The sequence below is a fragment of the Candidatus Moraniibacteriota bacterium genome (assembly GCA_035390125.1).
Lineage (GTDB): Bacteria > Patescibacteriota > Minisyncoccia > Moranbacterales > GWC2-37-73 > DAOOTD01.
In genome coordinates, this window is record DAOOTD010000003.1 from 1 (window position 1) to 86722 (window position 86722).

The window sequence follows — 86722 nt, forward strand, 5'->3', positions numbered from 1 at the left end:
CCCCTTTGGAAAATAGGTTAGGAACTTGTTTCTAGGTTAATTTTACAATGAAATTGGATATGGTGCAAGTATAAAAATGTAGCTATTTTTTTAAATAAACTTGCTTTTTTATTTTCATTGCCTATATTATAAAATAGCTTATGAAAAAGTTAACTTTACCCAAAATAATCGTTCTTTTAGGTCCTACTGCATCAGGAAAATCGGATATTGCTATTAAGCTTGCCCAGGAATTTAACGGGGAAATAATTTCTGCTGACAGCCGGCAAGTTTATCGCGGGATGAATATTGGTTCTGGCAAGGTAACAGAAGCGGAACAGAAAATGGCAATTCATCATATGCTTGATATTGCCGACCCTAATGATGAGTTTAATATTTCACATTTCAAAAAATCAGCGGAAAAAATAATTAAAGATATTTTAAAGCGGAAAAAATTGCCCATTATTTGCGGAGGTACCGGATTCTGGATCAAGGCTATTGTTGATAATTTGCAGTTGCCGGAAGTGAAACCAGATAAAAAGTTGCGTAACTTGTTAAGCAACAAATCAGCCGAAGAACTTTTTAAAATGCTAAGAAAGCTTGATCCAGAAAGAGCGGAAAGTATTGATCCAAAAAATAAAGTGCGCTTAATTCGCGCCATTGAAATCTGTGAAACATTAGGTACTGTTCCGAAAATGACAACTGCCGATAAAGAGTCAAGGAAATATGAATTTTTACAAATTAGCATCAACGTGCCGAAAAAAATTTTAACTGAAAAAATAAAAAAACGCCTAGAGCAACGTTTTAAACAAGGGATGATTGAAGAAGTGCAGAATCTGAATAAAAATGGTGTTTCCTGGGAACGCTTGGAATATTTCGGCCTGGAATACCGCTGGATCGCCAGATATCTTCAAAATAAAGTTTCTCTTTCGGAAATGAAAGAAAAACTTTATTTTGATATCATACACTATGCCAAGCGTCAGATGACATGGTTCAAGAAAGATAAAAGAATTCTATGGCTGAAAGATTATAGAGAGATTAAAAAAGAAATAATGCAATTTCTAAAACACTAATCTTTAGAATTTACTTCATCTTCCAATATTCCCTCTTCAAAAGATTTAGTCATATAAGCAACTCCGGAAGCAAACTTTTCAGCAGCATTTTCTTCTAATATTTCAATTTCTTTAGGAGATAGTGGAAGTTTTGATGAAACTTCAGTTTCTACAAATCCTTCTATGTCATTAGCCAACAAAGCTTTTTGGATTTGTTTATCATTAAGATCCGTCATCTTCAACTTGGAACGCACTTTAGCTATAACCCTCTCTAGGGGGCTGCCTTCTAAAACACTTTCCCTGAAATCATCTCCGGTTTCTATTCCATTACCCTTTGCTGGATTTTCAAAAATACTTTTTCCATTAAGCATAGATTTAAAAAAAATTATTATTTTATTTTTTTACGAAGTAGTTCCATAACCATTCCTGGGTTAGCTTTTCCTTTGGTTTCCTTCATAATTTGTCCAACCAAAAACTGCAAAGCATTTTGCTTACCGGATTTATAATCTTCAACTGATTTTGCATTAGCTTCAAGTACACTTTCAACGGCAGCTTCCAGTTCGGATGCATCCTGCATTTGCCCCAGATTTTTTTCTTCAATAATTTGAGACGGATCACCGCCTGTATGATACATATCTTTTAAAACTTTTTGAGCTGCACTTGAATTAATTTTTCCGTCAGCGATCAATCCGATAAGTTCTGCATAATTTTCTGGAGTTATTTTCAAGTCCTTTACATCATGTTTATTTTCAACCAAGTGCTTGCGCAATTCTGAAATAATATAGTTAGTTGCCAGCTTGATAACCCTCTCTTCTGGAGATTTAATTTCATGGGATAAAATTTTTTCTTTTATTTCACCTATCACCTGTTCAAAATATTCAGCCAGATCATTTTGTGCCGTAAGAATGGCGATGTCATCATTATCAAGACTGTATTCTGAAGCAAATCTTTTTTCTTTAGCGTCCGGAAGCTCGGGAAGTCTTGTCTTTAAATTCTTAATGTATTGCTGAGTAAATTCCATGGGCGGAATATCCGGTTCCGGAAAATATCTGTAATCATGAGCCGACTCTTTTTTTCTCTGCGAAACGGTAACATTTTTCACACTGTCCCAACCGCGTGTCTCCTGCACAACTTTATCGCCCTTTTCTAAAATTTCTTTTTGCCTTTCAATTTCATAATTTATGGCTTTTTCGACGAAACGGAATGAGTTTATATTTTTTACTTCAACTTTCGTTCCACTTAATTTATTTTCTCCTTCCTTGTGCAGAGACAGATTAACTTCGCAGCGCATATTCCCCTTTTCCATGTCAGCATCAGAAATTCCCAGATAACGGCAAATCTGTTGCAGCTTAGTGCAGAATAATCTAGCTTGTTCCCCATTTTCAAAATCAGGTTCAGTTACTAATTCCATAAGAGGCACTCCGGCGCGATTAAAATCAACCAGGGTATAATCAGCTCCCTTGGGATGGATAAGTTTGCCTGTGTCTTCTTCTAAATGTATGCGAGTTATACCAATTTCTTTTCCATTTATATTGATACGCCCCTTTCCGCAAAGCGGTTGATCATATTGGGATATTTGATAGCCCTTAGGCAGGTCGGGATAAAAATAATTCTTACGGTCGAACTTTGATTTAACATTTATTTCGCAATTCAGGGCTAATCCAGCCAGTTGCACAAATTCAATTGCCTGTTGATTAGGAACAGGTAAAGTCCCCGGCTGGCCCGTGCAAACTGGACAAATATGTATATTTGGTTTTTTTTCTAAGCCTAAACCATTTTTGGAATTACAAAACATTTTGGAATGAGTTTTTAGTTCCACATGAACTTCCATGCCAATTGTTGGTATATATTTCATAAAATTGAAAATATAATATATTTATAATTCTTTAATTATCGATTATCTCCATCTCCATGCAATTTTCCCCTTTCCATTCTATCATATAGTTTTTTTATATTCTTTTCTGCAACTTCATCTAATGATAACCCAAGCTCTGTTGAAAGCTGAGATAAATACCATAAAACATCCCCGAGTTCCTTTTCTATGGCTTCTTTAGTTTCATCATCTACTTTGCCATCCTTATCTCTAAATATTTTCTTGATTTTTCCTAAAACTTCCCCGGCTTCATCGCCCAATCCTAATGCCGGATATACAAAACTTTCTCCAATTTTAGGATAAATTGCTGTTTTTCTAGATTTTTCCTGATACTCCTTAAAATCCATATTTTTTATTTATAATAATATTCCAACTATTCCTTTTATATCATCATGAACATTTTTTATTTCCTGATTAGCGTTTACTTCGGCCCAATTATATTTTCCGGAAAGAAGCTTGTGGAAATTCTTGCAAATCGTAATTCTCTCGGCCTCCATTTCATTACGATGGTCTTTTTCCACAGCTGTCAAAAATCTATTGCCGTTCATCAAAATCGATAAATCTTCCTTTAATAAATTCTTATTTATTTCTTCCAGATATTCAAGATCTCCTCCCCAGGTAAGCCCCCAGGCTATTCCGGTACCTATATAATCTTCCGCCACTATCCATTCGCCATTTTCTAATCTTCTTTTTAATGTTCCTTCATATCTTGACCTGTTATCGGCATATTTTTTCTGAAGTTCATGAGTTGAAAGTTCGTTTTTTTCTCTAAATTCAGGATCACGTAAATATTTATAGATAAAAGGACCTTCTGGTTCTAAATCATAAACTGGATATTTTAATCTCGAAACGTTTTTGCTCTTTTCTTTAAGATATTCGACTAAAAGTTCAACTTGGGTAGTTTTGCCAATACCATTAATGCCATATATTGCAATGAATTTACCTTTTTCCATATTATATTTTTTATTCCATTTCAGAGCTATTTTAGCATAAAAAAAACCAAAGTAAAAGCCATTGCAAAACATGTTTTGCAATGGCTTTAATATTTTTTTAAAAAATTTTAAATATTTCTTTCTGGAAAATAGTCTCCAATCAGACGTAATTCAATATCACGTCCACAATAACGAAGTCCTTCAATGCATTTTCCTGCTCGGTAGCAAGGTGGCTCGAAAATTTGAAGAAGTTTTTCATATTTTTCTCCTTTTTTCTGAATCGCCAAACGCAACATTCTTCCTAGATGGTAAATCTCCTCCTGCGCACAGAAACAGAGACGCTTGCCTTGTTCATGGGCAACAGCATTGAATGATCCGCGTTTTTTGTAGGTCACCATGGCGCCGTAGGGAGCCAAAATCATGGCCAGCGAATTTGGAATATTCTGAGAAACACTCAGCCATTGGTTCATTAATCCAAGTGCTTCTTTTTCCATTTTCATTCTGCGTAAAATTGGCGGCAGATAGAAATTGCCGGTAAATTTCGGTTCACCTCTGCCAATAGTGCGATGCCTCTGATCTTGACCCATGGTAGCAGCAGAAATTTCTATTTTTGTTCTGATGCCTCCAGTATTGTTGTTCATGGTATCAGGCAGGAAATGCAAGAGATCAATGGGATACATAATCTCTGACGGTGGCAAAACAAAATCTTCGATGCCTTCAATGTTCAAAAGCTTAAGTGAAGGTTTGTATTTTATTTTTATCGAATCTGCTGATGGCATCTTCATTTCCCATTGTTTTGGAAATTTCCGCTGGAACATAAAATCAACTTCCGGAAATTTTCTCAGGATCTTTTTAACCATCTCATCTGTTATATGTCGCATAGACGGCGTCCAGGCAGAATGATACATGGAAAACAATGAGACCAAGTCTACAGAAAAGTCCACACCAGTTGGGAAAATCAAAGAAATAAACATCCGCATTTGCTCCTGCGCGATTTTTGGGGCATTTGCGTCCAAATTTCCGGCAGAAACAAGAGGACGTTCTTTTTTGATTAATTCAGTGGAAATTTCCGTTGCTTTTCCTATATTCTGGTGATAAATCATAACTCCTTTTTTGATATATCCCAGAACATTCTTAATTTCACGCTCATTCACTTCCGGCCAAAATGTTCTGATATATTTCTTTATTTCTCTGAAATTCGGTTCCAAAAACATTTTAGCGCAATAGCGTCCGCTTCTTTGATCGGTGTTGTAAAACGGATTAGCCAAATGCATTCCAAAAGTTATGTCGCCAATAGACACTCCTTCAATATCAAAACTGTAAAGATTATGTTCCAGTGTAGTATGATGGCTGGGTCCAAAAAGTCTTCCTTCGACATCAATCATGTCTCCCCATTTAGGAGGCTTTGATTGATAGCATTTTCTCGCCGCATGTGAAGCTTTTACAAGCGGCCTAGCATTGGGATTTAACCTTATTTTAAACATAATTACCTCCTTGACCTATAGGTTTTGTATTTGTAAAAAACTGCCTAATTCTTACAGTTATCTATGGTTTTGTCAATCCAAAAAATTATTTTTTGAAAAACAAAAACCGCCTCAGATTTACTCTGAAGCGGATAATTATTTTTTTATTTCTCTACAATATCCTGCTGTCCCCTTCTTATATCAAACCTGTTTGGTTCTTCATCCAGATGAAGCACCAGTCCATCCTTGGCAAAAAGTTCCTTGAGGCTTTTTATCATTTTCAAAATCTGCTCTACCAATGTCGGATGTACAAATCTTGTAGACCTGAGCTCAACCAGATAAACCAAGGCTTTCAAATCTCCTGCCAGTCTGCAAGGCACTTTATATCCCATGGCGACATAGTATTGCATTCCTTCCTCGCTGACGCCCAATTTCTTTATTTTTTCTTCCTGTGATTTTATAAATTCTTCTGTTTTTTCTCGAAGATTATCCGGCAAAGATTTCAGATACCATTCATTGAATCCGTGAGATAAATTCAAAAGTGGCATTCTTTGCACAATAGCGCGATGTCTTTGCAGGTCACGAAAAGATCCGAAATCCAAAAGAAATTCATATCCTACCATTCCGCATTCAGCGATTGCCATCGGCAGCTCTGTTTTTATCGGTCGAGATTCCAAAACATTTTTATACTCTGAAAGCATTTTTCTATCAACATTGTCATACAGCAAAGTGAAATCCCTGAGTGAATCATTTTTATAATAATATTTTCCCTGCATCCATTTTTTATTGTAATCTTCGGTATTAGCGAACCTTTCCTGCCCAAAAGAACTGGTATACATATCCCTTAGGGCTTCTTCTGTTTTTTCTGCGATGTCCCTGATTTCTTTGAGAGGATGATGACGCAAAAGCATCAATTCATCTGCAAATTGCCTAAAATTCATCCTCCAAGCCACATTTGTTGTGGCGCCTGCCGGCAGAAAAGATCGAGTTATATCAAAAGCTCTGGCCATTATGGCTTTGTCATATATTTTTTGATCTTCATCATTGTTTTTCGGAAATTGTTTTTTTAGATGTTCGCGTACCGGATCCTGAGAATCTAAATAAAACTTTCTCCAATTTTCCAGAATTTCTTCTCCTTCTTTGGTTCCAGCAGGATTCAAAAATTTCTGATCAGAAAAATCAACATATCGAGTGGAAGCTTCCTGACCAGAATATAGTCTCCAATCTTGTATGGCTTTAGCAGCCAGCATAGAAATACCTTCAACAAAAACTGTTGCACTTCCGCAATCCCCTATAGATTTATGTCCATATCCAACATAGAATCTTTCCATAAAATTTTCAGCACCTTTTTCTTCAAGAACACTGAGGTGATTTTTTATTCCGCCTGTTGAACGAGAATGCAACGCCTGAAGCATTGCTTCTGCTTGTCCGTCAATTTTAGCTTCCGTATTAAGTACAAGAACAAATCCATTATCTGATAATTTTTTTATTATATGTTTTTCGAGAATATTCATAACAATTTCACTGTAAATTTTCTTTTATTATTTTTTCAATCTGATTATATAAATCAACAAATGTTCCATTGTTATCCACAATATAATTTGCATAATTCTTCAAGTCACGAATCTGTGATTCTGATTCATCCTGATTTGATTTTTCAAATTCACTAAATGACTTCTTATCATCATCCGAATTTTCTTCTCTTTTAATTATACGTTCGTATCGGATTTTAATATCAGTCTCTACATAAATAAGTTTGAAATGAGGAACATTTTCGAGGTATAAAATATCTGACATCCTGCGCACTCCATCTACTACAACTACCTCATGACTGTCATCAAGAGTGTCCTTATACATAACCTTAGAAAGCAAATCTTCTCCAAAATTTTTACGAAGACTGGTTGAAATTATTTGCAAATTATCACGAGATTGTTCTATATGGAGCCTGTCTAATACATCACGCAAAACAGTCGAGAAACGGTGCGAGCTTCCTCTGTGTTCTCCGACTATGTGTTTTGCAATTGTTCCTTTTCCACATCCCATTTCGCCAGCAAGACCTAGTATTAATTTAGCCATATTTTTTTATTTTTTATTTAATTACATGTTTTCGTATTTTTGGATCTCATTGTTCACTAATTCATATTGCACTCCAGCTTCTTTAAAAACTTCCTTGCTTCTTTCTCCGGCATGATAATCCATATTGGCCACAACTCTCTTGATTCCCGCATTAATTATTACTTTAGCGCATGTATAGCACGGGGTCATATGACAATAGAGAGTTGATCCTTCTAAGGAAACCCCAAAACGAGCAGCATTTGCTATGGCATTTAATTCAGCATGCGAAGTTCTTATACAGTGTTGGGTTTCATGGCCATCAGCGTGCCTTACTGTATGCATCTCATGACCGATTTCATCACAGTGATCAATGCCTATTGGAGAACCAACATAGCCAGTAGCTAAAATTCTTCTGTCTTTAGTGATAACACAACCAGATCTTCCTCTGTCGCATGTCCCCCTTGAGCCAACTAGTTCGACTATTTTCAGAAAATATTCATCCCATGATGGACGTACGTATTTTTCTTCTTTCATATTTAATATAAGATAAAAATTATATCTGCTTTTTTATTGTACACATTAAATTTTATAAGGTCAAAGCTGAATAAAATTTAACAAAACAAACAAAAAAGGTACCTACAAAGGTACCTTTTTTTCTTTTTTTGCTAGACTATAAATTAACTTTCATTGATGGTCCCATTGTCGAACAAATAGAAATAGAAATTATGTATTTTCCTTTTACTCCTGCTGGCTTAGCCTTATTAACAGCCTCTATGAAAGTAGTATAATTTTCCTCTAATTTTTTGATCTCGAAAGAACTTTTTCCTATAACTTGATGAACAACTCCTGAGGCATCATTTTTAAAACTTAATTTTCCTTTTTTAAGCATTTCTACAGTTTCTTTAATTTTATCGGAAACAGTTTCAGTTTTAGGACTTGGCATCAATCCACGTGGCCCAAGAATTTTTGCTGCCGGGGCAAGTTTAGGCATCATTTCTGGGCTGGCAACCAAAACATCAAATCCATCAATTTTTCCCTGTTTTATTTTTTCAATAAAATCTTCAGCACCTACAATATCAGCACCAGCTTCTTTAGCTTCTTTAGCTTTCGTTGAAGTTACAACTGCAATTTTCTTTGTTTTTCCAATTCCGTGTGGCAAAACAACAGCTGCGCGAACCTGTTGGTCTCCTTTTTTTGTATCCAGACCCAATTTTATGTGAACTTCTACTGATTCATCGAATTTTGCAATTTTTCCTTCCTTTATAAGAGTCAGGGCTTCCGTAATAAGATAAGTTTTATTCTTATCCACTTTTTCAGAAATAGCTCTGTATTTTTTTCCTCTTTTCATATTTTTTGTGTGGTCATAATGTCCTGTCACTTATAAATGACGCGACTCCCACTTTGTTATAAATAAATTATTCTATTTTAATTCCCATTGACCTGGCTGTACCAGCTACAATTTTCATTGCACCTTCAACATCATTAGCATTAAGATCAACCATTTTTTTCTTTGCAATTTCTTCCAGCTGAGCCTTAGTAACTTTACCTACTTTATCTTTCAGTGGGTTGGCAGCTCCTTTTCCTATGCCAGCTGCCTTTTTCAAAAGTTCAGCTGCCGGAGCAGTTTTCATGATGAAATCAAAAGAGCGATCTTCATATACCGTAATTTCAACAGGAACAACTTCGCCCATTTTATCTTTTGTAGCATCATTAAAGCGAGTACAAAATTCCTGAATTGCAATTCCGTGCTGTCCTAGAACCGGACCAATTGGAGGTGCAGGATTAGCTTTTCCTCCAACAACTTGGAGCTTGATAATTATTTTAATTTTCTTTGCCATAATATTAATTTAACATTAGTTGATTTATATCTTACTTACTTGTAAGAAATCCAGTTCTACTGGGGTTTCACGTCCAAAAATTGAAACGAGAACTTTAACTTTTCCTTTGTCTTCATCAAACTCCTGAACTTTTCCGTCAAAATCTTTAAATGGCCCTTCATTTATCTTTATTGAGTCTCCTGCTTTCAGATCTATCTTATATTTCGGCTCAGCTACACCCATCCTCTTTTTCAACATTTCTATTTCATGAGGATCAACCGGCGTAGGAGTTGTCCCGAGTCCAATAAATCCGGTAACATTAGGCGTATTGCGAACCACATACCATGAAGCATCTGTAACAACCATATTAACCAAAACATACCCGGGATAAATTCTCTCTTCAAAAACCGTCCTTTTACCATTTTTAATTTTAATTTTATTTTCCTTTGGAACCATTACATCAAAAATAAGATCCTGCATATCCATGGATTCTATGCGTTGTTTAAGGTTACGAGCAACATTATCTTCGTAGCCAGAATATGTATGAATCACATACCAAGCTCGGCCGTGATGTTGTGTTTGTTTTGCCATTTTTGTAATTTAACTACTTATTATTTTAAAATAAATGTTCTTAGGGCGTATCCAAAAACAGAATCTAAACCACCAAGAAAACCAGCTACTGCCAAACTTACAGCCACAACCAGCAAGGTGTAATTTATAGTTTGTTTTTTTGAAGGCCAATTTACTTTCATAAGTTCGTCTTTAGCCTCCTGCACAAATGTAACAATTTTGTTCATATTTTTAGGGTTTTTTAAAAAGCCCCTGGGGCTTTCTTATGGTTTAAACATACATTATTAAACGTTTGCTGTCAAATTGTGTGGGCGATCGGGGACTTGAACCTCGGACCTCGTCATTATCAGTGACGCGCTCTAACCAGCTGAGCTAATCGCCCTTAATATGAACTATACTGTGAACCTTTCTTTCATTGTTTGAGTCAAATTATAATAGATGACAGAAATTAAAACAAGATTTTATTCTTGTTTTACAGAGAAAATCCATAAATTAAGAACTGCTTTATTATATACTGTCAAAATAAAACCGGCAAGAGATATGTTGATTTATTACTGCCTGTAATTTTAGCCGTATCCCAATGACTTTATTATCGCACAAAGAGAAATTCTTGGTATTATAAAGTTAGTATTAGCTCAAAATTTTGGTTACTGTCCGCAAATGTTCGACGCTGTGCCGCCGCAAGCAACAGACATCGTACCAGCGCTATTCCAAGTCCCATTATAACACTCCCTAATATCATAACTACTTCCAGCACCAGGACAGGCATATACAAAAGTAAGAACATTGCAATGTGCACCGTTGCTGTAAGTTTTTGAACCATAAGTGCAAAGCTGGGGAGTTGCTTCACATACCACTGTTCCGTCAGAGTTGATGGTCCGAATAGCTAAGCCCGCAGCGCAAGTACCCGTTACTCTTCTTTGTAAATAAGTTGTGTCAGCTGAAATAGTTCCAGTAGTCGTAATCGGACCTCCAGTTAATCCTGTTCCGGTACTTAACTGAGTAACAGTTCCTGTTCCGCCACTAATAGTTTTCCATGAAGCTAAACCGTTAGCATCAGAAGTTAACACTTTGCCTACACCCTGGGTTCCGTCAGTAATTTTAATTTTCCCAATTAAATCCAATTTAGCTGCGGGTGTTGTTGTGCCGATACCAACGATACCATCAAAAACAGCATTGCTATAACCACGTAAGGCTCCATTGATTCCCAAAGCTCCAGCTTTAATTTGAGAAGAATTATCCGTAAGAATATCATCATTTGCATTTATATCACCCGTATTATTAATAGTGGTACCAGAAATAGAAATACCTGTGCCAGCATTGTAAGTTGTCCCACCGCCACTCGGCCAAGTGCTTCTGCAGTCACTTCCAATACAAAGACTGGTTTTCCCTTGCACTGATCCTTCTGCGCTAATTGAACCAGAGGAGCCAAAAGAACCGATTTTAATTTGGGGAGTGCCACTGGTATTTATCGGCGCTCCAATGTTTCCTTCTGGAGCTATTGTAGTTGGTTCAGTCCAAGCTTTGACAAATTGCAAGGAAACACCAAACATTATTCCAACAACAATAACGCTCGTCCAATAAGTAATGTTTTTGATCATGTTTTTGTTTTAAGAATTTAGTGAAATATGCTGGTATTTTACCATATAATTTAAATTTCACGAAATCTTTCTAAACTCTCTATAATTAAGAATACAGGCAGGATTCTGCGGTTAAAACAAAAAACACTATCTGAAAAGATAGTATCTTAATTGAATATTTATTAAAGGTGTGTTCAAACCTTTACTTAGACCTTGGTAAAGCCATTAGTAGGGTATTTAAACATGGATTTGTGGACCGGACAGGACTTGAACCCGCTACCTCCTCAGTGCAAATGAGGCGCTCTACCAGGTGAGCTACCGGCCCAAAAATAAAAACAACTAAAAACCATTATACACCGGCATAACCCGCTTGTCCATACTTCCCGGTCACTTTGTAAAATAAACCATTATTACAATCATAGCTAGCACTAACCTGTACCAAAAAAATGGAGCGTAACCAACTTTCTGAATAAAGCACAGCATATATTTAATAGCCAGATATCCGCTTACGGCAGCCGCTAAAATACCCAATAAAATAGGAACATTAATCCCTGTTTTAAAAAGTTCCGGGATTTTAAAAATTGCCGCCCCAAAAATTATTGGCGTGGAAAGGAGAAAAGAAAATCTAGCCGCCTGCTCTCTAGATAAACCGCAAGCCAAAGCTGCTGTCATAGTGGCGCCTGATCTGGAAACCCCAGGAATAATAGCTACGGCCTGTGAAAGTCCTATAATAATCGCGTCTTTAAAACTAGTGTTTTGTATATCCTTTTTATGGATTGCGTATCTATCAACTAAATATAAAATCAGACCGACTATGCTCAAAGTAAAAGCTATAATCAGAGGATGGCGAAAAGCTTGTTCGGCTTGAGTCTCGAGTAAAAATCCAAAAATAGCTCCCGGAACAGATGCAATAACCAAAAGCCACAATAAGCTAGCTGAATAATTTTTAGTTTCATTAATCTTTAGCTTAAAGTTTGTGTGAAAAATATTATTTGATGCTACTGAAAAAATTTCCAGCCAATCTTTCCAAAAAAATCCTATGACTGCAATGAGCGTTCCTATGTGAAGTGCCACATCAAAAGAAAGTCCTGGATCCTGCCAGCCAAAAAAATACGGTGCCAAAATCAGATGCGCAGTTGAAGAAATCGGCAAAAATTCTCCAAGTCCCTGAATGATTCCTAAAATTGTCGACTGAAAAATTTCCATGACTATTTTTTACCAATCAATAAAATATTTCTTTTATCTATTATCTCACATTTCTCCACCTTAAATCCAGCGTCAGAGAATAATTTACGCAATTCTCTTTTTGTAAAAGCATGATGATATCTTTGAAATTTTTTGCCCTCATTATCAGTAAAAGAAACATAACAATCATTCCAGTCCATATTCCTATCCCCTTTTAATTTACCCAACCAGTTTTTAAAAATATTTTTTATATATTTTTTTTGCCACAAATTCCAAGTTGTGATAATAATATATCCTTCTTTTTTTATAATTCTGTATAATTCTTTAGCGACATCTTCTCGATATTTTTTAGATGGAAAATGATGAAAGACTGCAATAGAAAAAATTATGTTGAAAGATTCGCTTGGCAATGATAGACTATCAGAATTAGATATCTTTTGAAAATTATTGGCTTTATTAGGATATTTTTCCTTAGCAGTATTAATAAGCTTTTCTGAGATATCTATACCCAAATAGTCGATTTTTTTATTAAAAAATAGCTCTAAAAGGCGTCCATTGCCGCAGCCGAAATCTAGCACTTTCTCCCCTTCTTTGGCATAATCAGCGATAAATTCCAATCCGCGCCAAAAATATTTCCTGGTTTCAGAAAATTTTTCCGCCATCGAATTATACCCATGCTCAGTTTCTTTTAATATTTTTTCTTTGATTTTTTGATCCATATGAATAAAAACAACCATGCTTAAAGATTACGATAATTATATAAAAAGTGCAATTAAACAGCTTCCGGAATCACGGGCTGATTTTTTGCAACTAAAAAAGAAACTTTCCAAAAAATACAAACTTCCTATTCCTACTAACGCCGATTTGCGCAACAGATATAATGAGCTTCTAAAAAAGAAAAGGATAATGGGATCAGAAAAATTTGAAAAATTACTTTTGAGCCGCGCTATCCGGACTGAGTCCGGCGTGGCTGTGGTAGCAGTCCTCACCAAATCATATCCCTGTCCCGGAAAATGTATATATTGTCCAAGCGAAAAAGATATGCCAAAAAGCTATCTTTCCAATGAGCCGGCTGTTATGCGCGCTATTGATGCTGATTTTGATCCATATAGACAAGTTCAAAATCGTTTGCGTTCATTGGAGCTCAATGGCCATGCTACAGATAAAATAGAGTTGATAGTTATGGGAGGAACATTTTCTTACCTTCCTAGTTATTATCAAAAATATTTTATATGGCAATGCTTTAAAGCTTGCAACGAATTCGAACGAAAAATCAAAAAACAAAAAGCAAAAATTAAAACCAAGGGAGAATTACTAAATAAATATTTGTCAAAAGAACAGAAAAAAAATGAAAAAGCTAAACACAGAATTATCGGGTTGACCTTAGAAACACGTCCTGATTTTATAAATGAAAAAGAAATAAAAAATTTCAGGAATCTCGGCTGTACTCGCGTGGAACTGGGTGTGCAGAGCATTTTTGATGATATTTTAAAAAAAAATAAGCGCGGTCATTCTGTAACTGAGACGATTTGCGCCACAAAACTCTTGAAAGACGCGGGCTTTAAAATTAATTATCATATAATGCCTGGACTGCCTGGATCAAGTCCAAAACATGATTTTAAAATGTTTAAAGAACTATTTTCTAATCCTAATTTCCAGCCGGACATGCTGAAAATCTATCCAACAGTCGTCCTTAGAAACAGCCAACTTTTTAAATTATGGAAAAATAACTCATACAAGCCACTTTCGGACAATAAATTTGAGAAATTTGTTTTAAAAATAAAAAATGAAGTTATTCCCCCTTATGTCCGCATTGCCCGGCTTGTACGTGATGTTCCAACTTCTTCTATAATTGCTGGACCTACAGTTTCCAATTTGAGACAAATTATTATCCCGGAGTCACATTGTCCGTGCATTCGTTGCCGTGAAGTACGAAGCGGATATGAAATAAAAGAAAAAATTGTTTTAAATAGAATTGATTATCCAGCATCGGATGGATATGAAATATTTTTACAATATATTTCACCAGATAAGAAAAAATTATTTGCACTTCTTCGCCTGCGCATCACATCAGAAAAAAAAGCCATTATCCGCGAAGTGCATACTTATGGCAAAATGGAAAAAATAAACCAGAAAAATAAAAAATCCCCACAACACATAGGACTAGGCAAGAAACTAGTAGCTGAAGCCGAAAAAATTGCCAAAAAAGAATTTAAGATAGACAATATATCAGTTATTTCTGGCATCGGTGTTAGATATTATTACCGAAAACTCGGCTATAAACTAAAAGACACTTATATGGTAAAATATATTGGTAAATAATAAATTATTTATTAAGTAGTTTATGAAAATAAAAAATGAAATAATAAAATTAAAGACTGCTACCACAATGGATTTTATCGATATCACCGATAAAATACAGACAAAAATAAAAAAAGTCGGCATTAAAAATGGTATCATCAACGTTCAGAGTTTGCATACTACTATGGCTGTCATTGTTAATGAAGCTGAACCATTACTTATTTCAGATATAAAAAATCTTCTTGAAAAAATAGCGCCACGTAAACATGCATATATGCATGATAATTTTAAAATTCGTAAAGTTAACATGTGCGATGGTGAATGCAGGAATGGTCATTCTCACAGCAAGGCAATCCATCTGCCAACTTCAGTTATAATGAATATTATTGGAAATAAACTCCAACTTGGCCAATGGCAAAGAGTTTTTGCTGTAGAATTAGATCGGTCTCGTTCACGTGAAATTGCTTTGCAAATTATCGGAAAATAGATTATTTTTTGCCAGTTCCCGCTAATTGCCCGCAGGCGCCTCGGATTTCTTCCCCGAGGCTTTTTCTTATAGTCACACCGATATGATATTTCTCCAGTTCTTTCTTGAAAAGATACGTTTTATTTCTGGAAGATGGAATCATATTTTCCCTACTTGTTTCCGGAGTCGGATTGAAACGAATCAAATTAACATGTAGAAGATGATTGTTATTTATGGATTTAATATAGTCTGCTAATTTTTTAGCATCTTTATGGCTATCATTTATGTTTTCTAACATTATGTATTCAAGGAAAACTTTTCTTTTTATGATCTGGAAATATTTTTGCAAAGCTTTTCTCAAAGATTCTAAGTTATATCTGACGTTTATCGGCATGAATTGGCTGCGCTTATTGTCTTCGGTAAAATGCAGAGAAACCGCCAGATTTATTTGCGGAAATTCGTGCGCCATTTTTTGAATGCCATCAGAAATTCCGGCCGTTGAAACAGAAATGCTGCGCGATCCAAATCCAAAAAGTTTTTTGTCAGTCAGAATTTTTATGCTTTCCGAAACCTGATCCCAATTCAAAAAAGGCTCGCCCATGCCCATAAAAACAATGTTGGAAATATCGCTTCTATTTTTTGATTTAAAATACTGACGCCAAAATAAAACTTGATCAGTAATTTCTTCAGCAGTCAAATTTCTTTCAAAACCCATTTTTCCGGTAGCACAGAATTTGCATCCAATCGGACAACCGACCTGGCAGGAAACACAAATTGACCACGTATTAGGTTTTGGAGAAATAAGTACCGATTCAATAAAACTTCCATCTGCAAGTTCCAACAGAACCTCTGCTGAATTTCCATCCTTTGATTTTGAAACTTTTTTTGATTTAAAAGATAAAATTTTTATTTCTTTTTCCAATTTTTCTCTTAAATTCAATGGTAAATTTGTGATTTCTGACCATGTCGAAACGCCGTCCTGATATAAAGCTTTTTTTATCTGTTCCAGCCGAAATTTCGGATGGTTATTGTCTATTAAAAATTGTTCGAGTTTATTTATATCCATACAAAAATAGTATCTTACATGTCTTATTTAATCAAATATAATTAAAATCCCTTGGATTATGAAAACAATCCAAGGGATGATTTGAAGCAAAAAAATTTAAATACTTTGAGGAAAAATAAAACGGCAGTATACAAAATTGGGAACTCCGATCATTCTCATGCGAAGATCCAGTTCGTCAACCCGTAAGTCGATGCTACCTTTTCTCGGCTGGAGTGACTTTATTATTTTAAAATATCCACCAAAATTAACCAAAAAGCATGTGGAGCCTTTTATGGTCAGCAGATTGGGATATTCCTCAATAAATGATTTCACTTGATCCTCAAAAAGGCAATATTTTTCGAGATCTCCAGTGTATATTTCGCCTAAATTTAAAACTCCCTTCAAGTCGTAAGCTGCCACAAAAATCTTTTTTGATTTCCTTTTTTTAATAGGAAATTCTTGAACACCCGGCCAAATAATTCCGGAAGTTTTTAAATCAGCCAATCTCCCTGATCCTAAACACTTGGGGATAAGAATTTTATCTTTAAAAATCTCCAAATTATTCATTACCTTTCCTCCTTTTTTATTTAAGAACTATTTTTATTTTTAATTTGACATTATATGCTTTGGTTTTTATATTGTCAATATCTCATTCTACAGTTACACTTTTTGCTAAGTTTCTTGGTTTATCAACGTCTAATCCCTTCAGGATTCCCACATAATAAGCAAAAAATTGCAGAGGGACAACAGAAAGAATCGGCGTCAGCATTTCCAGTGTTTTGGGAATATAAATAACATCATCTGCTATTTTTTTGATTTCTTTATCTCCTTCTGTAGCAATAGCAATTATTTTTCCACTCCGCGCCTTTATTTCCTGCATGCCGGATATATTTTTTTCATATACGCTGTCTTTAGGAGAAATAAAAAATACCGGAAAATTTTTATCAATAAGCGCAATGGTTCCGTGTTTCATTTCTCCTGAAGCATAACCTTCAGCATGGATATAGGAAATTTCTTTTATTTTTAAAGCACCCTCTAAAGCAATCGGAAAATTATATTTTCTGCCAAGATATAAAAAATCTTTATAGCCTACATATTTCTTGGCAATTTTTTTAATATCCCTAGATTGCCTTAATACTTTTTCAATAAGCTTTGGCATCTTATTAATTTCAGCCGTAATTCTTTTACCCATAGTGAATGACATATCCCTTTGCCGTCCTAGAAATACAGTTAACAATGCTAGAATAGAAAGTTGTGAAGTAAAAGCTTTAGTTGAAGCTACTCCGATTTCAGGTCCAGCATGATTATAGACTCCAGCCACAGTTTCACGGGCTATGGTAGATCCGACAGTATTGACTATGCCCAAGGTTATAGCGCCTTTGTTTTCCGCTTCACGGATAGCTGCCAAGGTATCGGCTGTCTCGCCCGATTGAGAAATGGCAATGACAGCTGTATTTTTATTCAGGAGCGACTTGCGATAACGAAATTCGCTAGCGTATTCAACTTCAACCGGAATTCCGGCATATTCTTCCAACATATATTCTCCAATAAGGCCGGCATTGTATGACGTGCCGCAACTGACAATTATTATCCTCTTTATGTCGGCTAATTCCTCTTTGACATCCCTGAGGCCTCCTAATTTTACCATTCCTTCTTTTTCAACCACTCTTCCTCTCGTGGCATCAAGAATAGAATTTGGCTGCTCAAAAATTTCTTTCAGCATAAAATGGTCAAATCCCTGTTTTTCAGCTTTTTCCAGGGACCAATCGAGTTTAGTAGCTTCTTTTGATATGGCTTCATTTTTTGTATTTACAACTTCACAATTTTCTTTAGTGATAACAGCAACTTCACCATCTTCTATGAAAATAACTTTATCAGTATGCCTGACTATAGCAGAAACATCTGAAGCAATAATATATTCTTCATCTCCTACGCCGATAACTAATGGGCTACCTAATCGAGCTACAATTATTTTATCTGGCTCTTTTTTATTTATTACTGCTAAACCATAAGTACCTCTCAATAATTTTAGTACTTGCAATACTGAATTTTTGAAATCAAATTTTTTGTTAAATTCTTCAATCAAATGAACAATTACCTCCGTGTCTGTTTCGGATGAAAATTTATGTTTTTTCTTAATTAAATCACTTTTGAGTTCCTGATAATTTTCAACAATTCCATTATGCACCAAAAAGATATTTTCATGACAATCAAAGTGAGGATGGGAATTCATATTACAAGGCTTACCATGAGTAGCCCAACGCGTGTGTGCAATGCCTATAGTGCTTGAAATATTGTTTCCATTAAGCTTGTCTTCCAGATTAGATACTTTACCGACAGATTTTATAGTTTTTATTTTTAAATCATTATCAATAACAGAAATACCGGCGCTATCATATCCTCTGTATTCAAGACGTTTCAAGCCTTCAATTAAAATTGGCACAGATTCTTTTTTGCCTATATATCCAACTATTCCGCACATATTTTTTATTTTAAAAAATTAAAATATTTTTAAAATTTCTAATGCTAGATAACCGTAAAATAATCCCAAAACTACCCCTGCTAAAATATCACTTGGATAATGCATGCCATTACGAATGCGCGACCATCCCATAACTAAAACTGAAATTACTGCAAAAGGAAAAGTTGATTTGTAAAAATAAGTGAGCACCATCAATCCTCCAACAAGACTGGCCATATGGGAAGATGGGAATGATGCATCCATGAATTTTTTTCCAATGGCTCGTATTTCTTCAGGATAGGCTTTATATGGACGTACTCTTTCAAATAAAAACTTTTTTACTCCCCATTTAAAAATGCCTTCGCTGATTATAAAATGTATTATGAAAACTATAGCCAAACCAAAACAGACAAAAAGACCTATGAATGAGTCGCGAATTATCAAAAAAATTCCAATAACTACCCAAACTGTTATTAGCAATGGTACGTTGCTAATAATAGAGCTTAATAAATCTAAAGTTTTTGATTTATGCTGATTAAGTATTTTTACAATTTTTTTTTCAAATTCATGCATATTTTTCATATAAGTTGTGAAGCAATCATTGCTAAAATAGCAACAGTCATTGCAATAACCGCAAACCATCCGAAAAATTTTACCCAGGCAGGATGGCATTCATCACCCATTATTTTTGGATCATTTCCAATTTTCATAATTAGATACATGAGCGGAACAGCTATGACACCATTAAGAAATGCCGCATAATACAACGCTTTGATTGGATTTAGGCCAAAAAAATTAATGAATGCACCGAAAATAATGGATAGCGCAATAATAAAATAAAAACCCTTTGCTTGCAAAAACTTCATTTCTAATCCTTCTTCCCATTCAAGGATTTCAGTAAGAGCATAAGCTCCGCTACCAGCCAAAACTGGAACCGCCAAGAGACCTGTACCTATAATTCCTAATGCAAAAAGCAAAGCTGCGTGCTTTCCAGCCAGTGGCGCTAATGCCAAAGCCGCGTCTTGCGCTGAATTGACATTTGTTATGCCATTTGCAAAAAGTACTTGCGCGGTTGTCAGCACTATAAAGAAAAAAACTATATTAGCCAAGAACATCCCTGTATAAACATCTGTGCGCATGTGGGAGATGCGGCTATATATTCCCTTTTTGCTTTTCCGATAATTTTTAAGCAATTTATTTTCTTCTACCTCTTCTGACGCCTGCCAAAAAAACAAATAAGGAGTGATTGTTGTGCCAAAAACCGCTATCATTGCAAATAAATATTTTTGATCAAAAATAAATTGTGGAATTAAAGAATTTTTAAAAATCAAAACCCAGTCAGGATTGATAAGAAAGCCTGTAATTACATAGGCAAATACAGAAATGGTAAGCAGCTTAAGTACTCTTACATAAAGATGATATTGCACAAAAATTTCTAGCAGAGTTATACCCGCCGCAAGCAAAGCAATTATTATATAGTAATTAAAGTTAGTAAACATTCCTATTGCCGCAGCCATAGCTCCAAGATCAGCACCAATATTGGCGATATTCGCAACTATGAGCAAAATTACAGCACTAAGCACAATTTTCCGATTATAATGAGTTTTTAGAACTCCAGCCAGACCTTTATTAGTAACTACTCCTATGCGAGCACATGCCTCTTGAATAGCAGTCATTATAGGTAAAAGCCAAGCAGCCATCCATATAATAGATAAACCAAAGGCTGCACCAACTGATGAATATGTGCCAATTCCTGATGGATCATCATCTGAAGCTCCGGTTATAAGTCCAGGACCTAAAGCTTTCACAAAAAGACGGGCTTTATTCAATGGTGTTCCGATGAATTTTTTAGCAATAGCTACTTCTGGGGCTGTAATGCGCAAAGTTCCATCAAGTGCCTTCACGGCTTCGACCTCTCCCCAAACAATAAGCTTCTTCGCCAAAATTAAAGGTATGCCCAATTCTTTTCGAAATTCTGAAAGAGTTAGGGTTTTTTCATTATCTTTTTTCTCTAACTGAACAATACTGTTTTTTAAATTATTTTTTTGCATTTTCTTTTATTATTTTTAAAACTGTTCTCAAATTATTAGCAGAGAAATCACAATATTTATTTTTTTTGTCTCCATATCTTCCTTCTTTTCTTCTAATTAAAAATGTTTTAGAAAAATGATATTTATTTTTAACTTCTTCTAAAAAACTTACTCTATCATCAATAAAATAGAAACTTTCCCTTGATTTTCCTATTATTTTTCCAATAGCCCTACTCTTTTCGGCATAAGCAACAACAATAATTTTGTTAAAATATTTTTCTATCCCAGAATTCTTAATTTTTTCCTTTTGAAAATTATTTGTTCCAAAAGACAGAATAAAAATATCTTTTTTTCCCATTTTATTAAGAAACTTATCCACGTCTTTGAAAATATATTTTTTTGTATTCTTTACAAGAACATTAAAATCTTTTTCCAATTGTTTAGTATCTATCTTTATTTTTTTCTTAATTTTTTTAAATTGGAGCGATGGACTATATGAAAACATATTTCCATAATTTGTTTTGGAAATTTTATCCTCGCTTTGGTATGTTTCATAAAAAATATTTTTGGATATTCCATGTTTTTGGAAAATTACTTCTATGTCTTCAATAAATTTTTTTGTGTTAAATAACACATCGTCAAAATCAATAAAAACTTTCATCGTTTTTTATTTAAAATATTCATTAAAATTTTAGCTAATTTTTCGCTATCATGACGTATGAAAGATCTTTTTTTTGCCAAATAATCAGCCTTAGAATACTTCGGTTTTTCAGCGCTTAAAAGATCGGCACAGATTATTTTCTTTTTTTCTTCTGCATCACAATTGGTTTTTAATTTTATAAGAAGCTGCCTTTGACTAGCATATTTTTTCACTAAATTCTCTCTAGGTTTTTTTGAATTAAAAGTAGCATAATCAATTCTTTCTTTTCCTATAAACTTATTTAGAGAAGTAATATAATCTTCTAAACTGAAGTTTTCTGTCTGACCTTTTTTATTAACTAAATTACAGTTAAAAACAACCTTGGCTTTTGATTTTATAATAGCTTCCGAAATACCTTTTACTAATAAATTAGGTACTATACTGCAATAATAGTTTCCTGGACCAATAACGATCATATCGGCTTTTAATATTTTTTGAATGGCTTTTTTGTTGGCTTTGGCTTTGGGGGTAAGATATATTTTTTTTATTCCCTTTTTTTCTATTTCAAAACTATGATTTATTTCATTTTCGCCTTTTAATGTCTTACCATTTTTAAGTTGAATAAAAAGATTAACATCTTGATCTGTCACTGGAACCACCTCTCCTTTTACATTTAATATTTTGGAAGCCGTTTCTATTCCTTTCGAGAATTTGCCATCTATTTTTTCTAGTGCAGAAATAAAAAGATTACCAAAACTGTGCCCCTTAAGTGCTCCTTTTTCGAAACGATAATTCATTAAATTTCTAAGTTCTTTGGAAGATTCTGAAAGCGCCACTAAGCACTGCCTGACATCTCCTGGCGGCAAAACTCCGAGTTCATCTCTTAATACCCCCGTCGATCCTCCATCATCCACCATGGAAACTACAGCAGAAATATCTACTGGATATTTTTTCAAACCGTTTAAAAGAGTGAAGCTGCCAGTTCCTCCTCCGATTGTAACGATCTTTTTCCTTGCCATAGCTAAATAAATTTATCTATAACTTCTTCGGCTTTCTTTATGTCTTCGGGATAACCAACTGGCAACCATTGCAAAGCCTGCAAAATCTTTACTGGATAATCTTGCGCCATTTTGGCCAAAGTTTGAGGAAGACCAAATTCAGTTTCACTAATGGGAACCAGGTCATAATCAAAAAATTTCTCATTTAATACAAAGGCGTTTGTACTAATTAAAGCTTTTTCTTTTAATTGAGGCTTTTCTATTATTTCAATCAGATGACCACTTTCATCAGTTTTTAAAACACCAAATCTCGTTGAATCTTCAACTTCGAAAGCTAAAATTGCCAATTCATAATTCAGAAGATCCTTTAGATCTTCTTTATAATAAAGATCGTCTCCCATAACCACCATAAACTTGCCTTTTAATAAATCTTTGCAGGTATGCACTGCCCCGCCGGTGCCGTTTAATTTTTCCTGCACAACATATTTGATTTTTCGTCCATTGAACTCATCTCCGAAATATTTCTGAATCTGGTCACCAAGATGATTAATAACAATAATAACTTCGTCAACAATTTCTGGCAAAAAATTTATAGTATACTCCAAAATTGGTTTTTCCTTAACTAAAAGCATCGCCTTGGGAATATCATACGTTAATGGTTGCATCCGTGTTCCCTTTCCAGCGGCTAAAATCACTGCTTGCATAATTTTTTATTTTTAACTGATTACGATATTTATTAGTCTGCCAGCAACAAAAATTATTTTCTTTATTTCTTTGCCTTCAATAAATGACTTTATCTTCTCCCTTTCCAAGGCTGTTTCTTTGGCTTCGTCTTCCGTCACGTCTGGTGCCACAAAAATTTTGTCACGTAATTTTCCATTTACCTGTACAACCATCTCTATTTCTTCTTCTTTGAGATATTTTTCGTCAGCCTCTGGCCATTTTTCTTTAAATATTGATTCTTTATTACCCAATTGTGACCAAAGCTCTTCAGTTATATGTGGAGCAAAAGGGCTAAGAACAGTCAGGAATAATTTATATTCAGAAGCCATTAAAACCTTTTCTTTTTCCATGGCATTTACTAAAATCATCATTTGTGAAATTGCAGTATTAAATCTAAAGTTTTCAATATCTTCTGTAACTTTCTTTATAGTTTTATTGAGCAATATTTGAACATTATTATCTGCTATGTTTTGATCGCTGATTTTTGATTGTAAATTCCAAACTTTTTCTAAAAATCTCACGATACCAATTATTCCCTTTGTATTCCATGGTTTCATAGCTTCTAGTGGACCCATAAACATTTCGAACATCCTAAGTGCATCAGCGCCATATTCATCCACAACTTTGTCCGGGTTAATGACATTGCCGAAAGACTTAGACATTTTACGACTGTCTTCAGCTAAAATTATGCCTTGGTGTCTTAGCTTTAAAAATGGTTCATCAAAGTTAACATAGCCTAAGTTATGCAAAACCTTGGTAAAAAATCTGGCATAAAGCAGGTGTAAAACTGAATGTTCCGCTCCTCCGACATACAAATCAACCGGCAACCATTGCTTCAGCATTTCCAGACTAGCAAATTCTTTGTCATTTTTTGGATCACTATAACGCAGATAATACCAAGATGAACAAACAAATGTGTCCATAGTATCTGATTCTCTTCTGGCTTTTTCGCCACAATTAGGACATTTAACATCATGGAATTTTTTAGATTTCACTAATGGTGATTCGCCTGTCGGCATGAAGTCAACATCATCCGAAAGCAGAACCGGCAGATTTTTTTCCAGTGCTGGAACTTCACCGCATTTATCACAATAAATTATTGGAATTGGAGCACCCCAATATCTTTGACGCGAAACTAACCAGTCCCGCAATTTGTAGTTTACAGTTCCATGACCAATTCCCTCTTTTTCCAGCCACTGGGTTAGTTTTTTACGGGCTTCTTCTGATGTTAAATCATTATACTCGCCAGAATTTACTAAAATACCATCTTCCGTATAAGCCCTTTTTTCAATTGATGATTCTCCTTCTCTGCTTTTTATGACTTCTTCTATTTTTAAATTAAACTTCTTGGCAAATTCATAATCTCTTTCATCATGAGCCGGCACAGCCATGACTGCGCCTGTGCCATAGTGCGCTAATACAAAATCAGATACAAAAAGCGGAATTTCTTCTTTCGTAAATGGATTAATAACTTTCATTCCCTTTAATTCAATGCCTGTTTTTTCCTTAGTTTCTGAAATTCTTTGCAGTTCCGATTTTTTCTTAGCTTCAGCAACGTATTTTTTAACTTCTTTCCAATTCAAGATCTGAGATTTAAGATCTGAAATTACTTTATGTTCAGGAGCAATCAGGGCAAAAGTCATACCAAAAACTGTATCTAAGCGTGTGGTAAAAACTTCCAGATATTTATCTGTGTCGATAATCTGCATTTTAAACTGTGCGCCTTCTGATTTGTTTATCCAATTTTTCTGCGCTAATTTTGTTGACTCCGGCCAGTCAACTTTATCCAATCCATTAATAAGTCCGGATGTTTTTCCTTTATCTTCAACAAAATCAGTAATCTTAAAAAACCACTGTTCCATATCTTTCTGAATAACTTGATTCTTACATCTTTCACAGATTCCACTTTCTGCTTGTTCATTAGCTAAAACCGTCTGACAAGATTCACACCAGTTTACCTTGGCTTTTTTCTTATAAGCTAATCCGTTTTTATAAAGCAGAAGAAAAAACCACTGCGTCCATTTATAATATTCCGGATCAGCTGAACAAATTTCTCGCGACCAATCATAAGAAAAACCCATTCTGTTCATTTGTCCCTTGAAAGTCGCAATGGCTTTTCTAGTTGTTTCTAATGGATGAATTTTTGTTTTAATTGCGTAGTTTTCTGCCGGCAATCCAAAAGCGTCCCAGCCTTGAGGATGCAGAACATTTAGGCCTTTCATCCTTGAATATCTGGAAAGAATATCGGTCGCCGTATAACTTTCCACATGTCCGACATGCAAACCATCTCCTGATGGATATGGAAACATATCTAAAATATATTTTTTTTCTTTTTTTGAATCATTTTCAGCAAAATATAGCTCTGGGTTTTTCCCCCAGTAATCTTGCCATTTTTGTTCAATTTTTTTATGATCGTATTTTTTCATGTGTTTATACTACCATAAATAAAGACTTTTATCAATTATTTTCCTTTTGTTGAGCCTTAAAAGCCAAATATACGTTTTCCAAAAGACAGGCAATTGTGACAGGGCCTACTCCTCCTGGAACAGGAGACAAAAAACCATTTTTTTCTTCTACTGAAGCAAAATCAACATCTCCTATAACTTTCCCATTAAATTTTTCAATTCCACCATCAATTACAATGGCTTTGTCTTTAAGCATTTCTCCTTTTAATAATCCACAATGTCCAACAGCGCTTATTACAATATCAGCTTTTCTGATTTTATTCATATTTTCAGACATATTTTTTGCAATAAGATATTCTGTTTGAATGTTATTTTTTAAAAGCATTTTTGCCATAGTCTGTCCAAATTCATCAGAATTAGCAATAACTATTGCTTTTTTTCTTTCTAAATTTTCTCCGCTGCTTTCCAGCAATAATAAAATTGCCTGAGGAAAAACAGGACTGAGTGCACTTTTACCGGAAAAGCCGTCGGCATCTTTTCTCGGATCGATATTGGATATTATTTTTTTAGCATTAAGAATTCTTGGCAAAGGCATTTGTACAATCATTCCGTGAATGTTCTTATCATTATTTATTTTTTGTATAAGATCTATAACTTTATTTTCAGAAATATTTTCTTCCAAATCAAATCTTTGAAAATTTATGCCTATTTCCCTGGCTTTTTTTTCTTTAAGCGAAACATAAAGATGCGAAGCCTCGTCTTTTCCAACCAGAATAACAGCCATCCCTGGTTTTTTGTTGCTCATTGAAATATCGCTTTTTAAGCGATTCAGAATTTTATCGGCAATTGGTTTTCCATATAACAATATCATTTTTTAGTTTATGGCTATATTTATTATTTTTTAATTATACCCTTTAAAAACAAAAAGGGGCAAATGTTTTTTATTTTTTTAAAACATAAAAAATAGCAAAGAAAAATTTAACACAAAAATAGAGAAAAATCGGTATTGATACCGATTTTTCAACTTACCAAAACATTAACACTCCTTACTGTAACTTTTTCATTAATTCCAGATAAAAATTTAGGTTATGCAATGAAGCTAATTTCAAAAAAAGAGGATCCTTTGATTTAATTAAGTGATTAAGGTAAGCTTTAGTATAATTTTGGCAAGCATAGCAATTGCAATTTTTATCAATAGGTGTAAAATCATTCCTGAATTTTTCATTTCTGATATTTATTGTTTTATAAAAATCCTTTTTTTGTATGTCTTCTTTTTTCCAAATAAATAACCTACCGTGCCTTCCTTCCCTTGTTGGAATAACACAGTCAAACATATCCCATCCCATATGCACACATTTAACAATATCTTCTGGAGTTCCTACACCTAAGGCAAATCGCAATGATTTTTCAGGAATAAGATCAGCAGTAAATTCCAAAACGTCTTTTAAAAATTTTCCTCCACTGTCAACGTGCCTAGCTCCAAATCCATAACCGTCAAATCCTATTTTTATAAGATTTTCTGTACAATATTTCCTTAAATCCTTATATTCCCCTCCTTGAATAACCCCAAAAAGAAGTGGTCGATTTTTTTGTTTTATTTTTCTTTTTTCAATCTGTTTTCCATATTCAACTTTACATCTTTTGGCCCAAGAAATTGTCCTTTCTACTGATTTTTTTATTTTTTCTTTGCTGTAATTATTTGGCGGTGGGTCATCCAAGCAAACCATCATATCTACCCCTAAATCAAACTGTATTTGCATGGCTTTCTCTGGCGTTAATTCATGCCTTAATCCATCCAAGGGCGATTTAAAAATAACCTTTTTATCAGTAATTTTGCCCATTTTTGGATTTTTATGAATAAGGGAAAAAACCTGGTAACCTCCACTATCTGATAGAAGTGGATTATTCCAATTCATGAATTTATGGATACCACCCGACTTAGTTATAGTTTTAATCCCAGGCTGAAGGTATAAATGATAGGTATTTACAACCATAGGACCCATGCCAATTTTTTTTAAATCATTCTCGGAAAGAGACCTAACAAAACCCCTGGTTGCGTCAGGCATAAAAAACGGGGTTTTAATAACTCCGTTTTTAGTATATAAAATACCCTTGCGATGCTTTTTTTGTTGCGATAATAATTTAATTCCCATGAGATAACATCATAATCAATACGTTAGAACGTATAGAATAAATTTAATTATTAGATTACTTGATGACCTTACCGGCATACCCTACCTTGGGATCTTCTGAAAGCTGAGTATTTTTTTTCTCTTTTTTTATGTTTATATTTTGTCCTGTAAAACTATCGGTTGCGCTTAAAACAGATTCATTGAGAAGTGTAATGAACTGACCAAATTGGTTTAGCTGTGGAGTTATTTCAACTTGAAATGCAACTTCTCGTTTAGGCTTTAAAACTCCCGTCGCCGCATTTATATCACCAGCATCCCAAATAACCTCGTTAGTTCTTTCATTGTATGAAATTTTCTCACCTTCTGGATATACTTTTCCGGTCCAGCGTACTCCCGATGGCAATGATGATATTATTTTTGTATTAGAAATATCATTGGAAATATTATCAACCAACCAATGCAAAGAGAAAGTAGTTGGTGATCCCACCTTGATAGGCATAGGACCCGTATTTGAAATCTTTGAATCATTATAAAATCCTTGGACATTAAAAAGTACTTTTGATGAAAGTTTCAGCTTTAAAACATCACTGCCTATGATCTTATTCGCATTATTGGTCACTGGAATATCTGGGCTATCTATTTTTGCAACAGAAGAAACTATAAAGTTTTTGTCAGATTCTTTTTCTACAGGAATCATTATTTTTACAGGGATTGAAAAGCCAACTGATCCTGATGCCTGAGGACTAATATTTTTTAGCTCTGGAATTTCTGATGCTTTCCAGGTTATTAACCCTGTTTGTTCGGAATAAGATCCTCTGTCTACTTTTATTTTTGAAAAATCAAGAATATTTCCCTTAATTTGAGCGGTTATAATAGCATCACGAAGACCCACAGAACCAGTATTTACATACTGGATTACATAAGAAAGTTTTTCTCCAGCATAAATAAAGTTTGAATCTTTTTTATATAAAGATTGATTTATTGTAAGAATAGGAGAAATTATGTTAGTTTTATATTCTTGTTTATCAAAAATTGAAAAATTTCCATCCTCTCCAATGTGCCCGAGTGAGACAGAAATAGTTTCTTGATCTCCACTTTTGCCTTCAAGCTGACCATGAATTATTATTTTTCCGCTTTGCCCTGCTTCTAGGCTCAGTATATACCAATATGCATTTTTTTCAGATGGGTTTGGTTGCGCATCATTAAATTCAAATCCCTGAGGAAAATCAACCCTGATTTGTAAATCACTTATATTTTTTATATCATTGTTTTTATACTCAATCACATACTCAACTTCATTTCCACTAACTATTTCTTGCGGAGCCATTATATTAATTGAAATTGGTGAACCAGCTATTCTTACGCTAATTTCACTTTCCGTTGAAAGACTTTCTGAAGAATTAGCTGGAGTAAAAATAAGAGATGCATGCATATTAGCAGGAAAATCTTTGGGGGCATAAAAATTTCCCTTGAAATCAACCGTTCCTTCATTTTTTGGTTCTATAGTGCCTATATTTATCAGACTTGAACCAAGGCTTAGGTATTTAACATTTACATTGTCAGATGATGGCTGAAAATTTTCAGTATAAGTTAATTTAATCTCAACATTTTTCAAGGCAATACGATTATCATTTTTATAATGTATTGTGTACTTAGTGGGTGCAGTGCTATCAACTTCCCTAGGTCCGTCAATATACACCGAAACCCGATCTTGATTAAATGCACTTTTTTTCCACCAATTATAAGTAAAATATCCAGCTAAAGAAATAATAAACAATAAAATGACTGATGAAATTATCAATATCATTTTTTTTTGTTCAGGCGAAAGGCCTTTTTTGGGCCTGCTCCAGTTTTGTTGTTCGTCAAAAGGACTAGGTTGTTCGGGAAGAGATTTGTTGGGATTATATTCGTTCCTTTCCTGGATGCGCTCAGGAACTACATTTGAATCATATTTATACAGTTCTTTATTGAGATCATTTAGAGACATAATTTTTTGTATATTTTTTTATTTTATACCTGTTTTTATAATACCATAAAATGAGTGTTTTTCAAGTTAATTGTTCCACCTCAAAAACTCATTAACTACCAAAAGAGTGCTGTCACAATCTTCTTTAGTAGCCTGTATTTTTGCCAAAGTATTCATTTTATTTTGTAAAAACAATCGTATCATTTTTATAGCATTGGCACGTACAATAATTGCCGCATCTTGGTTTTTTTCAGCACAAGAAAAACACAATGTTCCCCCATGTTTTGCATTAAATATGGGTGAACTCTCGGAAAGTTTTTTACTGCAAACAACACATGAATTTACTTCTATGGTATACCCAAGTTCGGACAATAGTTTGACGATGAAGCCTAATTTTAGCAGAACATGCTTTTTCTTGTCTTTATTAACAGCACAAATATTAACAGTTTCTAAATAATTTTTAAGAAGTTCAAAAATAAAACGATCCGGATTTTCAAAATCAACCAATTTCTCAAATAAACCCAACGCAGAAAAAACTTCCAGAATTGCTTCACTTTCACTTTTTACGGCTGTGAAATTATTTTCAACAATAGATCCAGTAATTTTTCCAATTCCTTTGGTTTTAATGATAGTTATGTCTGCCAAAGTTATATTTTCAAGCATAGAAGCTAATTTGGCATTAGATTTTCTAACTCCTTTAGCCAGGGATTTTATTTTCCCACCTTCAAGAGTATAAATCGTATATGTACGATCAGTTTCCCCTACATCACGTTTATTCAAAATAATTCCAGTATATTTATATTCCATATCTTAATTATAAGCATAAAATTATGTTTAGGCCAAAGAAAAAGGCCTTGTTTTGCAAGACCTTATACTTAATCAAATAAGCGACCAATAAACTTAAATGGCAAACCGAGCACACAAGAAGCTGCGAGAGCAATTAAAAGTATTACGGCAAAAATCCATAAAACAGGATTTCTACCACAGCTTTTCGTCCAATCTTCTATGGCGCTCATGAAAGTTTCCCATTCTTCTTCGAGAATTTTTTTCATGTATCCTCCTTTTTTAGGCTTTCTTTATTTGCAATTTTATTTTTTCATCATCAATTTTAGCCTCTTTTTCGAGATCAAAATTGCTTAATTCTTCTGACTTTATATCTTTGGCTAAAACTTCTTTGGCTATTAAATTCTTAAATTTTTTAAAGACCTGAAACATTCCAGTATAGCCCAAAAATATGCGATTGTCAACCTCGTAACCTGCTTCTTTGCGCATTTCTTGGATAAAACGAATGATTTCCCTGGCTTGACCTTCCAGTTTTAAATCTTCAGTGATTTCAGTATTTAATTCCAAATTTTCTTTAATACTTTTGTCAAAAGAAGCATTTTTTACATTAACTTCTTCTTTTATAATTTCTATAAGCTCTTTTCTTATATCGTGATTTTTAAATTTTAAATCAAGAAGCGGCTGTCTTACTTTTATTCCTGCTCTAGCACGAAGCTGCAGGGCTTCCGTGATTATATTTCTTGTTTTTTCCATTTCTCCATTCAGCCCTTCATCGATTAAATTTTTATCTGCAATTGGAAACTCTGCTAGATGCACAGACTCTTCTACGGTTAAATTCCTATAAATTTCTTCCGAAATAAACGGACAAAATGGCGCCATTAATTTAGATAACTCTACTAGTACATAATGCAGGGTCTGATAAGCCTGGTTTTTGTCATCATCATCCTCTGATTTCCAAAATCTTTTGCGACTCCTGCGTATATACCAATTGGAAAGATTATCAATGAATTTTTCAATTGCATAAGCTGAATTGTACATATCGTAATCTCCTAGCTTTTTATCAACATTCTCAATAAGAATATTAAGCTCGGAAATTATCCATTTATCTAATAGATTGGTAACTTTTGCATTATTTTTTACAGAAGGTTCGAACTTGTCGATATTCGCATACATCACAAAAAAGGAATAGGAATTCCAAAGCATGCGGAAAACCCTGTTCATTATGTCTCTTAAGTTTTTAACATCAAATTTTTTAGTCATTCCTGGCTGATTGACGGTATAAAGGAAATACCTCAGCATATCAGCTGAAAATTCATCCATAATTTTCATCGGATCCACAATATTACCTTTGGACTTGCTCATTTTTTTACCTTTTGCATCAACAATGTGCCCTAGGCAAATAACATTTTTGAAAGCTCTGCCTTCTGGAACTTTGCCGGCTTTCCATAAAAGATTAGCAATGGCATGTAGCGTGTAAAACCAGCCACGAGTTTGGTCGATTGCTTCAGAAATAAAATCAGCTGGAAAATATTTTCCATTTTCAATTTTTTTCTTATCTTCATCATTGGCACCATTAGGATAATGAAATTGTGCCAATGGCATTGATCCACTGTCAAACCAAACGTCCAGCACTTCTGACGTTCTTATCATTTCCTTACCGCAAGAACATTTTATTTTTATGTCATCAATAAAAGGCTTATGTAAATCTTCTATTTTTATGCCAGATGCGCTTTCCAATTCTTTCTGGGATTCAATCACTTTTATTTCCCCGCATTCACATTGCCAAAGTGGTAGCGGTGTTCCCCAATAACGTTCGCGAGAAATAGCCCAGTCCTTAACACCACGCAACCATTCGCCAAATCGCCCCTCTTTAATATATTCAGGAATCCAGTTTATATTTTCGTTATTTTTTACTAAATCATCAGATAATTCGCTCATACGAATAAACCAAGATGGTTTTGCATAGTAAATAAGCGGGGTGTCACAGCGCCAACAGAAAGGATATTCATGTTCATACAGCTCTTCTTGTAAAAATAATCCTCTTTTTTTCAAATCTTCAACAATCAATTCATCGACTTCAAATTTTCCGACAACATTTTTCTTTTTTACTGGAATTCCTTCTCCAGGAACATCAAAACCGACTATTATTTTTCCTTCTTCGTCAACAGTCAGCACTGTAGGCAAGTTATTTTCCCTGCCCACATTAGCATCATCTTCTCCGAAAGCTGGAGCGATATGAACTACTCCTGTTCCATCTGTTGTGGAAACAAAATCACCATGGATTATTTTATAAGCATTTTTTTCTTTAGATACACTGTAAAGTGGTTCATATTTCAGATCTAATAAATCCTTTCCTGAAATATCCTTGATTATTTCATATTTTGAATTTTTTAATACTTCTTCTATCCTGTTTTTGGCCAAAATAAAAAAATTATTTTTATCAATTTTTACTTTGCAATAAGTTACACCAGTATTTATTGCTAATGCCACGTTGCTTGGCAATGTCCAAGGTGTTGTTGTCCAGGCTAAAACATAGGTGTCTTTTTCTTCTGTAAGCTTAAATTTTATATAAACAGAATTATCTTTAATCGTCTGGTAGCCCTGGGCAACTTCATGTGAAGAAAGTGCAGTTCCACAGCGGTAGCAATAGGGTATGACTTTATGCCCTTTATATACAAGACTTTCTCCTTTTTTGTTTTTGGCCTTAAAAATCTGCGCAATTACCCACCAGACCGATTCAATATATTTATTTTCATAAGTTATATATGGGTTTTTCATATCCACCCAATAACCCATGCGCCTTGTTAATTTTTCCCACAGATCTTTATATTCCCAGACTGATTCTTTGCATTTTTTATTAAATTCAATAATGCTCTGCCTTTTGTCTCCTGGTACTATATTCTCAATATCTTGTTTATTTTTGAGACCTAAAGCTTTTTCCACTTGCAGTTCAACTGGTAATCCGTGCGTATCCCAGCCAGCTTTTCTTTCCACCCTGAAACCTTTCATGGTTTTATACCTTGGCACAACATCTTTGAATGCCCGCGCTAAAACGTGATGAAGACCAGGAGTTCCATTAGCTGTCGGAGGACCTTCATAGAAAATAAAAGATTTCTCGGGAGAATTTTTTTCTACTGACTTTTCAAATATTTTATTTTCCTCCCAAAACTTCAGGATTTCTTCTTCCATTTTTGGAAAACTTTGTTTGGCATCAACTTTTTTAAACATAAAATTAAATAAAAAATAAGTTATATTTATTTTAGCCTGCCCAATACCAATTTACAAATAAATAAGTGTTCATAGCCATTAGCATTGCTGAAACTATTATCCAAGAGTATTTTAGTATTTCGCTCTTGATAGAACCTCCTAAAATATAAATAGGAAATAATATTAAAATATACCTTCCTATACTCATTAATGTCCCCGTAGCAAAAGCAACTAATATTGTACTAGCCATATATATTGCATAGGGATATTTTTTTATTTTTAAAAGATATAACGATACTCCTAAACTGAAAATTGAATATATAATATCTAGATAAAAATTTGATAGAGAAGCGTTGGATAAAAATACAAAATGATCTTTGTTAAAAGTAAATGACCTTCCCCATGCATTTTCAATCTTAAAAAATAAAAGTGGATCTCCAAAAAATACCCAGTGATATGCAAAAAACAATAATAACCCTGTCGGTATAAGCAGTAGCGGTAATGACTTTTTCAATCCTTGCAAATTTATTCCTTCATTTATAAGAACTTGAACGACGAGTGGCAAAAAAATTAATATTCCTGTCACCCTGGTAAGTGAAGCTAAAAAACCTATAATGCCTGCCAAAAAATATTTCTTCTTAAAGGTAAAATAAAAAGCTCCCAATGAAAGGAATAAGAATAGTGATTCTGTATATACCGCATTCAAGAAAAAAGCTGTTGGGAAAATAAGTAGCAAAAAAACGGAAAATAATGGATCTGATTCTTTGTGAAATTCTCTTATCATCTTAGCCATGAGCATGCAAGATAAAACAAGGAAAATGCTACTAACTATCCATCCAGCAAAAGCAATGTTACCCAAGCTAAACATAGATATTATCTTAACAAGTAGCGGATACAATGGTAAAAAAACTAAATTAGAAAGAGTATCGTCCGCTTTTCTCTCATATCCGTTCTCAATTAAATTTATATACCAATTAGAATCCCAGCGTGAATGAATATTAATAATGTTCCATGACTTGTGCTGGTTATATCTTTCTGCACTAATCCAAGAATAAGCATCGTCTGCTTTTAGATTTAGCCTATTTACTGCCAATAAGCCAGCGGCATTTACAACAATCAGCCAGATTATGGATAATAGCAAAATATTATTTTTCATCATTATTTTAAACATACTTTGTTGTTAAATAAAAAACATCCTTAAAAAGTTATAAGGACGCTTCTGCGTGGTACCACCTTATTTTTCCCATCAAAAATATAACGGGACTTAATTTGTGCTATTACGGGCTTACCCGATGAGTTCTACTTGCCGCTCAAAGCCTTTAGCTAGGACGGATTTCTTCTCACAGCTGCCTTATTTTACGGCAATAGAGTGATGTCTCTATTATGGCTTTTATACGCTTATTATAACTAAAAAAAATAAAAAATCAAACCCAGAATCATTCATGTTCTATACACATGTTTACACTTATCATAAGATTCCCAACTGGTTCTTATTTCATCCTGTATCCCGTTTATGAAATCAACATCATTTAAATTATCCAGTGACTGCCACTTCCATTGTGAAAATTCTTTAGGATTTATTTGTGGCCCTTTCCCATTCACATATTTGTCAAAAAAACAGACAAATCTCACTCCTGGAATCTTTTTTTGTTCTAATTGCGGAGTTTCAATTTCATATATTCCAGAAACAATAGTTTTATCTACAACAACTCCAAGTTCATCAGCTATTTGTCTTTTGACTGCTTCTTCGAAGTTTTCCCCTGGAAAGACTTGCCCTCCCCCACATTCCCATTTCCCAGGATAAAGTTCCCGATCATTATTCCTTTTAGCAATCAAGATTTCTATATTATTTTTAGTTTCCCTAAAACACATCCCGGCTACATGAACTTCAATTAGATGTCTCTTTTCTTCCCGCGACATAAAATTATTTTTTTAAAAATAAAAATAGCAAAAATTGTTTTCTCGCTATTTTTTAATTTTTATTAAAACTTTTATAGATTTTTAATGTTTCCAAAGCTGTTTTATCCCAATTATATTTCTTTGCCTGTTCAAGCCCTTTTGCACGATATTGTCCACGAAGACTTTCATCACCCGCAAAAAGAGTTATGGCTTCAGCCAATTCTTCTGTATTAAGTGGATTAATAAAATATGAGGCATCACCAGCTAATTCTGGGAGAGATGCCACTTTCGAGATAATTGCTGGCGTTTGAGTTGCAAAGGCTTCTAGCACTGTCATGCCAAATCCTTCATAAAGCGAGGGCATAACGAAAAATTCAGCTCCATGAAACAATGGTACCAATTCATCGCCAACCACATATCCAGTAAATATAACATCCTTAGCCAGTCCTAAATCTTTGATTATCTGCTGATATTCTTGCGATAACCATCCGCGTTTTCCTGCTAAAACTAACTGATAATCGAATTTATTAGATTTTTTCTGTTTCTGTTTACGCTTAAAAATAGAGAAAGCTTCCAGTAAGCGTGAGATATTTTTTGAAGGCTCAAGGGTTCCTAAAAAAAGTATGTATTTTTTATTGATTCCATATTTTCCTAAAACTTTATTTTCATCCATATTCGGCTGGGTGAAGAATCTTTCATCCAAACCGCTATAAATAACGGATATTTTTTCATCACTTACATTTAAAAATTTTTTAACATCATTTTTTAAAGATTCAGAAACCGCAATAATTTTATCGGCTTTGCGAGCCATAAGTTTATTTATAACCCTATCTCGCGCTCTTTTTACTGCTGGTATATATTGAGGGATATTGAAGATTGCCATGTCGTGAAATGTTACAACTGTTTTACCTGAATAACTCATTGGGATCCTATTATAAGAAGACGTGGTATGTAAAACATCTAGCTTTTCTTTTTGCAGAGTAGCTGTGCCTAAAATTTCATTATAGGCCCCTGGCAGATATTTTTTATAATCAGAAAAGGGATAGAATTTTATCTGGACATTTGGTTTTGTGAACTTCTTAACATCTTTTTCACGCACACGAAAATCAAAGAAAATTACATACTCATTTTCTGTATCATTTTTCAGCAAGTGACGGATGAGCTGGTACGTATAATGTCCGATACCTATAGCATCCCCTTTTTCGGGATTTAATATGGATCTAGCATCAATTCCTATTCGCATATATTTGTTATTTTTACATTTTAGTCGGCGCACTGACACCTATCAAATTCAGGACTTCTGATAATACAATTCTAACAGAATTCACCAATAAAAGTCTACTCTTTGTTAATTCATAATTTTCTTCATCAATAACTCTGCACGCATCATAGAAAGAATGAAATCTATCAGCTAAATTAATTGCATAATGCGGTAATTTATGAACTTCATAGCTGAAAGAAATTTCTTCAACTAATTCCGGGAACTTATTCAATTCTTTTATAAGACCTATCTCTTTTTCGTGCGTTAATAAGGATAAATCTGCTTTATCCTGAATTTTAGATTTATTTAAAATACTACATATTCTGGCATGAGCATATTGCACATAAAATACAGGGTTTTTTTGGGAACGTTCTTTAGCTAAGCTTAAGTCAAAATTCATATGTGTGTCTGGAGAATATAAAAGAAAGAAAAATCTAGTAACATCATGGCCTATTTCTTCAATAAGATCATCAATATACACGACATTGCCAGCGCGTTTGCTCATTCTGGCTTCTTGACCATCTTTTATAAGGCGCACCATCTGAGATATAATGACACGGAAATCACCAATAAAACCAAGCGTTTTAGCTAAAGCGCGAAGACGAGTAATATATCCATGATGATCAGCTCCGAGTCCTATAATAATTTTCTTGAAACCTCTTTCGATCTTATTCAGCATATATCCGGCATCACCTGCTAAATAGGCTTTTTGCCCATTACTTTTTATTAAAACTCTATCCTTTTCGTCACCAAACTCAGTTGTTTTAAGCCAAACAGCCCCCTCTGATTCATAAGTTAAATTTTTGTCTTTCAAAAGTTCAATTGCCCTTTCAATATATTTTTTTTCTTGAATTTCTTTTTCATTCATCCATATATCAAAAGAAATGTGCATTTTTTCAGATGTTGTTTTTTTGATTTTTTTTAAAATTTGATCAGCAGCTTTTTCTCCTGCCTCTCTTATATTGGAAATATTTCCGTATGTTTTATTTAATTCATCAATATATTCTCCAACATAAGTAGCTTCTCCGTCTTTTAGCACGCTATGGCCCAACTTCTCAATTTGCTCTCCGGCATCGTTTACGTAATATTCATTAATAACCTCGAAGCCAGCTTTTTTAAGGACCCTTGAAATAGAATCGCCATAAAAACCACCTCGGCCATTGCCCAAATGCAGTGGCCCCGTCGGATTAGCAGAGATAAACTCATTGTTTACTTTAACCCCATTGCCATCTTTTGAATTTCCAAAATTATTTTTTTCACTATTTATTTTCCTGACAACTTCTTGCAAATATTTTTTTGATAGATGAAAATTTATGTATCCCGGAACTGCAATCTCTATTTTATCAAAATGTTCTATTCTATTTTTTATAATTTTTTGCTTGATTTGTTCTGCTATTTCTAGCGGATTTTTTTTATTTTTTTTACCTAAAATCATGCATATATTTGAAGTATAATCTCCAAATTTTTCATTTTTAGGATAATCAATAATAATATCAGAAATATTAAAATCAAGATAAACTTGATCTTCTTTCATGCTTAAAATAGCGTCTTTTATAATTCTTTTGATGTTTTTCTTCATATACTAATTATACATGGTCAGGCTTTTTGGGCAATAGAAAAATGCCCCAACTGGTAGGGGCATTTTTTATAAATTCTATTTATTCTTCCGTCCAAATACCTGGGCCTACTGGGCCGGAACATTTCTTGGTTCCATAGGCGTTAGAAATACATCCATTATCGCAAGTTTTGCCTTTGCAGGTGTTTTTTTCACAACCATTTGAGACACAGCAGGCACCGTCAGTTTTGACGCCATCCATAAGCTTGCAGCCATTATTGCATTGCTTGCCTTGGCAGGTTCTTTGCTCGCAGTTATCTGCCTGACAGCAGCTCTGGTTGGTATAGGAACCATTTAAGCTTCCATCCGTGCATTGTCTAGTTTCTTTGACACACTCTGATCCATAAGGTGCATAGCTGTCTTTATAGGCGTCGACTGAACTGCCGCTAGCTACAGTTGTGCCCCAAGGCGTGGTGCAGGGACAAGGTGCTACGCTGCAGTTTTGGTTGGTGGCTGTTCCGCTCAAGACTCCATTGGTGCAGGTTCTATTTTGTTTGACACTATCACAGGATGATCCGCAGGCTACTGAACTTGAGGAGTAGGCATCAACTGATTGACCATTATCTATTGTTCCCCCCCAAGGCAGAGTACAAGTAGGATAAACAGTAGGACCAGTTGAGCTACCACTGAAATTAATCCACCCTAACTCATCTGACCAAGCATACCCACTCAGTTTTCCATCTGATGCAACTAATACTCCATATTTAGACCCGTTTTGGGCTGTACCATTTAGTTTTATCCAACCTAGCCATCCTCCTGAATTACCAACTTTATAGGCATCTGCAATGCTCACTATCCTTGCCCAGCCTTGCAAAGTGTTATCAGCAACACGTTTTGACACACAATTACCATCAGGACAGCCACTGAGATATCCGCCAGAATTATCAAAGGCAATATACCCCAAATTTTCGCTCCAGGCATATCCGCTCAAATCACCTCCAGAAGAAGAAGTTGGTATATTTAAGCCATAAGAAACACTACCTCCTGCCCCTGAATTTATATTATTAGCGCTAATCCAGCCAACACCCGTCTTATTCCCAGCTCCGTCATCGCTTCCTCCCCAAAGCCAACCTGATCCGTTTTCTGATGTTCCGGCATTTACTTTTAAAATGCTTGCTACAGCAAAAATCATGCAAAAAACAATTGCTGCTATTCCATATTTGATTAAAAATTTTTTTTGTTTTGACATAAGTTAAAATTAATAAATATTTTAAAAATTAATTTTTAATAAAAAGTATAATCCGGAATATTTAATTTAATTTTTTATTATTTAATAACATCCTCTTTCAGTAATAGTTGCTGTGCAAGTTGAAGTATCATATGCCGAACATGTATAATCAAACCAATAATTTATGTATCTATAATTATCGACTTTGCATGTTTCCGCAGAAGCATTACTGAATACATGACTACCAGTAGTGCAAGAAACGGCTGGACATTTTGAAACATTATTAGTTGTTCCATTACAAGTTTTTACAGTAGTAGTTGAATAATTTTTATATGATGACCATCCACTTGGACAACTGCTTTGAGAAAATTTACAAAAATTCTTATCTCCATCACTCACCAAGATTCCACCTGCACTAGTACAATCATCAGTAGAATGATATGTTCCATAAAGAAATATTCTCCCTGAATTGTTTGTGCAACGAATATAAGCTGTCACGTCTGTACAACCTATATTCATACATTGCCATCCATTTTCTCCAATGGGCCTGCCCCCATAACCAGAAGAGTCACTATCATCGCATACATCTCTTCCCCAGCAACCGCCACCTACCATCGTATCACCGCTAAAGCAATATATAGGATCAGTGGTTTTAACTTCTCTAGTATAGAGAGGTCCTATGGTAGTACCCGCGTTTCCACTGATACTCATTTCGCTCAACCACTTACCAGTACTTCTCAAATAAACATCGTTAACGTCTATGTTTCCGCTAGCGCCTTTATCTGGATTTGGGGTTTGTGTCCCAACTCCCACATTACCATGAACAAAAAGACTGTTTAAAACATCTAAAAATGCTCCGCTAACACCCAAGCTTCCTGCCTTGTTTTGGAGAATATCACTTGTATTTATTGGGGCGCCAACATTGCCATCTGGAGCTGTTGCAGTCGGTTCAGTCCAAGCTTTGGCAAATTGAATGACACAACCAAGAGTTATTCCGATTATAGCTACGCTTACCCAATATGAGATACCCTTCGTTGTTTTTAATTTCATAATTTATATTTTATTCAAAAAATTACTGTAAAAGTTCTGAATGCCATGTATTATTACTATTTACATATTGATAACTACTACAACCTGCTGGTGCTGATGTTTGACAAACTCCGTCTCCTGAAGTCAGATAGAAGTTAGGTATAGCCGTACTTGCTATAACACCATTAACGCACTTTACAGCAAATGTTATAGCTCCTTCGACACTACCCTCATTATCCCCAAAACAAGTACATCTCCAACCACTCCAAGCACATGACCCGCCTGCGGACTGCCATGAAGCTAATCCACTAGCGTCAGAAGTCAACACCTTACCTGCACCTTGGGTTCCGTCAGTGATTTTAACCTTGCCACTAATGTCCAGTTTAGCAGTAGGACTGGTTGTACCGATACCGACATTGCCGGCAAAATAACTCTTAGGTCCAGCTCCGTAAAAATCATGACCAGTAGATGTTCCTTTTCCATAAATACCTATAATTCCAGTACCAACAACACCATAGTTGCCTCCGTTAGCAACGACGGCATATCCTCCACCAGTAGCATAAACTCCATAATCACTACCCCAAGCATTAACACCAGTAACACCTTCTCCGCGGATACCGGTTGGTCCATAACCATAAATACCATAAGTACTGCCATTTCCGTATACACCGTATATACCGCCTTGACCAACAACGCCAACAGCATCAGAACCAACGTTTCCGTAACCATAAACACCCCTAGAACCCTCGCCTCTAACACCGAGTCCATAAGAAGCACTGTTTTTCCCATAGACACCAGCTCCGTTTTGATTGCCAGCAGTGCTATAACCTTCAACGCCATAAGTTCCTGTACCATATATGGCAGCATTACTATCTCCACCGCTTCCCACGGAAAGTTTAGATAAAGGACTAGTTGTGCCAACTCCAACATTGCCATTATTATAATAAATCGATGTTCCATTTGTTACCCATTGACTTGAACCGCCACCAGCTGCTGGCGTTTGCCACGAAGCTAAACCATTGGCATCGGAAGTCAACACCTTGCCTGCACCCTGGGTTCCGTCAGTAATTTTAACCTTGCCGCTAATATCCAGTTTAGCAGTAGGACTGGTTGTGCCAACTCCAACATTGCCGGCGCTATTCAATGTCATGTAAGGCGAAGTGTAGGATGGGCCAATATAATAATAATTTAAGGAATCAGCTGCACCAAAGACCCCAAAACCTCCTCTATTTGTGTTTGAGCTGCCTCTAAAAAAATAACCCATATTCCATCCACCAGTATCACCTTTTATACTAATACTTCCAACATTATTGCCAGTAGGACTAAATATTATAGGCCTAGGTCCATTAACCGTTACAATACCATTATTTCCTAAAATCAAGGGTGAAATTCCAGTTGTTCTGTCAAAAAAAGAAATATTCCCATCATCCCCTCCGCTAGGATATATTTCCCATTGATGTCCTCCGCTGTAATAGGTCGTATCGGTATTTCTGAAAACTACGCGGTTTGAACCGCCATAATTACCATCTACAAGCACCGTTCCCTTAACTTGCAATGCACCTGTTACGCCTAAAGATCCATTTTTAACTTGAGGAGCCGTACCAGTATTTATTGGCGCGCCAACATTACCATTTGGCGCTGTTGCAGTCGGTTCAGTCCAAGCTCTGGCAAACTGAACGGTACAGCCAACAATTGTCGCAATTATAGCTATACTTGCCCAGTATGTAATATTTTTTGTTTTCATTTATTTATTTTTTATTTAATTATTATTGTTTTATTTTATGGTATTAGCAATAGATGTTACATCCACATTGGCATCGGTTACTATACTAGGAATTTCTTGTGCATCTATCTGAATAGCTATAAATTCTTTTTTATTCTTTATGTTTTCATTAGCCATAACTGTGATATTTTGATTTTCCTTAAGCTCTGATAATTTTATCTCTTTATTTTCAAAAGGACTTGGAGACAATGGTATATTTTCTATTTGAGAAGGATCGTTTTTAACCTGTAGCTGTTTCATTTTTTCATCAAAAGCATCCATTTCCTTCTTAAATTGAGCTGGATCTTTTTCAAAAACTAAATTTATTTTGGTGTTTGAATCAACTGTAACTGTCCTAATGTCTGCTTTTGAATCTGATAAATAATTGGCTGAACTAATTTTAAATGTCAATTTATTGCCGTCTATTTTTTGAATTGTACCACTGACAATTTTTGTTTCTTTATCAGACAGCAAGTTTGATGGCTGATTAATGGCATTGCCATTGATCCTATTTACTCCATAATTAGCAGAAGAGAGACACGATGTTTGACTGGAAATTTTTAATCCAACCATAATTCCTAATGAAAAAATTATCACAATTATCAAAACTCCAATTATTCCAATCAAAATTTTATTTGAAATGTTTTCGTATTTATTTGACATTTTTTTATATTTAAATTATTTATTTTTTAATTACTTTAATAAATATTCAAGTTATTCTGTTTTTGGCAATTTTTTACATTTTTTATAAAAATTGTCTTAAAAGATTATAATTCTTTTAATTTTTCATTAATTTCCTCTTCTGTTTGGACATCTTGCTTTATGTCTGATTTCTCGCGGATATTATCCAATTCTTTTATTTGTTTTTCCACTTCTTCCTGTGTTGGAGCAGAAACTCCCTGTTGCTTTCTCAACTCATCCATTTCCTGAAGTTGCTGCTGGGTTTTTAAATCAATCGCTGAAGTTTGGTTTTCATTTTGAACTTGCGAATTTGTTTCTTTTTCACTATATGCATTTAAAAGAATTACACCTACAATAATAAGGGTTATGACTGCTATACCAATTAGTATAGCCATTTGTTGTTTTTTGTTCATTTTTTATTTTTTAATTTTATTTAAAAAGAGTCTTTTATATTAAAATTATACCACTTCAATCGAAAATAATAAAATATAGAAAAAGTTTAGTTATGCACAGTTTAATTATAAAAAACATGCCCCTGCTATTGGCATGCTTATAAAATAAATTTGATATTATTTAATATATAATAATTGTAAATTCTCCCTTTAGTTTACTCGGATTTTTTGTAAAATATTCAGAAACTTCAGCAAAATTCCCGCGTATAATTTCTTCGAATAGCTTGGTCATTTCGCGTCCTATTATTATATGCTTATTCAAGCCATTTTTTTTCAATAATTCAATATTTTTTAAAATTCGATGCGGAGAATCATAATACACAGCAGGATATTTAGTTTCAGATAATAATTTAAAAAATTTCTCTCTTCCCTTTTTATGAGGAGGAAAGCCTAAAAAAACAAACTGCTGCATATCTACCCCGGCTATACTTATGAGAGTAGTCATGGCTGCTACTCCGGGAATTGGTATGACATCAATATCTTCCGCAATGGCTGCGGCTACAAGTTTATTGCCTGGATCAGAAATTCCTGGAGTTCCAGCATCACTAGCGTAAGCTATATTCTTTCCGGCATTAAGTTCCGATATAATTCTATCAAATCTAATCTTTCCACTGTGTTGATGCAAGGAAACAAGAGGTTTGGATATGTTATAATGAGAAAGCAATTTACTTGTCACTCTGGTATCTTCGCACGCAATCAGATCAGACTCTTTTAAAGTACTAAGAGCTCTCAGTGTAATATCTTCCAGATTGCCAATAGGAGTGGCTATAATATGTAAAATTCCTTTCATAATTCTATAAAAACAATAATATGATATTAACTACTCATGCTTTGATCGGAGCTGCCTTGGGTAAAAATATTCCGAATCCATGGATCATAGTTACCATTGTTATTCCGCTTCATTTTCTAATGGATCATTTTAGACACGGAGAATATATTGAATCACCTCATAAAAAAACGAGTATTAAAAATATTTGGTGGAAAGCTTTATTAGATTTCAGTATTGGAATGTTATTCCTTTTTTGTTTTATAAATTATAAAAATTTTGACTATACAGCCATACGCAATATAATTTTAGGAACATTTTTTTCATTATTTCCTGATATGCTGACAGTGCTGTACTGGATTCTTCGCTGGCCTTTTCTTAAAAAAATTCACGATTTTCATGTTTGGTGCCACAAGTATCCACCTTTTTCCAGTGAAAGACAATGGAATTTAAGAAATGCACTTAATGATATTACTTTCTCAGTGTTAGCTTTGTTATTGCTTCTTTTTTAAATTTTATAATTACAATCTTTTAAAGATATTTTGCCGTCCAGCTTTTCTTATCTTTTTTGAGCTTGTCAGGAGTACCTTCAAATGTAATATACCCCCCAGATTCTCCACCATCAGGACCGAGTTCAATAACCCAATCTGCGTCTTTTATCACATCCAGGTTGTGTTCAACCACAATAACTGTATTCCCTTTATCCACTAATGCATTCAAAACTGATAATAACTTCTTTATGTCTTCAAAATGAAGCCCGGCAGTAGGTTCATCTAAAATATACAAGGTGTTGCCAGTTGATTTACGTGCTAATTCTGTAGCTAACTTTATGCGTTGCGCTTCCCCGCCAGAAAGGTTAGTGGCGCTTTGGCCAAGTTTCAAATATCCCAAGCCCACATCTTCCATTGTTTTTAATTTTTCTGAAATTAAGGGATTGCGAGTAAAAAATTTGAGAGCTAATCTTACATCCATGTCTAAAATCTGCGCAATATTAAATCCTTTGTATTCTATCTCTAGTGTTTTTTTACTAAATCTTGTGCCATCGCAAGCTTCACATTTTACATATACATCAGGAAGCAGATGCATTTCGATTTTTTTAAGTCCTTCCCCTTGGCAAACTTCGCAGCGTCCACCTTTCATATTAAAGCTGAATCGGCTAGCAGTGTACCCTCTATTTTTTGCTTCCTCCGTTTCAGCAAACAAATCACGTATATGTGAAAACACTCCTGTATATGTAGCCGCATTTGAACGCGGAGTTCTTCCGATAGGAGCTTGATTTATACTGATAACTTTTTTAATATTCTCAAAGCCTTTTATTTTTTTATGTTTGCCAGGAAGTTCCTTAGTTCCGTAAAAATGGCGGGAAAGAGCTTTGGATAGAATATCTTTCACCAGAGTAGACTTTCCACTACCTGAAACTCCGCAAATTGAAACTAATTTCTGAAGTGGGATCTTTATGTCTATTTTTTTAAGATTATGCTCCTCTGCATCTAGAATTTCTATAAATTTTCCACTGCCATTCCGGTATTTATTTTTATTGGAAACTTTTTTCTTTTTAGATAGGTACTGAGCTGTAATATTATTAGAATTCAAAAGTTTTTTATAATTACCTTCAAAAACAACGACTCCGCCTTCTTCTCCTGCTCCAGGTCCCATATCAATAATCCAGTCTGCTGATTTTATTATGCTTTCATCGTGTTCTACAACAATAATTGAATTTCCCACACTTTGAAGTTTTTTCATGGTATCTATAAGTTTTTCAGTATCACGATTATGAAGTCCTATAGATGGTTCATCTAAAACATACACTATGCCCATCAACTGAGAATTGAGTTGTGCTGCTAGTCTTATGCGTTGCGCTTCTCCGCCGGAAATAGTTTGAGCGCTTCTTCCAAGATTCAAGTATTCCAATCCTACATTTTTGAGTGATGCGAGCCTACCAATAATTTCACGTATTATAGAACGACTTATCTCTTTTTCTTGGCTGTTTTGATCCCATTTTTCCCAGTTTTTAAAAAATTCATCCAAACAATCAATACTCATCAAAACTAAATCATTAATATTTTTTCCTTGAACTTCAACAGCCAAAAATTCTCTTTTCAGTCTTTTGCCACCACAGGCTTCACATACATGTTCGGTCATATATTTTTCAATTTCAGCACGTACATAATCAGATTTTGTTTCAAAATATTTATTTTCAAGCATCGGTATAACTCCACTGAATTCTTCATCTCCGTAAAGAACTACTCTCAGTTGCTGTTCTGAGAGTTTTTTAACAGGAACATTCATTGAAAATTTATATTTCTTCGAAACATCTTTCAATATCATCAGCTGGGAATTCTGTCCGCTAATTTTTCCGCCTGATTTACTCCATGGTTGTATCGCACCTTCCATAAGAGAAAGGTTTTTATTAGGAATAACCAATTCCTCATTAACTTTTAATATATAACCTAAACCACTGCACACACTGCATGCTCCTTCTGGACTATTGAAAGAAAAGTGTCTGGGGGTTATTTCTTTTATTTTAATTCCACAATTGCTGCAGAAAAAATCCTGGTTATAATTGCTTTCTTTAGAATTATCAAAAAGTACTTTCATTGAATTCCCCCCTATTTTCATAGCTGTTTCTATTGAATCAGCTATTCTTTCAATATCTGGATTCTTTTTATCCAAAACAATCCTGTCGATGACCACTTCTATTTCTGCGTTGTTATATTCATCAATCGACATTAGAGCTTCAGCAACAGGAATAATTTTCTCTTTTATTCTAATTCTTGCATATCCCATTTGCTGAATATGTTTTAAGGCATCTCTGCTGTTCATGCTATCTTTTGGTTTCGACAGAATAGCAATTTGGGTATTATGAGAAAATGACAAAATTTCATCTAAAATTTCTTTATTAGAACGTTTTTGCATAGATGTTCCACATTGCGGACAATGAGGTATTCCGACTTTGGCAAATAAAATTCTTAGATAATCATAGATTTCTGTAAGAGTTCCGACTGTTGAGCGAGGTGAACGAGAAATGCTTTTTTGGTCAATAGATATTGGCGGACTCAAATTCTCAATTTTATCTACATCTGGCTTTATTGATGGATCAAGAAAATTCCTGGCATATGAAGAGAGGCTTTCCATATAACGACGATTGCCTTCGGCGTAGATCGTATCAAAAGCTAAAGAGGACTTTCCTGATCCAGAAAGTCCAGTAATTACAACAAATTTGTCACGCGGGATATCAACATCTATATTTTTAAGATTATTTACGCGTGCACCCTTGATAATGATGTCGCCTGTATTCTTTCTCGTAGAAGATTTTTTTGAAGACATATTTTATATAAGCATTAAATACTCGCTAATTAAAAATGATACCAGAAAAAACGATAATTGTAAACCCCTAAACTATTGCACTAGAAAGTCTTTTTTATTTTTAAATTAAAGCATTCTTTTTTCTTATTTTTCTATGAAAATTAATAGCGAAACGATGTGCTTCATCCATTATGCCTTTTATTAAGTTTTTATCATCTAAAATTTCTTCGATTTCATTTGAAATTTGAGAATTTAAAATTGATTTATCATTGGAAATTTTTATTTTGACATTTTTTCTCATTGGCCCCTTGGCTACCGCTGCAATCGATACAGCAAGACCCATTTTTTTATGCAACAGCCTATCAGCCATATTGAGATGCCCAATCCCTCCATCCAGAAGAATAAGGTCAGGCATGGGCCATTCATTATTGAATCTCCTAATTAAAATTTCCCGCATCATTTTCACATCATCTATCCCAGCCACAGTTTTTATCCTGAATTTCCTATATTGTGATTTGTCAGGCTTATTGTTTGAAAAAACAACCATGCTGCCAACTGCATTTGTTCCTGAAATATTTGAGATATCATAAGCTTCGATTCTAAAAATTCTTGGTTCGTGGTTCGTGGTTCGCGTATTTTCTTCAAAATCTTTTGTGATTAGAGCAATATCGCGGATATGTTGCAAGGCGAAAATTTTATTGCGAAGCTCCGCTGCTTTTTCAAATTCATGTTTTTTGGCTTCCGTTTGCATTTCTTTTTCTAAGGTATTAATCAATCCTTTCTTTTTGCCAGCCAAGATCATCCTTATATTGCGAATATTAGCCATATAATCTTTTCCAGAAATAGCGCCTGCATAGGGTCCGGGACAAAGTCCTATCTGGAAGTCTAGACAGCCATTTTCGGATTGTTGTTTATTCAAATGAAAAGGAAATATATGGCGTATTATTTTAAGCGCAATTTCCATCTGCTTTTTGGAAGTATAAGGGCCGAATGTATATCTGGTAATATTTTTATTTTTACCCAAATCAGTTTTGCGCAATATGATAACCCTGGGAAATTTTTCTTTCGTAATCACAAAATAAGAAAATGATTTGCCGTCTTTAAGGTCTATATTGTATTTTGGCTGGTGTTTTTTAATCAGATTGCTTTCCAATATCAAAGCTTCCAAAACTGAGTCTGTTTGTTGGGTTTTTATATCCGCAACCTGCCTGACCATGGAAAGGATTCTTTCGCCTCTTACGTCCCGTCCCTGGAAATATGATTTGACCCGGCTGCGCAAACTGGTAGCTTTGCCGATATAAAGGATTTTTCCAAATTTATCTTTAAAGATATACACTCCGGGTTCAGTTGGCAGTTTATTTATTTTTTCTTTAATTTTTGACATTTTTCTAAAAATATATAAAATTCAAAATTGTAGTCCTTTAAAAGTTATGTAGCCAAATAATATTACAATTAAACATATAAAAATACAATGTAAAGGGGAGGAATGTGATTATGTGTATGATGTATGCAGTAACAATGAAAAAGGAAATTGTATCGTCTAAACCATGTGTTAAAAATGGAAGCTCGAAAGTTATAAATTATCTGTTAGACAAATTTGGGGCGCAAAATCTATTTTTTTGCCGCCCAGGAGACAAATGCATGTTCGTTTGTCCAAGAGAAAATGTACCCTTTGAGGTGCATGAAACAATTGAGTTTTTTGAAAATTTCGGAGGATTCATGAAAGGAATTATTGATCCTGGAATTTACAGGATTAGCCTGCATGACCAAAGAGAAACTTCGCATTATCTGATTTTGGAAAAATACGAGAATCAGAAATGGAAAGAATTTGCCGGACTTTGCGGGGGATGGACTAATGGACTTATGATTGACTGGCGCGGCATTCGTCCGGTTCAAATTAATTAAGGGAAATTCTATCACCAATTATCCTATAGCGCAGCGCTTATCCAAGCTCTGCGCTATTTTATTTTCAAAAAAGCTTCTGATATAAATTACTTTATTTTTTCTTCAGCACGTCCTTCAGATATTTTGCCGTATAGCTTTCTTTATGGTATTTGGCAATTTCTTCCGGCGGACCTGTAACAACAATTCGCCCGCCATTGTCGCCTCCTTCCGGACCCATATCAATGATCCAATCGGCTGTTTTGATGACATCCATATTATGTTCGATTACGACAACGCTGTTTCCCGCATCAACCAAGCGGTTCAAAACATTAAGTAATTTTTTTATGTCCTCAAAATGCAACCCGGTTGTCGGCTCATCTAAAATATACAAAGTATCTCCGGTCGCGCGCCGCGAAAGTTCCGCCGCCAGTTTTATCCTTTGCGCTTCCCCGCCAGAAAGAGTGGTCGCGCTCTGTCCTAGTTCAATATAGCCCAATCCCACTTCCTCCAACACTGCAAGTGGATCGTGTATTTTAGGGAAAGCTTCAAAAAATTTAACGCCTTCAGAAACTGTCATTTTCAAAACTTCAGCAATATTTTTCCCTTTATATTTAACTTGCAAAGTTTCCCTATTATATCTTTTCCCATTGCAAACATCGCAGGGCAAATAGACATCTGGCATAAACTGCATTTCTATTTTCAAAAATCCTTCACCGTTGCAATTATCACATCGCCCGCCGTGAATGTTGAACGAAAATCTTCCCGGACCATAACCGCGCATTTTGGCATCTTTCGTCTGAGCAAACAGTTCGCGTATCGGCGTAAAAAGTCCCGTATATGTCGCCGGATTGGAACGCGGAGTTCTTCCAATTGGCGACTGATCGATCATAATCACTTTGTCTATATTTTCAATGCCAATTATTTCTTTGTGCCTGCCCGGCGCATCCAATGAGCGGTGCAATTTATTGGCCAATGCCCTATATAATGTTTCTTCAACCAAGGTTGATTTTCCGGATCCTGAAACTCCGGTCACGCAAGTAAAAACTTTCAGTGGAAATTCCGCCACAATATTTTTTAAATTATGTTCTCCGGCTCCGCGAACTACAATTCTTTTTTTCTTATTTGCATCTCTTCGAAATTTTGGAATTTCTATTTCCAGTTCTCCCCGCAAATATTTTCCGGTCAAAGACTTTAGATTATTAATAACTTCCTCAGGCGTTCCTTCGGCCACAATTTCCCCGCCATGTTTTCCGGCTCCTGGTCCGATATCCACCAGCCAATCAGCCGAGCGCATCATTTCCTCATCGTGTTCAATGACAATCAAAGTATTTCCTATTTTTTGAAGTTGACGGAGCGTTTCGATGAGTTTCGCGTTATCGCGCGCGTGGAGACCAATTGATGGTTCATCCAAAATATACAAAACCCCGACCAATTGCGAACCTATTTGCGAAGCCAGACGAATTCTTTGTGATTCTCCTCCTGACAATGAATAGGCAGCCCGATGCAATGTCAGATAATCCAATCCGACATTATTGAGAAAAACCAACCGTGCAATAATTTCCTTTAGAATTCTGCCGGCAATCAATTCTTCGCGATGCGTTAATTTTAAATTCTGAAAAAAATTCAAACATTCGCGGATACTCATGATTGATGCTTCATATATGTTTTTGTTTCCTACTGTAACAAATAAAACTTCTTTCTTATATCTGGCGCCTTTACAGGTTGAGCATGGTTTCTGCGACATATATTTTTCAATCCCTTCGCGAACTGCATCGGATTCGGTTTTAAAATAACGATCCTGCAGGAAACCAACTATTCCCCGCCACTGCATATAGAACTTCCAGTTAGTGCCGGTTTTGGCGCGAATTGTTATTGGGATTTCTTCCGCTTTTTCCTCAGAAACCATGCTTTCATGATCAGCTGTTCCATAAAGAAGCAGATCTAGCTTTCTTTTAGGCATGTCGCGCAATCTGGCATTGTCAGGAATATTGAAATATCTGACTACTGACAAAATAACGCCGCCGTAGTAATTATTTTTTTTGAAATTCCAGGGTGCCAAACCGCCTTCAGCGATTGTCTTATTTGTGTCAGGCATGACTCTTTCAATATCTATCTCTTTTTTAAACCCCAGCCCCTCGCAAGCTGGACAGGCACCATATGGAGAATTGAACGAGAACAGCCTCGGCTCCATTTCAGGAAATTCTACATCGTGCAAAGGACAAGATAACTTTTGATTAAAAACAACTTCGTTTTTTGCTTGTTTGCTGTTTTTTGTTTCCTGATTACTGATTTTTACCAATCCTTCGGACATTTTCAGTGCTTTTTCAACACCCTCAAATATTCGGCTTAAATTTTCAGCCTTTACTTCGATTCTGTCGACAATAAGATCGATGTTATGTTTCTTGTATCGTTCCAGTTTTATCTCTTTGAAATTTTCCAGTTTATATAATTTTCCATTAACAATAGCTTCAGAAAAACCTCGTTTCCACATGTCATCAAGCAAGGTTAAATATTCACCTTTTCTTTCGCGCACAATTGGAGAAATAATTTCGATTAAGCGTGTTTCATTTTTATCGCCCATTTCCAAGATACGATCAACAATTTCATCGGTTGAAATTTTTGAAATTTCCTGTCCGCAAACAGGGCAATGCGGAATTCCGATTTTAGCATAAAGAAGACGCAGATAGTCATGGATTTCTGTCACCGTTCCGACTGTGGAACGCGGATTATGCGAAGCAGACTTTTGATCAATTGAAATAGCCGGCGACAGACCTTCAATATAGTCCACGTCCGGTTTATCCATTTGGCCCAAAAACTGGCGAGCATAACTGGAAAGGCTTTCCAGATATCTCCTCTGCCCCTCGGCAAAAATGGTATCAAAAGCCAGCGTAGATTTTCCTGAACCGGAAATTCCCGTAAATACAATGAATTTATTGCGTGGGAGCTCTAGATCAATGTTTTTCAAATTATGTTCGCGCGCACCTTTTATTATAATTTTGTCTTCCATAAACTATTATTATTAAACATGGCAAATTTTATTTTATCTGTAATTTTCTAAGTTGGGAAATTTCATCTCTAATAAGCGCAGCTTTTTCAAATTCCAGAGCGCGGGCGGCATCTTTCATCTCTTTTTCTCTCTGTTTTATGTATCCCACAATGTCTTCCAGTGACTCCAGTTTAGAATAGTCATCCACTGGCATTGGATTGGTTTCGTGGTCAACAATTGATTTAATATTTTTCTTGATAGTTGCTGGCGTGATATGATGTTTTTTGTTATATTCTGCCTGGATTTTGCGGCGCCTATTTGTTTCATCAATAGCGCGCTTCATTGAACCAGTAATCTGATCAGCATAAAGAATGACCTGTCCGGAAACATTTCTGGCCGCACGTCCTATTGTCTGAATCAGCGAGGTTTCACTGCGCAGGAATCCTTCTTTGTCGGCATCCAGAACAGCTACTAATGAAACTTCAGGGAGATCCAGTCCTTCGCGCAGAAGATTGACTCCAACCAGCACATCAAATTCTCCTCTTCGCAAACTTTCCAAAATGCGGATACGATCAAGGGTTTCCACATCTGAATGCAGATATTCGGTTTTGATTTTATTTTCTTTCAAAAAATCCGCCAAATCTTCAGACATTTTTTTTGTTAGCGTCGTAATCAGTACCCTTTCTTTTCTTTCTATAACTTTCTCTATCTCACTGAGAACGTCTTTGACCTGGCCCTTGGCAGATCTGACTTCTAATTTTGGATCAAGAAGTCCAGTTGGACGGATAATCTGCTGGACTATATTTTCAGAATTTGTTTTTTCATAGGTTGCAGGCGTGGCTGAAGTAAAAATTAATTTATTTATATGTTTTTCAAACTCAGTAAATTTCAGCGGCCGGTTGTCAAAAGCGCTTGGTAGCCTGAATCCGTTTTCAATCAAAGATTCCTTGCGCGCACGATCACCATTATACATGGCATTAAGTTGTGGAATAGTTACGTGCGATTCATCAATAACCAGCAAGTAATCTTTTTCGAAGTAATCTATCAGCGTATACGGTGCTTCCCCAGTTTTCCGTCCAGTCAGATATCTTGAATAATTTTCAATTCCATTACAATAACCAATTTCTTTCATCATCTCAATATCCTGCTTGGTTCTACGCTTCAGTCTTTCCGCTTCTAATAATTTATTCTCTTTTCTCAAATAAGCCACTCTATCTCTCATCTCTATCTCTATATCCTTCAACGCTTCCTGCATAAGCGGCTCCGGAACAACAAAATGTTTGGCTGGATATATCAAAGTTCGCTTAAGGTTTCCGAGCTCCTCGCCTGTCAGAAAATCATATTCCCGAATTTTTTTTACCTTCTCGTTTTCTACTTCTATTCTTGTCACAATTTCCCTGCCGGTCTGCATTATTTCAAATGTTTCTCCCGTCACCCTGAATTTGCCGCGACTGAGAAGTTCGCTTCTTTGAAACTGCAGATCAATGAGTTCTTTTATTTTTTCTTCACGATTAAATTTTTCTCCCATAGCCACTTCAAAACTTATTTCCCGATAAAATTCCGGCGAACCCAGACCATAGATGCAGGAAACTGAAGCCACGATAATCACGTCTTCGCGCGAAAGAAGCGCTGACGTCGCGCTATGGCGCAATCGGTCTATTTCATCATTGATCTGAGCCTCCTTTTCAATATACGTGTCTGTGGAATATATGTATGCTTCCGGCTGATAATAGTCATAATAGGAAACGAAATATTCCACCGCGTTTTTGGGAAAAAATGTCCGAAATTCCTGGACTAATTGGGCCGCCAATGTTTTGTTAGGTGCGATAACCAAAGTCGGTTTCTGCACTTGTTCAATCACATTCGCCACTGTGAATGTTTTTCCTGAGCCCGTTACACCCAGAAGTGTTTGGAATTTTTTACCGCTCTTAATGCCGCTAACAAGCTTTTTGATTGCTTGAGGCTGATCACCTTTAGGCTTATATTTGTTATCTAATTTAAATTTCATATATCATTTTATTATCCTTGCATACTATATATCTTGCTAAATATGAATAATATAAGAAAAAATGATTATTGTAAACCTAATTATTTATTGATTGATATAAAATCAGGCACTGCTGATAAGCAGTGCCTGATTAAAGAATAAACATTCTAAAAGGTTTTGGGAGATTTTATTTTAGGCTCTTTTTCTTCTCATCCGCAACCAATTTACTATAAGAATAAATATTACAACACCCAAGAAAGCGTACCACCAAAATTGTCCTGATGATTTTGGTTTTTCTTCTGTTTCGCTAGAAACAGTATTTTTGGACTCAGTTCCCAAAACTTCACCTACATCTTCATTTTTATTATTTATTTCTGCCGCCAAAACTTGTTTTGTGTTACTGTTCAGGCTATTTGCATTTTCTCCGATAACAATGTCTTCGGACAATATTTCAGTGCCTTCATCGTTTATAATAATATCTGACCCCGTTTCTGTTGGAATTTCTATAGAGATAACCTTTGCATCACTATTGTTCCCGACTTCATCCAGACTAACAAATTTATAATAATATTTCTCTCCTCTCTTCACGTTTTGATCAGTATAGTTTTCATCATTTTTTTCATTTTTAGCAATCCGCGAGTTATTATCAATTTTAAAATCCTTGCTCTTCCCTTTGTATATATAAACCATATCTATATCAGAGTCATCAGCATTCCAACTAAGATTTACAAAAACATTTTCACTATCATATTTTGCATCCAAATCACTGATTTCATTAGGATCTTCTGCATCCACTTTGATTTCTTTTTCACCTATAAAGCTGTAATTTGAAGCTTTGTCTATACTTCTGTAATAAAGTTTCCATGTTCCGTTATCTATAGTAATTGGATCAGTATAATTTAGCCATGTTCCTGAGTTACTATTTAATTGATATTCTATTCCTTCTACATCATAATTATCGCTTGCAGTCAGAGTTATTTTTGGTTTGCTTTTATACCACCCATTATTACCATCGTTTTCTGCAGGATAAATTGACGCAAATACTTCGGGCTTAGTCATATCATAAACTATATTAATAGAATAGGAGTTTGATGTGCTGTAATCATTATAAACAGCCTTAGAATAAACCCCATAAATTCCTTCAGGAATTGTTACTGGAATTTTATAATTCCAAGCTCCTTTTCCATTAGCATGAACTGCTGTTTCGCCTTCCTGCCAATTTGTCCCATTCCAATAGTTAATTTCTTCTGAACCGAAAGATTTGTGCGATATTTTTAGTTCAATATATTTAACGCCAGAAGCCTTCTCTATCGCAATGCCAGAAATTGACCCATCCCAAACATTAGTAGCTATTAAGCCTTTATCACCAAGATTAAAGGTCGTTATATAATTGCCAATCAAACCTAAACTCATCTTAAATGTATGGCTATGGTCTTCTAACATGGTGTTGCCTGCATTGTCTTTGGCTTTAGAAACATATATTGAATTGATTCCGTTCTTCAGGTTATCATAAGGACAATCAAAACAAAAAGTTCTGGCATCACTATCGCCACAATTGTCTACATCCTGAGTATGTGAAAGCAAAAAAACAGAAGACCTGACAGACACTTCTGGAATATTGTCTATACCTTCATTAAAAGTAATTTTTATGGTCGGTATAGTTGAACCCAAATAGGAAAACTGATCATAAGTTTTGCCATCTGAACTGATATTTTTTATTGAAGGCCTAACGGTATCCACATTAAATGTGTGTGTATTATCTTCAGCCATTTTATTTTCTATATCATCCTGGGCTTCAGAAATATATATAACCTTCTTTTCTTGAGTTGAAGAGGGTACATTATATTTAAAACAAAAAGTCTTGCTATCACCATCATCACAATCATTAACATTTTGTGCGAATATGGGACTGTAAATGTAAGCCGGAGATGGTATTGGAGATATTGGAAGAAAAAGAGAAGGTGATGATATTACTGATATTCTCGGTTTATTAATTATATCTTCATCAAAATCAACTCTGACAACTGGGTCATCTGAATCCAAATTATAAGTTTCACCATCTGAACTGACGTTTACAACTGAAGGCCCAGATACAGCTTCGGCTGCTTTAAAAAAAATGAAAATTCCAAAAACAATAACCACAAATAAGATTGCTTTTTTATTTTTCATATTATTTATATAGTCTGATCCCGCATTAAATGATTTTTTATGCAGAATTTAACAATTTTATTCTTCCTATATTATATCACAGAAAACACAAAAAATACATCCGGCTAAAACTGGCTCTTGCAAAACAAAAAAGTTGAGGTTTCAGAACCTCAACTTTTCATAATCCTTGTTACAAGAAAATCTTATTCTTATTCATCCTTTCTTTTTAATATCAGCCACAAAACTCCTCCAACTAATACGGCTACTCCTAGCGTAAACCATAGATACCACCAGTTTTGCGATGAAGATGCGGGTTTTGTTTCTGCAATACTTTTCTTTTTTTGCTGAGATTCTGATCCTAGAGGTTGACCACCTTGATCACTTCCGCTCGGCGTCGTGATTTCATTATTATCTCCAATAGGTTCCCTCTCGACTACCGCATCAGCTGGCAATGCTTCTGTGCCTTCATAGACTACAGTGGCTTGCCCACCTGCTTTTGGAATTTCAATAGAAATCTTCTCTACTTCGCTTTTGTTGCCAGCATCATCCAGCGCAACGAGTTTATAATAATATTTTACCCCTCTTTCAATATCATAATCGGTAAAATCTTCGTCACTATGGTCGTTTTTAGCAACACGCGAAGAGCTGTTAACTTTGAAATCGCTAGTCGTGCCTCGGTATATATAAACATCTTTTATATCCGAGTCATCAGCATCCCATTCTAATTTTACCCCATTGGTATCTTCCTTGTATGTCGCCTGCAAATCTTCAACTTCATCAGGATCATGCGTATCCACTTTTATATGCTTTTCCCCTATTGGGCTAACATTACCCGCCAAGTCCAGTGCCCTATAGTAAAACATATATTCACCATCATCAATCTCTACAGGAGATGGATAGGTTGTCCATGTTCCTGAAGTTGAATCAATCTGATATTCTATCCTGTCTAAGTTCAAATCAACTGCACTCAATGTCACATCTGGTTTGGAAACATACCAGTGATTGTCTCCATCTGGATGGCTAGGATCAATTTCAAGAGTAACTACTGGAGGAGTTGTGTCCCAAATAAGAGTGAACTCATCATAAGCTGAATTACCCACATTGTCAGTCACTGTAAGTCTAGCCACATATGTTCCGTCAGTATCAGCAGATATGTCAGTATCTTCAGCATTTGGAGATACAAAAGTTATAGTTCCGGGACCTGAAGTTTGTGTCCAAGAGTAAGTTGCTATTCCACTGCCATCATCAGAAGCTGTGGCATCTTGAGTAAATAAGGCGTTAACAACTTTGTCCGTCCCGGCATCTACGCTTGGAGGATTTCCATCCACTATCCTGGTTATGTGATTCATTCCTCCACCACCCCAATGTTCTACGCTGTCGCGTCCGCGCATCGCAAAATCATATGATACACCATCACTTAGAAGTCCGCTGAGGTCTGCGATGCAGTTTGATCCATCCCAAGTAGCACTAGACCAACTTGCTGGCCATGCATCTCCAGTTACTCTAAATCTGTATTCACAAGCAACGATTGGTGAAACTGAATCTGAAATTGTTCCAGTAAGTGTTGGATTTGCGTTGGTATATGTGCCATCATCCGGACTTATTGTTATTGAATCAGTAGTTGGATTTGCAGAATCGACTGTGTAAGTTGCTGGTGTTCCTGTTCCTTGATTGCCAACCATGTCATTGACTCTTACGTTTACCGTGTATACTGTTCCATCCGCAATAGTTGGACTGATGTCTGCTATGCAACGTCCAGTTCCTGAATTGTAAGATCCAGAATACCAATTGGCTCCATCATCCAGGGTGTATTCACAAGTGGTGATGTCCAATCCGGAAGCTGCATCTGAAACGTCGGCAATAATACGAAATGTGTCATCACCTCTTACATATGGAGTATAGTTTGTCCATGGAGAAGTTCTTACTATTCGAACATTGCTTACTATTGGTGCAGCTGCATCCACTGTTCTAGTTATATTATTTTCCCCGCCTCCGCCATTATGACCTAATGTGTCCGTTGCGCGGGTTGAAAAATCATACGAAACTCCGTCAGAAAGACCACTAATACTTCCTGTGCATGTTCCAGTTCTTGGATCGCCTGACGGTGTCCATGTTCCACTCATCCAAGTTGTCCATCCTCCGCTTCCGGAACCAGTCACCCTGTATCTGTATTCACAACTGGTGATTGGTGAAACTGTATCACTAAGCGTACCGGTTATTGTCGGATCAGCACTGGTATAAATACCATCAGGATCAGGACTAATCGCTATTGAGTCAGTATGTGGTCCTTCGGAATCAACTGTATATACAACAGCGCTTCCTTCTCCTATATTGCCAACAAGATCAGAGACTCTAATGTTTATTGTAAAAACATCGCCATCCGTAAGGGTTGCTGGGATACTAGCTATGCAACGTCCAGTTCCGACATTGTAAGATCCGGCATACCAGTTAGCTCCGTTATCCAGTGTGTATTCGCAAGTGGTAGTATCTAATCCTGAAGCTGCATCTGAAACGTCGGCACGGATACGGGTTGTTACGTTTCCATTGATATATGGATAGAAATCGGTTCCACTGCTTTGAACCACAGCTTGAACATTGGTTACGCTTGGCGCAACTGTATCTTTAGTGAAAGTCCTGGAATCAGTGCCTATATTTCCAGCTGCATCAGTATCACGAACATTCAAAGTAAAGCTTGTTTCGCCAAGTCCGGCAAAATCTGAAAGCATAGAAAATGTATCACCAGATGCGCATGATTCCCATGCTCCACCATCTATATTACATTCTTGGGTACCAGGTTCTGAACTTGAGAATGTAAAAACTGATGTTCCACTGGCATAAGCTGAAACAGCAGGAGTTAAAATTGTTACGGTAGAAGGCACTACGTCTTTAGCGGCTGTATCAAGTCTAGGAGTAGCTGTGTTTCCAGCTACATCTGAAACTGAACATACAACACCTATTGCTCCATCATTCAAACCTAATAAGGAACCTGAAGAGATGGTTGCAGTATTGCCAGATATTAGCCCTGACACAGGAATATATGTAAAAGTATCGCTTATTAAACATGCAACTGATTGGCCGTCTTCTACGCCGGTTGTAACTACGTCTATATCAACTCCCGAAGTTGCATCTGCTAAGTTCACGTACTCATCGGAACCTAAAGCTACGCTTGATATTGTCGGTACGCCGGTGTCTTTTGTAGCAATATCAATTTCTGGATTAGCCGGATTGCCAGCTATGTCGGAAACATTGCAAGTAGAAGTTAATATTCCATCAGCCAAAGAAGTCAACGCTCCGGTAGCTATTGTTACCGCATTACCAGATATAGTTCCACTTACAGGACCAACCGATCCAGTGCCTGTATCAGTTATGGTGCAGTCAACTTGTTGGCCGTCTTCTGCTCCATTTGTAACTACATCTATATCCACTCCCGAGACTGCTTCAGTTGCGTTTACATATCCATCTGCACCGAAGTGTGCAAATGAAAATGTCGGAACGACCGTGTCTTTAGAGGCAGTATCTGTTCCATCAACGGCTGGATTTCCGGCCGCATCTGAAACTGAACATGTAGCTGTCAATAATCCATCGCTCAAAGAAGTTAGATCTCCTGTAGCTATGGTGGCTGCATTGCCAGATATAGTTCCGCTTACAGGACCAACCGATCCAGTGCCTGTATCAGTTATGGTGCAGTCAACTTGTTGGCCGTCTTCTACGCCGGTTGTAACTACATCTATATTAACGCTTGATGTAGCTTCCGCTAAGTTTATGTATTCATCCGAATCCAGAGCTACGCTTGTAAAAGTCGGGGCACTTGTATCTACCGTGATACCTCTCGTTCCATCTACAGCATTAGGATTGCCAGCATTATCTGTAGCAACTGCTGTTAATGTTTCAGCTCCTTCTCCGAAAGCGGTAATTGCTGCTGCATCTAAAACATAAGACCAAGTGGTTGAGGTAACAATTGTTGTAGGATTTCCATTTAGGGTAACCGTTGAACCGTCTTCATTTCCGCCAGTCACAGTTACCGTTGCTGTTTGTTCGGCAGCATTGATAATATCATCAGTAGCAACTACATCGATAGTTGGAGTTGCTGGAGGAGTTGAATCATAAGTGAATGTCAATGTATCGGAAGCTGAATTTCCTGAATTATCCAAAACAGACAGCTGCAAAGTATAATCTCCATCAACTGAAACTCCGGTAGCATTTGGATCTTCAATGGTTGGATCGTCAAAAGTTACTGTCCCAGGTCCGGCAGTTTGAGACCATGCATAAGAAGCGACACCAGCGATTGAAGCATCAACTGTAGCATCAAGTGTGACTGGAAGATCAGCAGCGGCAGCTACAACATCTGCTCCGGCATCAACAGTTGGTGAACTGTTATCAACCGTTATCGCTGATGAACTTGTTCCGGTAGTTTGAAAAAGTCCGACATTGTCTCCAACACCCAAAGTAGGTGCGGATCCATCCGAAACAACTATATAATAAGTCCCTTCTCCAGCTGAAGGATTAGGTACGGTTACAGAACCAGAACAATCTGTTCCCAGATCGCCAAGATCAACATCTCCTCCATCAGCTGCGGTGTCTGTTGACCAATAAGCGTGACATGAAGCTATTCCCGATCCAGTTTCCGTAAGTGTGGTTGTCACCACGATTGATGCTCCGTCTTTTACTACATTGTCGTCTAAAGCTACGGAAAAGCCTGAAGGATTGGTATTATCTCGATGTATGGTTAGTGTTGAAGTTGCTGTATTTCCTGCTGCGTCATAGCAAGTTATCGTGGAGCTTCCATCATATGAATCTAAAGCGCTCCAGGCATAAAGACTGCTATAAGGTCCGGGGTTAGCAACATCGCCTCCACCGGCTATATCGCCAGTAGCGGGAAAGTTGACTTTCTGAATTCCTGAACCGCTATCTGTTGCAGCTTCACTAACTGTAAAATCTCCGGTTCCGGAAATGTTAGTTGTATAATATATAACATTTCCAACTGCATATTGTTCGTTGGGGTTTGTGCCTTCAGCAATCGTTGGCTCTGGGCATGTCGGATTGGTAAAGTCAGTTTCAACAGCAGAACCATCACCAATGTTAGCTTTGGTTACAGTTGTTGCATTGTTTCCTGCAGCATCAGTTGAAACTAATGTAAAATCAAGTCCTGCACCTTCAGTTTCTGAAGCATCCAAAACACGTGTAAGTGTTGCCGTTGTTCCGACTACTGTATTTGTAGTTGTCGCCTGACCTCCAATAGTACCGGTTACAGTAGTTCCCGCATCTACCGTCGCAGTAACCGTAACAGTATCACCTGATTTAGCTAAAGTTGTTGTAGCATTGTTTGAGGCAATATGAATACTGGATGGTGTTGTCGGTGCAGCAACATCTTTAGTAGCTGTATCTGTTCCATTAACAGCTGGGTTTCCGGCCGCATCTGAAACTGAACAAGTGGCTGTCAATAATCCATCGGCTAAAGAAGTTAGGACTCCGGTAGCTATTGTTACCGCATTGCCAGATATAGTTCCGGTTACTGGACCAACTGATCCGGCGACTGTATCCGTTATGGTGCAGGAAACTTGTCTGCCATCTTCTACGCCGGTTGTAGTTACATTTATGTTAACCCCGGAAGTTGCTTCCGCTGAATTTACATATTCATCAGAGCCCAAAGCTACGCTTGCAAAAGTTGGAGCATTTGCATCAACCGCTAACGTATTACTGTCGTTAAAGTCTGCAACTGTAAGATTATTAGTTCCTCCATCTGTCAAATAACAACTTATTGGTAAAGTCCCAGAAGCTCGGTCTGTATCACCAGAGCCAACTACATATGTAAGTGTATATGTATAAGGACCGCTACCGCCTGGGCCTGCGAATGTGCCTGCAACATTTTTGCTATTCACAGTGCAAGCACCAACAGTCAAGGTATTTAAAGTTGATGATAGCGTAATAGTTAGCGTATCTCCGATTTTTGCAGTTCCTGATGAAGGAGAAACTGATGCAGAAACAGAACCAGTGTTAACTGGAGCCATATAGAAAATAGTAAAGTGATCAATGCCATTCGCCTCAATTGTGTCTTCTTTCACATCAATCTTGTCTTCATCAATCACTTTCAAATCCTCTGGTTCGACTTCTTCCAGTTCATCAGCTGATTTTTCTGTGTAAGCAATCTGCACGTCTACATTCTCAGGTTTAGGCAGTGTTAAATCGTATTTGAAAGTTCCATTTTCCATCGATGAGGTGATGTCATAAGCTTTGTTGGAAAGCGCACCAAGTGAAGCCATTTCTTCGTCCGTCAAAGTAATTTCTTCAATTTTCAAGTTTCCAGGATTGTCAGGCAATTTAGTAAAAGTAACCGTTACATCTTCATTTTGGGGAGCTTTATAAGTAACGCCCTTTTCAACCGGTCCGATTTCCGCAGTCTTTCCGTCGTCACTTACATTCCATTCCGGCTTTTCATCAGAAGCCTCTTCGGTAGAAATGTTTTCTTCATCAGATGCTTCGTCTGATTCTTCTTCCTCAACTATTTCGTTGTCTGATGGCTGGTCTGTCAGAGATGGAACATTTTCTGCGGCAGGTTCTTCAGCAACAACTGTTTCTTCGGAAGTTGAATCTTTTTCATCATCAACTGTTGTTTCTTCTTTGTCGGAATCTGAATTAACTTCATCTTCAGAAACAGATCCTGCCTCATCGGCGCTGGCAGATGGTTCATTATCTGCTCCGGCATACATCATGCCCATTGTCAAAAGATTGATTGAAGACATCTGAATAACAAACATCGGAACCATTATGATTGCCATAATTTTCTTTGCGACCTTCATTTCACTTTTGTTCAGCCTGAGCTGAAACATTTTTACGATTTTTTTCATATTATTTTATATTTTTTAAACTTATTTAATTATTTTTTGAATTTAAAAAACAAGCTAACTAAGACAGACGCTAAACGCACCTGCTTAAGTTAGCTTGCTTAAAAAAATTGCGTGAAAAAATATTCACTTTTTTGTTATTTTATGTATTGATTTTATTATAAATAAGCCACTTTGTCAAAAAAGCACTTATACACACAGCTAATGTGCAATATTACTTTTATAATTTTATCATAAATAAGCCGAATTGTAAAGAATTACTCCTTTAAAATTTCGGCATTTTACAATATTTTAAAAATTTAAAACATAACAAAAAAAGAAGCCTTAGGCCTCTTTTTTTGTTATCAGAAATTTATTGGCATTAGTTGCAGCTTCCTCCTTGAGTTGCAGTCTGATCTGAAGTTGAGGCTCCCTTGACGGCTGCCAGTTTTTTGGAACATTCTGCTGGAGCAACATTGAAAGAATTGCATATTTCCTGCTTATATGACTCTGGGTCTCCGTACTTATAAATTGCTTTTGAACTAACCCCATTGATTTTCATTGTTGGTGATCCGGTAGCATTGGCTCCTTTTGATGCTTCTTCGTTTGACTTCATCAATCCCAAACCTTCTGCAGCAACACAAGAAGATATTTTAGAAGAATTTAAACTCAGTGTTTTGGCTCCTGCTTCCCAACAGGACCCATCACTTCCGCATTTAGCATTAACATAGGATACGAAACTAAACCATTTGTCTTTTCCGTAATCCTTGAGGACGCAAGCTTCCCTTTCATTTTGGACTACTTCTTTTTCGCCATGCAACGATTCAACGGTGTCGCCGTTTACAGATACAATGTAGTGGAAATTGAAATCAACTTTATTTTTAAGCAAATCATAAACCGGTTTCAGGGTGTCTTCTGCTTTGTTGCCGTAAGGGCAAAAACTCATAACAAATAAATCTACTACTGGCTTGTCTGCTTTAGGAATTGGCTTATTATTTTCTTCCGACTGCTTCTTGGCTAATTCGTTTTGTTTTGCTATTTCATCAAGTGAAATCAGAGAACCGCTGACAAGTTTATTGCCGTCTTTGGTTAAATAAACTGGTTGTTCTTGGCCATTAACATTTACCATCAACTTATATAAACCGTTTTCTTTGGTCACTTCTTTAATTTCTACTTTTACTCCAGTAGCCGTATTGGCATTTAAAAATGTCTGGAATTTTTCCTTGATCATTTTTGGACCTATATCAACTTTTTCCCGATAATTCTTAAACGCAAAAACTCCTGCGATAATAATAAACAAAACTATGGCTACAATAATTAATGTTTTGTTATTCTGCCATATTGTACAGATTTTTCCTTTGCAATTGCATTTTACCCCGCATTTGCATTTTTCTTCATTTGACATTTGAGCAGAAGAATTTTGTTCCTCTATTTTCTTTTCATCTTCCATAATATTTTTTTAATTAATTATTTTAAGTCCTTAGTTATTGTATAGAACATTGAAAAATTTTACAAGTAATGTTGCTTGCCATTTTTTTTATTGTCTGATATAATCATTGCACAATCAAGAAAGGCCTTATTTGATCCGCCATTGAGCCAAAAATGGATAGATCAAAAAAATCTGCACTACAGGAGAGGACTTTCTTTGGGTGTAGTTTTTTTATTCTAAAAAGAAACTTTTACATAATAATTAAATAATTTAAGAAAAATATGCAGTACGAATTGTTTTATTTAGTCGGAGAACGCCAAGAGGCAAATCTTGATAAAATAAAAGGAGATATAAATTCCCTCCTTGTTTCAGTAAAAGCCAGCCTGCTTGAACCAGAACTTTTTGAAAAAAGAAAATTGGCCTATGAAATCAAGCATCAAAATAAAGGCATCTATATTACTCGGCGTTTCGAGCTTCCTGAAATTGAAAATACCGATGAAACGAATAGGGCAGATTTCGGAATAGAAGCAATAACAAAAAAACTTAATCTTTATAGTGATATACTGCGTTTTATGATAGTAAAAACCGAAGATCTTCCTGATCTCGGCGCTAAAGAAAGAAGAAAAGCTCAAGAAATGACCAATCAAAAACAAGCCCTTGGCCGTCCTCAACAGCGTCCTGCCAAACAAGACAATCAGACTCAAGAACCAGCTATAAAGCAGATTTCATCAGAAATTGAACAACCACAAATTACCAAAGAAGACACAAAAAATATCGACGAGCAGCTTGATAAACTTTTAGATATATAAAAAATGGATATTGGTGAATATAAAAATTCACAATTATTCATGAAAAAATTATGAATTTAAACAAAGTTCAGCTCATAGGGCGTTTAACACGCGATCCAGAAATACGCAATACTCCATCTGGACAAACTGTAGCCACAGTAAGTATTGCAACTAATAGAACATGGAAAGACAAAAGCGGACAAAAGCAAGAAAAAACTGATTTCCACAATATTGTCATGTGGGGGCGAACCGCTGAAATTGCCGGCCAATATTTAACAAAGGGACAAGAAGCTTATTTTGAAGGCAGGCTTGAAACGCGTTCTTATACAGGTAAAGACGGCATAGAAAGACGAACCACTGAAATAATAGTAGAAAATATGCAAATGGGATCCAGACCACAAGGAAGCAGCAATTATTCAGGAGCCGCAACAGCGGCTGCAGCCGCCATGGGAGCAGGAGCTGTTGCCAGCCAAAAAACACCTGTTGCCGAAGAGATTCCTACCATCAATCTAGATGAGGAGCAGGATGAAGTAAAAATTGAAGATGTGCCTTTTTAAATTATTTAATATTCAATATAACTATGGAGAAAAAGACTTGCTATTTCTGTGATCAAAAAATGGATAAAATAGATTACAAAGATGCTTATCTCATAAGACGTTTCATGAATTCACAGGGAAAAATTTATCCGCCAAAAAGACACGGCATCTGCACAAAACATCAAAGAACACTATCACAAGCTATCAAAAGGGCTCGCGTAATGGCTTTGGCTCCTTTTGTAGTTAAATAAATAATAAACTAAGACGGATATAGAATTCGAATCAATTCGAATAATAATTCGCGATTACCCACATGCTAGGAATCACAGAAATAAAATCTGGGAAAAATATACTTTGGGAAGGATCTCCCTATGTAGTCATGAATGCAGAACATTCAAAAACAGGACGCGCTGGAGCAGTTTTGAGAACTAAATTGAAAAATCTTTTAACCGGCAATGTTTTAGAAAAGACTTTCAATGGTTCAGATAAAGTTGATGAGGCAGATATGTCCAAAACTAAAGCTCAGTATCTGTATCCAGAACATGACGGCTTCGTTTTTATGGACACCAGCTCTTATGATCAGTTTTCTCTTCCGAAAGATGTCGTCGGTGAAGCTAATTTATATTTGCTTGAGGGAACAGAAGTAACAGTTTTAAATTTCAACGATACCCCGGTAAACATAGAATTGCCGATAAAAGTAACCTTGACAGTGGTTGAAGCTCCACCAGGAATAAAAGGCGATACTGCAGGCACGGGAGGTAAAGTCGTAAAAATGGAAACAGGACTTAAGGTTTCTGTTCCCTTGTTTATAAATGAGGGTGACAAACTTATCATCAATACTGAAAAAGGAGAGTATGTTTCAAGAGCATAAGCCTTATTAGTGTTTAAATTTCATAGAACATCAGACAAAACAAAAAAACACCCCGAAAGAGGTGGTTTTTTTATAATTTTATTTTTATTTGCAGTGATAGATCCTTTCAACAAAAGATGTCTCTGAAATTAATACGCCATCTAGCCCATTCTCGATACAAAAAGATTTTGATGGATCACTGCAGAGATTTCTATGAACGGCATATTTTGTTCCATCTGGTGATATATCAATCTTGATCTTAGTATCGCAAATTTTTCCCAGACTGCTCAATACATTTACATCTAATGAATAATCCTTATATGTCTTATTTTTTTCAAAATATATTTTTAAGCTGGATGCCACCTCTGGCATATTTTTTTTAACCGCTTCGTCATATTTCTCCTGTGCAGATTGATTTTGTGCATTTGATGATTCAGAACTTGTTGGAATATTTTGAGTAACAGCAGATTGTTGTCCATTTCTAACAGATGTTTTTTGATCTTCAACAAAAATTATATCTTGCTGTCCTTTATTTTTGTTAATACTTCTTGATATAAACCATATTAAAATTCCTATCATTATAATAGAGATAATTGCTATAATAATTATTATTATTTTAGGATTGATTTTTTTGTCTGAAATACTTCTAACATATGATTTTGCAGGATTAATCTCTTTGTTCTGATTTTTGGCCAATAGCAATCCGTTTTTTATATCAGATTCTGGCCAGCCCTGATAAAGAAGATTTTTTATTATTGCTTCTTCCGGAGTATTTAAAATTAAAGATTGTTTTATATAATTAACCAATTCCTGTGTAACCATATTTTTATTTTTTAAAAATTCACATACTCAATTATAGTATATATTTGGCATAAAACAAAAATCCCGAGCTTTCGGGATTTATATTTGTATTTGTGTTGGGTTTTTTAGAATAATCCTAATTGTCCAAAAAATGTAAAGACCAAAAGTGGAACCATGGCTATAAGAACAGCCAAATTAAACTCTTCTGAGCTTTGTTCTTCTTTTTTTCTCCTTGCGCAAACAGGACATGGGCATGGACTTTTTGATTTTTTTTCCATATTTTTTTGCCAAGCTATAGTTTTAACTTAAGCATCGGCTGAATTTAAGATTAATTAATAAACAAAATATTTTTAAGACAAAAACGGGCATTAGCACCCGTTTTTTACCTTTATGTTTCAATTATACTCCATTTTTCATCCTTTGTCAATGTCTTGATTAATTATAACATGGAATAATTTATAAAATACGGGTCGATTATGGCATTAATTTAGCTTTATTTATTATTTCTCTAAAAATCCTATTGATAATTTTTGGATTTTCTTTCAAAAATGTTTTAGCGCTTTCCCTCCCCGCTCCCAGTTTTTCATCTTCAAATGAAAGTGCATTGCCAGATTTTTTAATTACTTCATATTTAACTCCCGCATCTATAATATCCCCGGCAAGCGAGATGCCTTCGTTATACATGATATCGAATTCTGCAGTTTTAAATGGGGGCGCAACTTTATTTTTAACAATTTTAACTTTAGTACGGTTGCCAACTATTTCTTCACCTTTTTTTATTTGTGCGCTTCGACGAACTTCAATACGCACTGAGGAATAAAATTTTAGAGCCTGCCCTCCTGTGGTTGTTTCGGGATTGCCAAACATTACCCCTATCTTCATACGAATCTGATTAATAAAGATAACTGTAGCATTTGAACGCGCTATTATTGCAGTAAGTTTCCTAAGAGCTTGCGACATGAGTCTTGCTTGGCGACCGACATGCTGATCACCCATATCACCTTCTATTTCGGCTTTAGGAACTAGAGCAGCAACTGAGTCGACTACAATAACATCGACAACTCCACTGCGTACTAAAGTCTCCACTATATCTAAAGCTTGTTCTCCTGTGTCAGGCTGAGAAATGAGTAATTCATTTATTTTAACACCTATTTTTTTAGCATATTCTGGATCTAAGGCATGTTCAGCATCGACAAATGCAGCTGTTCCGCCCAATTTTTGTGAATTAGCCACAATATGAAGAGCCAGGGTAGTTTTACCTGAAGATTCCGGACCATAAACTTCAATGATTCTGCCGCGCGGAACTCCTCCTATTCCTAAGGCTATATCAAGAGAAATAGAACCTGTCGGAATAGATTCTACATCGACTTTTCTCACGTCGCCCAATTTCATAATCATACCTTCGCCATATTTTTCCTGAATATCTTCAACCAGCTTGTCCACATCTTTTTTTTCTACATTTTGCATTTTTTCAACTAACTCCTTGGGATCTTTTTTTATTTTGCTACGCATATTTTTTATTTTTATTACTTTAGTAATTTTAATTAATTTTACCTTTAAAATTATACTCTATACTTCTTACTACTCCCGGAATATCACTCAAAATACCCATATCATTGCCATTTATTTTTATAAATGTCTGATTTCCCTTGCCAGAAGTCACGCTTATTTTATTTTTTACATTAAAAGACTTAATAGATTGAGGTAAGAGCACTCCGCTATATTTAAGATCACCATCTACTTCTATATATAACCACGTCGGGCTGGGATTTACATATATTTCAGCATAAAATTCGTCTGATTTTTCTAATTGTTCTGACATGTTCTGTTCTGGTATTTTATCAGATCCCTGTTGTGAAGAATCATGAAAATTTGCATTGACTGAGAATGTTTGTGAGTTTTCTTTATCGAATTTATTGCGTACCTTTACGGTTATAATATTCAAATTCGGTTTTAATCCAACATCCTCACCAAATTCTCCATTTTCATTAACCATAACAGGCTGATCATTTATAAATACTAATGCATCTTTTTCGGCAATACCCGTGACATGTATTGAGTTTCCCTCCACAGATGAACCATCACTAGGTTTTATAACAACTAAGCGTGGAGTTGAAATAAAACTGTTAACCTCCTTATAAAGATATGCAAGAATAGCTACGGCCACTAATATAATTGCACTTATAATAATAATTTTAGGAGTAATGATAAAACTTGAAAATTTTATCGGAATATTATTTTTGTCATCATCAGAAATTTTTTTTATATTTTTATGGATTCCTTTTTCACGTTGATATTGTTTAATAAGACCTATATCATCCAAACCCATAAAAGTCGCATAACTTTTGATAAATCCTTTGACATATACATCAGCAGGAAGTTTCATATATTCTCCTTCTTCTAGATATTCCAGATATTTAGATTGTATTTTTGTACTCTTTGAAATCTCAGCCAGACTTAACCTGCGTTCATTTCTGATTTTTTTCATACGCTCGCCTAGCGTCAGGGAATCAATTTTTTTAGTGGTGAATCTAACCATATTGAAAGCAAAAAATATAGAGTGTAAAACTTTAAAATTAAATTATTTTCTGTTTTTTTGTTTTTGTTTTACGCCTTATATTTAGGCTTTCATACTTTAACTACATTTGCCATTTATCTCTAACTATCTGATCTTCCATAGAGCTTTCATAGGATGTTTGATTTTCATTTCCAAGCAAAATTTCACGCGGCTTTGCTCCATCTGCCGGACCTATAATCCCGCGCTCTTCCAATATATCTATGAGACGCGCAGCACGTGAATATCCAATTTTCATGCGCCTTTGTAAAAGAGAAGAAGAAGCTTTTTTTGCCTGCAAAACAATTCCCTTAGCTTCTTCGTAGCGCTGATCTTCCATCCCATCATTTTCAGGAATTGAGGAAAAGTCTATCTTATCTCTATCATATACAGTGTTTACTTCTCCATTATTATTGCCAAGCTCCTTATGTTCTTCAATATTTATTTCATTGTCAATATTGTCTTCTATTTTTTCAAATTTCTGATTTTTTATAAATTTGACAACTCGCTTAACCTCCTCTTCAGAAATGAAAACTCCCTGTATACGTCTTAAGTCTACTGATTCGGCTGCAGAAAAAAGCATATCTCCATTGCCAAGAAGTTTTTCGGCACCACTTGCATCGAGTATGGTACGAGAATCCATAAGCGCCGGAACTCTGAAAGCTATACGAGTAGGAATATTTGACTTAATAAGGCTAGTAATCACTGTAACAATAGGTTTTTGTGTACTCAGTATAAGATGTATGCCAACTGCTCGTGCCATTTGAGCCAAACGTATTACCGCACCTTCTACTTCTTTGCCATGTGATGCCATTAAGTCAGCTAGTTCATCTATAATAATTACTATATACGGTATTTTTTCTATTTTTTCTTCTACAATTTCACCTGTTTCATTATTTATGCGATTTAATGTTCCACCTTTAGCAGCTTTTTCATTGAATGACATAATATCCTTAGCACCAGCATCTTGCATTAATTTATATCTTTGTTCCATTTGTCCGATAGACCACTTTAGAGCATTGATTACTTTGCCATTTTCTACAATTACATCTGAAAGAAGATGAGGAATTCCATTATAAGGCGTGAGCTCAACCCTTTTTGGATCAATTAAAATAAGTTTTAAATCTTGCGGAGAATTCTGATAAAGTAAAGATAATATTATGGTGTTTATACAGACACTTTTACCACTGCCTGTGGAACCAGCAATCAATAGGTGTGGCATTTTTTTAAGATCACTAAAAATATAGTTTCCGCTGACATCTTTACCTAATGCTAACAATAGATTTGATTTTCTGTTTTCAAATTCAAGCGCCTGTAATAACTCCGGGAGTCTTATCAATGCTGTTTTCTTATTAGGAACCTCAACTCCAACAAGCGATCTTCCTGGAATCGGCGCTTCGATTCTAACTTGGCGAGCAGCCAATCTAAGAGCTAAATCGTTGCTTAATGCTGTTATTCTGCTTAATTTTACGCCTACTGCCGGACGAAAACTGTATTGAGTAACTGTAGGCCCTGTTTTTATTTCTCCTAATTCAACTTCTATACCAAAGTTTCTTAGAGTATCCTGAATTATTTTAGCATTTTTATCTACATCTCCACCCTGAGCTTTTTCAATAGTATTATCCAATAAATCAATTGGGGGTAATTCCCAATCGATGTTCTGATCTGAAATTATTTTTTTATTCTTTCCGCTCGGCATCCAAGCTGCTGCTTTTTTAAGAATTTTTTTCATTCGCATTTCTTCCTCACTTTCATTGTTGATTTCTTCTACAAATTCTGTCTTTTTTTCTTTTTCTTCTTTACTTTCTGGTATTGGTTCTTCTTCTCTCTCATCAGCAATATATTCTTCATTTTCTTTTTCACTATTTTCATCTGATTTTTTATGGATAAATTTATCGATTAATTTCACTATTGAAAAATTAAAAGCCACAATTATTCCAATTAATAAAAGAGCGATAAGAATAACTGACCCTCCGATTTTTCCAGCGAGCTTTAAAAAAATAAAAGCGAATATGTAGCCTAGAAAACCCCCGCCGGTTCCATCCTGGGCTGCTTGGAGAAGTTTATCTACATCATATGAAAGAATATGTATAAGTCCTAAAAGTCCTATAAAGGCTGTGAATACTCCTAGCAATTTCGAAACATAAAATAATGTTTCTTTGCGAAAAAGCAAAATTATTCCTGCTACAATAAGTACGAAAGGAGAGACATATTTCCCAACCCCAAATATCCAGCTAGCAGCTGAATTAAGGAATTTGCCTAAAATACCAGCATCAACTATTTTTGCTTCAGAAAGAAAACCTAGAATAAAAAGAACTGCCAAAACAAAAAGCGTTATGGCAACTATACTGCGTTTTATATCACCAGATATTACCGGAATTCTTTCATTTTCTTCTATTTCCTGATTATGTTTTTTTTGTCTTCCCATGATTTAATCTGCCCACTGAGGCAAGCAATTACTTAAATTTGTTTAATAACTTAATTTTAACACAAAGATAGTTTTTTTTCTATACTTTATTTTAATGAACTTTTTTATCTATAGACTAACAAATTTTACAGGTAAAATCTTATGAAAAATTCCAGCTATAAAAATTACATCCGCTTGTGAAAGATAAATTGGGTGATGGGCGTCATTAGTGGAGTTAGGAAACAAGCCAATCACACCTTTGCCCATATTTTTATAACGTTTGATAGTGGCCATACCATTGATTACCGCCACTACTATTTTATCTTCAAACTCATTTTGCGCTTCAGTTTTTTCAAAAATCACATAATCTCCATCACTGATTCCGTCTTTATTCATTGAATCTCCCAGAGCTTTGACAGCGAATAATTTTTCAGGTTGTTTTTTGTGAAAAAGATTTTTAGAAATTTGTAAAAAATCATCTGCCACACCGTCATCGGCATAGGCCAGTGCTTCCCCGCAAGATGCTAGCCCATAAAGAGGAATAGAAAAAATATTCTGCGCATCTCCATAATTCTCATTTTCTACCAGATAAATTTTTTTATTTTCATCACGAGTAATTAATTCTTTTTTCTCCAAAGATTCGATAACTTGCATGACAGATTTCATGCTTTCATTCATACCTTTAGAAAGCAGATGTTTATGCAGGCGATAGCTGGTTGGTTTTTCTCCATTTTGCATTGTAAGTTCACGGATATATTCAAGGATATTTTTTTGTTTAGCTGTGAGTTTTTGTTCCATATTTTTATTTAAATTATTTATAGTGTTATTATAACACTGTATTAATATCACTGCAATACCCTCCTGTGGATAACTCTTGCCTTTGATTTATTCAAAAGTGCTTGTCTTATAAAAAATTATTTTTTTAAGAGAAATACTCTTTATTGACAATATTTTTTTATTATAATATACTGGCTTATTACTTTAAAAATTAAATAAATATAGAAGGAGGAAGCAAAATGCGGAAGGTTGTTTTTTTTATCATTTTTTTAATTAATTTTTGTTTATTTTTTTCGGAATTTTCTTTTGCTGAAATTTTTTTTGCACCTGAAGGATTTTCAACTTATCAAGTTAAAAAAGGAGATGTTCTAGGCAAAATCGCTCCCTGCGAGCATTGGGACCTGATTAAAAGAGTTAATAGAGTTGATGAAAGTCATTTGCCTGCTGGCAAAAGTATTTTTATTCCAATCAACCCTGAGAAGGCAAACCGTTTTATACCAATTCCTAAAACAATAGAGAAAGCAAAAAATCAAAAACGTATTCTCTATATTTTTTTGGATAGGCAATATTTTGGTGCTTATGAAAATGGTCATCTGTCTTTCTGGGGGCCAATTTCTTCTGGTAAAAAAGGATTAGACACGCCAGTTGGAAATTTTTCTGTAAAGTGGAAGACTGGTTTATACAAATCAAAAAAATATGATGCGGAAATGCCTTTTGCAATCAACATTTCTGATGCTGGATTTTTTATTCATCAACAGTCTCTTCCGGGGAAACCAGCATCCCACGGCTGCATCCGCCTTCTAAAGGAAGATGCGCAAAAAATGTATAATTGGATCAAAAAAAATGATCCGGTTGTAATTAAATAAAAATTACAGCAGCAACAGCTCCTCTGAAAGGGAGCTGTTTTTTTATAAAATACAAATATATACACAGCGAACTCAAACAACAAAAATCCCGATATAAATCGGGATTTTGCGGTTTCCATACTCGCCTAATGGCGAACTAATAAGCTATTTTTTGAATTCCCGGTATCCTGTTCCGGCTGGAATTAAACGGCCAATGATAACATTTTCTTTGAGACCTCGCAGGCGATCATCTTTTCCGGTAACGGCCGCATTGATAAGTACACGGGCAGTTTCCTGAAAAGATGCGGCTGAAAGAAATGATTCTGTTGAAAGAGCTACTTTAGTAATGCCCATAATGAGTTGCTCTCCCGTAGCCTTTTCTTTTTTAGCTTTTTTAGCTAATTCATTTTCTTCTAAAAATTGATCTTTTTCAACAACATCTCCCGGCAAAAGATCTGTGTCACCGGCATCAATAACTTTTATGCGACTTAGCATCTGGCGAATAATGACTTCGACATGCTTATCATTAATTCCTTCACCTTGGGCTGCATATATTTCCTGAATTTCACTGATAATGTATCGTTGGACAGCCTCTTGACCCATGGTAGCATATAATTTTTTGAGATCAACATGACCTTCATTAAGCTGGGCTCCTTTGCCAATCAATTGCCCTTTGGAAACAATTAGCGTTGACTCTGATGGAGCTTGATATTCTTTAATCTCTTTTTCTAAAGTTTCAATCTTGATAGTCACGGTCTTTCTGTTTTCACTCACAATTTCCACGACCTTACCATCAACATCGGCAATAATAGATTCTCCTTTTGGAGGACGTGCCTCAAAAATTTCTTCAACACGAGGAAGACCTTGAGTAATATCTGTTCCTGCAACACCACCGGTATGGAAAGTACGCATAGTTAATTGAGTACCTGGTTCGCCGATAGCTTGGGCAGCTACTATACCGACAGCTTGTCCAATTGCTACTAAATTACTGCGCCCAAGATCCAAACCATAACATGTGCGACAAATACCTCTTTTACTTTTGCAGGTAATGACATTTCTAATCTTAACCTTATCAATCTGGGCTTTTTCTATAGCCTGACCATCTTCCTTTGTTGCTAGTGTTCCTTTTTTAATGAGTATTTTTTTATTTTTTGGATCAATTACATCTTCAGCCACGACACGGCCTTCGACCCTATTTGCAAAACTTTGCCCGATTTTATCTGAATCTTCTTTATATATATATGCACCTTCCTTATCACCACAATCTTCTTCACGGACAATTATGTCTTGAGCCACATCAACTAAGCGGCGGGTTAGGTAGCCAGCAGTAGCTGTTCTTAAGGCTGTATCCGCCATACCTTTTCGGGCACCATGAGTTGAAATGAAATATTCAAGAACGTTAAAACCTTCTTTGAAAGAACTCTTTACTGGCAATTCAATAGTTTCTCCAGTTGGTCCAGCTACTAATCCTTTCATGCCCATCATTTGAACTACAACAGATTCAGAACCACGAGCTTTAGAATGAACCATGGTGTAAACACTGCCTTCATGGTCAAGAGAACCCTTAACTGCATCTGCAATAATATTTTTTGTGCGATTCCATATTTCAATAACACGATTCTTTCTTTCTTCTTCGGTCAAAAGACCCATGGAGTATTGCTGGTTAATTGTAGCGACTTCTTCTTCAGCTTTTCTCATCGCTGGTTCCTTTTCTGCTGGTACGCTAAGATCATCCATTCCCCAACTAATCCCGCTACAAGATGCCATTTTAAATCCAAGCTGTTTAATGCGGTCTATAAAAGCTGAAGTTTCTTCTTGTCCTTTTAGTGTTAAGATTTTTGCAACTAATTGCTTAATCTCTTTCTGTGTAAGTTCTTCGTTTATAAACCTTAGACTTTCAGGCAATATATCATTAAACAAAATCCTCCCAACTGATGTCTCCAGAATTTTACCTTTAATATCAACTTTTATCTTTGCATTTACAGCAATGAACCCCAGTTGATAAGCTAGTATTGCTTCCTCATGAGTTGCAAAAATTTTTCCCTCACCTTTAACGCCTTCCTTAACATGAGTTATATAGTATGCTCCCAAAATAATATCTTTTGATGGAACAACAATTGGCTCTCCTGAAGCTGGTTTAAGCAAGTTCTTTGAAGAAAGCATAATATTGGCACTTTCATCGCGAGCCTGATCGGTCAACGGAACATGCACCGCCATTTGGTCTCCATCAAAGTCGGCATTGAAAGCCGCACAAACCATTGGATGTATCTGAATAGCTTTACCTTCAATAAGCACTGGCTGGAAAGCTTGGATAGATAAGCGATGAAGCGTTGGGGCACGATTTAAAAGCACGTAATGATGCTCGATGATTTCATCTAGAATTTCATAAGCTTCCTCGGTTTCTGCATCAACCATACGTCCAGCTGTCCTTACATTATGGGCGTATTCTTTTTCTATAAGATTATTTATAATGAAAGGCTTAAAAAGTTCAAGAGCCATTTTCTTTGGAAGTCCTGCCTGATGTAACTTAAGCTGTGGGCCAACAACAATTACTGAACGTCCTGAATAGTCAACTCTTTTTCCAAGCAAATTTTGTCTGAACCTTCCCTGCTTTCCCTTGAGAGCATCAGCCAATGATCTCAATGGCCGCCTTTGCCCAGTCGAAGCAGCTACAGATGATTGACCCTTGCGGGCGCTATTATCAAAAAGCGCATCTACTGCTTCCTGCAACATTCTTTTTTCATTTCTGGTAATAACCTCAGGTGCTCCTAAATCAATCAATTTTTTCAAACGATTATTCCTATTAATGATGCGCCTGTATAAATCATTAAGGTCGGAAGTTGCGAAACGTCCTCCATCTAAAGCCACCATTGGACGTAGATCAGGCGGAATGACTGGAATGACCGTGGGCAACATCCATTCTAGTTTAAGTCCGGCTTTCTTAAAGCCCTGGAAAAGTTTCATACGTTTGAATAATTTTTTCTTATCAGATGTTTCCTCATTGTCTAATTCCTTTTTTATACGCTTAATCATCTTATCAATATCCATATCTTCTAAAATTTCACGTACCGCTTCAGCTCCGATTCCAGCCGAAAAAACCTGTCCAAATCTGGATGATAAGTTAAAATATTCAAGTTCTGAAAGAATCTGCATCGGTTTTAGATTTTTGATATCTTCTTTTACCCCCTTAAATTGTTCTTTTAATTCTTCCAACATTGCATCGGTTCCGCGTTCATTTTCTGTCTTGCCTGATTTAACTTCTTTCTGTTTTTGTTTATATTCGTGCTCAAGTTGTTCTATAACTCGGTTACGGACATCTTCATTTACGTTTTTAATAATATAGGCAGCAAAGTATATGACCTTTTCAAGATCTTGTACTCCTATTCCTAAAGCTAAACCAATTTTTGATGGAACGCCCCTGAGAAACCAGATATGCGAAACAGGAACGGCTAATTTTATATGTCCTATTCTTTCACGCCTAACAATTGAACGGGTAACTTCTACTCCGCATTTATCGCAAACAATTCCTTTATATCTTATGCGCTTATATTTTCCGCAATAACACTCCCAATCCTTTGAGGGACCAAATATTTTTTCGCAAAATAAACCATCTTTTTCATACCGCTGAGTTCGATAGTTTATTGTTTCTGGTTTTGTCACCTCGCCATGCGACCAATTCATTATGCTTTCTGGACTAGAGAGCCTGAGACGGACACTATTGAAGTCACTGACTTTAGTAATATTTTCCATAATTTTATTTGAAATTTTTTACAAAGGTTAATTAAATTTGATCGATGTCTTCTTCTGTTTTTTCATATTCTCCCAACTCATCTTCTTGCAAATCGTCATCTTTAAGTTTGGAATCAATAAGTTCGACATCTAAACATAAGCCTTTTAGTTCATTCACTAAAACATGGAAAGAGGCTGGTATGTTCGGACTTTTGATTTTTTCACCTTTAATTATAGATTCATATGCTTTTGATCTCCCAAGAACATCATCTGATTTGATTGTAAGCATTTCTTGCAAAGTATAGGCTGCTCCATATCCTTCCAGCGCCCATACTTCCATTTCTCCGAAACGCTGTCCTCCAAATTGTGCTTTACCTCCAAGTGGTTGTTGAGTTATCAATGAATATGGTCCGATTGAGCGCATGTGCAGTTTATCCTCAACCAAGTGATTTAGTTTCATAACATACATAACGCCTACTGTTGTTTCGTTATCAAAAAATTCACCGGTTTTCCCATCAATCAATCTTACTTTTCCGCTTTCGGGGAGTCCAGCTTTTTTAAGTTCCTCCTTTATATCTTCTTCTGCAATTCCGTCCAGTGCAGGAGTTGCAACTTTATAACCAAGTTTAAAAGCTGCCCATCCGAGATGAGTTTCCAAAATCTGTCCGATATTCATACGGGACACAACTCCTAATGGATTAAGTATTACATCAATAGGAGTTCCGTCTGGCAAATATGGCATATCTTCAACTGGTGCGATTCTGGAAATAACTCCTTTGTTCCCGTGTCGTCCTGCTAATTTATCCCCAACAGAAACTTTGCGCAACTGTGCAACTGAAATTTGTATTTGCTTGATAACTCCAGTTGAAAGTTTGTCACCTTGTTCTCTAGAAAGTATTTTTATATCAACAATTTTACCATGTTCTCCGTGAGGCAGATAAAGTGAGGAATCTTTTACGTCTTTTGATTTTTCACCGAATATAGCTCTTAATAGCCTTTCTTCGGGTGTTAAATCACCTTCGCCTTTTGGAGTAATCTTGCCTACTAATATATCTCCCGAAGAAACTTCCGCACCTATTCGGATTATTCCTGTTTCATCCAGATTCTTCAGTCTTTCCTCACCAATATTCGGGATGTCTCTAGTCACAATTTCTGGCCCGAGTTTTGTATCACGAACATCAATTGAAAAATCTTCAATATGAATAGAACTGTACCAGTCTTCTCTTAAAAGCCTCTCTGAAAGTATGATAGCATCTTCATAGTTATAACCATCCCAAGGAATAAAAGCTACTAATGGATTCTGCCCTAAAGCTAATTCTCCATTTTCAGTTGCGGCACCATCAGCCAAAAGCTGACCCTTGGTCACAGCTTGTCCTTTTTCAACTCGAGGCAATTGGCTCATACTAGTAAAGGCATTGGATTTCTGGAAAGATTGAAGTTTATATTCTCGTTTAAAATTATCTTTTTTAGCTCCGACTGGGGCTTTTTCTTTAATGACAATATGATTAGCGTCAACTTCAATAACTTCTCCGTCATTAACTGCTAAAACAACCTGTCCTGAATCAGATGCGGCCTTATCTTCAATACCAGTTCCAACCAATGGAGCTTGCGGGACAATACATGGCACAGCCTGGCGTTGCATATTTGAACCCATGAGAGCACGATTAGCATCATCATGTTCCAAAAATGGAATAAGGGAAGTTGCAATAGATATGCATTGTTTAGCAGACACATCTATGTAGTCCAATTTATCAGCTTCAATCATTTCAGGACTACCTTTAACACGAGCTTCTACTATTTCTTCTATTATATTGCGATTTTCATCCGTTTTAACACGTGCATGTGTAATAACGTGTCTGTCTTCAACTGTAGCATTTATATACTCTATTTCATCTGAAATATATGGTTTAATTTTAATATTCTTTTTGCTGCATTTATAAATTTTGTTGGCAATTTCTTCAGTAATTTTATCTCCTGATTTTGCAATGCCTTCAATATCTTCATTTAGAACTCTGCTTATTAGATTTTCTGTTTTATTTTCTACTTCCTTGTGTAATTTTATGTAAGGAGTTTCTAAAAATCCAAAATCATTTATGCGAGCATAAGAAGCCATATGCCCCACCAACCCAATATTCGGACCTTCTGGAGTTTCGATCGGACAAATGCGTCCATAATGTGAATGATGTACATCTCTGACTTCAAAACCTGCTCTTTCACGGGTTAACCCTCCTGGTCCCATAGCAGATAAGCGTCTTTTGTGTTCAAGTTCAGCCAAAGGATTGACTTGATCCATAAACTGGGAAAGCTGCGAACTTGAAAAAAACTCCTTAATGGCAGCAGCTACTGGCCTAGAGTTGATAAGTTGTCCTGGTACAACGGTTTCAACATCGCAGGTGCTCATACGATCTTTTATATTTCTAGCCATTCTTGCCATGCCGATGCGCAATTTATTCTGTACCAATTCTCCTACTCCCCTGACGCGTCGGTTGCCTAAGTGATCGATATCGTCGGCAATAGCGTGCGGGTCATTATTGAGACGTATAATTTCCTTAATAATCAAAACCAGATCATCAACTAATAAAATTCTATTTTCTTCATTATCTTCGCGATTAACATTAAGTCGCTGATTCAAACGGTAACGTCCGACTGAGCCAAAATCATATTTTTCAAAATTGAAAAACATTGAATCGATTAATTGTTTTGCGTTTTCAACCGTTGCTAAATCTCCCGGCCTTATTCTTTTATAAATTTCTTTATATCCTTCTGCTTGATCTTTAGTCGTGTCTTTAGCTAAAGTTTCTTCAATAAAATTAAGATCACCATTATCGACATCCTTAAAAATTTTAATAATAGATTCATTTTTTTGCATCCCAAAAGCACGTAAAAGCGCTGTGATAGGAATTTTTCTCTTGCGGTCAATACGGACATTTAACACTCCATCAAGCCCTGTATCAATTTCCAGCCAAGCACCTCTATTAGGAATGAGTTTAGCACCAAAAAGTTTTTTGCCTTTTTGATATTCCATAGTGAAAAAAACACCGCTTGACCTAATCAATTGGCTAACCACAACACGTTCAACACCGTTAATGACAAAGGTTCCGCGATCAGTCATTACCGGAAAGTCACCTAAATATATTTCTTGTTCTTTGATTTCTCCAGTTTTCTTAATCACTAAACGCGCTTTGGCTCTAAGAGGCGCTTCATAAGAAATGTTTTTATTTTTTGCAGTAATTTCGTCAGTTTTGGGTTCGTCTAAATAATAATCAGTGAGTGAAAGTTCAAGATCCTTTCCTGTAAAATCATTGATGGGGTTGATTTCGTCTAAAAGTTCCCGCAGTCCTTTTTCCAAAAACCATTGATAGGCATCGCTTTGAGCTTCAATAAGATTTGGAAGCGAAACTACCAGCTGCTTGTGGAAAAATTTTCTACGTGACAGTGATGAAGATGCACCATAGGACTCCTTAACCTTCAAGGCTTTTTTTTCTTTGACCATAAAAACAACTCTCACCAGTTCTTCGTGTCTTCGATTAATGTCTAAGAAGCGCGAAGCTCAGTAGCGAGTTTAAATTAAGTCTATTAAATTATTTAGTTGTGTCTGTCATTCCCCTCTTGACAAAAAGATTGTGCCCTGTTTTCACCCAAAAACAGAGCAAAAAATAGAAGTACTTTCCTAAATCATGTATGTGCACACAAAAATATCATATATGTAAAATGTTGTCAACTGCGCCTATAAACCAGAAACCTTTTTATATAAAATAATTATATAAAAACCGCTTTTACAAGCGGTTTTTTAACAAGAAGATTGTTTTTTTATTTTTTCTTCTTTTTTGAGACTGCAACTATTAAACCGGTAATTGCTGCTCCAAGGGCTGCTCCTATCCCAGCAGAAATTGCAGCCGCTTTTTTAGGATTTTTTTTGATGTAGTTTCCAACTTTTTTTACAGCTACATCCATTTCCTTTTTAATTTTTTCATATTCCTTCATTGCAATTTTCTCAAGATCCGCACCTTTTTTTTGAGCAATTAAAATGTTCTTATTAATTGCTTTTTTTACTTTTCTTGTATTCATGTTTTATTTAATTAAATTATTTAAAGTAGGATTTTAGCCTACAAAACTAACGGTTACTAAAATTTCAATCTTTAGACAATATATAACCAAATATAATAACAACAAAGCCTACTAAACTCCAGCCAACCCATTGCAATTCATCACTTAAAAAAGTATTAACCATTATAGCAATACTTGTCAGAAAAAAAATAGCTCCAATCAACAATAAAATAGCTCCAATTGTACGTCTTTTCAGTTGATTTATAAATAGAGCAATTTTTTTAGATATATTGTTGCCAAAACGTTCAAGTATGTTACTTGCAAATCCTTGCAGAATTTTTTTCAGCTCGTTTTTATCTTCTTTTTTGTTTTTATTTTTCATTTCTATTGCTGATTAATTTTAATAAATTTTATATCCGCCTTATGTCATAGTAATTATAACAGGTTTTTATTTTTTCACCTAATATTCCAGGCCTTAACAATTGACTGCACAATCCTTGTGGAAGTCACCCCTGATATTTCACTGACTTTGGGAATTATTCTTTCCACTTTTTCTTTCGGAATCTTATTTTTTCTAAGCAATTCATTGATTTTTGGCAAAAGTTGTTCACTCAAAGAATACTCTCCTTGCCAAGCATGTTCTGCAATTATTTTGCGTCCTGATTTTATTGATAATTTTATATTATTACCGTCTAAAAAAATATATAGAATCATAAGCTGTATAATTTTAAATTATAAATTCCAGATTATTTATCAATCTTGTCCCAATCTATATTCCACGGATCAGTTTTTCTTCCTGGCGCAATATCATTATGGCCTAGAACATATTTTATTTGGTACTGTTTTTTAAGCAAATCTATCAGCCAATTCAGTGAATCGTATTGATTATCAGTAAATTTTCCTTCCTTAATATTTATCATCTCAATTCCGACAGAAAAGTTGTTTACATCAGTACGTCCATCTGGCATTTTACTGGTTCCGGCATGATAAGCAATATCCTGGTCTGCAACAAGACGATAAATTTTCCCGCCACGATCAATGAGATAATGAGGAGAAACTCCATATTGTTTATACTCCGCAATAACGCCCTCAACACTATACGGATCGTTACCTATGGCATCGTATGCTGAATGTACTATTATTGTATCTATTTTCCTGTTACTGGAAATTTTAAATCCCCACGAAACAAGTCTGCTTATAATTTTATCTTCTTTATTTTCTCTGCTACTTGTCGTTTGTTCTTTGTCAATTGTTGTTTGTTGTTTATCATTTATAACTACTTCTTGAATACTATTTCCTGTTTCTTGATTCCCATTTTCTGATTTCTGATTACTGTTTTCTGCCTCCTGCCCATTGTTTATCGCCTGTTGACTCTGAACTGAAATTTGTATAGTTTTTTTCTGACGAAAAAGTATAAACCCGAAAATTACCAATAAAATTATGGCGATAAAAATAATAATTGATATGATAATTCTCTTTTGCATATCTTAAATTTAATAAAAATTTAATCGTCCTCTTCATCTTCCTCGTCCTCATCCTTTCCTTTTTGGTTTTTGAACTGATCTAACCATTGGTTAAACATAGGATCGGTGGGATCAGGCATAGCGATATTCATAAACTTTCCTGAATCATCTTTGCCGTAACCATATTCCAGTTTTATGCTGACCTTATCTGAATCTGTTTTTTTTGCCTTATCTTCTGATATTTTTTTGCCAGACTTATTATTATAATAAACAATTCTGGCAGTTATGCCAGCTATCTGTTCTTTGTCTTTTACAACTTCATAAGGCACAAACTCTTCATTAGATTTATTGGCTAAAACCCGAATCATAAAATCATTCCAAATTGGAGCTGCCACGTAAACTCCGTCTGAACCGATTTTCATGGCGTGATTGTCATTGTTGCCTGCCCATACTCCAACAGCCAAGGAAGGCGTATATCCAACTGTCCAAGCATCGCGAAACCCAGAAGTCGTTCCAGTTTTAGCTGCCACTGTTTTGCCTTTCAAAGTCAGCGGGCTGTTAGAGCCAAAAACTGGCGCACGTGCACTGTTATCCGAAAGAATTGAATTTATCTTGCGCGCAACCTGCTCATTCAAAACTCTTTGCGGATCAATTTTTCCTTCCTGGATAATTTTTCCTGCGCTGTTGGTAATTTTAGTTATTGCTCGAGCCTTATTTCTGATTCCATCATTGGCAAAAACTGAAAAAGCACTGGCCATATCAACAAGCTTTACTTCGCCTCCGCCTAAAACCAGCGATAAGCCATATCGCTTGCGATCATTGAGAGTTGTAATTCCCATTTTATGAGCTAGATCTATTGTGCCGTCTATCCCAGCTAAATATAATATTTTGACTGCCGGTATATTGAGTGACATCGACAAAGTGCTACGTAAAGGAAGCAATCCATGGAATTGGCCATCGTAATTTACAGGGATATAATCTTTACCGGTTCCGTCAGGACCAAAATTAGTTTCTGCGTCTAAAATCATAGTTTCTGGCTGATAGCCAAGTTCAAAAGCGTGCGCATAAGCAAAAGGCTTAAAGGAAGACCCTGGCTGACGTAGGCTAGTAGCTATATTAACTTCGCCATCTATGGATTTGTCAAAATAATCTTTGCTGCCGACCATAACCAGCACATTTCCGTTTTTAGGATCAACTGCTACCAGAGCGGCATTGGTTGCACCGCGTGAAATATTTTTCTGCGATCCTCTGAACACAGCATCTTCTGCAATTTTCTGCATATTATAATCTAAAGAAGTGTATATTTTCAATCCTCCCGTTTGTATAAAATCTTCTCCGTATTTTTTTTCTAGTTCATCAAGCACGAAAAATACAAAATGTGGCGCAACTATCGGTTGGCTTAGCGGCTTAACTTTTTCAAGAGTGTTTACTGACATGGCTTTCTGCATTTCTTCTTTTGTTATAAGTCTTGTATCGCTTATCTTTTGCAAAATATCTTTTTGACGTATAACGAGGGCATTGCGATTAGAGCTGTATGGGGAATAATAGGAAGTGGCTTTTGGTAAGGCAGCTAAAAATGCAGCTTCATCTAAAGTCAGTTCTATGGCTTTTTTACCAAAATATGTTTCACTGGCAGTTTCCACACCATAAGTGTTGGCGCCAAAAGGAATCTCGTTTATATATTGGTCTAAAATTTCATCTTTCGTGTAATTTATTTCCATTTTTATGGCAAAAACAGCTTCCAACACTTTACGTTTGAGTGTTTGCTCTTTGGTCAGAAAAGCCATACGCGCTAATTGCTGGGTTATGGTTGAAGCTCCTTGCCTGATTTCATTGTGTTTTATGTTAACTTTAATAGCGCGCAAGATTGCCATAGGATCTATCCCAATATGATGATAAAAATTAGCATCTTCAGTCGCAATAATAGCAATTCTCATATAATCTGGAATTTCATCGTGAGAAACCAGCCTGCGATTTTCTTCTCCATAAAGTTCATATAGCACATGTTCACCTGTACTGTCATAAATTATAGATGTTTGGGCAATTTTACGTTTGATTAGCTGGTCGGCAGAAGGAACTGCACCGTAATATAGCCACAGTATCGTCCCAGCGAGCAAAATTCCAATGATAATTGCAATATTACGAAAACTAAAAGTTTTTTCTCTTATTTGAGGGAAAAATGCATTAATCTTTTTTATTACTTTATCTTTCATAAAATCAATAACTACATTATCTTATTTATTCATCCTTTTAAGCATAGCGCTAGCGCACTAAGCCCTTTAACATCCTATAAAAAAGATTTACTTTATTGAAACTAATTCTACATCAAAAATAAGAGTTGAATTGGCTGGTATAGAACCAATCGCTCTGGAACCATATCCAAATTCGGCTGGAATTGTCAAAGTTCTTTTCTCTCCGACTTTAGCCCCGATAAATCCCTGCTCCCAACCCTGGATAACCCTACCTGCGCCAACTGTAAATTCAAAAGGTACTCCCCGATCCAAACTTGAATCAAACTTGGTCCCATCTAAAAGTCTGCCGGTATAATGAACACTTATCGTGTCTCCGTCTTTAACTTGTCTTTCTCCTGTTCCCTCCTGGGTTGTTTTAATTTCTAATTGCATAGTTTTATTTTCATTAGATTTATTATTTTTTTGTTCTATATTTTTTTCCGTTATCGGAGCGTTTACTACATTTTTTTTGTTAAGCAATACGCCAATAATAATTACCACAATTATTATTAAAATTAAAATGAGTTTCTTTTTCATATTGATAATTTTATAAAATTTTTACAAAAATAATTTACTTAATTGAGCGGGATACCAGAATCGGACTGGCGCCTTAACCTTGGGAAGGTCACGTACTGCCACTATACTAATCCCGCCTTACTTAAATAATTATAAAGAAAAAATTTTATTTTAGGAAGTTTCTTAGTACTTATTATCTTTATTGTAAAATATGAATTTCGAAAAAAAAGGTTCTTGGGATCAATCTAACTAAAAAAACACCCCGGTGAGGGGTGTTTTTGAATTTCTTTTAATTAAGCTACACCCTCACATCCTCCTTGATGA

Annotated in this window: 71 protein-coding genes and 3 tRNA genes; 10 read left to right on the forward strand and 64 right to left on the reverse strand. The window is 35.6% G+C overall.

Translation table 11 applies throughout. The features are described 5' to 3' along the window. Positions 1-140 precede the first annotated feature (140 nt). Positions 141-1049: a tRNA (adenosine(37)-N6)-dimethylallyltransferase MiaA gene (miaA, locus tag PLR68_03570; GenBank protein ID HOW60799.1), complete on the forward strand. Its 909-nt coding sequence runs from the start codon at positions 141-143 to the stop codon at positions 1047-1049. Here the strand turns inward: miaA and PLR68_03575 are convergent. The 17 genes from PLR68_03575 to PLR68_03655 form a co-directional block, all read right to left on the reverse strand. Then, complete coding sequence (locus PLR68_03575) at positions 1046-1399, reverse strand: hypothetical protein (protein HOW60800.1); 354 nt, start codon at positions 1397-1399, stop codon at positions 1046-1048. The two genes, miaA and PLR68_03575, sit on opposite strands and share 4 nt — an antisense overlap. 17 nt (positions 1400-1416) lie before the next feature. Next, positions 1417-2883, reverse strand: coding sequence for an Asp-tRNA(Asn)/Glu-tRNA(Gln) amidotransferase subunit GatB (gene gatB, locus PLR68_03580; GenBank protein HOW60801.1), 1467 nt, complete (start codon positions 2881-2883; stop codon positions 1417-1419). A gap of 35 nt (positions 2884-2918) precedes the next feature. Next, positions 2919-3248 (reverse strand): nucleoside triphosphate pyrophosphohydrolase family protein, encoded by a 330-nt coding sequence (locus PLR68_03585; protein ID HOW60802.1) that lies wholly within the window; start codon positions 3246-3248, stop codon positions 2919-2921. 9 nt (positions 3249-3257) lie between these two features. Beyond that, the gene (locus PLR68_03590; GenBank protein ID HOW60803.1) at positions 3258-3854 is read right to left on the reverse strand and encodes a hypothetical protein; all 597 of its coding nucleotides are present in this window, start codon (positions 3852-3854) and stop codon (positions 3258-3260) included. Positions 3855-3961: 107 nt separating this feature from the next. Next, positions 3962-5317 carry an FAD-dependent thymidylate synthase gene (locus PLR68_03595; protein HOW60804.1) on the reverse strand — a complete coding sequence of 452 codons (1356 nt, stop codon included), beginning with the start codon at positions 5315-5317 and terminating at the stop codon, positions 3962-3964. Positions 5318-5460: 143 nt separating this feature from the next. Continuing rightward, positions 5461-6810, reverse strand: coding sequence for an FAD-dependent thymidylate synthase (locus tag PLR68_03600; protein ID HOW60805.1), 1350 nt, complete (start codon positions 6808-6810; stop codon positions 5461-5463). Between the two features lie 7 nt (positions 6811-6817). Next, complete coding sequence (locus PLR68_03605) at positions 6818-7372, reverse strand: AAA family ATPase (protein HOW60806.1); 555 nt, start codon at positions 7370-7372, stop codon at positions 6818-6820. A 21-nt stretch (positions 7373-7393) separates the two neighbouring features. After that, a complete protein-coding gene (locus tag PLR68_03610; protein ID HOW60807.1) occupies positions 7394-7885 on the reverse strand; it encodes a cytidine/deoxycytidylate deaminase family protein in 492 nt (163 codons plus the stop codon). Between the two features lie 136 nt (positions 7886-8021). Then, the gene (gene rplA, locus PLR68_03615) at positions 8022-8699 is read right to left on the reverse strand and encodes a 50S ribosomal protein L1 (protein HOW60808.1); all 678 of its coding nucleotides are present in this window, start codon (positions 8697-8699) and stop codon (positions 8022-8024) included. Between the two features lie 67 nt (positions 8700-8766). Beyond that, positions 8767-9189: a 50S ribosomal protein L11 gene (gene rplK / locus PLR68_03620; protein HOW60809.1), complete on the reverse strand. Its 423-nt coding sequence runs from the start codon at positions 9187-9189 to the stop codon at positions 8767-8769. Positions 9190-9213: 24 nt separating this feature from the next. Further along, positions 9214-9759 (reverse strand): transcription termination/antitermination protein NusG, encoded by a 546-nt coding sequence (gene nusG, locus PLR68_03625; GenBank protein HOW60810.1) that lies wholly within the window; start codon positions 9757-9759, stop codon positions 9214-9216. Positions 9760-9779: 20 nt separating this feature from the next. Beyond that, complete coding sequence (gene secE, locus PLR68_03630; GenBank protein HOW60811.1) at positions 9780-9965, reverse strand: preprotein translocase subunit SecE; 186 nt, start codon at positions 9963-9965, stop codon at positions 9780-9782. 81 nt (positions 9966-10046) lie between these two features. Then, a tRNA-Ile gene (locus tag PLR68_03635) sits at positions 10047-10120 on the reverse strand. 265 nt (positions 10121-10385) lie between these two features. Next, the gene (locus PLR68_03640) at positions 10386-11339 is read right to left on the reverse strand and encodes a hypothetical protein (protein HOW60812.1); all 954 of its coding nucleotides are present in this window, start codon (positions 11337-11339) and stop codon (positions 10386-10388) included. 231 nt (positions 11340-11570) lie between these two features. Continuing rightward, positions 11571-11643, reverse strand: a tRNA-Ala gene (locus PLR68_03645). Positions 11644-11705: 62 nt separating this feature from the next. After that, positions 11706-12524, reverse strand: coding sequence for an undecaprenyl-diphosphate phosphatase (locus PLR68_03650; GenBank protein ID HOW60813.1), 819 nt, complete (start codon positions 12522-12524; stop codon positions 11706-11708). A 2-nt stretch (positions 12525-12526) separates the two neighbouring features. After that, positions 12527-13222 carry a class I SAM-dependent methyltransferase gene (locus PLR68_03655; protein HOW60814.1) on the reverse strand — a complete coding sequence of 232 codons (696 nt, stop codon included), beginning with the start codon at positions 13220-13222 and terminating at the stop codon, positions 12527-12529. Between the two features lie 16 nt (positions 13223-13238). Here PLR68_03655 and PLR68_03660 point away from each other — a divergent pair, with 16 nt between their 5' ends. Continuing rightward, the gene (locus tag PLR68_03660; GenBank protein ID HOW60815.1) at positions 13239-14825 is read left to right on the forward strand and encodes a tRNA uridine(34) 5-carboxymethylaminomethyl modification radical SAM/GNAT enzyme Elp3; all 1587 of its coding nucleotides are present in this window, start codon (positions 13239-13241) and stop codon (positions 14823-14825) included. A 22-nt stretch (positions 14826-14847) separates the two neighbouring features. Beyond that, entirely contained in the window at positions 14848-15291 is a 444-nt protein-coding gene (locus tag PLR68_03665) for a secondary thiamine-phosphate synthase enzyme YjbQ (protein ID HOW60816.1), read from the forward strand. Position 15292: 1 nt separating this feature from the next. Here the strand turns inward: PLR68_03665 and rlmN are convergent, their stop codons facing one another. From rlmN to rsmI, 25 genes are all read right to left on the reverse strand, one after another. Then, a complete protein-coding gene (gene rlmN / locus PLR68_03670; protein ID HOW60817.1) occupies positions 15293-16336 on the reverse strand; it encodes a 23S rRNA (adenine(2503)-C(2))-methyltransferase RlmN in 1044 nt (347 codons plus the stop codon). Positions 16337-16432: 96 nt separating this feature from the next. Then, positions 16433-16882, reverse strand: coding sequence for a hypothetical protein (locus tag PLR68_03675; GenBank protein HOW60818.1), 450 nt, complete (start codon positions 16880-16882; stop codon positions 16433-16435). An 82-nt stretch (positions 16883-16964) separates the two neighbouring features. Beyond that, entirely contained in the window at positions 16965-18797 is a 1833-nt protein-coding gene (gene glmS / locus PLR68_03680; protein ID HOW60819.1) for a glutamine--fructose-6-phosphate transaminase (isomerizing), read from the reverse strand. Positions 18798-18815: 18 nt separating this feature from the next. Next, the gene (locus PLR68_03685) at positions 18816-19349 is read right to left on the reverse strand and encodes a phosphatase PAP2 family protein (GenBank protein HOW60820.1); all 534 of its coding nucleotides are present in this window, start codon (positions 19347-19349) and stop codon (positions 18816-18818) included. Between the two features lie 5 nt (positions 19350-19354). Then, a complete protein-coding gene (locus tag PLR68_03690) occupies positions 19355-20827 on the reverse strand; it encodes a divalent metal cation transporter (GenBank protein HOW60821.1) in 1473 nt (490 codons plus the stop codon). After that, positions 20814-21467 (reverse strand): hypothetical protein, encoded by a 654-nt coding sequence (locus tag PLR68_03695; GenBank protein ID HOW60822.1) that lies wholly within the window; start codon positions 21465-21467, stop codon positions 20814-20816. Before PLR68_03695 ends, PLR68_03690 begins: the two co-directional genes overlap by 14 nt. Beyond that, a complete protein-coding gene (locus tag PLR68_03700) occupies positions 21464-22465 on the reverse strand; it encodes a YvcK family protein (GenBank protein ID HOW60823.1) in 1002 nt (333 codons plus the stop codon). Before PLR68_03700 ends, PLR68_03695 begins: the two co-directional genes overlap by 4 nt. A gap of 2 nt (positions 22466-22467) precedes the next feature. Continuing rightward, a complete protein-coding gene (locus PLR68_03705; protein HOW60824.1) occupies positions 22468-23148 on the reverse strand; it encodes a nucleotidyltransferase family protein in 681 nt (226 codons plus the stop codon). A 12-nt stretch (positions 23149-23160) separates the two neighbouring features. Further along, complete coding sequence (leuS, locus tag PLR68_03710; protein ID HOW60825.1) at positions 23161-25593, reverse strand: leucine--tRNA ligase; 2433 nt, start codon at positions 25591-25593, stop codon at positions 23161-23163. Positions 25594-25624: 31 nt separating this feature from the next. Continuing rightward, complete coding sequence (locus PLR68_03715; GenBank protein ID HOW60826.1) at positions 25625-26443, reverse strand: bifunctional 5,10-methylenetetrahydrofolate dehydrogenase/5,10-methenyltetrahydrofolate cyclohydrolase; 819 nt, start codon at positions 26441-26443, stop codon at positions 25625-25627. 175 nt (positions 26444-26618) lie between these two features. Then, entirely contained in the window at positions 26619-27725 is a 1107-nt protein-coding gene (tgt, locus tag PLR68_03720) for a tRNA guanosine(34) transglycosylase Tgt (GenBank protein HOW60827.1), read from the reverse strand. Positions 27726-27780: 55 nt separating this feature from the next. Beyond that, the gene (locus PLR68_03725) at positions 27781-29691 is read right to left on the reverse strand and encodes a hypothetical protein (protein HOW60828.1); all 1911 of its coding nucleotides are present in this window, start codon (positions 29689-29691) and stop codon (positions 27781-27783) included. 66 nt (positions 29692-29757) lie between these two features. Next, positions 29758-30477, reverse strand: a complete 720-nt coding sequence (recO, locus tag PLR68_03730) for a DNA repair protein RecO (protein ID HOW60829.1) — start codon at positions 30475-30477, stop codon at positions 29758-29760. A gap of 68 nt (positions 30478-30545) precedes the next feature. Further along, positions 30546-30722, reverse strand: coding sequence for a hypothetical protein (locus tag PLR68_03735; GenBank protein HOW60830.1), 177 nt, complete (start codon positions 30720-30722; stop codon positions 30546-30548). Positions 30723-30735: 13 nt separating this feature from the next. Continuing rightward, positions 30736-33681: an isoleucine--tRNA ligase gene (gene ileS, locus PLR68_03740; GenBank protein HOW60831.1), complete on the reverse strand. Its 2946-nt coding sequence runs from the start codon at positions 33679-33681 to the stop codon at positions 30736-30738. Positions 33682-33712: 31 nt separating this feature from the next. Next, positions 33713-34831: a hypothetical protein gene (locus PLR68_03745; protein ID HOW60832.1), complete on the reverse strand. Its 1119-nt coding sequence runs from the start codon at positions 34829-34831 to the stop codon at positions 33713-33715. 269 nt (positions 34832-35100) lie between these two features. Beyond that, entirely contained in the window at positions 35101-35580 is a 480-nt protein-coding gene (locus PLR68_03750) for an NUDIX hydrolase (protein HOW60833.1), read from the reverse strand. A 52-nt stretch (positions 35581-35632) separates the two neighbouring features. Beyond that, complete coding sequence (locus PLR68_03755; protein ID HOW60834.1) at positions 35633-36802, reverse strand: glycosyltransferase family 1 protein; 1170 nt, start codon at positions 36800-36802, stop codon at positions 35633-35635. 13 nt (positions 36803-36815) lie between these two features. Further along, the gene (gene argS / locus PLR68_03760; GenBank protein ID HOW60835.1) at positions 36816-38399 is read right to left on the reverse strand and encodes an arginine--tRNA ligase; all 1584 of its coding nucleotides are present in this window, start codon (positions 38397-38399) and stop codon (positions 36816-36818) included. Between the two features lie 79 nt (positions 38400-38478). After that, positions 38479-39624, reverse strand: coding sequence for a hypothetical protein (locus tag PLR68_03765; protein ID HOW60836.1), 1146 nt, complete (start codon positions 39622-39624; stop codon positions 38479-38481). Positions 39625-39705: 81 nt separating this feature from the next. Then, on the reverse strand, positions 39706-40653 hold the full coding sequence (locus tag PLR68_03770) for a hypothetical protein (protein ID HOW60837.1): 948 nt from the start codon (positions 40651-40653) through the stop codon (positions 39706-39708). 22 nt (positions 40654-40675) lie between these two features. Continuing rightward, the gene (locus tag PLR68_03775; protein HOW60838.1) at positions 40676-42376 is read right to left on the reverse strand and encodes a hypothetical protein; all 1701 of its coding nucleotides are present in this window, start codon (positions 42374-42376) and stop codon (positions 40676-40678) included. A gap of 30 nt (positions 42377-42406) precedes the next feature. Next, complete coding sequence (locus PLR68_03780) at positions 42407-43057, reverse strand: hypothetical protein (protein HOW60839.1); 651 nt, start codon at positions 43055-43057, stop codon at positions 42407-42409. A gap of 104 nt (positions 43058-43161) precedes the next feature. Further along, positions 43162-43488 carry a hypothetical protein gene (locus PLR68_03785; protein HOW60840.1) on the reverse strand — a complete coding sequence of 109 codons (327 nt, stop codon included), beginning with the start codon at positions 43486-43488 and terminating at the stop codon, positions 43162-43164. Between the two features lie 160 nt (positions 43489-43648). After that, positions 43649-44317 carry a 16S rRNA (cytidine(1402)-2'-O)-methyltransferase gene (gene rsmI, locus PLR68_03790; GenBank protein HOW60841.1) on the reverse strand — a complete coding sequence of 223 codons (669 nt, stop codon included), beginning with the start codon at positions 44315-44317 and terminating at the stop codon, positions 43649-43651. Between the two features lie 20 nt (positions 44318-44337). On the opposite strand from rsmI, the gene PLR68_03795 reads away from it, so the two are divergent. After that, positions 44338-44805, forward strand: coding sequence for a hypothetical protein (locus PLR68_03795; protein ID HOW60842.1), 468 nt, complete (start codon positions 44338-44340; stop codon positions 44803-44805). 19 nt (positions 44806-44824) lie between these two features. On the opposite strand, the gene uvrA (PLR68_03800) is transcribed toward PLR68_03795, so the two are convergent. After that, entirely contained in the window at positions 44825-47620 is a 2796-nt protein-coding gene (gene uvrA / locus PLR68_03800) for an excinuclease ABC subunit UvrA (GenBank protein HOW60843.1), read from the reverse strand. A 100-nt stretch (positions 47621-47720) separates the two neighbouring features. Beyond that, on the reverse strand, positions 47721-48983 hold the full coding sequence (locus PLR68_03805; protein HOW60844.1) for a GIY-YIG nuclease family protein: 1263 nt from the start codon (positions 48981-48983) through the stop codon (positions 47721-47723). 116 nt (positions 48984-49099) lie between these two features. On the opposite strand from PLR68_03805, the gene PLR68_03810 reads away from it, so the two are divergent. After that, positions 49100-49504, forward strand: a complete 405-nt coding sequence (locus PLR68_03810; protein ID HOW60845.1) for a hypothetical protein — start codon at positions 49100-49102, stop codon at positions 49502-49504. A gap of 91 nt (positions 49505-49595) precedes the next feature. Here PLR68_03810 and uvrA (PLR68_03815) read toward each other — a convergent pair whose 3' ends face one another. From uvrA (PLR68_03815) to PLR68_03835, 5 genes are all read right to left on the reverse strand, one after another. Further along, positions 49596-52490, reverse strand: coding sequence for an excinuclease ABC subunit UvrA (gene uvrA, locus PLR68_03815; protein HOW60846.1), 2895 nt, complete (start codon positions 52488-52490; stop codon positions 49596-49598). A 28-nt stretch (positions 52491-52518) separates the two neighbouring features. Continuing rightward, entirely contained in the window at positions 52519-54477 is a 1959-nt protein-coding gene (gene uvrB / locus PLR68_03820; protein ID HOW60847.1) for an excinuclease ABC subunit UvrB, read from the reverse strand. A 171-nt stretch (positions 54478-54648) separates the two neighbouring features. After that, complete coding sequence (locus tag PLR68_03825; GenBank protein ID HOW60848.1) at positions 54649-56625, reverse strand: hypothetical protein; 1977 nt, start codon at positions 56623-56625, stop codon at positions 54649-54651. A gap of 188 nt (positions 56626-56813) precedes the next feature. Further along, on the reverse strand, positions 56814-63449 hold the full coding sequence (locus PLR68_03830; GenBank protein HOW60849.1) for a hypothetical protein: 6636 nt from the start codon (positions 63447-63449) through the stop codon (positions 56814-56816). A 358-nt stretch (positions 63450-63807) separates the two neighbouring features. Next, positions 63808-64875, reverse strand: coding sequence for a hypothetical protein (locus PLR68_03835; protein HOW60850.1), 1068 nt, complete (start codon positions 64873-64875; stop codon positions 63808-63810). Positions 64876-65135: 260 nt separating this feature from the next. On the opposite strand from PLR68_03835, the gene PLR68_03840 reads away from it, so the two are divergent. The 4 genes from PLR68_03840 to efp all read left to right on the forward strand — a co-directional run bounded on the left by PLR68_03840 (position 65136) and on the right by efp (position 67049). Then, positions 65136-65663, forward strand: a complete 528-nt coding sequence (locus PLR68_03840; protein HOW60851.1) for a 30S ribosomal protein S6 — start codon at positions 65136-65138, stop codon at positions 65661-65663. A 50-nt stretch (positions 65664-65713) separates the two neighbouring features. After that, a complete protein-coding gene (gene ssb / locus PLR68_03845; GenBank protein HOW60852.1) occupies positions 65714-66199 on the forward strand; it encodes a single-stranded DNA-binding protein in 486 nt (161 codons plus the stop codon). Between the two features lie 23 nt (positions 66200-66222). Beyond that, a complete protein-coding gene (rpsR, locus tag PLR68_03850; GenBank protein ID HOW60853.1) occupies positions 66223-66429 on the forward strand; it encodes a 30S ribosomal protein S18 in 207 nt (68 codons plus the stop codon). Between the two features lie 62 nt (positions 66430-66491). Then, complete coding sequence (gene efp / locus PLR68_03855; GenBank protein HOW60854.1) at positions 66492-67049, forward strand: elongation factor P; 558 nt, start codon at positions 66492-66494, stop codon at positions 67047-67049. 84 nt (positions 67050-67133) lie between these two features. Here the strand turns inward: efp and PLR68_03860 are convergent, their stop codons facing one another. From PLR68_03860 to PLR68_03885, 6 genes are all read right to left on the reverse strand, one after another. Further along, positions 67134-67850, reverse strand: coding sequence for a hypothetical protein (locus PLR68_03860; GenBank protein ID HOW60855.1), 717 nt, complete (start codon positions 67848-67850; stop codon positions 67134-67136). Between the two features lie 104 nt (positions 67851-67954). After that, on the reverse strand, positions 67955-68107 hold the full coding sequence (locus PLR68_03865) for a hypothetical protein (GenBank protein ID HOW60856.1): 153 nt from the start codon (positions 68105-68107) through the stop codon (positions 67955-67957). A 196-nt stretch (positions 68108-68303) separates the two neighbouring features. Beyond that, positions 68304-69296, reverse strand: coding sequence for a recombinase RecA (gene recA, locus PLR68_03870; protein HOW60857.1), 993 nt, complete (start codon positions 69294-69296; stop codon positions 68304-68306). 73 nt (positions 69297-69369) lie between these two features. After that, positions 69370-70368, reverse strand: a complete 999-nt coding sequence (locus tag PLR68_03875) for a helix-turn-helix domain-containing protein (protein ID HOW60858.1) — start codon at positions 70366-70368, stop codon at positions 69370-69372. Positions 70369-70468: 100 nt separating this feature from the next. After that, positions 70469-72811: a DNA translocase FtsK 4TM domain-containing protein gene (locus PLR68_03880; GenBank protein ID HOW60859.1), complete on the reverse strand. Its 2343-nt coding sequence runs from the start codon at positions 72809-72811 to the stop codon at positions 70469-70471. Positions 72812-72919: 108 nt separating this feature from the next. Continuing rightward, positions 72920-73588: a S24 family peptidase gene (locus PLR68_03885; GenBank protein HOW60860.1), complete on the reverse strand. Its 669-nt coding sequence runs from the start codon at positions 73586-73588 to the stop codon at positions 72920-72922. Between the two features lie 218 nt (positions 73589-73806). On the opposite strand from PLR68_03885, the gene PLR68_03890 reads away from it, so the two are divergent. Continuing rightward, the gene (locus PLR68_03890) at positions 73807-74433 is read left to right on the forward strand and encodes a L,D-transpeptidase family protein (GenBank protein HOW60861.1); all 627 of its coding nucleotides are present in this window, start codon (positions 73807-73809) and stop codon (positions 74431-74433) included. A gap of 144 nt (positions 74434-74577) precedes the next feature. Here the strand turns inward: PLR68_03890 and rpoC are convergent, their stop codons facing one another. From rpoC to PLR68_03935, 9 genes are all read right to left on the reverse strand, one after another. After that, positions 74578-78162: a DNA-directed RNA polymerase subunit beta' gene (gene rpoC / locus PLR68_03895; GenBank protein ID HOW60862.1), complete on the reverse strand. Its 3585-nt coding sequence runs from the start codon at positions 78160-78162 to the stop codon at positions 74578-74580. A gap of 31 nt (positions 78163-78193) precedes the next feature. After that, entirely contained in the window at positions 78194-81634 is a 3441-nt protein-coding gene (locus tag PLR68_03900; protein ID HOW60863.1) for a DNA-directed RNA polymerase subunit beta, read from the reverse strand. A 317-nt stretch (positions 81635-81951) separates the two neighbouring features. Beyond that, the gene (locus PLR68_03905) at positions 81952-82209 is read right to left on the reverse strand and encodes a hypothetical protein (protein ID HOW60864.1); all 258 of its coding nucleotides are present in this window, start codon (positions 82207-82209) and stop codon (positions 81952-81954) included. Positions 82210-82273: 64 nt separating this feature from the next. Continuing rightward, entirely contained in the window at positions 82274-82570 is a 297-nt protein-coding gene (locus PLR68_03910; protein HOW60865.1) for a hypothetical protein, read from the reverse strand. Between the two features lie 74 nt (positions 82571-82644). Then, positions 82645-82902, reverse strand: a complete 258-nt coding sequence (locus PLR68_03915; protein ID HOW60866.1) for a hypothetical protein — start codon at positions 82900-82902, stop codon at positions 82645-82647. A gap of 32 nt (positions 82903-82934) precedes the next feature. Further along, on the reverse strand, positions 82935-83672 hold the full coding sequence (locus PLR68_03920) for an N-acetylmuramoyl-L-alanine amidase (protein ID HOW60867.1): 738 nt from the start codon (positions 83670-83672) through the stop codon (positions 82935-82937). 20 nt (positions 83673-83692) lie between these two features. Continuing rightward, positions 83693-85864, reverse strand: a complete 2172-nt coding sequence (locus PLR68_03925; protein HOW60868.1) for a PBP1A family penicillin-binding protein — start codon at positions 85862-85864, stop codon at positions 83693-83695. 87 nt (positions 85865-85951) lie between these two features. Further along, complete coding sequence (locus PLR68_03930; protein HOW60869.1) at positions 85952-86419, reverse strand: FKBP-type peptidyl-prolyl cis-trans isomerase; 468 nt, start codon at positions 86417-86419, stop codon at positions 85952-85954. Between the two features lie 45 nt (positions 86420-86464). After that, positions 86465-86535 (reverse strand) — tRNA-Gly (locus tag PLR68_03935). Positions 86536-86722: the final 187 nt, after the last annotated feature.

Coding starts and splice junctions, on each gene's coding strand:
- gatB (HOW60801.1), bottom strand. CDS start 2,883: ATGAAATATATACCAACAATTGGCATGGAAGTTCATGTGGAACTAAAA.
- rplK (HOW60809.1), bottom strand. CDS start 9,189: ATGGCAAAGAAAATTAAAATAATTATCAAGCTCCAAGTTGTTGGAGGA.
- glmS (HOW60819.1), bottom strand. CDS start 18,797: ATGTGCGGAATAGTTGGATATATAGGCAAAAAAGAATCTGTGCCAATT.
- PLR68_03600 (HOW60805.1), bottom strand. CDS start 6,810: ATGAATATTCTCGAAAAACATATAATAAAAAAATTATCAGATAATGGA.
- PLR68_03905 (HOW60864.1), bottom strand. CDS start 82,209: ATGAATACAAGAAAAGTAAAAAAAGCAATTAATAAGAACATTTTAATT.
- rplA (HOW60808.1), bottom strand. CDS start 8,699: ATGAAAAGAGGAAAAAAATACAGAGCTATTTCTGAAAAAGTGGATAAG.
- PLR68_03770 (HOW60837.1), bottom strand. CDS start 40,653: ATGAAATTAAAAACAACGAAGGGTATCTCATATTGGGTAAGCGTAGCT.
- PLR68_03930 (HOW60869.1), bottom strand. CDS start 86,419: ATGAAAAAGAAACTCATTTTAATTTTAATAATAATTGTGGTAATTATT.
- PLR68_03675 (HOW60818.1), bottom strand. CDS start 16,882: ATGAATAATTTGGAGATTTTTAAAGATAAAATTCTTATCCCCAAGTGT.
- PLR68_03605 (HOW60806.1), bottom strand. CDS start 7,372: ATGGCTAAATTAATACTAGGTCTTGCTGGCGAAATGGGATGTGGAAAA.
- PLR68_03785 (HOW60840.1), bottom strand. CDS start 43,488: ATGAACAAAAAACAACAAATGGCTATACTAATTGGTATAGCAGTCATA.
- ssb (HOW60852.1), top strand. CDS start 65,714: ATGAATTTAAACAAAGTTCAGCTCATAGGGCGTTTAACACGCGATCCA.
- PLR68_03590 (HOW60803.1), bottom strand. CDS start 3,854: ATGGAAAAAGGTAAATTCATTGCAATATATGGCATTAATGGTATTGGC.
- PLR68_03900 (HOW60863.1), bottom strand. CDS start 81,634: ATGGTCAAAGAAAAAAAAGCCTTGAAGGTTAAGGAGTCCTATGGTGCA.
- PLR68_03830 (HOW60849.1), bottom strand. CDS start 63,449: ATGAAAAAAATCGTAAAAATGTTTCAGCTCAGGCTGAACAAAAGTGAA.
- secE (HOW60811.1), bottom strand. CDS start 9,965: ATGAACAAAATTGTTACATTTGTGCAGGAGGCTAAAGACGAACTTATG.
- PLR68_03765 (HOW60836.1), bottom strand. CDS start 39,624: ATGTCAAAACAAAAAAAATTTTTAATCAAATATGGAATAGCAGCAATT.
- PLR68_03695 (HOW60822.1), bottom strand. CDS start 21,467: ATGAAAGTTTTTATTGATTTTGACGATGTGTTATTTAACACAAAAAAA.
- PLR68_03825 (HOW60848.1), bottom strand. CDS start 56,625: ATGAAAAATAAAAAAGCAATCTTATTTGTGGTTATTGTTTTTGGAATT.
- PLR68_03810 (HOW60845.1), top strand. CDS start 49,100: ATGATGTATGCAGTAACAATGAAAAAGGAAATTGTATCGTCTAAACCA.
- PLR68_03755 (HOW60834.1), bottom strand. CDS start 36,802: ATGCGAATAGGAATTGATGCTAGATCCATATTAAATCCCGAAAAAGGG.
- miaA (HOW60799.1), top strand. CDS start 141: ATGAAAAAGTTAACTTTACCCAAAATAATCGTTCTTTTAGGTCCTACT.
- PLR68_03585 (HOW60802.1), bottom strand. CDS start 3,248: ATGGATTTTAAGGAGTATCAGGAAAAATCTAGAAAAACAGCAATTTAT.
- PLR68_03665 (HOW60816.1), top strand. CDS start 14,848: ATGAAAATAAAAAATGAAATAATAAAATTAAAGACTGCTACCACAATG.
- PLR68_03690 (HOW60821.1), bottom strand. CDS start 20,827: ATGCAAAAAAATAATTTAAAAAACAGTATTGTTCAGTTAGAGAAAAAA.
- PLR68_03750 (HOW60833.1), bottom strand. CDS start 35,580: ATGTCGCGGGAAGAAAAGAGACATCTAATTGAAGTTCATGTAGCCGGG.
- PLR68_03705 (HOW60824.1), bottom strand. CDS start 23,148: ATGCAAGCAGTGATTTTAGCCGCTGGAAAGGGAACACGGATGCAACCA.
- PLR68_03925 (HOW60868.1), bottom strand. CDS start 85,864: ATGAAAGATAAAGTAATAAAAAAGATTAATGCATTTTTCCCTCAAATA.
- PLR68_03700 (HOW60823.1), bottom strand. CDS start 22,465: ATGGCAAGGAAAAAGATCGTTACAATCGGAGGAGGAACTGGCAGCTTC.
- efp (HOW60854.1), top strand. CDS start 66,492: ATGCTAGGAATCACAGAAATAAAATCTGGGAAAAATATACTTTGGGAA.
- rlmN (HOW60817.1), bottom strand. CDS start 16,336: ATGGATATAAATAAACTCGAACAATTTTTAATAGACAATAACCATCCG.
- tgt (HOW60827.1), bottom strand. CDS start 27,725: ATGGGAATTAAATTATTATCGCAACAAAAAAAGCATCGCAAGGGTATT.
- PLR68_03920 (HOW60867.1), bottom strand. CDS start 83,672: ATGCAAAAGAGAATTATCATATCAATTATTATTTTTATCGCCATAATT.
- PLR68_03595 (HOW60804.1), bottom strand. CDS start 5,317: ATGTTTAAAATAAGGTTAAATCCCAATGCTAGGCCGCTTGTAAAAGCT.
- PLR68_03915 (HOW60866.1), bottom strand. CDS start 82,902: ATGATTCTATATATTTTTTTAGACGGTAATAATATAAAATTATCAATA.
- PLR68_03650 (HOW60813.1), bottom strand. CDS start 12,524: ATGGAAATTTTTCAGTCGACAATTTTAGGAATCATTCAGGGACTTGGA.
- leuS (HOW60825.1), bottom strand. CDS start 25,593: ATGAAAAAATACGATCATAAAAAAATTGAACAAAAATGGCAAGATTAC.
- PLR68_03735 (HOW60830.1), bottom strand. CDS start 30,722: ATGAAAAAAATTCTCGAAGAAGAATGGGAAACTTTCATGAGCGCCATA.
- ileS (HOW60831.1), bottom strand. CDS start 33,681: ATGTTTAAAAAAGTTGATGCCAAACAAAGTTTTCCAAAAATGGAAGAA.
- PLR68_03840 (HOW60851.1), top strand. CDS start 65,136: ATGCAGTACGAATTGTTTTATTTAGTCGGAGAACGCCAAGAGGCAAAT.
- uvrB (HOW60847.1), bottom strand. CDS start 54,477: ATGAAATTTAAATTAGATAACAAATATAAGCCTAAAGGTGATCAGCCT.
- PLR68_03860 (HOW60855.1), bottom strand. CDS start 67,850: ATGGTTACACAGGAATTGGTTAATTATATAAAACAATCTTTAATTTTA.
- PLR68_03880 (HOW60859.1), bottom strand. CDS start 72,811: ATGGGAAGACAAAAAAAACATAATCAGGAAATAGAAGAAAATGAAAGA.
- PLR68_03865 (HOW60856.1), bottom strand. CDS start 68,107: ATGGAAAAAAAATCAAAAAGTCCATGCCCATGTCCTGTTTGCGCAAGG.
- rpoC (HOW60862.1), bottom strand. CDS start 78,162: ATGGAAAATATTACTAAAGTCAGTGACTTCAATAGTGTCCGTCTCAGG.
- nusG (HOW60810.1), bottom strand. CDS start 9,759: ATGGCAAAACAAACACAACATCACGGCCGAGCTTGGTATGTGATTCAT.
- PLR68_03745 (HOW60832.1), bottom strand. CDS start 34,831: ATGTTTAAAATAATGATGAAAAATAATATTTTGCTATTATCCATAATC.
- uvrA (HOW60846.1), bottom strand. CDS start 52,490: ATGGAAGACAAAATTATAATAAAAGGTGCGCGCGAACATAATTTGAAA.
- PLR68_03640 (HOW60812.1), bottom strand. CDS start 11,339: ATGATCAAAAACATTACTTATTGGACGAGCGTTATTGTTGTTGGAATA.
- PLR68_03875 (HOW60858.1), bottom strand. CDS start 70,368: ATGGTTAGATTCACCACTAAAAAAATTGATTCCCTGACGCTAGGCGAG.
- PLR68_03775 (HOW60838.1), bottom strand. CDS start 42,376: ATGAAAACAAAAAATATTACATACTGGGCAAGTATAGCTATAATTGCG.
- PLR68_03795 (HOW60842.1), top strand. CDS start 44,338: ATGATATTAACTACTCATGCTTTGATCGGAGCTGCCTTGGGTAAAAAT.
- PLR68_03655 (HOW60814.1), bottom strand. CDS start 13,222: ATGGATCAAAAAATCAAAGAAAAAATATTAAAAGAAACTGAGCATGGG.
- PLR68_03910 (HOW60865.1), bottom strand. CDS start 82,570: ATGAAAAATAAAAACAAAAAAGAAGATAAAAACGAGCTGAAAAAAATT.
- recA (HOW60857.1), bottom strand. CDS start 69,296: ATGCAAAATGTAGAAAAAAAAGATGTGGACAAGCTGGTTGAAGATATT.
- argS (HOW60835.1), bottom strand. CDS start 38,399: ATGAAGAAAAACATCAAAAGAATTATAAAAGACGCTATTTTAAGCATG.
- recO (HOW60829.1), bottom strand. CDS start 30,477: ATGGAATATAAATATACTGGAATTATTTTGAATAAACGTGATGTAGGG.
- PLR68_03575 (HOW60800.1), bottom strand. CDS start 1,399: ATGCTTAATGGAAAAAGTATTTTTGAAAATCCAGCAAAGGGTAATGGA.
- uvrA (HOW60843.1), bottom strand. CDS start 47,620: ATGTCTTCAAAAAAATCTTCTACGAGAAAGAATACAGGCGACATCATT.
- PLR68_03780 (HOW60839.1), bottom strand. CDS start 43,057: ATGTCAAATAAATACGAAAACATTTCAAATAAAATTTTGATTGGAATA.
- PLR68_03725 (HOW60828.1), bottom strand. CDS start 29,691: ATGTCTCTAAATGATCTCAATAAAGAACTGTATAAATATGATTCAAAT.
- rpsR (HOW60853.1), top strand. CDS start 66,223: ATGGAGAAAAAGACTTGCTATTTCTGTGATCAAAAAATGGATAAAATA.
- PLR68_03685 (HOW60820.1), bottom strand. CDS start 19,349: ATGCATGAATTTGAAAAAAAAATTGTAAAAATACTTAATCAGCATAAA.
- PLR68_03835 (HOW60850.1), bottom strand. CDS start 64,875: ATGGAAGATGAAAAGAAAATAGAGGAACAAAATTCTTCTGCTCAAATG.
- PLR68_03715 (HOW60826.1), bottom strand. CDS start 26,443: ATGATATTGTTATATGGAAAACCAATTGCCGATAAAATTCTGAATCGC.
- PLR68_03885 (HOW60860.1), bottom strand. CDS start 73,588: ATGGAACAAAAACTCACAGCTAAACAAAAAAATATCCTTGAATATATC.
- PLR68_03660 (HOW60815.1), top strand. CDS start 13,239: ATGCTTAAAGATTACGATAATTATATAAAAAGTGCAATTAAACAGCTT.
- PLR68_03805 (HOW60844.1), bottom strand. CDS start 48,983: ATGTCAAAAATTAAAGAAAAAATAAATAAACTGCCAACTGAACCCGGA.
- PLR68_03890 (HOW60861.1), top strand. CDS start 73,807: ATGCGGAAGGTTGTTTTTTTTATCATTTTTTTAATTAATTTTTGTTTA.
- rsmI (HOW60841.1), bottom strand. CDS start 44,317: ATGAAAGGAATTTTACATATTATAGCCACTCCTATTGGCAATCTGGAA.
- PLR68_03610 (HOW60807.1), bottom strand. CDS start 7,885: ATGAAAGAAGAAAAATACGTACGTCCATCATGGGATGAATATTTTCTG.